93 protein-coding genes and 1 tRNA gene (2 of these 94 cut by a window edge) are annotated in these 115,343 nt (G+C 50.2%); 38 read left to right on the plus strand and 56 right to left on the minus strand.

Going from position 1 to position 115,343, the window contains the following annotated elements:
• From AC286M_RS27425 to AC286M_RS27440, 4 genes are all read left to right on the plus strand, one after another.
• A protein-coding gene (locus tag AC286M_RS27425; protein WP_488207404.1) for a phosphatase PAP2 family protein crosses the window boundary here: on the plus strand, positions 1–609 show its 3' portion. The gene continues 126 nt to the left of window position 1, outside the view; only the last 609 of its 735 coding nucleotides appear in the window; the start codon falls outside the window, past its left edge; the stop codon is at positions 607–609.
• Between the two features lie 266 nt (positions 610–875).
• Positions 876–1,475: a biotin transporter BioY gene (locus AC286M_RS27430; RefSeq protein ID WP_488207405.1), complete on the plus strand. Its 600-nt coding sequence runs from the start codon at positions 876–878 to the stop codon at positions 1,473–1,475.
• A 56-nt stretch (positions 1,476–1,531) separates the two neighbouring features.
• Positions 1,532–2,026, plus strand: a complete 495-nt coding sequence (gene lspA, locus AC286M_RS27435) for a signal peptidase II (protein ID WP_488207406.1) — start codon at positions 1,532–1,534, stop codon at positions 2,024–2,026.
• 102 nt (positions 2,027–2,128) lie between these two features.
• A complete protein-coding gene (locus AC286M_RS27440) occupies positions 2,129–2,800 on the plus strand; it encodes a GIY-YIG nuclease family protein (protein ID WP_488207407.1) in 672 nt (223 codons plus the stop codon).
• 88 nt (positions 2,801–2,888) lie between these two features.
• Here AC286M_RS27440 and AC286M_RS27445 read toward each other — a convergent pair whose 3' ends face one another.
• From AC286M_RS27445 to AC286M_RS27475, 7 genes are all read right to left on the minus strand, one after another.
• Complete coding sequence (locus tag AC286M_RS27445) at positions 2,889–3,401, minus strand: L,D-transpeptidase (protein ID WP_488207408.1); 513 nt, start codon at positions 3,399–3,401, stop codon at positions 2,889–2,891.
• Between the two features lie 194 nt (positions 3,402–3,595).
• Positions 3,596–5,326 (minus strand): CHASE2 domain-containing protein, encoded by a 1,731-nt coding sequence (locus AC286M_RS27450; protein WP_488207409.1) that lies wholly within the window; start codon positions 5,324–5,326, stop codon positions 3,596–3,598.
• Positions 5,327–5,518: 192 nt separating this feature from the next.
• Complete coding sequence (locus tag AC286M_RS27455; protein WP_488207410.1) at positions 5,519–6,265, minus strand: DUF928 domain-containing protein; 747 nt, start codon at positions 6,263–6,265, stop codon at positions 5,519–5,521.
• Between the two features lie 485 nt (positions 6,266–6,750).
• Positions 6,751–9,429 (minus strand): CHAT domain-containing protein, encoded by a 2,679-nt coding sequence (locus AC286M_RS27460; protein ID WP_488207411.1) that lies wholly within the window; start codon positions 9,427–9,429, stop codon positions 6,751–6,753.
• 4 nt (positions 9,430–9,433) lie between these two features.
• Positions 9,434–12,025, minus strand: coding sequence for a two-partner secretion domain-containing protein (locus tag AC286M_RS27465; protein ID WP_488207412.1), 2,592 nt, complete (start codon positions 12,023–12,025; stop codon positions 9,434–9,436).
• A gap of 178 nt (positions 12,026–12,203) precedes the next feature.
• A complete protein-coding gene (locus AC286M_RS27470; protein WP_488207413.1) occupies positions 12,204–13,727 on the minus strand; it encodes an NF038122 family metalloprotease in 1,524 nt (507 codons plus the stop codon).
• Between the two features lie 103 nt (positions 13,728–13,830).
• The gene (locus tag AC286M_RS27475) at positions 13,831–14,211 is read right to left on the minus strand and encodes a hypothetical protein (protein WP_488207414.1); all 381 of its coding nucleotides are present in this window, start codon (positions 14,209–14,211) and stop codon (positions 13,831–13,833) included.
• 714 nt (positions 14,212–14,925) lie between these two features.
• Here AC286M_RS27475 and gvpF point away from each other — a divergent pair.
• Entirely contained in the window at positions 14,926–15,657 is a 732-nt protein-coding gene (gene gvpF / locus AC286M_RS27480) for a gas vesicle protein GvpF (RefSeq protein ID WP_488207415.1), read from the plus strand.
• 131 nt (positions 15,658–15,788) lie between these two features.
• On the plus strand, positions 15,789–17,747 hold the full coding sequence (locus tag AC286M_RS27485; RefSeq protein ID WP_488207416.1) for an ABC-F family ATP-binding cassette domain-containing protein: 1,959 nt from the start codon (positions 15,789–15,791) through the stop codon (positions 17,745–17,747).
• Between the two features lie 44 nt (positions 17,748–17,791).
• Here the strand turns inward: AC286M_RS27485 and purD are convergent, their stop codons facing one another.
• Positions 17,792–19,069 carry a phosphoribosylamine--glycine ligase gene (purD, locus tag AC286M_RS27490; protein ID WP_488207417.1) on the minus strand — a complete coding sequence of 426 codons (1,278 nt, stop codon included), beginning with the start codon at positions 19,067–19,069 and terminating at the stop codon, positions 17,792–17,794.
• 289 nt (positions 19,070–19,358) lie between these two features.
• Between purD and AC286M_RS27495 the strand changes: the two genes are divergently transcribed.
• Positions 19,359–20,954 (plus strand): tetratricopeptide repeat protein, encoded by a 1,596-nt coding sequence (locus tag AC286M_RS27495; protein ID WP_488207418.1) that lies wholly within the window; start codon positions 19,359–19,361, stop codon positions 20,952–20,954.
• 38 nt (positions 20,955–20,992) lie between these two features.
• Positions 20,993–21,295 carry a Uma2 family endonuclease gene (locus AC286M_RS27500; protein ID WP_488208867.1) on the plus strand — a complete coding sequence of 101 codons (303 nt, stop codon included), beginning with the start codon at positions 20,993–20,995 and terminating at the stop codon, positions 21,293–21,295.
• A gap of 305 nt (positions 21,296–21,600) precedes the next feature.
• Here AC286M_RS27500 and AC286M_RS27505 read toward each other — a convergent pair whose 3' ends face one another.
• Positions 21,601–22,089, minus strand: coding sequence for a hypothetical protein (locus AC286M_RS27505; protein ID WP_488207419.1), 489 nt, complete (start codon positions 22,087–22,089; stop codon positions 21,601–21,603).
• Between the two features lie 1,089 nt (positions 22,090–23,178).
• Here AC286M_RS27505 and AC286M_RS27510 point away from each other — a divergent pair.
• On the plus strand, positions 23,179–23,946 hold the full coding sequence (locus AC286M_RS27510; RefSeq protein WP_488207420.1) for a class I SAM-dependent methyltransferase: 768 nt from the start codon (positions 23,179–23,181) through the stop codon (positions 23,944–23,946).
• Between the two features lie 59 nt (positions 23,947–24,005).
• Positions 24,006–25,484: a GNAT family protein gene (locus AC286M_RS27515; protein WP_488207421.1), complete on the plus strand. Its 1,479-nt coding sequence runs from the start codon at positions 24,006–24,008 to the stop codon at positions 25,482–25,484.
• A 200-nt stretch (positions 25,485–25,684) separates the two neighbouring features.
• Here AC286M_RS27515 and AC286M_RS27520 read toward each other — a convergent pair whose 3' ends face one another.
• The 3 genes from AC286M_RS27520 to AC286M_RS27530 all read right to left on the minus strand — a co-directional run bounded on the left by AC286M_RS27520 (position 25,685) and on the right by AC286M_RS27530 (position 27,715).
• Positions 25,685–26,461, minus strand: coding sequence for an MBL fold metallo-hydrolase (locus AC286M_RS27520; RefSeq protein ID WP_488207422.1), 777 nt, complete (start codon positions 26,459–26,461; stop codon positions 25,685–25,687).
• A gap of 154 nt (positions 26,462–26,615) precedes the next feature.
• Positions 26,616–27,245 carry an anthranilate synthase component II gene (locus AC286M_RS27525; RefSeq protein ID WP_488207423.1) on the minus strand — a complete coding sequence of 210 codons (630 nt, stop codon included), beginning with the start codon at positions 27,243–27,245 and terminating at the stop codon, positions 26,616–26,618.
• The gene (locus tag AC286M_RS27530; protein ID WP_488207424.1) at positions 27,242–27,715 is read right to left on the minus strand and encodes a diacylglycerol kinase family protein; all 474 of its coding nucleotides are present in this window, start codon (positions 27,713–27,715) and stop codon (positions 27,242–27,244) included. Before AC286M_RS27530 ends, AC286M_RS27525 begins: the two co-directional genes overlap by 4 nt.
• 808 nt (positions 27,716–28,523) lie before the next feature.
• Between AC286M_RS27530 and AC286M_RS27535 the strand changes: the two genes are divergently transcribed.
• Positions 28,524–31,646 carry an MFS transporter gene (locus AC286M_RS27535; protein ID WP_488207425.1) on the plus strand — a complete coding sequence of 1,041 codons (3,123 nt, stop codon included), beginning with the start codon at positions 28,524–28,526 and terminating at the stop codon, positions 31,644–31,646.
• 176 nt (positions 31,647–31,822) lie between these two features.
• Entirely contained in the window at positions 31,823–32,104 is a 282-nt protein-coding gene (locus tag AC286M_RS27540; RefSeq protein WP_488207426.1) for a lipocalin/fatty-acid binding family protein, read from the plus strand.
• A 101-nt stretch (positions 32,105–32,205) separates the two neighbouring features.
• Here the strand turns inward: AC286M_RS27540 and AC286M_RS27545 are convergent, their stop codons facing one another.
• Positions 32,206–33,003: an RMD1 family protein gene (locus tag AC286M_RS27545; protein ID WP_488207427.1), complete on the minus strand. Its 798-nt coding sequence runs from the start codon at positions 33,001–33,003 to the stop codon at positions 32,206–32,208.
• A 205-nt stretch (positions 33,004–33,208) separates the two neighbouring features.
• Positions 33,209–33,814: a cytochrome c oxidase assembly factor Coa1 family protein gene (locus AC286M_RS27550; protein WP_488207428.1), complete on the minus strand. Its 606-nt coding sequence runs from the start codon at positions 33,812–33,814 to the stop codon at positions 33,209–33,211.
• Positions 33,815–33,949: 135 nt separating this feature from the next.
• Here AC286M_RS27550 and AC286M_RS27555 point away from each other — a divergent pair, with 135 nt between their 5' ends.
• Positions 33,950–34,618, plus strand: a complete 669-nt coding sequence (locus AC286M_RS27555; protein WP_488207429.1) for a molybdenum cofactor guanylyltransferase — start codon at positions 33,950–33,952, stop codon at positions 34,616–34,618.
• Positions 34,619–34,750: 132 nt separating this feature from the next.
• Entirely contained in the window at positions 34,751–35,134 is a 384-nt protein-coding gene (locus AC286M_RS27560) for a hypothetical protein (protein WP_488207430.1), read from the plus strand.
• Positions 35,135–35,194: 60 nt separating this feature from the next.
• Here AC286M_RS27560 and AC286M_RS27565 read toward each other — a convergent pair whose 3' ends face one another.
• From AC286M_RS27565 to AC286M_RS27595, 7 genes are all read right to left on the minus strand, one after another.
• Positions 35,195–36,436: a glutamate-5-semialdehyde dehydrogenase gene (locus AC286M_RS27565; RefSeq protein WP_488207431.1), complete on the minus strand. Its 1,242-nt coding sequence runs from the start codon at positions 36,434–36,436 to the stop codon at positions 35,195–35,197.
• Between the two features lie 909 nt (positions 36,437–37,345).
• Positions 37,346–38,029 carry a transcription antitermination factor NusB gene (gene nusB / locus AC286M_RS27570; protein ID WP_488207432.1) on the minus strand — a complete coding sequence of 228 codons (684 nt, stop codon included), beginning with the start codon at positions 38,027–38,029 and terminating at the stop codon, positions 37,346–37,348.
• Between the two features lie 51 nt (positions 38,030–38,080).
• Positions 38,081–38,893 carry a DUF502 domain-containing protein gene (locus AC286M_RS27575; protein ID WP_488208868.1) on the minus strand — a complete coding sequence of 271 codons (813 nt, stop codon included), beginning with the start codon at positions 38,891–38,893 and terminating at the stop codon, positions 38,081–38,083.
• Positions 38,878–39,048, minus strand: coding sequence for a hypothetical protein (locus AC286M_RS27580; protein WP_488207433.1), 171 nt, complete (start codon positions 39,046–39,048; stop codon positions 38,878–38,880). The genes AC286M_RS27575 and AC286M_RS27580 overlap by 16 nt, the downstream gene beginning before the upstream one ends.
• 548 nt (positions 39,049–39,596) lie before the next feature.
• On the minus strand, positions 39,597–40,514 hold the full coding sequence (locus AC286M_RS27585) for a glycosyltransferase family 2 protein (protein WP_488207434.1): 918 nt from the start codon (positions 40,512–40,514) through the stop codon (positions 39,597–39,599).
• Between the two features lie 419 nt (positions 40,515–40,933).
• The gene (hpsJ-B, locus tag AC286M_RS27590; protein WP_488207435.1) at positions 40,934–41,734 is read right to left on the minus strand and encodes a hormogonium polysaccharide biosynthesis protein HpsJ; all 801 of its coding nucleotides are present in this window, start codon (positions 41,732–41,734) and stop codon (positions 40,934–40,936) included.
• A gap of 320 nt (positions 41,735–42,054) precedes the next feature.
• The gene (locus AC286M_RS27595) at positions 42,055–42,774 is read right to left on the minus strand and encodes a TIGR04283 family arsenosugar biosynthesis glycosyltransferase (protein WP_488207436.1); all 720 of its coding nucleotides are present in this window, start codon (positions 42,772–42,774) and stop codon (positions 42,055–42,057) included.
• 163 nt (positions 42,775–42,937) lie between these two features.
• Here AC286M_RS27595 and pgl point away from each other — a divergent pair, with 163 nt between their 5' ends.
• From pgl to AC286M_RS27620, 5 genes are all read left to right on the plus strand, one after another.
• Complete coding sequence (gene pgl / locus AC286M_RS27600) at positions 42,938–43,681, plus strand: 6-phosphogluconolactonase (RefSeq protein ID WP_488207437.1); 744 nt, start codon at positions 42,938–42,940, stop codon at positions 43,679–43,681.
• A 247-nt stretch (positions 43,682–43,928) separates the two neighbouring features.
• The gene (locus tag AC286M_RS27605) at positions 43,929–44,708 is read left to right on the plus strand and encodes a double zinc ribbon and FHA domain-containing protein (protein WP_488207438.1); all 780 of its coding nucleotides are present in this window, start codon (positions 43,929–43,931) and stop codon (positions 44,706–44,708) included.
• A 169-nt stretch (positions 44,709–44,877) separates the two neighbouring features.
• Positions 44,878–46,359, plus strand: coding sequence for a protein kinase domain-containing protein (locus tag AC286M_RS27610; RefSeq protein WP_488207439.1), 1,482 nt, complete (start codon positions 44,878–44,880; stop codon positions 46,357–46,359).
• Between the two features lie 82 nt (positions 46,360–46,441).
• Complete coding sequence (locus tag AC286M_RS27615) at positions 46,442–46,768, plus strand: lecithin retinol acyltransferase family protein (RefSeq protein WP_488207440.1); 327 nt, start codon at positions 46,442–46,444, stop codon at positions 46,766–46,768.
• A complete protein-coding gene (locus AC286M_RS27620; RefSeq protein ID WP_488207441.1) occupies positions 46,699–47,154 on the plus strand; it encodes a PspA/IM30 family protein in 456 nt (151 codons plus the stop codon). Before AC286M_RS27615 ends, AC286M_RS27620 begins: the two co-directional genes overlap by 70 nt.
• A 5-nt stretch (positions 47,155–47,159) precedes the next feature.
• Here AC286M_RS27620 and AC286M_RS27625 read toward each other — a convergent pair whose 3' ends face one another.
• Entirely contained in the window at positions 47,160–47,963 is an 804-nt protein-coding gene (locus AC286M_RS27625) for an E3 ubiquitin ligase family protein (RefSeq protein ID WP_488207442.1), read from the minus strand.
• A gap of 447 nt (positions 47,964–48,410) precedes the next feature.
• Between AC286M_RS27625 and AC286M_RS27630 the strand changes: the two genes are divergently transcribed.
• Positions 48,411–48,971: a Uma2 family endonuclease gene (locus tag AC286M_RS27630; RefSeq protein WP_488207443.1), complete on the plus strand. Its 561-nt coding sequence runs from the start codon at positions 48,411–48,413 to the stop codon at positions 48,969–48,971.
• On the opposite strand, the gene AC286M_RS27635 is transcribed toward AC286M_RS27630, so the two are convergent.
• From AC286M_RS27635 to AC286M_RS27645, 3 genes are read right to left on the minus strand one after another with little or no spacing between them, the layout of a single operon-like run.
• On the minus strand, positions 48,950–50,944 hold the full coding sequence (locus AC286M_RS27635; protein ID WP_488207444.1) for an NACHT domain-containing protein: 1,995 nt from the start codon (positions 50,942–50,944) through the stop codon (positions 48,950–48,952). The genes AC286M_RS27630 and AC286M_RS27635 overlap by 22 nt on opposite strands.
• A 42-nt stretch (positions 50,945–50,986) precedes the next feature.
• Positions 50,987–51,514, minus strand: a complete 528-nt coding sequence (locus tag AC286M_RS27640) for a hypothetical protein (RefSeq protein ID WP_488207445.1) — start codon at positions 51,512–51,514, stop codon at positions 50,987–50,989.
• A gap of 60 nt (positions 51,515–51,574) precedes the next feature.
• Positions 51,575–52,099 (minus strand): DUF6653 family protein, encoded by a 525-nt coding sequence (locus AC286M_RS27645; RefSeq protein WP_488207446.1) that lies wholly within the window; start codon positions 52,097–52,099, stop codon positions 51,575–51,577.
• Positions 52,100–52,377: 278 nt separating this feature from the next.
• Here AC286M_RS27645 and AC286M_RS27650 point away from each other — a divergent pair, with 278 nt between their 5' ends.
• Entirely contained in the window at positions 52,378–53,037 is a 660-nt protein-coding gene (locus tag AC286M_RS27650) for a fasciclin domain-containing protein (RefSeq protein ID WP_488207447.1), read from the plus strand.
• A gap of 429 nt (positions 53,038–53,466) precedes the next feature.
• Here AC286M_RS27650 and petD read toward each other — a convergent pair whose 3' ends face one another.
• Positions 53,467–53,949, minus strand: coding sequence for a cytochrome b6-f complex subunit IV (gene petD / locus AC286M_RS27655; protein ID WP_488207448.1), 483 nt, complete (start codon positions 53,947–53,949; stop codon positions 53,467–53,469).
• 119 nt (positions 53,950–54,068) lie between these two features.
• Complete coding sequence (gene petB / locus AC286M_RS27660; protein ID WP_488207449.1) at positions 54,069–54,737, minus strand: cytochrome b6; 669 nt, start codon at positions 54,735–54,737, stop codon at positions 54,069–54,071.
• 403 nt (positions 54,738–55,140) lie between these two features.
• On the opposite strand from petB, the gene ctpA reads away from it, so the two are divergent.
• Both ctpA and AC286M_RS27670 read left to right on the plus strand, forming a co-directional pair.
• Entirely contained in the window at positions 55,141–56,382 is a 1,242-nt protein-coding gene (gene ctpA / locus AC286M_RS27665) for a carboxyl-terminal processing protease CtpA (RefSeq protein WP_488207450.1), read from the plus strand.
• Positions 56,382–57,650, plus strand: coding sequence for an HD domain-containing protein (locus tag AC286M_RS27670; RefSeq protein WP_488207451.1), 1,269 nt, complete (start codon positions 56,382–56,384; stop codon positions 57,648–57,650). Before ctpA ends, AC286M_RS27670 begins: the two co-directional genes overlap by 1 nt.
• A 12-nt stretch (positions 57,651–57,662) precedes the next feature.
• Here AC286M_RS27670 and AC286M_RS27675 read toward each other — a convergent pair whose 3' ends face one another.
• Positions 57,663–58,355 carry an MBL fold metallo-hydrolase gene (locus tag AC286M_RS27675; protein WP_488207452.1) on the minus strand — a complete coding sequence of 231 codons (693 nt, stop codon included), beginning with the start codon at positions 58,353–58,355 and terminating at the stop codon, positions 57,663–57,665.
• Positions 58,356–58,980: 625 nt separating this feature from the next.
• On the opposite strand from AC286M_RS27675, the gene AC286M_RS27680 reads away from it, so the two are divergent.
• Positions 58,981–60,459, plus strand: coding sequence for a site-2 protease family protein (locus AC286M_RS27680; RefSeq protein WP_488207453.1), 1,479 nt, complete (start codon positions 58,981–58,983; stop codon positions 60,457–60,459).
• 10 nt (positions 60,460–60,469) lie between these two features.
• The gene (locus AC286M_RS27685) at positions 60,470–61,003 is read left to right on the plus strand and encodes a hypothetical protein (RefSeq protein WP_488207454.1); all 534 of its coding nucleotides are present in this window, start codon (positions 60,470–60,472) and stop codon (positions 61,001–61,003) included.
• Positions 61,004–61,021: 18 nt separating this feature from the next.
• Here the strand turns inward: AC286M_RS27685 and AC286M_RS27690 are convergent, their stop codons facing one another.
• The 3 genes from AC286M_RS27690 to AC286M_RS27700 are packed head-to-tail and all read right to left on the minus strand — an operon-like array spanning position 61,022 to position 65,950.
• Positions 61,022–64,342, minus strand: coding sequence for a bifunctional diguanylate cyclase/phosphodiesterase (locus tag AC286M_RS27690; protein WP_488208869.1), 3,321 nt, complete (start codon positions 64,340–64,342; stop codon positions 61,022–61,024).
• A gap of 53 nt (positions 64,343–64,395) precedes the next feature.
• Positions 64,396–65,328 carry a transposase family protein gene (locus AC286M_RS27695; RefSeq protein ID WP_488206180.1) on the minus strand — a complete coding sequence of 311 codons (933 nt, stop codon included), beginning with the start codon at positions 65,326–65,328 and terminating at the stop codon, positions 64,396–64,398.
• 34 nt (positions 65,329–65,362) lie between these two features.
• Positions 65,363–65,950 carry a GAF domain-containing protein gene (locus tag AC286M_RS27700; RefSeq protein ID WP_488207455.1) on the minus strand — a complete coding sequence of 196 codons (588 nt, stop codon included), beginning with the start codon at positions 65,948–65,950 and terminating at the stop codon, positions 65,363–65,365.
• A gap of 434 nt (positions 65,951–66,384) precedes the next feature.
• Between AC286M_RS27700 and AC286M_RS27705 the strand changes: the two genes are divergently transcribed.
• Positions 66,385–67,980 carry an endo-1,4-beta-xylanase gene (locus AC286M_RS27705; protein WP_488207456.1) on the plus strand — a complete coding sequence of 532 codons (1,596 nt, stop codon included), beginning with the start codon at positions 66,385–66,387 and terminating at the stop codon, positions 67,978–67,980.
• A gap of 142 nt (positions 67,981–68,122) precedes the next feature.
• On the opposite strand, the gene rnc is transcribed toward AC286M_RS27705, so the two are convergent.
• Both rnc and AC286M_RS27715 read right to left on the minus strand, forming a co-directional pair.
• Entirely contained in the window at positions 68,123–68,803 is a 681-nt protein-coding gene (gene rnc / locus AC286M_RS27710) for a ribonuclease III (RefSeq protein ID WP_488207457.1), read from the minus strand.
• A gap of 103 nt (positions 68,804–68,906) precedes the next feature.
• On the minus strand, positions 68,907–69,143 hold the full coding sequence (locus AC286M_RS27715; RefSeq protein ID WP_488207458.1) for an HNH endonuclease: 237 nt from the start codon (positions 69,141–69,143) through the stop codon (positions 68,907–68,909).
• A 486-nt stretch (positions 69,144–69,629) separates the two neighbouring features.
• On the opposite strand from AC286M_RS27715, the gene atzD reads away from it, so the two are divergent.
• Complete coding sequence (atzD, locus tag AC286M_RS27720; protein ID WP_488207459.1) at positions 69,630–70,682, plus strand: cyanuric acid amidohydrolase; 1,053 nt, start codon at positions 69,630–69,632, stop codon at positions 70,680–70,682.
• Positions 70,683–70,689: 7 nt separating this feature from the next.
• On the opposite strand, the gene AC286M_RS27725 is transcribed toward atzD, so the two are convergent.
• From AC286M_RS27725 to AC286M_RS27735, 3 genes are all read right to left on the minus strand, one after another.
• Complete coding sequence (locus tag AC286M_RS27725) at positions 70,690–71,400, minus strand: alpha/beta hydrolase (protein ID WP_488207460.1); 711 nt, start codon at positions 71,398–71,400, stop codon at positions 70,690–70,692.
• Positions 71,401–71,475: 75 nt separating this feature from the next.
• Positions 71,476–72,240 (minus strand): alpha/beta hydrolase, encoded by a 765-nt coding sequence (locus AC286M_RS27730; protein ID WP_488207461.1) that lies wholly within the window; start codon positions 72,238–72,240, stop codon positions 71,476–71,478.
• A 90-nt stretch (positions 72,241–72,330) separates the two neighbouring features.
• Entirely contained in the window at positions 72,331–73,734 is a 1,404-nt protein-coding gene (locus AC286M_RS27735; protein ID WP_488207462.1) for a C45 family autoproteolytic acyltransferase/hydrolase, read from the minus strand.
• A 456-nt stretch (positions 73,735–74,190) separates the two neighbouring features.
• Between AC286M_RS27735 and AC286M_RS27740 the strand changes: the two genes are divergently transcribed.
• Both AC286M_RS27740 and AC286M_RS27745 read left to right on the plus strand, forming a co-directional pair.
• Positions 74,191–74,688, plus strand: coding sequence for a peptidoglycan-binding domain-containing protein (locus tag AC286M_RS27740; protein ID WP_488207463.1), 498 nt, complete (start codon positions 74,191–74,193; stop codon positions 74,686–74,688).
• Between the two features lie 106 nt (positions 74,689–74,794).
• Positions 74,795–74,944: a DUF2283 domain-containing protein gene (locus tag AC286M_RS27745; RefSeq protein ID WP_488207464.1), complete on the plus strand. Its 150-nt coding sequence runs from the start codon at positions 74,795–74,797 to the stop codon at positions 74,942–74,944.
• Positions 74,945–75,028: 84 nt separating this feature from the next.
• Here AC286M_RS27745 and AC286M_RS27750 read toward each other — a convergent pair whose 3' ends face one another.
• Positions 75,029–75,184 carry a hypothetical protein gene (locus AC286M_RS27750; RefSeq protein ID WP_488207465.1) on the minus strand — a complete coding sequence of 52 codons (156 nt, stop codon included), beginning with the start codon at positions 75,182–75,184 and terminating at the stop codon, positions 75,029–75,031.
• A 415-nt stretch (positions 75,185–75,599) separates the two neighbouring features.
• On the opposite strand from AC286M_RS27750, the gene AC286M_RS27755 reads away from it, so the two are divergent.
• Complete coding sequence (locus AC286M_RS27755; RefSeq protein ID WP_488207466.1) at positions 75,600–76,073, plus strand: GNAT family N-acetyltransferase; 474 nt, start codon at positions 75,600–75,602, stop codon at positions 76,071–76,073.
• 180 nt (positions 76,074–76,253) lie between these two features.
• On the opposite strand, the gene AC286M_RS27760 is transcribed toward AC286M_RS27755, so the two are convergent.
• The 4 genes from AC286M_RS27760 to AC286M_RS27775 all read right to left on the minus strand — a co-directional run bounded on the left by AC286M_RS27760 (position 76,254) and on the right by AC286M_RS27775 (position 85,287).
• A complete protein-coding gene (locus tag AC286M_RS27760; RefSeq protein WP_488207467.1) occupies positions 76,254–76,898 on the minus strand; it encodes a hypothetical protein in 645 nt (214 codons plus the stop codon).
• 288 nt (positions 76,899–77,186) lie between these two features.
• The gene (locus tag AC286M_RS27765; protein ID WP_488207468.1) at positions 77,187–79,514 is read right to left on the minus strand and encodes a hybrid sensor histidine kinase/response regulator; all 2,328 of its coding nucleotides are present in this window, start codon (positions 79,512–79,514) and stop codon (positions 77,187–77,189) included.
• Positions 79,508–79,969 carry a response regulator gene (locus AC286M_RS27770; protein ID WP_488207469.1) on the minus strand — a complete coding sequence of 154 codons (462 nt, stop codon included), beginning with the start codon at positions 79,967–79,969 and terminating at the stop codon, positions 79,508–79,510. Before AC286M_RS27770 ends, AC286M_RS27765 begins: the two co-directional genes overlap by 7 nt.
• A complete protein-coding gene (locus AC286M_RS27775) occupies positions 79,966–85,287 on the minus strand; it encodes a PAS domain S-box protein (protein ID WP_488207470.1) in 5,322 nt (1,773 codons plus the stop codon). The genes AC286M_RS27770 and AC286M_RS27775 overlap by 4 nt, the downstream gene beginning before the upstream one ends.
• A 274-nt stretch (positions 85,288–85,561) precedes the next feature.
• Here AC286M_RS27775 and AC286M_RS27780 point away from each other — a divergent pair, with 274 nt between their 5' ends.
• The 4 genes from AC286M_RS27780 to AC286M_RS27795 all read left to right on the plus strand — a co-directional run bounded on the left by AC286M_RS27780 (position 85,562) and on the right by AC286M_RS27795 (position 93,482).
• Positions 85,562–86,557: an aspartate carbamoyltransferase catalytic subunit gene (locus AC286M_RS27780; RefSeq protein ID WP_488207471.1), complete on the plus strand. Its 996-nt coding sequence runs from the start codon at positions 85,562–85,564 to the stop codon at positions 86,555–86,557.
• A gap of 61 nt (positions 86,558–86,618) precedes the next feature.
• Positions 86,619–87,101 carry a molybdenum cofactor biosynthesis protein MoaE gene (locus AC286M_RS27785; protein ID WP_488207472.1) on the plus strand — a complete coding sequence of 161 codons (483 nt, stop codon included), beginning with the start codon at positions 86,619–86,621 and terminating at the stop codon, positions 87,099–87,101.
• A gap of 109 nt (positions 87,102–87,210) precedes the next feature.
• Positions 87,211–90,051, plus strand: a complete 2,841-nt coding sequence (locus tag AC286M_RS27790; protein ID WP_488207473.1) for a PD-(D/E)XK nuclease family protein — start codon at positions 87,211–87,213, stop codon at positions 90,049–90,051.
• Positions 90,048–93,482, plus strand: coding sequence for a UvrD-helicase domain-containing protein (locus AC286M_RS27795; protein WP_488207474.1), 3,435 nt, complete (start codon positions 90,048–90,050; stop codon positions 93,480–93,482). Before AC286M_RS27790 ends, AC286M_RS27795 begins: the two co-directional genes overlap by 4 nt.
• Before the next feature lie 124 nt (positions 93,483–93,606).
• Here the strand turns inward: AC286M_RS27795 and rd are convergent, their stop codons facing one another.
• Together rd and larE are read right to left on the minus strand one after the other, a co-directional pair.
• Positions 93,607–93,768, minus strand: a complete 162-nt coding sequence (gene rd / locus AC286M_RS27800; protein ID WP_488207475.1) for a rubredoxin — start codon at positions 93,766–93,768, stop codon at positions 93,607–93,609.
• Positions 93,769–93,976: 208 nt separating this feature from the next.
• Positions 93,977–94,804, minus strand: coding sequence for an ATP-dependent sacrificial sulfur transferase LarE (larE, locus tag AC286M_RS27805; RefSeq protein ID WP_488207476.1), 828 nt, complete (start codon positions 94,802–94,804; stop codon positions 93,977–93,979).
• A gap of 219 nt (positions 94,805–95,023) precedes the next feature.
• Between larE and AC286M_RS27810 the strand changes: the two genes are divergently transcribed.
• Entirely contained in the window at positions 95,024–96,184 is a 1,161-nt protein-coding gene (locus AC286M_RS27810) for a cysteine desulfurase family protein (protein WP_488207477.1), read from the plus strand.
• A gap of 457 nt (positions 96,185–96,641) precedes the next feature.
• Here the strand turns inward: AC286M_RS27810 and AC286M_RS27815 are convergent, their stop codons facing one another.
• Genes AC286M_RS27815 through AC286M_RS27825 form a run of 3 tightly spaced genes read right to left on the minus strand, consistent with a single transcriptional unit; the run spans position 96,642 to position 98,966 of the window.
• Complete coding sequence (locus AC286M_RS27815) at positions 96,642–98,165, minus strand: UDP-N-acetylmuramoyl-L-alanyl-D-glutamate--2,6-diaminopimelate ligase (RefSeq protein WP_488207478.1); 1,524 nt, start codon at positions 98,163–98,165, stop codon at positions 96,642–96,644.
• A gap of 30 nt (positions 98,166–98,195) precedes the next feature.
• Positions 98,196–98,489, minus strand: coding sequence for a glutaredoxin family protein (locus AC286M_RS27820; RefSeq protein WP_488207479.1), 294 nt, complete (start codon positions 98,487–98,489; stop codon positions 98,196–98,198).
• Positions 98,490–98,525: 36 nt separating this feature from the next.
• Positions 98,526–98,966 carry a hypothetical protein gene (locus AC286M_RS27825; protein ID WP_488207480.1) on the minus strand — a complete coding sequence of 147 codons (441 nt, stop codon included), beginning with the start codon at positions 98,964–98,966 and terminating at the stop codon, positions 98,526–98,528.
• A gap of 560 nt (positions 98,967–99,526) precedes the next feature.
• Here AC286M_RS27825 and AC286M_RS27830 point away from each other — a divergent pair.
• The gene (locus tag AC286M_RS27830; RefSeq protein ID WP_488207481.1) at positions 99,527–100,990 is read left to right on the plus strand and encodes a GAF domain-containing sensor histidine kinase; all 1,464 of its coding nucleotides are present in this window, start codon (positions 99,527–99,529) and stop codon (positions 100,988–100,990) included.
• A gap of 175 nt (positions 100,991–101,165) precedes the next feature.
• On the opposite strand, the gene AC286M_RS27835 is transcribed toward AC286M_RS27830, so the two are convergent.
• The 3 genes from AC286M_RS27835 to AC286M_RS27845 form a co-directional block, all read right to left on the minus strand.
• Positions 101,166–101,942, minus strand: coding sequence for a zinc metalloprotease (locus tag AC286M_RS27835; RefSeq protein ID WP_488207482.1), 777 nt, complete (start codon positions 101,940–101,942; stop codon positions 101,166–101,168).
• 126 nt (positions 101,943–102,068) lie between these two features.
• Positions 102,069–102,329: a hypothetical protein gene (locus AC286M_RS27840; RefSeq protein WP_488207483.1), complete on the minus strand. Its 261-nt coding sequence runs from the start codon at positions 102,327–102,329 to the stop codon at positions 102,069–102,071.
• 194 nt (positions 102,330–102,523) lie between these two features.
• Positions 102,524–104,974: a COR domain-containing protein gene (locus AC286M_RS27845; RefSeq protein WP_488207484.1), complete on the minus strand. Its 2,451-nt coding sequence runs from the start codon at positions 104,972–104,974 to the stop codon at positions 102,524–102,526.
• Between the two features lie 377 nt (positions 104,975–105,351).
• On the opposite strand from AC286M_RS27845, the gene AC286M_RS27850 reads away from it, so the two are divergent.
• Entirely contained in the window at positions 105,352–105,636 is a 285-nt protein-coding gene (locus AC286M_RS27850; protein ID WP_488207485.1) for a hypothetical protein, read from the plus strand.
• A gap of 60 nt (positions 105,637–105,696) precedes the next feature.
• Here AC286M_RS27850 and AC286M_RS27855 read toward each other — a convergent pair.
• From AC286M_RS27855 to AC286M_RS27885, 7 genes are all read right to left on the minus strand, one after another.
• Positions 105,697–105,778 (minus strand) — tRNA-Leu (locus tag AC286M_RS27855).
• Between the two features lie 61 nt (positions 105,779–105,839).
• The gene (locus tag AC286M_RS27860; protein ID WP_488207486.1) at positions 105,840–106,742 is read right to left on the minus strand and encodes an ABC transporter permease; all 903 of its coding nucleotides are present in this window, start codon (positions 106,740–106,742) and stop codon (positions 105,840–105,842) included.
• A gap of 260 nt (positions 106,743–107,002) precedes the next feature.
• A complete protein-coding gene (locus AC286M_RS27865) occupies positions 107,003–107,941 on the minus strand; it encodes an ion channel (RefSeq protein WP_488207487.1) in 939 nt (312 codons plus the stop codon).
• A 56-nt stretch (positions 107,942–107,997) separates the two neighbouring features.
• Complete coding sequence (locus AC286M_RS27870; RefSeq protein ID WP_488207488.1) at positions 107,998–110,985, minus strand: PAS domain S-box protein; 2,988 nt, start codon at positions 110,983–110,985, stop codon at positions 107,998–108,000.
• 465 nt (positions 110,986–111,450) lie between these two features.
• On the minus strand, positions 111,451–112,926 hold the full coding sequence (pyrE, locus tag AC286M_RS27875; protein WP_488207489.1) for an orotate phosphoribosyltransferase: 1,476 nt from the start codon (positions 112,924–112,926) through the stop codon (positions 111,451–111,453).
• Between the two features lie 289 nt (positions 112,927–113,215).
• Positions 113,216–113,446: a Calvin cycle protein CP12 gene (locus AC286M_RS27880; protein WP_488207490.1), complete on the minus strand. Its 231-nt coding sequence runs from the start codon at positions 113,444–113,446 to the stop codon at positions 113,216–113,218.
• Positions 113,447–113,628: 182 nt separating this feature from the next.
• Complete coding sequence (locus tag AC286M_RS27885) at positions 113,629–113,871, minus strand: Calvin cycle protein CP12 (protein WP_488207491.1); 243 nt, start codon at positions 113,869–113,871, stop codon at positions 113,629–113,631.
• Positions 113,872–114,505: 634 nt separating this feature from the next.
• Between AC286M_RS27885 and AC286M_RS27890 the strand changes: the two genes are divergently transcribed.
• Positions 114,506–115,343, plus strand: the 5' portion of a protein-coding gene (locus tag AC286M_RS27890) for an S-layer homology domain-containing protein (protein WP_488207492.1). It continues 431 nt past the right edge of the window; 838 of the gene's 1,269 nt are visible here — the first part of the coding sequence; the start codon lies at positions 114,506–114,508; its stop codon lies beyond the right edge, outside the window.

Below are 115,343 nucleotides of genomic sequence, written 5' to 3' on the forward strand. Positions count from 1 at the left end.
TGCGCCATTTGGACATTTTGCGTCATGGCCTACGCTAAGTCCGTGCAGGATCAGTGGCTGCAAGCTTGGGATACCCAGATGCTGCCTGTCATCGTCGAGCAGCTACCGCTCAGTTTCGCGCAGGGCATTACCTGGGAATCCTTTGGCAATCTGATGGTGATGCTGCCGACGGTGACAGTATTTACTGTCATTATGGTGCTGCGATCGCAACCCATCCTAGCGGCCAGTATGGTGGCTGCCTACGGTCTGCAGTTTGCCCTCGTGTGGATTAGCTGGGGTCTGTGGAGCCGCGACCGTCCTGACCTGATTGCTGATGGCATCGCGGCACCGGGCTTACACGCATTTCCCTCCGGACACGCCACGGTGATCACCGTCGTTTATGGGCTGATGGTCTATCTCTGGCTGCGGGCCTCCCATAGCTGGGTAGAACGATGCGTCATTATTGCGATCGCAGTTTTATTCGTTGGTTTAGTCAGTGGGGCTCGCTTAGCGCTCGGTGCCCACTGGCCAAGCGATGTCCTGGCTGGCTGGCTGATTGGTATCCCCTGGCTTCTCGGCGTGATTGCGGCCACTGTACGTGCAGAATCTGCAATTAAAAAAACTTTTTGATTTCGGTGCCGAGAGAACCTAGGCGGCTCCGACTACTCCTGTTGCCTTCGTAGGAAAACTCAAATTTTCCAGTAGAATGCCATAACGACAATTCCCAGTTCGTTAACTGGTAGTTCACCGATCAAGCCCGCCTATAAGAATCCGATTTATTTTGGGTGAAAGGCTGGCTAAGCCAGCCTTTCACCCAAAATAAATCATGGGTTTTCAAGCAGACTTTAATATCATTCACACCACCCGATCTAGTTGAGCGATAACGTGCAAACACTGTGATTTCTTTGACAGACCTAATTTGGGCGCTCGTGGGCCTCTTTCTCACAATTGGCGGAACGCTGATTGAGGCATTCACGACCAGTGTGCCTTGGCAATGGGGAGAAACAGGCGTAGAGTTTCAATCCCTCGGCGTCAGCTTCCAGATTGGAGCCGTCCTGTTAGTTGGCTGCCTGGGTGGCAAAAATGCTGCGGCTATGTCCCAAATTGCCTATCTGGCCCTTGGGATTGTTTGGTTTGACATCTTCCAATTTCAAATTTTTGATCAGGGCGGCGGCTTAAGCTATATTCAGCAGCCCACCTTTGGCTATTTACTCGGCTTCATTCCAGGCGCATGGATCTGTGGTTATTTTGCCTTTCAGGAGCGCCCCAAGCTGGAAATTCTAGGTTTCAGCTGCCTGATGGGACTACTCGCCATTCATGCTGTTGGGCTGGTGTATCTTAGTGCAGCCTACTTGATTGGCTGGGTTGATACATCCCTACTCTCCTATGGACAAGCAATTTGGGCCTATTCGATCTATCGCATACCTGGTCATTTAGTGATGGCCTGTATCATTACTGTCCTATCCTTTTCATTGCGCCGATTAATGTTTTATTGAAGCCTGAAATTCAGGAATCCTGTCATAATCATTGGGGTGACGTACCAAAACGCTGTATGACTATTCGCAACCGCCTATTTTGGCTCATTGCTTTTCTGGCCCTTATTATTGATCAGCTCACAAAATGGTGGGTTGTTAGTAACTTTAATCTCACTACACCGCCTGAGAGTCTGCCGATCATTCCCGGTGTGTTTCACTTTACTTATGTCACCAATTCCGGCGCAGCGTTCAGCTTGTTCAGCGAAAATGGTGCATGGTTGCGCTGGCTGTCACTTGCGGTCAGCTTCGGGTTGATGGCCTTAGCTTGGTTTGGGCCAGTGCAAAATAAGTGGGAGCAGTTCGGTTACGGCTGCATTTTGGGCGGTGCGCTAGGTAATGGTATTGATCGCTTTGCCGCCGGGGAAGTCGTTGATTTCTTGGATTTTCGGCTGATCCGCTTTCCGGTGTTTAATATGGCTGATGTCTTTATCAATATTGGGATTATTTGCTTACTGATTGCGGCATTTCGTCATCCTGATGGGAACCAGCCCAAAGAAAACTCCAACAGTTAGCGATCCTGGACTAGCTACACCGCTATATTTAGCGGTTTTTTAGATCTAAAACCGCTACTGCTTGTTAAAGTAGAGGCTTGACGGATTCCAACAGGTATTACTGTGACTGAGCAGCGCTCCCTCTTTTCTGTAGCGGAAGAACGCCAACTCTACAGCTATCGCTGTACGGACGTTCAAATCAGTCCCAAAATGCTGCAGGACTGGAAGCAGCGAGTCTATCGATTTCAGCAGAATGTGCTGGCTGAGCAGCAAGTTCCCTGCCAAGGCTCACTGTTTACTGCGGCTGAGTCGGCTGGGACGTATGCAGTAGATGCGGTAGATGCGATCGCAACTCCCAATTCAACTTCTGATTCAAGTTCAGACTTAACTTCAGATCCAATTCCAAGTACTGATCTAGATCAGATCGACCCGTTTACGCTCCGGCAGCAAAATACTGAGTTTTGGCGCTGGAAGTTTGACGATGTTGGTGTGGCCGCACTTTATTTTGTGATCGACTACGAAGTGCCAATTCTGCTGTATGTGGGCGAAACGGTTAAGTCGAATCAGCGCTGGAAAGGCGAACATGACTGCAAGCGCTACTTGGTCAACTACCGTCAAACTCACTATCAGTTAGAAATTCCTACAGCGCTAAGTATCGGCTTCTGGCCCCATGCTCCGGCTGAGCGCAAACCGCGCCAGCAGCTCGAATCGGCACTCATCAAAAAATGGCGCAGTCCATTCAATAAAGAAAACTGGACATTTTGGGGCACTCCCTTTGTCGGCGGCAAAGCGTGAATGTCTGCAATCACCACACAATTAATCACATCGTCGCTCACTAAATTAGTGAAGTCCAGTTAAAACCCGATGATTTATAGTGATTTCACTAATTTGTCACGATTACAGGTGTACCGACTGAAGCCCAGTTGAACAGCCATTCCGCATGGTCAACGGCGACATTAGTGCAGCCGTGGCTGATGGGTGTACCAAAGCGGTGATGCCAGTATGCGCCGTGAATCCCATAGTTGCCGGAATAGTACATCGTAAATGGCACGTCGGGAATATCATAATCGGCACCCTGCATCCGCGCGGTGCGATGCTTCGACTGAATTGCAAATACGCCAGTTGGTGTCGGGGTGGATGGCTTACCCGTTGAAACAATAACGGCATAGATGGGTGTGTTGCCTTCCCAAGCAATTAGGCGTTGGCGGGTTGTGTCAATTTGAATCCAGCGCTGCTGACTTTGCTGGAGTTCATTCATCCGAGTTGCGATCGCAGTTGTCTGAGCCGCAGCAGGTAATGTCACTGGCGGTAGCGACACCAGATTGACTGCTCCCGCCATCAGCAAAGCACTGCCGATCTGCACTATTCGATGTAGAGATCGATGTCGATAAAGCATAGTGAACCTCCTAAAACCTGAGGCATCCTGAAAGCGTCTCTATACTTCAATCTACAAATGCAACCTAACAAAAACCGCAGAGTTTCCTCAAAAATCTACATTCTGATAGAAAATCAGGCGTTTCTCGACATGATTTACCACTGGTTATGACGGGCTGGTTGTAACGGAAATGTATATCGTTCTCTAAATTTTCTCTAAATTTCGTATATCACAACGCGATCGCGCCCCTCTTGCTTCGCTTGATAAAGACCTTTATCAGCATAGGAAATCAACGACTCAATCGAACATTGATGTAGGTTAGAAGCACTCACGACTCCACAACTCAAACTAACGTAAGGACTGATCTTTGAGGCTTTATGGGGAATACAAAGCGATTTGACCTGGTGGCACATTCGCTCAGCAACCTGAAGTGCAACATCGGGTTGGATATCTGTTAGGACAACAACAAACTCTTCTCCACCATAGCGGGCCACAAAATCACCTCGACGAATCGCTTGACGCAAGGCCTGAGCCACTTTGGTCAAACAAGCATCTCCTGCCTGATGCCCATAGGTATCGTTATAAAGCTTAAAATAATCTACATCACACAAGATCAGCGACAGATATCGGCTCACTGCTAATTTGTCAGCCAAATATTGATCAAAGCAGCGACGATTGGCAATTTGCGTTAAGGCATCAACATAGGCCAGTTGGTATAGCAAATGGTTATGATACACGACACTAATCGTGGCAGAACCAAACATTGAAAGCAGCGGCGTAATGCTCGAAAACCACCAGCCGAGTTGAAAGAGCAAAAAGTTAATCCCAAATAAACCAAAACTGCCAAATCCTAAAAGAAGAGGAATGCGCTTCAGAATCAAAGAACTACTCGATTGTTCTGGTTTGAGATTAAATGCAACAATTGCAGTCCCTATATTTGCGGCTATTAGAATGAGGAACCACTCCAACCATTCAGGACAGCCAGTTATCCAACTTTGATCGTTTAGGGCAATATCTAATAGCTGCCGAGCCGCATGAGCATGGATAAAAACGCCTGGACTTTGCTGTGCCTGATGATAAGACGGGGCACTGTAAGGGGTTGTAAACAAATCATTGAGACTGGGGGCGGTCACGCCAATGAGAACAATGCGATCGCGAATTTGTTCAGGCGAGACTCGATCCTGCATCACATCTAAAATAGATACCGTTTCAAATACCTGATTCGTAGCACGGTAGCCCAGGAGAATTTGGTATCCCCGAGCATCAATGTTGGTATAGCCGCCGTCGTAAGACTTAAGAGGTTTAAGAACCGTATTTCCCAGCCGTACATGGTACGGTTCATCAATTGAAACCTCTTCAGGTTTAATTCCCTGTTGCTCAAGGTAAATGAGCGCTAAAGCCGCACCAAAACTATATTGGGTCTGCGCCTGTTCATCCATTTGCACGCTTACTAAGCTGCGCCGCACCACGTTATCTACGTCTCTAGGTAAATCTGCGATCGCAACTTGATTCTTCTGCGCCAAAGTCGGCGGTGGCGCAACGGCTATGCCCTCACTGACGGTCTCAACCCCAATCAAATTTGGAGTTGTCTGAAAAACTGTCTCTATTTGCTCTGTTCCAGGAGGAACTGGCAAATCGCGATAGATATCCAAACCAATCGCACTCGGTGCATATGTTGAAATATTTTGAATTGTCTGAGCCAAATCTTCATCCGTTAAAGGCCAGCGCCCCAACTGGGATAGATCCGTCTCACTGATAGTTACAACTAAAAAGCGATGATCAGTCGTATGCTGAAATTGGCTTCTTAAGAAGCGATCGTAAAGCGATAGTTCTAGAGATTGAAAAACACCCAAATGGCCTAAGCCGCCAATTAATGCTGTAGATGTCGCAGTAATCAGTAACAGCGATCGATACTGAAATAAAAATTGGCGGAGCTTAATCCACATTCTCGGTAAGACACATCAATTAGCACAGCACAAACGGTTTCTTAAAGCATTGTCATCAACCTGCTAAGCCAAGAGTTCCCAATCTAGAGTTGAATGCACGGCATTCAAATAAGTCTTTACAGAATGCTGCAAACCCAATAGTCCGAAAAGACTGTCTCTGAATAATTTCTAGACAAAAATAAGAAAATTAGATTAACGTACTCCAGAAGTATCTGATGCTAGCACCGCAGCTACATCACCTAAACCGACCGAATTCAACAGTGCTTCCACGAGAACAGTTTGCTGAGAATCCATAGACGCCTTCAGTGCATCAAACCAAATACCATGTTTGATGTACCAAGCAGCCTGTTCTACAGCAGACATCTGCTCAAGTTGTGTTAAGGTTGCTGCATCAATCGCTACCCGGCGAACTTGTCCCGTGATCACCGGATCGTCTGGACGTAAGGATGTTCCACAAATCAGTGCAATTGACCAGTTGTAGGATGTTCCAATCTCTAGCGCTGGGGCATCATCTGGCATCTGAATCATGATTAGGTCAGAGCCCGGAGTGATTGGAATAATAGTTTGATAATGACTTTCACCACTTTCCTTCTGGAGGCTCAAAAACAGCTGTGTCGCCGAGTTGCCTGAAATATGGGCAAAGTAAGTGGGATGCGCACGAGTTGTTAAATTTTGAGCAGACGAAGCAATAAGTAATTTCACGCTAGTCCCCTCAGCGACTGAACCAGAAGCGCAGACACCATCTCCACGGGATGCGCCACCGCTGGTTCCTCCCGGTGCTCCGGTTTGAGGCGGGGTAAAGCTATTGGCCTGGATAGCCTGAAAAACAGAGTCAGACTGGGCACGAACTGGCAGTGCTACTATGCTACCGAGCAAACCGAGCGATATACAAAATAAGGGAACCCGCTGGCATGACTTAAACAAGAGTGTTTTAGACATAACGATAAAAACTTATTCAAAGACTAATAACCCAACATATGCAGTCACACCCTATACTCAAAGACTACTGACTCTTGGCGGATTCGGCAGTTTTATTTTTTCAAGAATATAAATAGTATACACGGATCCAGAATTAAGAAGCAATTGATACATAAATGTCAAGCAAAGAATTAATATTACCTATTCTTTTTGCGCCATATTTATGAATGCTTTACCCAACATTGACAGGTACTTTATGTAATTTTGGGACAACTCGATTTAGATAAGCATAAAGAATTTATTAGTAAAAAATGAAACCTCTTTTGTCAGATCTTGCACTTAAACATTCCTTTTAGAGGTTTGTCAACGTTGTTTTGATGCGTTTTGAGGGTTGATACGCTGTGCTTTGCGCGGCATACCAACCCTCAAAGATTATTTGACGCAGCACTAGATGTTTGCTTGGCAAGGTTCAGGATCTGAAACTAAAGGATGAGATGATCAGTTGATTAAGTCCAGCTGCCGACTAAAACGAAGGGTGCCCAATAGTAAGGGTGCTGATACTGTGGATCATTCAGGAGCCGAAGCTGGGCCTGCCTAAGCACTTCGCCCCGAGCTTGAGAGTCATCTTGAAGAATCTTGTAAAAATCTGCCATAAACTGGGCTGTGGATTGGTCATTAACCGACCATAACGTCGCGAGCGTGCTGCGGGCTCCAGACCGAATCGCTAACCCTGCTAAACCCAAAGCTGCCCGCCGATCGCCTGCTGCTGTTTCGCAGGCACTGAGAACCAGCAGTTCAATCGGTTTAGCGCGTGGAATCTGGCGTGCCCCTAATAACTGGTCAAATTCTTGTACGCTAATAGGCTCTTCCCAACTCAAAAGAAACGTTTCGCGCGGATTTGAGCTAAAACGCCCATGCGTTGCAAAATGCACAATGGGATAATCATTGGCATTCAGTTGCTCAGTAATAGTAGGTCGGGTAAATTGCTCATTCAGCACCACTCTAGACGGTAGAGTTGTTGAAATTTGCTCAACTTCTTGGACAACACCGGGTAATGCTGCAAACCCTTGCCGAGCTTCAGTGATACCTCCAACTAATACTTGTAAATTAGTCTCTGCCAAGGATTGCGATCGCAACAACTGCAAACCGGGTGTCAATGCAATGCGATACTTCTCAACCAAATAGTGTTCTCCATCATACAGGGCAGCCATTGGCGCATTACGCAAAGTGCCGTCTAACACAAAAACTAGTGTGAGAACCTGATGTTCTGCAAGCTGAGGTTCAAATGGGCGAATCAACCAGTCGTAAATTTGGGCAGAAATATTCAGTCGCTGCTCATTGGAGAAAACAGGATTGAGCGATTGGAGATATTGATCCAATTGAGTTTCCACCTCGGCTGCCGTCAAAGCGACAGTATGATGCTGTAGCGGCTGGTTCGGTATAGATAGGACAACTTCGACCCGATCGGGCAGCACAATAGGATAAAAAATGGCGGCTTGCGAGTCGATTTGGTCGATCCGCTGTGCGGCTGTATCGAGGCAGGCCGATCGAAAAAAGTTTTCCAATTCAGCGACTTGTAGTTCTTCAAATGTATCCTGAGCTTGGCGCAAATCGGCTTCGGAAGCGCCAAGCTGAATGAGTAAGTCAACTAAATCACGGTAAACGGGTTCTACGGTATCCCGAAAAGAAAACTGAAACTCGGCATTGGTCGCAACTAGATCTTGACGAACCTCTCTAAGTGTTTTGACCGCAGCACTATAAGATGCGATCGCATCTGCCCTGCGACCAGACTGAGCTCTAAAGATACGGCCCTGTTGCCATTGCCAACGGTAGGCAATCTCTGGCGAATTATTGAGTTCAGCCAGCATTAGTGCCTGAGCCGTCAAGCGTTCCGCAAATTCCCACTGTTCAGTCAGCTCATAAACCTGGCCTAGTTGCCCCAGAGCTAGCGATTGCGCACGCTCATCCTGCAATTGCCGAGCCAATTGAACTGCAGCTTCTAGATTCTGGGCAATGGCTTCAGGTGTGGTTAAAACGATTGGCGTTGCAAAATTTTCAGCATCGGCTTCAAGCGTGGCTGAACTGGGTTCAGGGTCTGTTTGCAGGGTTTGGAGCAGCATAGCAGCAGCGTTGACCCGAAGATAAACGGTTTGACGACTAGCTGGTAAAGCGCCTAGATCTGCCAGTAAGTTGGGGATAAGCGGTTGTGCCAACTCCCACTGCTGGGTTTCGATTAACAGTTTGATAAAAGCAACGCGTGCCTCCATTTGGGCCAAGGCAGTCGGTGCATACTGTGCTGACTGTTGGTAAAAATCCAATGCTGCGGCCCAATCGCCAGCAATTTGGCTGGCCTGCCCCAAGTCATAAAAAACACTGCTGGTCAGGAGCGGATCGCCAAACTGTTGACTCAACGCTAAACTTTGCAGCAAAATCTCGTTTGCTTGCTCGATATTACCAGTCAAATACAACGCCGACCCCAGTTGCCGCAATCCGGTTGCTTTGACCAAGGATGCTGGGCTGTCCTGAAGTTCATTCCCCAGTCGTCGCAGCAATGCACGGGCCTGACGATAGAGACCCAAGGTTTGCAGTGCTTGGGCTTGATTGAGCTTACTCCCTAAAACCCCAGCCTGATCGTCAGTCGCTCGATACGCGTCTGCTGCTACCTGCCATGTTTCATAGGCCGCTTCTGCATTGCTCTGCGCCAGGTAAAGACTCGCCTGAGTATTGAGGGCATGCGCTAAGATCTGCTGGCTAGCTTGATCGAGTGATCCCTGGTTGAGGTGCTCTAAACTAGTTGCGATCGCACGTTCTGCAGCCTCAAAATCCCCCAGTTGCTGCTGAACAAGAGACAAATAGCTCAACGCTAAAGCAGTATTGAGGCGCTCACCCCGCTGCTGAAATCCAGCACGAGCCGCTTGCCAGTAATTCAAAGCCTCAGCATATTGGCCCGCCTGATAAAACATTAACCCCTGATCCAACGCTTCTACTGGATCACTGGCTAGTTGGGCTATATTAGCCATTTCAGGGAGGGCAAACTCAGATAGCGCTGGGCGTACAATAGCCTGTGATGCAACCTCCGTTGAGATTGCAGGTAGGACTAGCGCAACCGTCAAGCTCATGAGCGCCAAGAGCAGACTGGAGCACCATCGAGGAAACCGGAGCAAACGCCAATACCAACGCACCATTTCTCTATCCTTCATCACGACAGCTTCCGGCAGAGACAAGATGACTTGCAGGTGGAAACATTTGGTTAGTAGGCATCGTAGCCACCAGCATCAAGTTTCCATTGTGATCTACAATCCACCCCCGTGCTTCAACTGGGCTTGTCTCAGTCAAGGCCGCCAATTCGCGATCGCGACTGTTGAGAACTGCAGCTGATACGGCAATGGATTTTTTGGATTCTTCTATGGATGTGTTGGATGCGATCGCAGTGAGCCGCAGATCTTGCCAAACAGATTGATTCAGAATTACCTGACTCGGATCAGCCGGCAGTCCACCTCGGCCAGCGATCACAAATTCATTCCCCGACAGTTGTTCACAGGTTGCGACAATTTGCTCTAGATTTTCTACCCGTTGCTCAGGTTCAACCCCTTGGCTTGGATCCACATCTGGACTGTTAATTTCAACTACCCCGCTAAACTCAGCGCCTAAAGCCGAAGATGCCGTGATATCGCTGTCAGGAGTTAACTCTGACCGAAACTCCGTCCCAACAATGGCATTGGCCGTAACATCTACACGCCCCCCAAAATTGGCCTGAGCATTGGCCGTGATATCGCTATTTCTGAAAGCAACCAGCGCTTCCGTATCTAGCACAATATTGCCACCCGTAGCGCTACCTGTTGCGTTTGTACTGATTCGACTTTGATTTTGCAACAACAGAAGATCCGACAGGATATAGATATTGGCCCGATTTCCCGACACTGTGTCGGCAGTAATCAAGCCGTTGTCTAAGAAAATCTTGGCTACATCCAGGTTGATATTTCCAGCCGCGCCGAAACCCGGTGGAACCCGAGAAGTACTACTGCTAGGGAAATTGCTGACATTAATGGTGGCACCGTCCAACACAGATAATTCCTCTGCAGTGACCGTAATAGTGCCTCCTGCGCCCTCTCCAAACAGTGCGCTGGCAAACAATCCACTCCGACCCTCTGACGTTTGGCCGCTGAGTTCAACGGTGTTAGCGTTGACAAATAAGTCGCCAGCCGGAGCTGAAAAACTTGCCGTGCTGGTTGCAATTTGTCCACCATTGGCAACACGAAGGCGATCAGTATCAATCTGTAACGCTCCTCCAGCACCAGCAGGCGGAATTTCTGCTGCTGTTGTTAGAAGGCTGGGTATTGTTTGATTGCCATTGAAGTCTGAGCCGTTTGAAAATCCTAGAACATCAACAGTTTGGGCATTGATGATGAAATTTCCAGCATTGCCAGGGCCATAAGTACGCGTACCCGCCTGAGCCCCATTTAAGACGCGCAATTGATGGGTATGAAGGGCAATATCACCGCCCTGCCCTGTAACCCCAAAACCAACATTCGTCAAAATAGCGCTAGGCCCGATGGGAAGATCGCCAATTAGCTCAATGGTTTCTGCATTGACAATGATGTCTGCGCCTTGACCTTGGCCAAATATATCGGCGGTAATTTGAGCGCCATCCTCCACACGAAGAGTGCCGACCTGCAAATTGAGCTGACCGCCTCGCGCTGAGCTCGTCGCCTCGACATCAACATTAATCCCCGATTGAATCGCGGCAATCAGGGGAAACGCAGAAATTGGTGGTGGAACAAAACCCGCTAAAAAGAGAGAGTCCGCTGCGATCGCAACATGCCCTCCCACACCTGTGCCGGTCGTATTAGCCAGCAGGTTTGAACCATCTAAAATTTGAATATCCTGTCCACGCAGATGGATTTGGCCACCACGAGTTGGAGCGCTGGTATCAATGGAAGCGGCATTAACCAAGCGAATATCGGCCAACTCTGCCAGACCAGCATAATCAAAGCCGTAGCCCAGACGATTTGCCACCATTTCAACAGTGCCGCCAGTTCCAGCTCCTACCACCACGCGCCCACCAGGAGCCGTTAGGTTGCCGCCATCAAACACAACGTCACCACCAATCAGCGCTAACGTTTGGCCAGAAACCAGTCCTTGCGATCGCAGTGTGCGTAAATCTCGATTAATTGAAAAATCCGGATTGGTAAACAGGTTGTGTCCAGCACCACGCACCATAATCTGTCCTGGAGTGCGCCCCAGTTGCAGCCCAATCGGAGCCGTCACCGTCAGTAAAGTCTCCCTTGTACCAAACACGCTCCCATCCGCAAACTCAATCGCCTGTGCTGTGCTGCCCACAAATGAGCCGCCAACGCTCAGAGTGGCGTTCTCACCTACAACTAGACCGTTCGGATTGAGCAGAAATAGATCAGCATTGTTTTCAACCTGCAACAAGCCATCAATCGAGGTAATTCCGCCCCCAACGACTCGTGCAAACACCCTTTGGATGCTGCCAGGATTAATCAGGTCAGGATTATTGCCAATGCGAAAAACGGCTGATCCATTCGTTGGAATTGAAAAGCGATCAAAGCTATGAAATAAATTACTCCCGACTTCTGCTCCGCCCGTAATCGAACAGTTAGTGCATCCTGGTGCAACAACCGTCCCTGTTGAACCCACTCCTGCACTCGGAGCAATTTGTCCAAATGCTGCAACAGGACAACATACAAAGCCAATCGTGAAGCCAAGTAGCTTAGGGATGAAGGTAGCACTTGCGGCAATAAACTTACGCTGAACCATTTTTCGCTACATCACATCCATATAGATTCATTTCATCGCTAATCGATAGCCAGTAATTTCCGCATTGATGCACCTTTAAGGGAGAAAAATCAAAATTGCCGTTAATAAGACTAGACTGACTTTTAAATATCCCAAACTATCTTAGTCTCTCTACATTTCTTTGAATTTGATTCAAGAATTAATACTTGTGCCAAAATCGCTTGTGCCGCAATCGCCAACTGGCCATAATCATACCGACGAAGCCAAGAACCGATATCGGCTCGGGCACTGCAGTTGACTTAGCCTGATGAGCAACTAGCTTAAAACCCTCAGCATCTGCACGATTAACAGCTGATTGATCTAACGTTTGCCAGCGCATGTATTGCAGGATGTCCGATTCTTGCCACCACCCGCTGGCCGTCCATTCATAAACACTATTAATTTTGCCGTTTTGCCACCACCCGCTGGCCGTCCATTCATAAACTTTACTGTCTTGAATCATCTTGCCGACATCGGCTAGCCGATTGGCAGTCAGATCCTCTTCACGCGCTACCAAGTCTGCGAGGGTTGGCAATTCGATGCCTAACACGTCGCCCAAATCCATTAGCGACTGGTCATACAGATCTGCCAAATCTAAAATCGGCGCATCATCAGCGATATCCCAACCAATCACGTTCAGGGCCATCAGATCACAGTCTTTGACAGAACGCCGCTGGCCCAAGTCCAGCATCGGATCCATGATGCCAATTACATCTCCATCGCGCTGTTCCCAATGACTACCTTGAAATGAGTCAACTGAAGTGCCAGCCGACATTTCACAATTGCGAGTTGCCCCTCCGTCCACGGAAAAATAAGCATCCTCACTCCGAGACAAATCGATAAAGTTCTTGCCCGCTATTTGACTATTAGAGGTATAGCGAAATGCATCTAGTAGATAGGCTTGGTACTGGCTGGAGTTATTGAAATAGTTATAGCTGTAGTTGTAGTTATAACCATAGAAGCTACCGTGGCCGTAGTAACCAGTCTCAAATAGCCAGCCTGAACTACGCCACGGATCATCTAGAACAGCGTCTTGAGTATCAACAATACTGACAAAGCCAAGGTTATGACCAATTTCATGCATGATCACGCTGAGAAAATCAAGCTGATTTTCTCCAGGATTTTGGGTGACATCATAATTCCAACTAATACCAGACGCTGAGGTCAAATCATTCATCAGGATGACGCCATCTAGCCTGCTGTCATCGTTTGTATCTCCTAAACCAAGAGCTTTGGCATTAGCGCTTGTCAGATTAACACTGTTGATTCCTCCTGTGAACGTATTGTCAATAATGCCTCGCAACTGCCGATTGTACTTACCGTCAACTGCCATCGTATTCACAGCCTGCCAATCTGTGTCAGATGCGGCATCTGCTCTTAATGCTTTATACACATCGCCAAATCTTTCTTTGGCCTGAACGCCCGGTAAAGCACCGCCAATGACGCGATCGGGTAGAGCATTCGTCATCTCAATGTAGAGATTGATTTCTGTTTCATCTGTTAAATAGGACGACCACATGCGCCCAGCCGTTTCAACTACCAACATCTGCTCGGCTGTTGTGCCAGGTGCATAGCTGAAGTTGAAGGTTACGGCATGAGCTTTGGGTACAGTCCATACAGCTATTGGAATAGTAGTTGCGATCGCAGTCAGAGCGCGATGTTTCCAACTAAAGCGAGTAAGCATGAGCGTGAACTCCGATTTGACGACGAATAGCCATAACCAAAACACTTGAAATACCTACAGCTATGGCAAGCCTGATTGCTGCTGGTAGTAGATGCAGTACGCATTAGCGAGTACCCCCGCCCTGCATACGTCCAGGGAACTGGCTCCCGGGATGTTCCTGATTGAACACTTGTATAGTGCTGACTACTGCGTCATCTGCGGTTACTATGCTGAGGTCACCAGGCTGATAATTACCAAAGCGATCGGTCATATCACAGCTCTGATGTGCTTGAAATGTTGAAGCAAGGGCACCATTGGATATATCCAATAAGCTGACGCGCCTAACGATTGCAACTGCTGAGCAAGTGTCAGCAGCTGCACCGGAAGTGGAGCTGTAGCTGGCTGTGAATGCTTGTGCCGCTGATGGCAGCAAAACACCAGCAGCCGAACTTGCCAGCAGCGCCAGCACATATTGTTTGTGTTTCTTGTGTCTCTGTCGCGCCATATTGCAAAACCAATTGAGTTGAACACTGGTTGCAACTGCCCTAAAACCTCCGCCAAGAGTGAATCTAATAGGGAATCGACTCGATTCCAGATTGGGTCAGAATGGAATCGACAGCACTGAACATAGCGCTAGAAACACGGACTTTTTTGCGTGTTTATCAATACAACACTTGCATTATTAAACAGTAGATAACTTCCCGCAATTTGACCTAGTAAAGCTCATAAAAGATTTACTGATTACGGTAAGAACATGAGGTCATGAAGCTCAATGTCCACTCCAGAACTGACGAAGCCTAGTGACTATGACTACAAACTGCTTGAATATTATGAAACAGCCATACAGCCTCCGTAATTTCACGGCCTATGCCTCAACTAACAAAGCCTTATTTTGTAACAAAACTTTAATCAGCCTTTAGTGTCCTTTTATTTTTCTCTTACTTATTCTTTTTTGATCGGCACAGTTTTCTAGATCTACATAATTTCCACAAATTTCATATCGCTTTGTTTTGAGCTTGTTGATAGATTTAAGTAAAAATTTGTAGCCCAGTCCTGCCAGATCATTTAAGCCAGACTCTACATAACGTTTTGCGTCAAGGTATAAACGTTTTGGTGAAATGCTCCGCCCTCCCCTAAAACGTCCTAACCTAGATAGCGATCGCACAATCGCACAATCGCACTATCGAACTATTTACCGCAACATACCAACTATCTAACTATGGGATACGGTTTATATCTTTACGGCATTTTCCCGGCTCCAGGGCCGCAAAATCTAGAGCTTGAAGGTTTGGATAAGCAGCCCGTCAAGTCTCACACGATTGATAAATTCACTTTTTTGTACTCGGAAGCCCAACAAGAACGCTACTTGGCGAGTCGGCGCAACCTGCTGGGCCATGAGCGGGTACTGGAGCAATCCATGATGGCTGGCCATCGGACATTACTGCCGCTTCAATTTGGACTGATCATCTCGGAGTGGAATGATGTCATTAGCCAGCTGATTCAGCCTAAACAGGAAGCACTCCAGCAGTTGTTTGCCAAGCTAGATGGACATCGAGAGGTTGGCGTCAAGGTTTTTTGGGAAGAAGCAGCCGAACTCGAAATGCTCATGGCTGAAAATGAGAAGCTTCGCGCTGAGCGAGATCGCTTAGAGGGTAAGAATCTCAGTATGGATGAGGTGCTATATATCGGGCAGGCGATTGAACAGGCCGTTCGCGATCGCAAAGAGGCAATCGTGCAAGTGTTTCAAGATGCCCTGACAGTGTTGGCCGTTGAATCGGTAGAGAACGACCTGCTCACCAGTGCAATGATTTACAACGCAGCGTATCTGATTCCCTGGGATGCTGAATCCAAATTCAGCGCCAAAGTGGAAGCGCTGGATGCCCAATTTCATGACCGACTACGAATTCGCTATAACAATTTCACGGCACCGTTTAACTTTGCTCAACTCTAGCGGCCAACGGCAACCTGATTTCTGGCCGAATTGGGCGGTGATCACGATCAGGTAATAACCCGCTCATCCGAAGTTTTAGGGCAAGATGTAAGACGTGTAGATTTTTCTGTGGAGTACTCTAGCGGATTCGTATGAGTATCTTAAGCCTGCGATCGGTTCAAAAAGACTTTGGCATCAAAGAGATTTTGCGCGAGGCCAACTTCAACCTGGAGGCTAACGATAAAGTGGGCCTAATTGGTACCAATGGCTCCGGTAAGTCCACGCTGCTGAAGATGATGGCAGGCTTGGAGCCGATTGATGGTGGCGAGATTCAGGTCAATTCCAGTCTGCGCCTGGTCTATTTGCCCCAGGAGCCGCAGGTTGATCCGAATAATACCGTTCTAGAGCAGGTGTTTGCCGCCGCTGGTAAGCGGATGGCCTTGGTGCGTCGCTATGAGGAACTGTCACACCAGATGGCCCATGCCCAGGGTGACAAACTGGAGCAGCTCATGAACCAGCTCACCCGCGTCAGCGAAGAGATGGAGGCCGCCAACGCTTGGGAACTGGAAACGAATGCCAAAATCATTCTCACCAAGCTGGGCATTGAGGATTTTGAAACCAAGGTGGGCGATTTGTCTGGGGGCTATCGGCGACGAATTGCCCTGGCGGCAGCACTAATGGCTGATCCGGACGTGCTGCTGATGGACGAGCCGACTAACCATCTCGACGCGGATTCGGTGGAGTGGCTGCAGGATTTTCTGCACCAGTTTCGCGGGGCGCTGCTGCTGGTGACCCACGATCGCTACTTCTTGGATCGGGTGACGAATCGGATTATCGAAATCGACCGGGGCGACTTCTACAGCTACGACGGCAACTATTCGTATTACTTGGAGAAAAAATCACTGGCTGAGACCGCTGCCGCCAGCCGTCAGCAAAAGCATCAGGGTATACTCCGGCGCGAGTTAGAGTGGCTGAAGCGGGGGCCAAAGGCGCGGAGTACGAAGCAAAAAGCCCGTATCTACCGCATTCAAGATATGCAGGAGACGGAATTCAAAGAAGCGCAGGGCAAAGTGGAGATGGATGCCCCGGCTCGCCGCATTGGAAAGAAAGTGATTGAGCTGGAGCATATTTCCAAATCCTACGGCGATCGCAAGATTATCGACGACTTCACGTTTAAGTTTGGCCCCCGCGATCGCATTGGCATCATCGGCGGCAACGGGGTCGGCAAGTCCACGCTGCTGGATATCGTCACCCAGCGCACGGAGCCGGATTCCGGTTCTCTAGACATTGGCTCGACGATTCATATTGGCTACTTCGATCAGCATTCTGAGCAGATGGTGGCTGCGGCGAATCAGGAGCAGCGGGTGATTCAGTACATCAAGGATGTAGCCGAATTTGTCACGACTGCCGATGGTGGCCAAATTACCGCTTCGCAGATGCTGGAGCGCTTTCTGTTCTCTGGCAATCAGCAATATACGCCGCTACACAAGCTATCGGGTGGTGAACGCCGCCGTCTGTTTCTGCTGCGAGTGCTGATGGGTGCGCCCAACGTACTGATTCTGGACGAGCCAACCAACGATCTGGACGTGCAAACGCTGTCGGTTCTGGAAGATTACTTGGAAGACTTTAACGGCTGCGTAATTACGGTATCCCACGACCGCTATTTTCTGGATCGCGTAGTGGAGCGGATTTTTGCCTTTGAGGGCGACGGCGAGATTTGCGAATATCCCGGTAACTATTCAATTTACCTGGATCGGAAGCAGGCTGAGGTGCAAGACGCAAAAGCTGAAGCTGCGATCGCAACTCCAGCGTCTAAATCCAATGCTCAGTCAAACGGCTCGGCTCAAGTTGCGAGTGTGGAGCCGGATGCTAAACAGAACCAGAATCGCAAACGCAAGTTGTCCTACAACGAAAAGCGCGAACTGGCTCAGTTGGAAACTCAAATCCCAGAGTGGGAAGCTGAGAAAGAAACGATCGAAAAAACGCTCTACGGCAATCCGCCCAGCAGCTACACCGAGGTTCAGCAGCTATCCGAGCGGCTGGCGGATCTCACGTCTACGATTGATCACGCGACGGAGCGCTGGCTAGAGCTGTCGGAGCTAGATGCGTAGTTGGAACTGATTGTGTCACCGCAGCGCGGTGACACAATCACGGATTAACCCTGCACTCGATAGCCGATGTCGCGGCGGTAGTAGGCTCCTTCAAAGCTGATTTTTTCAGCCGCTTGATAGGCCAGTGCGATCGCATCTTTAAACGTTTCGCCAGTTGCGGTTACGCCCAGGACTCGACCGCCATCGGTAATGATGACTTGTCCCTGCAAGCGCGTCCCGGCATGGAAGACGGTGACATTCTCTAGCTCATCGGCGGCTTCCAAACCGCTGATCGGCTTTTTCTTCTCGTAGGGGCCAGGGTAGCCACCCGCAGCCATCACCACGCAGGCGGAAGCAGCGGGTTTCCATTCAATCGGCGGCAGGCTTTCCAACCGCTGTTCCACACAGGCCATCATCAGGCTGTCCAAGGGCGTTTCCAGCAGCGGCAGCACCACCTGAGTTTCCGGATCGCCAAACCGACAGTTGAATTCAATCACCTTCGGGTCGCCCTCCGGCGTAATCATCAAGCCTGCGTACAGAATGCCGCGATAGTCAATGCCTTTATCGCGCAGAGCCGCGATCGCAGGTTCCAAGATCTCGGACTGTACCCGCGCCATAATCGCATCCGTAACCACAGGAGTGGGCGCATAGGCACCCATGCCGCCCGTGTTTGGCCCGGTGTCGCCTTCGCCAACCTGTTTATGATCCTGAGCCGGGAGTAGGGGACGAATCGTCAGGCCATCGGTAATTGCCAGCACCGAGGCTTCCTGACCCACGAGGCACTCCTCAATCACAACAGTTTGTCCCGCATCACCGAACTTACCCGCAAAGCTGTCCTGAATTGCTGCCTTGGCTTCGTCAAGCGTAGCCGCAACGGTGACGCCTTTGCCTGCCGCAAGACCATCGGCTTTGATTACAATCGGCGCGCCTTCCTGCTCCACGTATGCGATCGCAGATGTCGCATCGGTAAAGGTGGCCGCCTTGGCCGTGGGAATATTGGCCTCCTGCATGAGCTGCTTAGCCCAGGCTTTGCTGGCTTCGATCTGTGCGCCTGCCTGAGTGGGGCCAAATACCCGGATTTCCTGATCGCGCAAATAGTCGGTCACGCCCAGCGCTAATGGCTGCTCAGGGCCAACCACCACTAAGCCGATATTATTGACCAGACAAAAGCGACTGATTCCCTCAAAATCATTCATGGATAGAGGTAAATTGCGGCAGTTTTCTAAGCGAGCCGTGCCGCCATTGCCTGGAACGCAGACCACCTCTCGCACCTGCGGTGATTGCAGCAGTTTCCATGTCAGAGCGTGTTCACGCCCACCATTGCCAATTACTAAAGCTTTCACCGACACTCCTCTCTCCACCTATGGAACTTGACAGCAAAACGACCCGTCAAATGATGTCTACTGAGATCTAGGCGTTGCTTAATCTGGGGCTAAGTTGTGATGTGGGGGCAGTGCCCCCACATCACAACTCAATCCTTAAATCAGCAATCCCAAAATCTGCATTAACGGCGTCCTTGCTGCAAAGATTCGACTTGTAATGTTCAATTTAAGCAACAATCATCTTATAACGATGCCGAGACCCTGACGTAACTTGTCCGTCATGATTTATCACAACCCCGAACCGAAGCCAGTGAATTTTAGGTTAACTCATCTCAGCTATGCAGGACTCATTACTGGATTAAGCCTGCTCATGAACGGTCAAACTGCGATCGCAAATCCGTCTCATCTCAATTCAGATTCAGCTCGTTTAATAATCGCCCAAGCCGATTTAACGGGTGATGCAAGTGATGATGTCGTAGTACCCACAGAATCAGAATCAGAATCAGACGCTGAGGCTGAATCAGAGTCCTATGAAGTCTTTGACGGTAGAGAGTTCAATTTTGAGCCTGCTTCTGAGCTAGACGACGACGATGAGATTGATCCGGCGCTGGATGAGGACGCGGTTGAAGATGCAGAGTTCGGTAATGCAGACGATGCGAATGAACTAGAAGCTTCAGACGACGATGAATCCGACGATGAATCCGACGACGAGACCGAAGACGGGGAAGAAGAACCCAATCGGTTTGAGATTCGCGACGAGTTTTTCAGCAATCCACTACAGGATGAACCACTCGACCCACTCATCCCGTCAGCAGCGGTCAATCGCCCCCTCGACGAAGCGGAACAGGCTGAACTACGCGAAGATTTGAACCAGCTTCACGCCGAAGGTGTGGCTCAATATGAAGCAGGCGAACTAGAAGCGGCGCTGGCGATCTGGCGGCGAGAACTGCGGCTGTGGCGGTTGCTGCCGCCGATGGAAGAAGTGCAGGCATTGGATCGGGTGGGCCTAATCGTTTGGGATGAGAACCAAACCACTGATGTCAACATCATCACCGAACGGCTCCAGCAAATTCGCACCGCTGAACTCGACCCCGATGAAACCATTGACGCAACGATTCCGGTAGACTTTGAGCTGCTCCAGGCGGTTGGTGAAGCCTTTGCCACAGTGCGCTCCTACGACGATGCCGTCACGTCCTATGAGCAAATCGCGTTCGAGGCGAGACGACGCAATGAAGACGCCATTCAAGAATCAGCGCTGAATACGCTGGCTGATATCCACTTGGCCTGGTTTAAGTACCCCTCAGCCGCTGCGGTTTATCAAGAGCTAATGGCGTTTGCCCAAAATCGCAACGATGCCGCCAGTGAACTCGATTACCTGGAACTCTTAGCCAAAACCTACGATCGCGGCGATATCTATCAGCAGGCCATCGTAACTCAGGAGCAGTTGGCCGAAAACTTTCAAACCAAAAGCCCGCAAGATGTGCCGGCCCTAAAAATTGCGATCGCAGCCAATCACGAAGCGCTCGGTCAGTATGAACAAGCGGCCCGCGCCTATCAGGAAGCGTTTACAGTTGCTCAAGCTCAGCAGCAGTATGGCCTGGCCAGCGATGCGCTGAATGCCCTAGCTGAAATGTATCTCTCGTTAGAACGCCCGGATGATGCCCTGTACGTCTATCAGCTTCTAGTAGACGTAGATAGCCAGTCCTACAACCGCTACGGCCAAATGGAAACCTATGACAATATTGGCCTCATTCACCTGCGCCAAGGCAATCCAACTCAAGCCTTAAGTGCGTTTCGACTAGGACTTGCGATCGCAGAACAAATCAGCTACCGCGAGGATTATTTTAACCGTCGCATTCAAAGCATTACTGATGCACCCAAACCTGGTAAGCTTCCAGTGCTATAAGTGACGAGTTTCGATTACCGAATCAAGATAATTCACCGATTGATATTGATCGATTTGGCCCACCAACTCTAGTGATCGAAATTGGTAGCAGTTCCTTCAAAGATGACTTGGGAGCCAAGCGGTTGCTCTATGAGCATTTAAGCGTGGCGGAATACTGGGCCGTGAATGTCACAGAGAAACAGGTCATCGCCTTTAATATCGTCAATAGCCGCAGCGGCGAGATTCGCACGTCCGAGGTGTTGCCTGGTTTGGAAATCACCTTGGTAGAGGAAGCGCTACAGCGTTCTCAGACTGAAGATGATAGCGCTCTGATGCGCTGGCTGATGGATACATTGCGGTGAAGGATGTATAGAAGTAGAAGTGCGATCGCACAACTCAATTATGGACAGCAAGTTTCTATTAATAATTCCAGCGAATATTGGGTACCTATTACTGCTCCTGTTGATGGCTATGTATTTTTTGGCTTTTTGGAAAATTGTTCCTAGCAGTGTGAGTTCGTCATCTTCTATTGGAGCAGATTACTAAATAATTTACACCTAAAACGGAACCCCAAAAGCATTGCTTTGGCGTTCCGTTTTAAGCTATAGAGTTAGGCTGACGAACAGACTAAGGTACTGGACTCCTAAGCAGCAGTTAGCTGTTAGAACTAGAAGGTGTAACCCAAGCCAACGATACCGTTCACATTCGTATCATCGTAAAAGTTGACATTAACTGTGCCGTTAACCGTAACTCGCCGACTAACGCGATAGTCAATTCCCGCAGTTGCCATTGGCGCAACATCTTCGCTACCCGTTGCATAGGTTACGCCTGCACCAATAAACGGTAGCAAACGGCCATTCTCTGACAGAGAGTTGAAGTCATAGGTGATTGGCAACGATAGCTGAGTATTGCTGTCGTCTTCATCGAAGTTGAGGTCGCTAATGACGCTGGGGCGAAGCGAAACTTGATTAGCAACCCGCAGTTTGCTGTTGATCGCCAAGCCAACATCGCTGTCAGGACCGAGGTCGCCAACCCCAACGCCAACACCAAGATAGCTATAGTCTGTGGGAGCTTCTTGTGCGCTGGCCATTGGTGCGATCGCAACCGTTGCAGACGTTAGACTAGCAGCAATTAGCGCAAATAATTTGATGTTCATCGTGTTCTCCAAGTATTGATAACGAATTTCAGTGAGTAAAGCCTCGATCTATTCCTATTGATTGATGGTTTTTGGTAAACTCTGTACGTTATTGAAACACGCTACAGAAACCGATCTGTTTTGATTGATCAACGCAGTATATTCAGCGTTACGTTAAGGAATAGCCGATGTTAGTAGCATCAAAAATCAGCAATCAAATACTTCGCTCTGTAAACTATTGCTGATAATAGATGACGAGATCGAGAAGGCTTTTCTTCAGGCTATGAATGTAACTTCCGCTCTCATGTTTTAGTTATAGCGATTTAATTTCTGTCTGTTTCTGTTGTGTATGACACTTTGTTTAGATGCCTAAACCTTAACATTTAGTCGGAAACCCCTACTTTTTCCAGGGAACTTTTTTGGGAACAATGTCGTCTTCGTTTGCGTAGTAGCTTACAAAAGCGCATATTGATTGTGACTAATTATAATATCACTTAGATATGAAAGTCTGATAAAAATAGGAAGCGGCCAAAAGTGCGATCGCACTTTTGGCCGCTTCTTATTTTTATCAGGCTACTTGTATATAAAACTTTCTAACAAACCAATTAAATGCATTTTTTACAGTTTCTTATATAAGAATATTTAAGGATTCCATCTGACTTGGATCTTAAGCCCCTGTATGGTGAAATTTTATTCTTTAAAACTAAATTGCTGATGCAAAAAATTATTGACGATAGGGGATCGCTGTTTTTATAAAGGTAGTATGAGTTGGGATCTGTCGTGGCGTTTTGCAACCTAGCTTCTGTCCAATTCAAGTAAAGCTGATAGTGAATTACGTCAGTGCAATGAGGGAGGAGTTCAGTAGGCATTTCAGTAAAAATACGGTTTTTGCGTCACTAGCAAATACTATTTGCTAGTTTGGATGATCAAGCAGTTGTGGATATAACCGCGTCAGTAACTGCTGTTGAGCAATAACTTGCCCATTTTAGAAGAATGGAGCAAAATACAAAGAAATATTAAATCGTCCGTACTTTATCGGAGATTTTGTTCCACAAACCATGTAATTTAGAATGAAGCTTAATTTTCCTTCACGTTTCGGAGATTTTATGCATGGTTGCTCCATTACCACCAGTCCGAACACAGCTCTCTTCCCAGTCACATGACTATCAGCAGTTTTCTGAGCAATATTCAAAATTGCAAATCGAGAACACCTACTTTTTAGCGTTTAGATCAGTGGCTGAGCTGCTCGGGCGTTATTTGGGTAATGACAGTAACAGCAAGCGAACGCTCGATTTTGGCTGTGGAACAGGCCGATCAACTCGGTTTTTACATAGCCTTGGATTGGATACAGTTGGCGTCGATATTAATCCCTTTATGCTGAGTCGGGCCCGGCAGGCAATGGAGGGTGATTACTATCTACTGGATTCAGAGCAGTTGCCGTTTGCCGCAAAGCATTTTGACATCATATTTCAAAGCTTTGTGCTGCTTGAATACAGCTCTATTGCTCAGATGATTGACACATTTGAGGAGTTTCACCGTGTATTAGCGGATGATGGCCTCATCACAGTCGTAACGGGTTCAGAAGACTACTATCGTCATGATTGGTTGTCGTTTGAAATGGGTGATACTCAAGAGCAAACGCTAGAGTCCGGCTGTCAAGTCCAGGTGTCGATCCGGGGCACAGATGTCGTTCTGTTTGACTACTACTGGACAGATAGTGATTATCGGCATGTCTTTCAACAAACTGGCTTGGAAGTTGTTGATGTTGTGCAACCCCTAGCTCAAGGCGATGAACCGTTCAACTGGGTCAATGAATGTGAGTTTCCCTGTTGGTCAATTTACGTGTTGAAAAAGCAAAGAACAGCCCCATTTAGTTAAGTTGACGATTTCGAATTGCCCCAAAGAATGGCATAGGAAATTTTAGAGGATTTAAATTCATGGTTGCTGAGTTGCGAAAGTCAGCCTCAATGCACATGCATGAGGACAATAATGTCGTTCAAATTTTGCTTGAAGATGTTGCACAAACATTTGGCACAGCAGGTGGAACAGTTTACCTAAGCGGAATTGATGCTCAAACATTTTTATCTGCTAATCCAGAACAGGTCTTGGCACAATTACAACGACTCACTCATCAAGGAGTTGAGCTACAAATTTTGACTCGTTCTCGAAATATGTCTCAACTCCAGTCAATTCAAGCAGTCTATCGCTGGATGCCTGAACACGCATTTAGTCCAACTCCTATTTTGATTTATGGCAACAAAGTCGCCACAATCATTTGGAATCAGCCACACCGTGCAGTAGTCATCGAAGATTTTGCTGTTGCGGATACCTATCGTAAGCAGTTTCTTTGGATGTGGTCAGAGGCGGAGCTGCCGTCTGTTCACAGTAATTCTCTGGACGGTAAGACCCGTTTAGCGGAAGGCATTATCAAGCGTTATGGTGGGCGAGTTTCTTACATTACGTCTAAGGATCGAACCCTATTTCGAACATTTCGAGAAACCGATCCGAATCCGGGCTATGGCAACAGCTTTTATTATCTGTGTCAGGCAGTTAATGGATTGGGACCAGATAAACTGGGCCTGAAATACTTTGATGGTCGCATGCTGGTGACGATTGGCATTGGCGATCGCTTTTCTCTGGGTGGAAGTTGGCACTACCATGTGACCAATCCGATGGGTGAGTTTGATGCAGAGAGTTTGATGACGCTATCTCAGCATTTGCTGGAGCTGAGTGGCGTTCCCGTATTTGTGAAAAAGCTGACTCTAGAAGAGCGTGACCAGCTACTTCAGAGCGGGTTTTCGCCTATCGAAGATTATCCCTGGCATGCCCAAGCTATGGAAGAAGATGATACGTTCCCAGAGCAAATTGTGGACGTTGATGTGGTGCTGGGCAAATTGGAAGCTGCCGAATACAGTAGCCTAAAGCGTAACTATCATCAGTACTGTGCCAAGTTCGGCGAACAAACCACGTGGGAACTGTTAGGTAAAGATAACAGCGAAGATAATTCAGCGGAAGCAGATGCGATCGTACAAGAATTCTTTGAATATCTTGATGTCAAGCAGCTGCACATTTCGCGTCCGAGCGACTACGACAATATCATCCACTATCCGCCGATTGGGGCAAATGGCAAAGCTTACTTCTCTCGTTTGGTGCGGGTTGAAGGTGAAGCGGCAGGCTTCTTTGCGATGGAACCCGTCAGTCCAGATATGGCTGGACTATATGCCAGTATCACGCTGCATCGGAAGTTTCCTTATCTGTCAGAGTACTTAATTGTTGAGTGCTGCAAACTGCTGAAGCAAGCGGGTTATCGCTACTTGAATTTGGGCGGATCGGAAACCTCAGGTCTATTTGGCTTCAAGGAGAAGTTCTCTCCAGTCGAGTACAACAGAATGTACTGGGTTGTGTACAAAATGTAAGAGTTTTCGCCGACTGAGCTTGTGTAAATTGGGATGTAGGAGAAGTCCTACATCCTCACATCCTGCACCTTGCACTTTGAAAACCCGAAGAGGTTGTTTTGCCGCCGTATCGCGGCGGCAAAACAACCCTTCTGGTTTTTAGTGCAAAATGTGAGACATCCCAATTCGTAGTTTATTAATCCTTCAAATCTGAAATATCCCTAAAACGGGTAGCTCATCACCACTACTCTGGTGCTGGACGGTAAGCTGCTAGAGCTGACCGTCAGCGTGTCGCTGCCAACCTGCCGAACATCTGCACCGCTCATGATGTCCAGAAATGGCTCGATGGGGTCGAGTGCGTAATCGCCTGCACAGTTATCTGCGGCGGCTTGCGTTCGGTAGTGAGTTGGGACAACAATCTTCGGATTGAGCAGGTCAATTGCCGCTTTCGCTTCCTGGGCACTATACGCTTTAGCGCTGTTGCCTACAGGCACAAATAGAATATCTGGACGACCCAGGAGTACCTGCTGCTCAAACTCTAGGGGAGCGGCTGCCCCACCCAGATGTACTAAGTTCAGTCCGCCTTGATTCCACTTCCAGATCAAGTTTGTGCCAAATCGCCGCCCGCCTTCGCGATCGTGATCAACCGGAATGCCTTGAACAGCTAGGCCCCGAAATTCAAAAATGCCAGACTCGGCCAGTACACGCGGATCGCCGGGTAGGTTTTCCACTGCACCTTCATCCAGCAAGCGGCTGCTAATCATGACCAGATCAGCCGCTGCGTTAGGCGCACGGTAGCCCGCTGTGCAGCCAATTGGCTGAAACGGATTAACTAACGTCCGAATACCGCCACCTGTGATCAAAAAGCAGGTATGCCCTAGCCATTTCACTGTGACGCTCGTTTGGGCCTGAACCGCTTGCCAATTAGAAGCTAAGCCTGCGCCTAGCGTTGTCAGAAAGGCAGCGCCTGCGTAGCGAATAAGGTTTCTCCGTTTCATGTTGACTCTACCGTGTCTCCTAGCCACACCAAATGAGATACTCCTTAACATACTATGACAGTGCCAAGTTAGCTTTGGGAGATTCATCCCAGCAGAATTGATCTCCTAACGAAACTTGGTGAATCATGAGTTAAGGTGACTGCCTGAATAGACGTTACGAAACCGAGGAAGTTGCCGAAACGGGCATAATCGGTTGAGAGAGTTGCGCCAAAAAATTGATCAAAAGCTGTTTGCCAGAGGTGGTCAAAATGCTTTCTGGGTGGAACTGCACCCCTTCGATATGAGGATAGGTGCGATGACGAACCCCCATAATCGTGCCGTCTTCGACCCAGGCAGTAATTTCTAACTCAGCCGGACAGGTATCTCGCTCAATCACCAGGCTGTGATAGCGGGTGGCAATGAACGGATTATCGAGACCTGCGAAAACGCCTGTGTTGGTGTGATGCACCATTGAGGTTTTGCCGTGCATCAGCTCCGGAGCAGAGGTAACGGTACCACCAAAGACTTGACCGATGCTTTGATGGCCCAGACAGACGCCCAGAATAGGAAACTCTGGCCCTAGTTCACGAATCAAGTCCAGCGAGACTCCTGCATCTTCGGGGCGACCTGGCCCCGGCGAAATTACAATGCCGTCTGGCTTGAGTGCCCGAATTTGATCCAGCGTAATCTGATCGTTGCGATAGACCTGAATATCAGCGGCTACTGGCAAGTTAGCTCCCAGTTCGCCTAGATATTGCACCAGGTTGTAGGTGAAGCTGTCGTAGTTATCAATGACAAGAATCATAGGAGTGCTGCCGAATGTGCCCAATATCCTTGAACTAGGGTAACAAATGGCGGCAGCAAAAGGAGTAGTGCGATCGCAACTGCCACTAGCGCAAAAATCATGACCGCCGCTGCCGCACAATCTTTGGCAATCTTGGCCAGTTCGTGATAGGTCTGCTGCACCGTTAGATCGACGACTGACTCTAGAGCCGTATTCAGCAGCTCCATTGCCATCACAGCGCCGCAGGTGAGAACGATGACTGCAATTTCAACAGTTGAAAGATGTAAAGCAAATGAAGCTGCGATCGCAGCTCCACCAATCAGCACATGAATTCGAAAATTTCGCTGAGAACGAAAAGCGTAGCGGATGCCGCCCCAAGCATATCGAAAGCTGATCCACAGGTTTGTCGCAACTCGCCATGACAGTTCACGATCGGCTGAGATTGGTTTGGAATGCTGCTCTGATGACGATGTTGAGAGGTTCTGAGGCATAGGCGGTAGGCAAACAAGCGCCAGCAAGATAAGACGAAACTAGATTTTACTATGAGTCGTTCAAGGAGCGGTTCAAATCGAGTTTAGAGTACTGCACATGGCTTCGTCGAGAGTTGAATTACGGAGTAACTTCACTGAATCCTTAGATGGGCCGCTGATAGGCTGTAACTCTAGATCCCAGCAATGGGTTTATTTAGGGCTATCTCGGGGGTAGCAGGCAGCAGCAAAATCATTCAATTGTTGCAATCGTCTGATCACTAAATTGTCCCGAATCACCTCGTAAGGCATAGACCGCCATATAACTCTCTACCAAGGGATTGATGAATTGTAAGCCAGTTTACGGTCGAATTGATCTGTGCAAAAAGTACTTAAAACTCAATCGGATTAAGGATGCGCTAATGCTGTTGCAGCAATTTAGAAGCTTAATTAATGGAGTCATGATTCAATCATGATTTTAATCAATGGCGCTTGTCATATCCAGATTGCAAAGGATTGAGCAGAACAAAACTGCTGCTGTAATTATCTGGCAATGGCAAAATGAACTGTCGTTCGCAGGATTACCTTTGGTTGTTTGGGTCAGATTATGACTACAGCAAACCGCGCGAATTTCCTTAATGAATTGGTAAATAACTAACTCTTTCGAGAGATTTATCAAGTTCTCTCATACGTTGCACCTTAGCCACTTAAAACCCAAAATGATTTGTCTGTTGCCGTTGTGTAGCGCAATCAGTCCTTTGGGGTTTTGGTGTAGGGTATGAGCTTTGTTACGTCATGTGTTGTCCGTTTATATGGTTAAGGGTATACATCAATGATTCACATATTTGGAGGTTTAGCTGTAGGCTTAACTCCCCTATGGCATATTCTGCAAGTTCCAGATACGGTAGTGACTTCTGCTACAGATGAAGCTGCCTATATTTTTTCTGGACCTCAGTTTTTCATAGCTCTTATTGCTGGTCTCATTCTTGCATTTGCGTTTCAGCTCTTGCTGACGAATCTGTCGGTTGCGACTGGCATATCTGTGCTTGATTTCCGACCCAGTCGTTCGTCTCATCAAGACAGTAGTTCAGGTGGGTTGGGCCAATCGGTTCGACAGCACATCGGCGCAGCAATGGGCCTATGGACACTCGTTACTGTAACAATCGCCCTGTTTTTCGCTTGCTTACTCGCCGTACATTTAATTCCAGTACCGGACGATCAGCCAGGGCTTGGCATCATCATTGGTTTGGTGATTTGGGGCACCTATTTCACCGCCATGGTTTGGTTAAGTTCAGCCAAAGTTGGTTCGCTGTTTGGTTCTGTTGTTGGTATGGCAACATCCAGCTTTCAGAAACTGTTTGGGGCAGCGACTGCGGCTGTAGGCGCTAAAGCTGCCAATGATCAGATTGTTGAGACAGCCGAGGCGGCGGCTTCTGCGGTTCGGCGTGAGCTGACGGCTGGCTGGGATGCTCGCGATGTCCAGCACAAGATCGAAGACTACATTTCTCAACTCCGCCCTTCACAAATCGATGCACAGGCTTTGCGGCGCGAATTTGAAGGGTTGCTGGCCAGCAATCCTGATCTACAGCAGGCTGATTCAGAAATGTTGCGTTCGGCAATTGATCGTCAAGCTTTTGTCGATGTTGTCCGCAGTCGGACAGACTTGTCTCAGCGAGAAGTTGAGCAGGTGGCAAGTCAGTTAGAAGATGCTTGGTTGCGTTCTGTTGGTCGATCCAGCAGTGGTAATACCAACGCAGTTAGAGATTTAGTTGATTATGTTCGCACGGCTCACCCAGAGCGGTTGCTGTCCGAAGAATTGGGTCAGCGGCTCGATCAGTTGTTGAATGAAATGCGTTTGCGTCGTCAGTCTCAGTCCAATTCGGCCCAGCAGTCACTGATGCAGTTGCTGAATGGCTTGATGGGTGTAGCGATGGGTCGCATTGACCTGTCTGACCTGGACGCGCAGACCATTTCTAGTCGGCTGAAGTCAGCGGGTTCTCAAATTTCGTCGCAAGCGAATCAGCTAATCAGCAGTTCAGACCAAGCGACCTCTAAGAGCGTTATTCGTTCTGATATTGAGAACTACCTGCTGAATGCTTATTCATGGCAAATGAAGCCTGCCACTGTGGAACGTGATTTTCGGGCTATCTTATATGATCCCGATGCTGATCCAAGGATGGTGCGCCATGAGCTAGACCAGATTGGTCGGCCTGATTTTGTCAGCATCTTGAAGTCGCGGGGTGTCTTTACCCAAGAGCGAATTCAGAATTTGGCTAATCATTTAGAGCGGATTCGGCGGGAAGTTCGAATCGTTGCTTATGAAGCTGAAGCAAGAGCGATCGCACTTGAGCTGCGACAGCGGGTTGAAACGTTCATCCTAACCACGCCTAAGACTGAATTAGCCAATGCTGAATATAGCCGTAAGGCATTTAAGGCCATACTAGAGACGCCTGATACGGAGTACTCTGTTCTGCGTCCGCGCTTAGAAACTTACGATCGCAATCTGCTGCGAGAACTCCTGCTGCGTCGGGCCGATGTGGACACCTGGGAAGTTGATAATTTAATCAATCCGTTGGAAGAAGCCCGCAATCAGGTGCTCGATGACGCGAAGTCGATGGAAGAAAAGGCGCAGGAAAAAGCGAAAAATGTGCAGCAGCGGCTAGAAAACTATCTGCGCAGCACGGGTCGCGAAGAGCTAAATCCTGATGCGATTGAGCGCGAGATTACGATGCTGCTCAACGATCCCCAGATTGGCTTTGCTGCCCTGCGGAATCGGCTCTCCCAGATGGATCGGGAAACGCTGGTGCAGTTGCTCAGTCAGCGCCAGGATATGTCTGAATCTGACGTTAACCACACGATTGATCAGGTTGAGGAAACTTGGCATCGCGCCTTGCGGTCACCGAAGTCGCTGTCTGTTAAGGCTCAGGAGCAGTATGACCATGCCACATCTGCGATCGCAGATTATCTGCGCAGCACCGGTAAGTCCGAGCTGAACCCAGAGGGGATTCAGCGCGACTTGCAAAAGCTGATCAACGACCCACAAGCGGGTGCGTCTGCTCTGCGCGATCGTCTATCGCAAATGGATCGAGATACGCTGGTGCAGCTGTTGAGCCAGCGCCAGGATCTAACCGAAGCAGAAGTGAATGAAAAGATTGACCAGATTCAATCGGCCATTCGCAGCATTTTGCGTGCCCCTCGTCGCCTTGCCCTCCGGACGCAAGAAAAAGTCCAGAGCTTTGAAACAGCCCTGGAAGATTATCTGCGCAATACCGATAAGGACGAACTGAGTCCAGAAGGCATTAAGCGCGATCTACGGACGCTGTTTGATGATCCTCGGTTAGGGGCTGAGCGAATTAGCGATCGCGTTTCTCGCATCGATCGCTCTACCCTGGTTGCCCTATTGTCCCAGCGAGAGGACATCTCGGAAGCCGAAGCCCAGCGGATTGTAGGACAAATCCTGTCGATTCGCGATCAAGCGCTTGAGCAAATTCGCCAGGTGCAGTATCGGATTCAAGCCGCGATCGACAGCATTATGGCTCGAATTCGCAGCTACCTGAACTCGCTGGATCGCCCAGAGCTAAACTACTATGGCATCAAGCAAGATATCCGCTTGCTATTTGATGATCCAGAAACAGGCTTCGATGCGCTGCGCCATCGCCTCTCGTCCGTTAATCGCGACACGCTAGTAGCCATCCTCAGCTCTCGCAATGACATCTCTGCAGCCGATGCTGACCGGATTATCGCCCAAGTCGAAGATGCCCGCGACAGTGTGTTGCAGCAGGCTGAGCGTCTCCAGATGGAAGTTGACAAGCGCATGAGCGAAATGAAGCATCTCGCGCAAAGACAACTGGATGAAACCCGCAAAGTTGCTGCCGTTGCCGCTTGGTGGCTATTTGCTACGGCCTTGGTTTCGGCCTTTGCCTCTGGTTTAGCGGGTGGAATTGCGGCCAGTTAATCTCCCTTAATTTGCACTTTCCAAATTCTAAAGAAGCCTGCCGTCGTACCGTGACGGCAGGCTTCTGTCTGGTTTGGCAAACAGCCAATCACCAACTCCTTTCTCCGGAAAGATGCTGCGCGTTTGCTCCGTCGATACGTTGAGAGTGAACGATTACCCTATTTTGGAGCAAGCTTATGGCTCAGGCAGAGAGTAAGACAACAACAGATCACAACACAATCCGGCAGTGGACCGAGGCGCGCGGCGGCTTTCCAGCAACGGTCAAAAGTACTGAAGAGAACGGCGAACCTGGCCTCTTGCGAATTGATTTTCCTGGTTACAGCGGAGAGCAATCTCTAGAGCGGATTGAGTGGGATGAGTTTTTTGAGAAATTTGAAGAAAAGAATCTAGCGTTTCTCTATCAGGAAACGCTCAAAAGCGGAGACGAAAGTCGTTTCTGCAAGCTTGTTAGTCGCTAATCAAAGGGCAGGTTTGTTTTATGGATATTTCCCTATGAAAAGTATTCGCAAAACAAACCTGATCGAACACGAGTAAAGCTATTGTGTCTTCTGGGGTGTCGTTACCGTAGAAACAGCTCATAAATTGAGAGCAAAATTTCTACCACAATCAGAATGACGATGTACCACTCGACGCGCATGCTGGTGTTGTGCTGCAAGAGTTCGATGGCGGTTTCTGCTGTGCGGGAGACTAAGTTTAGCTTTTGTTCGAGTGCCGCATGGCGTTCTCGCAGTTCGTACTCGTCTTCTAACCGCAAGAATATGCGATCGAGTTCGGGATATTCCCACAGCAGTTCGGGCTTATCAGTGATTTGTACTCGCCCAACCATTTTGTGCTGAATTGATAGCGTATTGCCGAGCTGACGCAGGAGCTGGTTGCTCTGGCGCTGGCCCCAGTTTTTGCGCTGTAAGCTGGTAGCAAAGGGTTCAATCCGGCTGAAAGACTGAGCGGTTTTGTCCTCGTAGTAGGCCAATACGACGCTTTTAGCTAGAATATCTGCCACAATTTGAATTCGTTGCAGGCTAAAGTCCGATAGCAAAATGCGATCGCCATCAACTTTACCTGTGCCATGTTCATCAAATTGCAGAATCGCCTCTTCGGTCTCATGTACATCGGTTGGCTCAGTGACGAAGGGTTCTAAGTAAGACAAAAAATTAGCTTCTTCCATTGGTGCTAACCCAAGCATCACGGCCACCCCATAGGAAAACAGGACGGCACAGCCTTGTTCTCCTGCCGAGATGACCAGTGGCTCAGTGCCTAATGGTTCAGTGGTGTCAATGCCACGCAGATTCAGCGATTTACCGACTAAACGGGCATAAATTCGGACGGATTGTTGAGTATCAAATAGAATTTTTTGCATGCAATGCAGTTTAAACGCTTTAAATAGACTTAAATAATCAGCATGGCGGGTTCGAACCGAATCCACGAGTCGAAGCTAGTTTGCTAATTGTGATCATGTAATCAGTACCAGCCATTGTCTGCTAAGCAGCAGACGGTAACTATCATCAGGGTACTCCACCCAAACAGATCCCTACCGACTGTCTTGAGATCGAATGGCTATTGTTTCAGTAGGCTGCGATAGCCAGTTTTTGTACTGTAGACCCAGTAATAGACTCGGCTTCTGGTGGAGTGGGTTCTGATTCGGAATCTGGCTGATCAAAATCTGGACAGAGTGGCGGCTGGTTGTCTGGCAACGGCACCACAGCGAATGCCTCCGTTTCACCGTTGATGGCAACCGTGAGCTGATGAAGCTGCCAGGTTGCCTCTGGAGTATTATTCGTGCCTTCAGCATAGGCACTGCCACTGCGATCGGCACCATTGACGCTGAAGCGGAGGCAGACTCGTCCTCCGACTGGATCTCTATACCGTTCAACTGATTTAGAAACCCAACCGGCTTCTACGGGTTCCCCCAGCACATCGCTAATTGTGCTGTTTGATTCAACTGCTGCTGCTGCAAGCTGATAAACCTGGTGAGTGCCTGTGGAACGTACAACGCGCCAAACGGCCCCACCGAGACCCGCTACTCCTAACCCTAACGCAATTAACGAAACGATGATGCAGCCACAGCACGTACAGCCGACCGGAAGGATCCAGTTATTTGGTGAGGCTGGAGCAACTTCATCCGGGCTGGGAAAGGGATTAGGTTCATCAAAATTACGATCTTCACTCATGGATTAGATCACAGATCAAGTTGCAAACATGAATTGGAACAGGGGCATTCCCGACATTTCAATTCATACCCAGATCAAGCAACGCCAAAAATAAACGTGCTAAAAGTGAGGGGCAACAATCGCTAGGTTATTCCCGTGAACTGTTCAGCCATTATTTTGGCAGGTGGCCAAAGCTCCCGCATGGGACAAGATAAAGCTCTGATCTCTATCAATGGTGTCCCCATGCTAACCCATGTTGGTCAGGTTGCTTTAGCCTGCGTCGATTCCGCCTATATCGTGACACCCTGGCCGGAGCGCTATCGTGCGATCGCACCTGCTGGTTGTGAATTTATTCCAGAAGTTGCCTCTCAACCAGCCGATGAACCCTCTTCATTGGATCAAGCGACAACCATATCCCCGTCTTTGAATCATGGCCCTTTGGTGGGATTTGCTCAAGGACTACAGCACGTTAAAACGGAGTGGGTGCTGCTGCTGGCGTGTGACCTACCGCAACTGAACGCTGAGCCAATTCAGTCCTGGTTGCCATTATTACAAGAGGTACCGAAAGATGCGATTGCGCTTCTTGCTCATCAAGCGAAAGGTTGGGAACCGCTGTGTGGCTTCTATCGCTCAAGCTGTCTGGAGTGCTTGGGGGTTTATATTGCGTCTGGTCGCCGATCGTTCCAAGGTTGGCTTAACCAATCAACCGTCAGTCCACTACCAGATTTCGATGAAAGTATTTTATTTAACTGTAATACACCAGTAGATTTACGTAAAATTCAAGAATCCCCGAGTAATTTCAAATCCAATGTGAATTTTGGGTGAAAGTTTTCAGGATTTTCCGTTTCTTGTAGAACGATAAGTGCATGCGGCAATCCGCGTAGGAGCTAAGTATATTTATGCAGGCAAAGCTCAGCTCATTTAAAAACCTGTGTTCCTGATTTCGTGAATCTACTTATGAATATTGATCGCGCTTTTCATCAAATTTTATTAGAGCTTTTGTCTCTGCATCAACAAGCTCGACTCCATTTACCTGCGAGCCAAGTGGCTATTGAATATCAGCTTCGGCAGATTCACCATGTTCAACACCAGCTACAGGACATTGAGCAGCGTGTTGCACTGCAGTTTGGCCGTGGTAGTTCCCAACCAGTGCGGCAGTGCCACCAGCGACTCGTAGATTTGATTCGGATGCTCCAGCGACGACTGCACAATTTGGTGTTACTGGCGGAAGAGTTTGAAATTGATCCAGAAGGGACGATTGCCTGTTTACGCTGCATTGATGCAACTGACCAGCAAATTATTCAACATGTTGAAGCTACTCAGTCTCTACAAGCCAGTTAGATAAACTAACAAATGGTCTTAATTAACCCAAATGAGTGAACCCGATTAACGAATACACCATTAACCCTGAATCACCTGTTTGGTTGTCGTCAGCGCGGCGATATCGATTAATCCCCGATGAGGGCTGCGCTGATTAGACATACCCAATGCGATCGCATTACTGTCGGGTGGGTTGCGATAAAAGCGTGGTGATGTATTGACGTAGACCGATGCACTTTGAATTTGCATTGAAAACTGTCGGCTTTCGGAATAGGACTCGGTGACGATGGAATCGGCGTGGCTGCTGCTGTGATTATTAATCCAGCGAATTGCTTCATCAATGTCGTCTACGACTTTAAAGGCAATAACCTTTTCTAGATAAGGTTGCGACCATTCATCGTCCTCGGCCAAGATAAGTTCTGGAAACTCATTAACTAAAATCTGATCCCCGCGCAACTCATAGCCTTTATCTTGCAGTGCATTCCAAACCATCGTCAGCGTCGAGGGATTATGGTTGCGGGCAATCAGTACTTTCTCGATGGCGTTGACCGGATCTGGTTCGCTCTGATGACTATCTAAAATCATCCAGCGCACGAGATCCAAATTGCCCGTGGATGACCAGTACAAGTAGCAGTTACCCATCGCCGCCCGCAGAATCGGTACAGCCGATTGGCGCATCACCTGCTGTACCAAACTAGGACGACCATAGGGAATCACTAGGTTCAAGCCTGAGTCTTGAGTTACCAGGCTACGAATCGTGCTGGTTTGCTCCGCTGGCATCAGGGTAATACCGGAGATAGGATAGCCCGCTTCTGACAGCGCAATTTGAATGGCCTGAACGATAATTTCATTGGTGTGGCTCGCTTCACTGCCCCCTTTAAGGACGAGGCTATTGCCCGTAAAGCAGCATAGTCCAGCTGCGATCGCACTGAGCTCCGGCAGCGCTTCATAAATCAATGCCACCACGCCTAACGGCACAATTTGGCAGCACAATTGCCCCTCTTGCAGGGGACGAGGGCTATACGAATAGCGCAGCGGATCAGGTAAATTGGCTAATCGCTCTAAGAAAGACGCCGCTAACTGCAACCGCTCTGGCGTGAGCTTAAGCCAATCCAGAATCAAATCGGGCACAGCCATCTCCCGACTGGCCTCTAAATCTAGCGTATTGGCTTCCAGAATATTGTCCTGAGCAGCCAGTACAGCCTCTGCCATCAGGCGAATCATCTGTTTGCGGTCAGCAGATTCCAGGCTGATCAAATCCTGAAAGCCATCTTGAGCTTGCCGCAGTAGTCGAATCAAAGAGGAATTAGGGTCAGTCGTCATGAATTATCGTCTGCATGCAATCCATAGCACTACGAGCAACGCAATGAGGGCAAACACCATAACTGCTTGCCAAAGAGTACCACTAGCTACTGAAAGCTGTAGCGCCCTTAGCAATAGTAGCGCCACAATAAACGCCAGCATAATAACCAACGTTAATGGAATATAGCTGCGATTGAACTTGGAATGCTCTAGATTCCACTGTTGCCCTGTCCACTGCCACGCCCGCTTATAAGGGTATGTGGTCGAAAGCTGTTCAAGGACATAGCCGCTGTCTTGGATAACAAAAATTTTTTGACAGCGATCGCAACCGAATGCCTCTGTAAGGACAATCGCCCTTAACCGACCGCGTCGGCAACAAGGGCAAGGGTACTCTTTGCTTAAATCGATTTTTTGCGTCTTCTGAGGATGCACAAGCAGAGTATTAACAGAACGATATAAAAGAGGACTAACTTTACTGATCTTCAATCAGCCTCAAGCGAAATACATCAACAGATTTGAGTATCTTTGCCGTGGCTGCTGTAATTCTCGCAACATCCGGATTGAAAATGAAATTACCCGCAACTAAGACAGTATGCGTGGCATTTCAGAGAATTCCGATTGCTATTCGAGATTCTAGCACCCAGTTTTATAGCCGTTCCAACTTCGGTTGACCAATTCACACAGCTAGTTCACATACTTTCTTTCTAAGGCAAATAAATGTCTATGCTTCACCTATAGTTTGATAGATATGGCATTTACTAAGCTCAATATTGATTCTCAGCACTCGGCACTCAAAAAAGTAAGGCATGAGGCGAGTTTTAGCTCACTCAGCATTCAGCATTCAACACTCAGTCCTCAGCCCTGATCTCAAGAGCGACCATTAACCACCGTTGATTCATAGCAGTCGATTCATAGCAGTCGCAGCGGCCCTTATGAGATGGAAGGTTCGGTTTCTGCAGAATTACCGGATGGAGTCGAGGTGGAACCTCCCGCAGCTGTTTTAGATTTGAGATAGTTGCTGACCCGACGCAGGACGCCATTGATGAAACGATGGCCTTCTTCGCCACTGTAGCGTTTGGAGATTTCAACGGCTTCATTAATTGCAACCCGTTCCGGTGCGCCCAGATACTTAATCTCCGCCACAGCTACACGCAAAATATCCTGATCCACTTTGGCAAGACGGTTCAGTTGCCAATCGACCAAATTTTGTACCAGCAGATCATCAATATCGGCCTTGTGTGCCACGACATGGGTCAAAATCTGCATAGAGTAATCTCGGACTTCCCGCTGATTAGCTAGCTGAATAAACTCGGGCAGCTCTAGCGCATTACCCACAAGGTTAATGGCTGTTTGAGTAATTTCGGCGGCTTCAGCCAGCATGGTGCGGGCACTGTCGATAGTCGTAGCACGCGTCTCGCTTTCGAGTAGGCGGTTATTGCCCCGCTTTAGTTCAGCGGCAGCGGTTTCCAGAGCATCCTGAGCTTCAGCCGTCAGCGTTCGCACAGCGGCTAGAACAACATCTTGAAGCTGCTGTGCCTGAATTTTACGGGGATCAGAAGGAAGCTGACTCAGACTCAGCAGAGCCAGTTCACGGGCGATTCGGCGAGCTTGCATGGCAGTGAATTAAAGGTAAGGAGTATTCAGCTTAATAATGGCTTAATAACGCTATCCAATATCGTCGTCATGGGCAAGGGATGGCAGAGTTTGCGATCGCAGATTCATGGTCGATTCCGTTGGCGATTCGAGTCCCAAATCTAAATCCAGCGGTTGAGCCGAGGACGACTTGAGCGATAGCGCAGTGGTGACATCTGGTGGGTTTTCGTCAGCAGCGGGGTCAGCGGGCGAGGCAAAAGAGCCAGGGCCGACAATCCCACCCGAAATGAGGACTTTGAAGGCATCTTCAATCGACATCGACAAGTTAATCACATCATTCTCCGGCACAATGGCGTACCAGCCAGTGGTCGGGTTGGGCGTTGTGGGGATAAAAACGCTCAGCATGGGGCCGGGTAGTTCTGGCTGCATTGAGTTGGCAATTGTACCCGTGACAAATGCGATCGCCCACATGTCGCGCCGAGGATATTCCACCAAAATTACGCGGCGAAACTTGGAACTGGTATCCCGAAACAGAGTTTCCAGAAGTTGTTTCAGCGTTTTGTACACCGAACCCGCAAAGGGAATCGCCTGGAGGATACGCTCGCCAAAGTCCAGCAGCCAGCGTCCTACAATGTTGCGGGCCATCAAACCGATGATCAAAATGCACAGCAGCGGAACCGCCAACCCGACGCCTAGATTCAGCAAATTACTAAGGATGGGATGCAGATCATTAAACGGATTGATCCGTTTAGGCACCCGCGTCAAAAAGTTGACGACCCAAGCGGACACCGTCGTCGTCAACCAAATTGTGGTGGCCAATGGAATAACCACTAGCAAACCCGCAATTAGGTCATTTTTCAGATCTTGCTTTAGGCGTTGAAGCACAGACAACCCAATTCTCCTTGCAACGGATGGTGATCAAACTGCGATCGCAGATAAAACAGCGGTAAGTCAATCACATCGGCTAGTTCATAGCCACAGCGGTGATCGTTGTGCGAGCTTGATGCGGCCTCCTCATTCGATCCTAATCGATCGAACAAAATAACATCGGATGTACGAATAAAAACAATGTTCCAATCGTGCAACAGTCTCAGCCGTTTTTGTACTTTCTCTTTTATAGTTTTAAGCTCTGTAACGATTTGTATCAAGCATCCTGCGCTACGGCTAATACTTTTTTCTCTCGTAACCCTGTCCCTTGCCAATTTGGAAACCTAGAAGAGGTATTCACCACTACTACTAGCCACTACTTATGCGGTGGTAAATCATCTCTTCGAGTTTGAGTGCAAGAGGTGAACTCTCTTCGCTTCAAGATCCCTTACTACAGACAGAGCTACTGAAGAAATAAAAATAATTTGTTATCAGTTTGTTATCAGTACTACACGTAAGCTTTTGTCAAACTACGTTATCTGGCTACGCTTCAACCCCAACTTAGATTGAAGTTATCTAAGCCGAGGTTCATATCGGTAAATGCCGCGTGCTAACAGAGCAGCCTCGACTAGCAGATTAGTATCGTCCGTAACATTTTATATTTCTCAGAATACCCCAGAAATTAGCATCTTGCACTTGACTAATAGCCGTTGCCACACTATCAGCGATTACTGGGCACTGCATCAACTGAGTTAGATGAATCGGGTTCATTGGCCAGCGGTAACTGAGCTGGTTCTGAATCCGTCTCCGGACTGGGGTAAGAAATGGGCATGTGGCGCAATTCCCACACCTTGAGCGTGATTAGGTATTCGTAAAAGGCTTGCAGCATGCACCAAGCAAAGCCAGCATGCCCGTCTAAGATGCCGCCCAGAATGAAGTACATGTAGAAAAAGCGGACGACCGGACGAAAGGGCAGCCGCAGCGATAAATCTTTGAGGGCCCGGCGGCGCTCAACCTCGGTTTTCCCGAAAACAATTTGCGGTAAGTTGACGGAACCTGATTCCAATTGGCGCAGGGTTTCTTTCGCTTCGTCGCTAGAGTAGCGGTTATGCTTGTCGATCCAGCGGTCGAATCCTTTGCCGCAGGTGTAATGAGGATAGGTTTCTTGCAAGAATCCGGTGGGGCCGTCACAGACCTCGCGTTCTGTATGGCCGTAGTCGGTGAACCAAACTTTGTCTTTACAGAACAGCCGCATTTGGTAGCGGGGATACTGGGTGCTGTGGCGAATCCAGCGGCCCATGAACATGACTCGCTCGGCCACGTAGTAGCCTATGTATTCATCGGACTGCATCGCCTTCAGGCACTCTTGAAACAGCTCTGGCGTCATCCGCTCATCGGCTTCCAAGATATATACCCAGTCATACTTAGTTGGCACTTCGCGCAGCATCCACGTCCGCTGCTGACCGTGACTGGCAAACTCATGCTGCACTAGGCGTACAGGATAGCGCTGGGCAATTTCGCAGGTGCGATCGCGACTGAAGGAATCGACGACAATCACATCATCTGAGAGGAGAGCCGACTCGATGCATTCGGCAATATCGATCTCTTCGTTGTAGGTCAGGATGTATATCGAAAACATGTGGATATTAAAATTCAGATGGCGATTGGAGTAGTGAGCTGTCTTACCTACTTGGACACTTTTTTTACCAGGTCTTTCAACATTTTTCCCGAATTCAGGCAAAAGTCATCAACACCATAAAGGCATATCACAACAACAAATGCCACAGCACTGAACACACAAAGGGCTGTACAGAACCGTACAGCCCTTTGTATTCTAAATCTCTATGTCTATCTGTATTTGTATTGAATACTGCCAGCTTTATCTAGCTGGGTTCTGATGGTTAATGTGCCGTACAAAGCATGGCACATCAACCATCAGCATTTATTTGGCATAACGCTGGTCTGTATCCAGAGATACCCAGTGAGGCCACCACCTTGTCGATAGGTCAAAATCGATAGGTCAAATGCGCTTCAGACCCAAACATGCGGAGAGGAAATCTAAGCGCCAGCTTTCAAATTGCGGAAGCCTACGACCGCGATGATGAAGTAGCCAATGGCTAGGATCAAGCTGCTGACTGACACCCGAATACCGGATTTTAGGGCTTCTTGGCGAATCTGCTGAGCGGCTTCCTCCCGTCGCCCACCAATTTCCTGCTGAATTTGACCCCGGAACTGGCCAACCCGCTCTTGCAAAAACTGATCCAGCGCTTGGGGGTCTTCGCGGAACTGACGCAGGAGGGCTGCTTGCTCCTGTGGCACCTGGCCACTTTCAATGGCCTGAGCGAGCAAATCTTCATTTTCAATCAGAGCGTCAATTTGGCTGCGCTGCTGTTCCAGCTCTTGAGACAATCGGCCTTCGAGCTGAGTTTCGGCTGTAGTTGCTTCTTCCTGAATTTGCTCTAGAGCTTGCTGGCTGTTGACGCGGACGTTATTCGGATGAAGCACCGTAAATATCAAAAAGACCAAGCCAAAAATGGCGGATAGCACTAGTGCCCAGACCCTCAAATCAGCCCAAGCAGCTCGGCGACCACTCTGGCCACTAATACTCTGCACCCAATATCCAGCAAGCAAAAGCGCTACCCCAACCATCGGTACAATGCCGCGATCGACGATCTGGCTAATCATTTCCAACTGCCAGCCTCGATTACTGAAGTTGGTGGGAAAGATGATCATGATGTAGTCGAGGATGGAGGCCAAAATGGTCACAACTCCAACGACTTTTAGGGCAATGGATGTCATGGGCGCACTGGGCGCACTGCCCGTCATCGGTGCATTGCTGGGTGAATCCATATAACTCATAAAAATACTGACCTTACTCTAAGAACCTGATTCTAAAGACGGAGGATGAACACTGGCGTGATTCTCAATATTGCCATTGCCTACTGATGATGTGGCATCCGGTATCGGAGAGGCCGCATCAGTTAAGTCGTGCAGACTTTAGCGTAGCGATGAATTTGTATTCATCGCAACTGAATGGGGCTGCGCATATTATCATGCCCCAATTTAATTGAAATTGAACACACTGCAACGGTTTGTGTAATGTGGTCAACTGGCTCAAGTGACCATCCTGTTTAGTAAACCAACAACACTGAATATAGAGCAATATTGACTGGTGGCTACTATTTCCAATAGCGGACGTTGATTTGGACGTTGCGCTCATACCAGCGGTTCAATAGACGTGGGTTAATTCCTAAACGATAGGTGAGTTTAAGCCACTGATTTAGCAGGGCGTGCTGATAAATTCCGCGATCGCGGAATCGGCGGGCAGAGGTGATGACGTTGCCGGGTGCGATCGCAGGTTGACCGTGTTGCCGTAGCGCTTCACTGAATGCCGTATCTTCAAAAATATCCAAATCCGGCACGCCACCAATCTTTTCGAGGACTTCGCGGCGCACGAAAACGCAGTGATCAAAGTACAAAATGCCGCCGCGCTGTCCCCGTTGATAAGTGGAATACCAGGAGGTAAACCGCAGTAGCCAGTGGTTGAGATCAAACTGATGGCTAAAACCGCCCCATGCGATCGCGGGATCGCTTAACACCTGCTCAATTTGCTGGAGGGCTGTGTGGGCGGGTAGTAGGGTGGCGGGGTGATGGAGCAAAATAATGTCGCCCTGACTGGCGGCAATGCCTATATTGAACCGCTGGGCGCGATTGTTCGCTTCAGCCTCGATCAACTGAATGTCTGGATACTTCAGGATCGCTTCTCGGGTGCCATCGTCGCTGGGGCTAAGGGCAATGATGATTTCCTTTTCCCCCACTTGCGCCATCAGGTTGTCCAAAATGCTGAGCAGATAGCCGTGGCGCATCTCGTTGATGCAAGGCAAAATTATGGAAATCATTGAGGTTGGCAGTGAGGGTTGATCAAGCGCTAGACAGGATTTTTACACAGATTTCGGCCTGAATTCTTACAATTCCCTGAGAGAGATGAGACTGTGGGCCAGATTGCGCTAGGGTTCTGAGGGATATCGCATCAACCGTAACGATTGTTGAGGTACTTAGACTATGAGTCGAACCGTAGAAGTTCTGTCCGATAAGTTCGCGTTGATTGAGCGGGCGCTGCAAATCACCGTTGACCGTCTGCAAAGCGCGATCGCAGATCGGGGATTTTGCACCATTGCTCTCTCTGGTGGCAGTACGCCAAAGCCCCTTTACGAAGCGCTTGCCAAACAGGATTTGCCGTGGGATCAGGTCTACATTTTTTGGGGCGATGAGCGGTACGTTCCGGCTGAACATGCGGACAGCAACGCCGGGATGGCTCGCAAAGCTTGGCTCGATCATGTCAGCATTCCCGCCGAAAATATTTACCCGATGCCCACCGATGCACCGGAACCAGAAACAGCCGCCGCCCAGTACGACCAAACGATTCAAGCTTTTTTCCAGGAAAAAACGGGCAAAACTGCTGATTTTCCTGAGTTTGACGTAGTGCTGCTGGGTATGGGCGATGATGGTCACACGGCCTCACTGTTTCCCCATACGGAAGCTCTGCAAGTGTGCGATCGCAGAATTACCGTTGGCAACAAAGACGGCCAACCCCGCATCACCTTCACCGTACCGCTAATTAACTGCGCCCGCACCATCTTGTTCGTCGTAGCCGGAGCCGATAAACAAGATGCCCTCTCCCACGTCTTCAACTCAGAAGCCAATCACGACACCTACCCCTCCAAATTTATTCAACCCCAGCAGGGCGAACTGATTTGGCTCCTCGATCAAGCTGCTGGCGAAAACCTCAGCCCCGTCACCGTCTAGTTATCAACCAAATCTCCCCTGCCCCCTTAGCTCCCCCGCGCCCCATCACTCTCCTACCCATCCACTCCCTTACTCATCCACCCATCTATCCCTTTACCTCCCAAACCCCATCCCAATCAAAATCTCAATTATGCTAATGGCCGTATCGCAATATTAAAATCCAACACATTCAATTAAAATCAAGCACGTTCAGCCGTTTCTACAGCCAACCATTTTTTATGATGGTCGCATTGTGTGGGGGATGCCCATGATTGTTTGCCCAAATTGCAATCACCAAAATCCAGATGGAGCCGTGCAGTGTGAAGCCTGTTACACGCCGCTGCCAGAGATGATCGCCTGCCCCAACTGTCAAGCCCCGGTGCAGGCCGATGCCAGTTTTTGTGGACAATGTGGATTCAATCTCCAGGCTGCGCCACCCTCAACTCCTGCCGCATCAGCTTCGCCATCGTCTGATTTGCCAGATTTTGAATCGTTTGCGTCATCATCATCGGCTGAAATTCCCGATTTGACGCCCCCCGATCCGCTGGTGCAGCCTGACCCAGTTGCTCCCATGCCTCCCAACACTGAAGCAGCCATGTCCTCATCAGAGGCGGCTCAATTAGCAAGTGCCGCCGCAGTCTCCGCGTCATCGCCTCCTGCTCCCATACCTGACGCTGTTGCCCCCCCAGCTCCTCCAGACAACGCAACGCAGTTACAGCAGCAAACGGCCCGCCTGCTGCATATCCAAACCAATACGGTGATTGAACTGCCTGCTAATTTGTCTCTGATTCACATGGGCAAACCCAATGACCGTATTCCCCCAGATATTGACGTTTCGGGTTTTCCTAGCTCAGAAATTGTTTCACGGGTGCATGCTGATATTCGAGTCGAGGGCGATATCTACTATATTGAGGATGTTGGAAGTTCGAATGGTACCTACGTCAACAACCTACCGCTTCCCCTGGGCAATCGCCATCGATTACGTCCCGGCGATCGGATTGCTTTAGGGAAAGGCGACAAAGTTTCCTTTATTTTTCAATTTTCTTGATGTTCTGTTTTATGCGTCAAGATTACACATAGAATCACGAAGGCATTGTTTGGTTTGCCGCGATCGCTGATTTATCCACACACTGATTCCAGAGAATGTGATTACTCTGCTTCTTCTACATCCGCAAAAAAAGACACCTGTTCAAAACTGGTCGTTTGAAAACGAATCCGTGATTCGAATTGGACGCTCAACAGACAATCATGTTGTGCTCTACAGTGCTGTCGTCTCACGCCATCACGTTGAACTTCGACAGCAGGGCAACCAATGGGAGATTGTCAATTTGGGCACAAACGGCACTTATGTTGACGGTAAGCGTATTACCCAGATGCCGGCGCAAGATGGGGTGATCATCCGCTTAGCCCGCTCCGGTCCTAATATTCAGATTCTCATGGGGCAAGATGCGCTTCAGCATATTCAAAAAATGGCGTCTGAGAATCAGGCGGTTGGCCAGTCCCAGGTGCCTGTTCCTGGTGGTCGGACGGCGGTGGTTGACGATACTCCTTTAGACGAGGCTGATACGCCACCAAAGTCGTCGGTGATTCCGGTTCCTGATCATCTGCGCCTGCCCGATCAGCCGGAGCCAGCACGGGCAGATTACTCTGAGACTACTAGACCCGATACGACCAAATTCGATGCATCGGATGCATCGGATTTAAGTGATTTCTTTGATCACAGTTTTGGCATGGATACATCTCACGGGATGGAAACCCATGCTGAATACACAGTGCCGCGTTTGCGACCCAAGCAGCTAGATGATGGGCCACCGCTTTCGGAGCAGATGCAAAGTGATTGTCCCCATGCGAATCCGGGCAAGCTGTTTTGCCGTGATTGTGGCAAACCGTTGCATCCGCTAATGGCGATCGCAGGTTATCAAATCGTGGGACAGCTTGGTCGGGGAGAGGTTGGCGTTACCTACTGGGCGTGGCAAGAGGGCTTCGATCAGGAAGGCCATAATGTGGTGATGAAGACGTTAAACCCGGATTGGGCAGGTCATCCCCAGGCACGGGAAGCCTTTCAGCGGGAGGCGGATTTGCTGCATCAACTGCACCATTCTCGAATTCCCCGTTTATTGGACTACATTGAGGTCAACGGTCAGCTTTACTTGATCATGGAGCTGATTCGCGGGCCGACGCTAGCCCAATGGATTCGGAAGCAAGGTCCGGTGATAGAGGCGGATGCGGCTCGATGGATGATGCAGCTTTGTGATGTGTTGAGCTATCTCCACCGACAGTCTCCGCCTATTTTGCATCGTAATTTGAATCCTAGCTCGCTGGTGCTACGCGGTAGCCCGACGGCCCAGCTTGAGCTGGCAGTGGTTAATTTTGATGTGATTGAACATGACTTGCTGGGTGTGGATCGACCCAGTGGTTTATCGGTTTATTCTGCGCCGGAGGAAATGGGTGGAGAGTTGGACGCCACTACGGATCTGTATGCGCTTGGCCCGCTGCTGATCTTTTTGTTGACGGGACAGTCGCCGGAACTCTACTACGGCACCCGCGATCAAGGCCGACGGCTCTATCCAGAATATGTCACGGGATTATCGAATCAGATGACCCACATCATTCGGACATTGACGCATCCAGAGCCAATGGTGCGCTATGCCAGTGCCGAATCCGTCGCAGCAGATTTGCGATCGCTGGCGGAAGGCTAAAAGTTTTACACCAAAGACTGAACCCATTGGGGCCGGACTTGATCAATACTGAATGAGCGTGTTGACGGTACGAATAGGTTTCATGGCAAAGGGCGATCAAATTTATGTGATGCGGCAAATGCCGCTGGTGCCGCATACCTATCAGCATCACGGCATTGACTGCGGCGATGGCAGTGTTATTCACTACCGCAAAGCGGGCGAGGCCACGATTACTCAAACTGCGATCGCAGAATTTGCTCAGAACCAGCCGATTCGCATCAAGCTGTACATCACTGCTTTTTTGCCAGAAATTGTGGTAAATCGAGCGATTAGCCGCTTGGGTGAGCACCAGGTCGCGAAGTGTTCACAAATAATTGCGAACACTTCGCGACCTGGTGCAAAATTGGCCGCAGCGAGAGCGGTCAGTTAATTAACTATGGTCTCTATCCTGAAATTCTTGATTTTTCCAAATCGCAACCGTTAATTGATCAGGCGACCTATGAGGAAGATCCGGCGCGATCGCTGGAGCTATTCAAGCAGGCCATCGTCAATCTCTACGAGGCTGAAAAGCAGGTGCGGCCTCAGTATCAGCAAACCCAGGCCGATATTGACACCTGGCATCGGGTAGCCATGCTAGCACTGAAGCGTGATCGCACGGATTTAGCTCGGGCAGCGCTCCGTCGTAAGTACGATGCTAAACAGCAGCTCAAGCGACTACAGCCCCAGATGGATCAAATTGAGGCGATTCGACAAAATTTACAGGCCAATAGTGATGTTTTACGGCGACGGATTGAGATGAGTACGCCAACGCTCTAACTCATCTAAGGTAAAATCCCGATGAGAAGGAAGATGGCTCCTAGGATGGCGGTTGCGATCGCAACGTAAAATGCGGTTTTTGCGTTATTGTCGGCGGCTTTGGTCAGTACCTCGTAGGGTTTGAGGGTGATGATATATTTTTTGTCATCAAGGGGTTTTCGAATCGCTAGCTTGCCCGTACTGTCCGTCACCATACCGACGATGAGGGCTTCCCGATTCACGGGCAAAATGGATTCTGTAAACCGATAGCCCAGAATTCTGCGACGGGGCGTGGATATGGAATGGCCGATGGAGAAGGAGAACGAACCGAACGATATTTTGCCAGCCACGTCGTTATCGGGGCGAAACTCATCCAAGATTTTCACGGTTTCGATGTCGGCCTGATCGGGATCGACGGTAATAATACCTGTGTCGTCGCGTAACTGGAACGGGATCGATTGCTGATTACGTGAGACGGTTTCGGAACTGCGGCGAGTGGTTTGCTTGGTGTTGCCGTCGTCGTCTTTTTCGGTGACGGTTTCTTCGTATTCCTGCGTGACTGTCATGGTGTAGTAGACGCAGGGGGTTTGGTTGAGAGGCGACTGCAGCGGTTGATCAGAGCGAACCTCTCCCCAAAGCCGCACGTAGTCTTGCCAGTTGCCTGCCCCGATTTCTTTGGCAATATCTTGTGCCAGTTGATGTAAGTCGTTGATAGAAGCGGCACGAGCCGATTTGAGGCTGAAGCTACGCAATTTTTGACTCCGACTGATCCAATAGGCGATCACACTCACAATCAGCAAAATAATGCCAATTACACCGATAGCAGACATTGCTTAAGCCTCAATTTATTCAGGATGCTAGTTAGTAGAGCTTAGGGATACCGTTTCTCGTGAATGGGGTTAGGGCAGATGTAGGGGAGTAGGGGAGGGAGCGGGGAGCTGCTTTTAGATGCGGAAATTTGGAGAATTGGTATTAGAAACCCGTAAGCTGTTCCTACCTTATGCAAAAACAATTTTGGATTAGGAATTTAGATACAGATCTTTTCAAACTGCCTGAATTTAGTTGGTACGAGGCTGATTCTGCGAGACTTCCGCCTTGTACCGATTCTTTAAATCGCGACTGCAAATCAGCTCTCCTAGTTTACTAAACCCTTTCAGAACCAAGAGTAAAGTGCGATCGCACATCTTTGTTTAGCCTGGAGCTGTTGGTTTAAGACGACTATGATCAAGATACATCCTGCACCATCGTTATTTAGATAGCAAACCGGGAGCGTATCTATGGTTGCGACTCATCCCCAATCGCGTTTGACTCCGGACGAATATTTTGAGTGGGAAGCCCAGCAAGAGCTGCGGTATGAGTATTTTGATGGGGATGTGTTTGCGATGACGGGGGGAACGCTGCCCCATGCGGACATTGCGCTCAATGTGGCGAGTATTTTGCGGGGGCAGTTGCGGGGACGGTGCAAGGTGCGTAATTCGGATGCCAGGGTTGGTATTACGGAGCAGGGGCCGTTTGTCTATCCGGATGTGAGTGTGAGTTGTGATGAGCGCGATCGCACGGCTCAGCAGTTTATTCGCTATCCCTGTGTGATTGTTGAGGTGTTGTCGCCAGGAACAGAAGCGTATGACCGGGGCGGCAAGTTTGCGCTGTATCGTCGGTTGGCGAGTTTGCAGGAGTATGTTTTGGTGGGGTCGGCAGCGAAGACGGTGGAGCTGTTTCGGCGGAGTGGGGATGGGGCGTGGCTGTATGTGCCCTATGAGGATGGGGCAGAAGTTACGTTGATGAGTGTGGATGGGGCTTTGTCGGTTGATGCGATTTATGAGGATGTTGTGTTTTGAGCGAAGTGATCGAGGAGTTCGCGGTGGAGGAAACGATAGCGACCGCCGACCCGTTGCAGCAGTCGCCGCTCGGTGCAGTAGTTGAGGAAGCGGGCGAGATTCCAGGGAGCGAGGTCGCTTTGCCAGAGGACGAGACGGAGGCAAAGATGTTGGATACAGGGAAGTCCACCGCCTACTACAAAACCAAAGAATAGCGCTCCAAAGATACCGGGCACTAAAAATTGTGGAAATATTTGCCAGAGAGAGTCAAGGATTGCTCCTAAACCGACTCCATCGCTAATGCCTTCGGCAATGACTCTAGGTATTACACCTAAGGATGCGAATACAACTCCAAGGGGATAACTCAGAACAGTTGTCCATAGAAAACTTTTGAATGAGTTTCGGATACCCTGATTGGGTAAAAATCGCAGTTGTAAATCTTGTTTCAGCCCTCCAATCAGCCCTCCAATCAGCCCTCCAATCAGACCTAAAATCAGACCTAAAATCAGACCTAAAATCAGACCGTAAATCAGCGTTTCCTTTAATTCTTTGAGAATTTCTCGTCGCACTGCGTGCGACATCGAAATTTTGAAGGATTCAATAGGCTGGATGGAATCCAGCCCTCCAATCAGACCTAAAATCAGCCCGTAAATCAGCCCGTAAATCAGCCCTCCAATCAGCCCGTAAATCAGCCCAACAATCAGCCGATAGCGTCGTCGTGCCTGTTGAGTTTCTAACCAACTGGGCTGTATGCGCTCAATCAGTAGCTCTACCGTGTTGGTTTGCTGCAACTGGCGTGCCAGCCAGCGCAGCGTCCGTTCGGTTTGTCGCCTATCCGGTTCTTGGTCAAATGTCTTGTAAGCCCAGTCTTGCTTGTTTGGGTTATTACGGCGATCATAGCTGCGCACACCGTACGATAGCTGCTGCCCAATGTATTGGCTCAGCAAATCCGCCTTGGTTTGGAAGGGATATTTGGGGTCGTAAGCTTTCGCGGCCAGAGAGACAAACAGCGGAATCCGTAACAGCCCCGGCTCATCGTCCGGCATTCGTTCCAAGAGCTTTTGTAAGTCTGAGTTTTCCTGAATCACCGACCACAGCGGCGACTGCCGCGTTTCAAAATATGTCCGAATTTGCTCATTCGATAATGGCTGTAGGCTGACGGCTCCCCGCAGCGTATCAAGCCTGATATTAGCCTGGTTCAATTCCTTCACCCGACAGCACACCACCAGTTTGGGATAGTGCTTGGCAAATTCATTCAGCTTCAGCATACAGTTCTGCTGCCGCACCAACCCCAACTCATCTAAACCATCCATCAGCGGCAGCAGCACTTCCTGATCCAACCATTGTTCATAGATCTTGGCTTTGCGATCGCCGTTGTGCTGCTCATAGAGCTGTTCAATCAGCCAATCACGAATGCTCTGGTTGTCGTTCCGCCAGGTCGAGAGTTCAAACAGCACCGGAATCACTGTTTTCGGTTTTGCCAGTGCCCCACAAACAAGCTGTTCGGCTAAGCTGAGCAGTGCTGTGGTTTTGCCCGCTCCCGGTGTACCGAGGATCAACAGCTTGCCAGCAATATCTTCTCGGCCAAAGGTTTCAATCAAAAGCTGTCGTGGGTCAATCTCGCCCTGTGGTTCTCCCTGTACCTGCAACTCTCGCTTCGCTTCCAGCAGAGAACGCCCCACACAATCCATCTGCTCGTTCAGGTCAATGGGAATTAAGGTTCGATCTCGCCCCAGGGTATCCATCAACCGCTTATGAATTTCCGGTAGTTGCTTTTCCTTGAGTAGCTGATGCGCCCACCGCCAGTTAACTTCAGACGACGCAGGCTGACCAAACCATCTCAGAATGACATTGGTGATGGTGATTTGGTTGTCGTGGCTATTTTGAAAACTGAGGGTGTCTCGCCCCGCCTGAGAAAATTGAACTTGGCTGTCTTCAATTTGGCTATTCTCAATGTTCTGATCCTGATTTTGATTCTGATCCTGTGATGCCATGTTCTGCGGGTATCCTGCACACCATCTCTTTGCTTAAATCGCTCACACCCCAAAAAAGGCTGCCGCAACGCCAATCCAGGGGGCAACGGCTTTAAAGATTTCTACTCCAGTTTGCCAGAGGCTTTTACCTGCTTTGGTGGTTTCCTCCAAGGTCTTCAGGGTTTCACTGACCTGCTTCAGGGTTTGTTTCACCAGTTCTTTTTGCGGATTTTCCTTGGCTGCTTCCCGCTTGGCCGGACGCAAATAATCTAACAGTTCATCTCGTACAGCTTCATTAATCGCTGCGCCTTTGATCTCCGCCTCCAACTTGTCCAGTAAGCTCACAACTTCAGCACTCGTAATACTTTGCTGCGTTTGCAAATCTCCGGTTTGGTTCTGCTGCAAATCTCGTCCCGCTTGCCCCATCTGCACCATGCTGCCCGTGATACTTGTGCCGCTGATACTCTGCGACTGATCAGGCTTACCGGGTTTTGATGGTTCTGGAGGCTGTTTACCAAACAATTTGCCAATCATGTTTTTTCGTGCCAAACGATTTTGTCCATCATAGGCAACGGCCATCGGAAGTGCCAAAGATAATTCGCAGTGTTAACCTTCAGCCTTTTTTGATTCAGCCTTAAACTTAAGCAGCGATTAATACAGCCAGCTTTGATACTCCAGTGCTTCCTCTTTCATGTCCTCATAAAGCCACACCATCCGGTCGAGAAACCACAGCTTGCCAGCATAAATCAAGCCGCTGCCAAACAGCGTCGGCCAAATTTGTAGTGCCGCCACGCCCCAGACTAAAAACGGGATGCCCAGCGCCGCCACTAGATTGAGGATGGTTGCCATTTGTTGATGATGAGCCGGAATTGGAACTTGGTCTTGATTTAATAGCACTCGTTCCCCAAGCACTGCTTTAGAAGCCCAGTTATCCGTCGATATAGGCCGCTCGAACAGCCTAGGATTGAGCCACATCCAGAATAATGCTGCTGCGATCGCGAAAATCGACCATATTCCCAACCATATCCGCGACCACAGAGCCAAAATCAATAGGGGTAAAACAGTGTTTCGCGTCCAAACACTCCAAGGATTAGCGTGCCGCTGCCATACTTCATCCGACATCGCAAAAGAAGCTGCTATTTGCTGACGCAGGCGGTGTCCAAATGTTTTAGCCATTATTCAAATACCCTAAATCAACTGAATCCTGTGTATAGCTGCGTTCTAACGGTATGACCAACAGGAATTGAACCACGATGAAGCAGATCTACAACTAAAGACATAGGTTGTGGCCCAGTTATGCATTTACATCGCCACAAGATCTACCTTTCGACGAACGCCATAGGTGAATAGCATTGTTAAGTTTTATGTTGTGTTGCTCATTTGCGGTCATACCGAATGAGTAGTGCGCTCACCAGATAGATATGAAGCGTAAACATCGTTTAAGGACATTTTTTATGAAGCGACTAGCAACCACAGCGGTTACCAAAAAAATCTTAGCCGGAATTTTAACGCTCGGCACCGTAGTTACAGTGTCCGCTTGTGCAACTGAACAGGATACTGTAACGACTGCTCCTACAACTGAAGATCCTGCCGCAGTTGATGGTACAGACACAGCAGAAGAACCGGTAGCTAGTGATATGGAGACCGATGCCGCGGCCAACGGTTCGATTGTTGAAGTTGCATCTAGTGCTGGATCATTCAATACTTTAACGCAGGCTATTGAGGCTGCTGGGCTGACTGAAACCCTCTCTCAAGATGGTTCTTCCTATACCGTGTTTGCCCCAACGGACGAAGCCTTCAATCAACTGCCGGAAGGAACGCTAGATCAACTGCTACTGCCAGAAAATCAAGAGTTACTCCGTCAGATTTTGACCTACCACGTTGTGCCGCAGGCAGTCACGTCCAGTGAAATCCAACCTGGCGAAGTTAGCACCGTTGAGGGTTCTCCAGTTAACCTCCAGGTTGATGGCAGCAGTGTTATGGTCAACGAAGCAATGGTAACTCAACCAGACATTGAAGCTAGCAATGGTGTAATTCACGCCATTGATCAGGTCATTCTGCCACCACAGATTGCTGCTCAGTTAACGGGAGCAGGCGCAGGTAGCGAAGGATAAGTTCTCTTTAGATTGGCACTCCTCAATTTTTTTTTATAAAAGGCACGCTCTGCGTGCCTTTTTCTTTGCATAGCTTGTATCAGCTCTGGTTAGAACCTGGACGTGTTGTAGCGCGGCTTAGCCATGCTACAACAACGCCTGAACCAGTATGGCTAGTTATCGCTTTTGCGATCGCTCATGTTCAGCCGTGCATTTTCAGCGTTGAAGAGATGCGTAGTTGTCTCACTGTCTGAGTTTTAAGGCGTGGTAGGCATAGCTCCACCCTATTTCGTGGATTTTAGGTTAGAGCACAGATTGTTTGAGCTGTGCTGTGCAATGACTTGTATAGGAGTCTGGCTATCGTGCGGCAAACACACTAAAAAAGCGAGGGGAGCGCGCCTCAAAGACCCATTCCCCTCGCTTTTTTCGGAAGTTTAATATGATGACTACTTAGAACAAACCCAGGGTCAGAGACTCTCTAATGGGGAATGTTGCGCCAATTCCGAGCCACAGTGTTACCAACGTACCAAACATGAATACGGTGGTCGCAACTGGACGACGGAATGGATTTTGGAACTTGTTGACATTCTCAATGAATGGTACAAGCATCAAACCTAGAGGAATTGCAGTTTGCAACGCAATTCCCAGCAGCTTGTTAGGAACAATCCGCAGAATTTGGAAAGCGGGATAGAGATACCACTCTGGCAAAATCTCTAGCGGTGTTGCAAACGGGTTAGCTGGCTCGCCCACCATTGCAGGATCAAGTACAGCTAAGGCTGTAACACAAGCAATCGTACCCAGAATAACAACTGGGAACACGTACAACAAATCGTTGGGCCAAGCTGGCTCACCGTAGTAGTTGTGACCCATACCACGCTTTAGCTTTTCGCGTAGTTTCGGATCAGCTAAATTCGGCTTTTTCAAAGTTGCCATAGCTTATTCGGTGTTCTCCTTAAAGACCAGTAGGACGAAATAAACGCGCTTCATAAGCTGATTCGTTTCTTAAAGCGTACAGATCTCTCAACAGGAATCTGCTCGCTGGTAACCGCACTTTACAAGGGACCGGAGATGCCTTGCTTACGGATCATCAAGAAGTGAAGCAGCATAAAGACTGCGATCAGCCAGGGCAATACAAATGTATGCAGGCTGTAGAAGCGGGTTAAAGTCGGCTGTCCGACGCTGACACCACCACGCAGCAGTTCAACCATGAACGAACCCACAAATGGAATCGCCTCAGGTACACCAGATACGATCTTGACCGCCCAGTAACCAACTTGATCCCAAGGCAAGGAGTATCCAGTCACGCCAAAAGAAACCGTGATGACAGCCAGGATGACGCCAGTAATCCAGGTCAACTCACGGGGCTTCTTGAAACCACCCGTCAAGTAAACGCGGAAAACGTGCAGGATCATCATCAGCACCATCATGCTGGCTGACCAGCGGTGAATGGAGCGAATGAGCCAACCGAAGTTAACGTCGGTCATCAGATATTGGACAGAAGAAAATGCTTCGGTGACGGTCGGCTTATAGTAGAACGTCATAGCGAAGCCCGTTGCAAATTGGATGAGAAAACACGTTAGCGTAATTCCACCCAAGCAGTAAAAAATATTGACGTGGGGAGGAACGTATTTGCTAGAGATATCATCCGCAATGGCCTGAATCTCTAGGCGTTCCTGAAACCACTGATAGGGTTTTGAATCTGTAACCTGCTTTGTAAACATGAAGCGAGCGTTCCGAAGAAATCATTGCTGTTCAGTAAAAATGTAACATAGCTCAACGCTAAATGAATGCGAAGTCAGTCCTTGATTTACGCGGCTTGTATCAAGGCATATCAGCGTTGCACTAGCTTATTTGCACTCCGCTTATGTAAAGACATGACTGCTCAAAACCCGTCAATATAGTGCTCCAGCAACCTTGACAAACTGCTCAAACTCGTGACGGAGTAGACGTTTGTGAGGATTTTAAGCAAAATTAAGGAATCTAATTTTTCTCATAAACGCACTCATTTGTTAACACTACTTAACAGTTTGAGCGCTGCATGGTCTTGTTTCCGCCTTCAGCGGTAGCTTGTCCATTGCATCTGGGCTGTTTGGGAAGAGAATTAAACAGGTTAAGATCGTCAGCATGATTAGGAAACTGCTTCGTACCGGACTTTTAATATTCCTTGTTGCGCTCTGTTCGTGGGGATGGGCAACGCCGTCAGCTTTGGCCTTTACAGATGAGCAAAAGCTAGTGTCTGAGGTCTGGCGGATTGTGAATCGGGCTTATTTAGACGAAACATTCAACGGTCAGAACTGGTGGTTTGTGCGCCAGCGGATGTTACGCAAGTCAATGCGCGATCGCGAAGAGGCTTATGGGGTGATTCAGGACATGCTGGCGATGCTGAATGACCCCTATACGCGTCTGCTCAAGCCCAAGCAGTACCGGACGCTGCAAACGAATACGTCGGGAGAACTGACGGGGGTTGGGTTGCAAATTGCCCAGGATGATGAGGGCTATTTGCGGGTGATTGCGCCGATTGAGGGGTCGCCCGCCGAGGATGCGGGGATTCAACCCCGCGATCGCATTACTCAAATCAATGGCTTTCCAACCCGCAACTTGACGTTAGATGAAGCGGCGGATCGGATGCGGGGGCAGGTTGGCACGATTGTGACGCTGACGGTGGAGCGAAACGAGCAGGCTCCGTTTGATGTCAATCTCAAGCGCGATCATATTGTGCTGAATCCGGTTTACGCTGATTTGCGATCGCAGTCGGACGGCAGCAAGATTGGCTACATTCGCCTGAATCAGTTCAACGGCAATGCGGCATCGGAAATGGCCAGTGCGCTGTCTGATTTGGAAAAACGAGGGGCAGAATCCTACATCTTGGACTTACGCAATAATCCAGGCGGGTTGCTCCAGGCGGGGGTTGAAATTGCTCAGCTCTGGCTGGATGATGCGCCAATTGTGTACACCGTGAATCGTCAGGGCATGATGGGCAGTTTTCAGGCAGCTGGTCAGGCGGCAACCCATGCGCCGCTGGTTGTGCTGGTCAACGGTGGCACCGCCAGCGCCAGTGAGATTCTGGCTGGAGCACTACAGGATAACGGGCGAGCGGAACTGGTTGGTGAAACGACATTTGGGAAAGGTCTAATCCAGTCGCTGTTCGACCTTTCCGATGGGGCGGGTTTAGCGGTAACGATTGCCAAGTATGAAACACCTAGTCATCGCGATATCAATAAGTTAGGCATCACGCCGGATCATACTGTGTCGTCTGAGCTGATCAGTCGCGCTCAATTTGCCACAGCAGACGATCCGCAGTATCAGGCCGCTGTTGACCTGTTAACGGAAAAATCTCTCGTTGCTGCGGAGCCAGCGTCACGCTAATGAAACCCATCCAGAGCCGCACCTATCACGACCCGTTACATGGTGCGATCGCACTGGATGGTAGTGACCCCACCGAAGCGCTGATCATTCAACTGATTGATACACCTGCCTTTCAGCGGCTGCGGCGCATTCGCCAGTTGGGGCCAGCCAGTTTTACCTTTCACGGAGCTGAAGCGTCACGGTTTACTCATTCCCTGGGAGTGATGGCCGTGGCGCGTCGTGCATTTGACGGCATTGTTGAACGCTATCCGTCTCTCAAACCCCATCGCGCCACCGTTCTCTGTGCGGCACTGCTGCATGACGTGGGGCACGGGCCGTTTAGTCACACGGCTGAAGATGTGTTTAGTACGGAACATGAACACTGGACAGCGCAGATTTTGCAGTATTCGCCGCCCGTGCGCCAGCTGCTCGACCAGTTTTCCCTTGGCCTACTGGAATCCATTCTCCAGGTTTACCAGCATCAGCATTCTGTGCCGCTGGTCTGGCAACTGGTGTCGAGCCAGTTGGACTGCGATCGCTTGGACTATCTCATGCGCGATAGCTACTTTACCGGAGCAGCCTACGGTCAGCTTGATCTAGACCGCATCCTGATGGCGATGCGCTATGACCCGGTGAGCCAGCAGCTGGCGGTTGCCCAGAAGGGACTTGCTGCAATTGAGCACTACCTGATGGTGCGGCACTTTATGTACGCCCAGGTCTATAGCCATCCCAAAAACATTGCAGCAACTTGGATGCTTTGCCAGTTGTTTAATCGGGCGCGATCTCAACTCCAGTCTGGCCAGTTGGACGCCGACGAAACGATGCGGGCCTGGATGCAGCAGCCCCAGCAGTCGCTGAGCCTCAAACACTATTTAGCTGCCGATGACATGGTGTTGCTCTACCATCTGCACCGCTGGCAGCAGCATGCCGATCCGGTCTTGTCCGATCTCTGTCGGCGCTATCAAGACCGAGATTTGTTGAAGGCCAAGGACATTACCCATCGCTCACTGGCGGATCAGACGGCACTGCTCCAGCAGGTTTACCGCGAACTAGAGCAGCGAGGCTGGTCGGCTAAGTACTACGCTGGACTACAGCAGTCTCTCAGTCGGGGCTACACGCTGTATCACCACGGGATTAAGGTGCAGACTCCGAGTGGGCTACAGGAGCTGAGTCTGCTGTCTAAGATTGTCCATACGCTGGCCCAGCCGATTCATCGCACGTGGCTCATTTATCCGCGTGAGGTGGAGAGTAAACTGACGGGACTGTTGCGGGATTACTTAGTATCATAAATTCTCAAATCCCTACAGTAAGGGTGTTTGGGTGCGGAGTTGCTTCAGGTCGAGTTGGGCAAGCTGAGTGTAGGCATCTGCGATCGCAGCTTCGCCGCGCAGGAATCCGGTATTGGCACCGGGACAAATCCACTGCAAGGTTTCAGACGAAAACTCGTTGAGAATCCGCTCAACCTGCTGAAGCTGGCGCGGCCAGTGAAAGGTTTTGGCGATGCGCAGGGGTTCTGGAGCACCTTTACGATTGGGCAGCAGATGCCGTCCGGTGAATAGAATGCCGCCGTAACGGTTATAAAAGACGCAGGCTGAACCGGGTGAATGTCCGGGTGTCCAAAAAACGCGGACGGTATCCGTCACCGGAAATTCTTGCTCAAAGCTTGTAACAGTCAATCCCGGCAGAAGGTAAGCCTCTTGCTCTTGCACCACAATTTCGCACTGGAAGGCTTGTTGCAGAGCCGCCACCTTGCCATGTCCGCCCCGATGGGTGAGAACCAGCCAGCGCACTCCCCCCTGATTGTGCAAGAATTCCCATATCTGCTCATTCTCAGCCGGACAGTCAATCAAGACATTGCCAGTATTGCCTAAAATAAGATAGGCGGTTCCTCCCATCGTGTCGCGATTGGGTGGAAAAGAATAAACCAATTCAAAAATTGGGCGCGGCAGTTTTCCTTTAGCTGATGCGGAAGTTGAGGATGGGGTGACGGACACAAGCGACCTTGATAACTCGTATGGAACATCCAGTTGAAAAACCCAATGTTTAGTGTGCAATGCGTAGATGACGCGCATGTTGCACACAGGTTAGGTTTCACAAGCGGATTCTGTATCAGTATACAGTCAGGTTTTGCCTCCAGGTTTGGCTCAGTTAATGTAGGTTGGATGTGATTTTGAATGAGTGCGGCATTAATGCTAAAGCGAGGAGCAGCTAGTGTGACAACGTTAAGCAAAAAGCAAGCTAAGTGACGGATAACGAGAAAGTGCGCTGTTTTTGATTAAAATGTGAGCATTTTGCAGTGACATCTAATTCATCGAACGCCTTATCTAAAATAAAGTCTTATCTAAATCTTCTATAAGTAGAACTTTTACAAGTAGAACGTAGCTATTCGGTGACTTATCCAAACTGTATTCAACAACACAACAGTCTATAGAACAGCTTATAGATTACGTCTGATTAGAAGACATACGTCAAAATAAAAGAGAAGCTGCCACACTATCAGCCTGTATGAAGCCCAAAATTAATTTCATTTGTGCCAGTTTGTCCCCTAGCGTTTCGTTCGTCCAGCCCCATACGGGAGCATGTAGTTGCTATTTTCCGAGAGTGCCTAAGGTTTAAGTCATGATTTTTTTAATATTGCTGCTCTTACTCGGAATATACGCCTACGTGATTGTTTGGCGCAGCTTTTCGCAGCTAACCCGGACTCCTATCTGGTTGCTGTGGCTGGTGATGATGATGCCTGCGTTGGTGCTAATGGGTTGGGCGATCGCAAATGGCGACAATCAGCAATCCTTTCCACTGCCGCTGTTGCTGGGCCTGCTGATTCTCTGTCCGACCCTGTTCTGGTTTTTGATCCAACTGGGGCGAGTCTCGCCGGAACAAATTCGCCAGTTTCAGGAGCAGCAGCAGCGAGAAATTGCTGAGAAGCTGGCGGAAAAACGGCCCAAAGTTAAACCAATCAATCGAGAAGAAGAAGCGAGCCTGCGCCACTGTTTTCCTTGGACGGTCTATTACCTGCAAAACTTAGAGTATCGGCCTCAAGCCGTGATCTGCCGGGGACAGCTCCGATCGTCGCCTGAAATTGCCTATCGCACGATTCGCGAGAATATCGAGGCAAAATTTGGCGATCGCTTTTTGGTGGTGTTTCAAGAAGGCAATAACCGCAAACCCTTTTTTGCGCTGGTTCCCAATCCCCAAAGCCAGTCCAAGTCGGCTAAACAGCAGCAAACCTTAACTCGTCCCGGTCTAGCTCTGGGTTTGCTGGCGATCACTTTGATTACAACCGCCTGGGCAGGCATGCAGATTGCAGGTTTTACTCCTGCCGAATTTCAGGATAATCCAGGCTTAATTCAGCAGGGCATTCCCTATGCACTGGCCCTGATGACGATTCTCGGCATTCACGAGATGGGGCATTATCTGGCGGCTCGCTACTACCGCATTCAAGCCACACTGCCCTATTTCATTCCGTTTCCGTTTTTCTTAGGCACGTTTGGCGCATTTATTCAAATGCGATCGCCAATTCCCAACCGTAAATCATTATTTGACGTTGGCCTGGCAGGGCCTCTCTCAGGCTTCATTGCCACGCTGCCGCTGCTGTTCTGGGGACTCGCCCATTCCGAAGTAGTGCCAATGTCAGATGAGGCCAGTTTGCTAAATTTTGAAGCATTTAATCCCGGTAACTCGCTACTCATCGGTGTACTGACTAAACTGGCTCTCGGCAGCGCAATCACGGCTGAGCAAGCGATTTATTTACATCCGGTTGCCATAGCCGCCTGTTTGGGCCTAGTCGTCACAGCACTCAATTTGATGCCCGTCGGTCAGTTAGACGGTGGTCACATTGTTCACGCGATGTTTGGTCAAAAAGTTGGCGCTAGAATTGGTCAGACGGCTCGCTTTTTGATGCTGGGTTTATCGTTTGTCCAGCGTGAGTTTTTCCTATGGGCAATTTTGCTCTTTTTGATTCCGGCTGTGGATGAACCAGCCTTGAATGATGTGAGTGAGCTAAATGATCAGCGCGACTTTTTGGGACTACTGGCACTGACGATTTTAGTTTTGATTGTTTTGCCGATTCCTCCAGCGCTGAAATCAATCCTATTCTGAGGTTTGGGTCATGAATGAGCGACAACAGCAATCGTCAATGCAGCATGGGGTAGCCCAGTGGCTGGCAGAAATTAGGCTGTTGCAAAATCAGTTAGCGACTGCTCGTCAAGAACGGGATGAATCCTTAAAAAGTGCAGCCAATTGGCGACAGCTTTATGAAACGGAAGCTAAGCAGCGCCGCACGGATACAGCACTGAAGCAGCAGCAAATTGATCAGCTTCAGGCTGAGCTAGCCCAGTATCACGGCAGTCACCATAACGGCAGTCAAGACAGCCAAACCGATGGACAGGCGCGATCGCAACTGGAAATTGAACAAAACCTGGCTCATCTCAGCGATACCGATCTCAAACAGCGTCTAATTGAAGCCCTGCAAGATTGCGATCGCTTACGCCAAACTCTCCAAAAAGAACGGGACGAACATATTCAAACCCGCAAAAGTTTGACCAGTGCCCTGGGAGATGCGGTGGATCAGCTCACTCGCGCCCGTCAGATCAATCATTCTGTTGCGACTCATTCCCTGAGTTCAGACCAATCGGCTGAGTAAGTAGATTGGCATCAATCCTCAAGCGAAAAGCGTATCCACTGCATCCGCGCTCAGCGGTTTAGAAAATAAATAGCCCTGTCCAAAGTGGCAACCCAGTTGCTTGAGCTGGGCAAACTGCTGCTTTGTTTCAATGCCTTCTGCGATCGCATTGAGTCCTAACTGGTGACTGAGAGAGATGATGGTCTTGGTGATTTGCAGATGAAATGGGTCATGAATATCCTTGACAAACGACTTGTCAATCTTCAAGTTGTTCACAGGCATCCGGTGCAGATAGCTTAGTGAAGAGTAGCCTGTGCCAAAATCATCAACGCTAATTTGAATGCCCAGATTTTGCAGTTGCTTGAGCTTGTCAATTAGATCGAGTGAGCTTTCAACTAATAAACTTTCGGTTAGTTCCAGCGCGACATAGTTCGGTGGTAGACCTGTGCGCTCCAAAATATCTTGAATTTGCGGCACCACTGCGGGCATTTTGAGCTGCCGAACCGATACATTGATGCTGATTTTGAGAGTATGGGCGGCTTTGTGTCGGCGTCGCCAATTCATCATTTGCTGACAGGCCGCTTCCAGAATCCAGAGGCCCAATGGCACAATCAGTCCTGTATCCTCGGCGACGGGAATAAAATCGGAGGGTGAAATGAGACCATGCAGTGGATGTTGCCAGCGCAGCAGCGCCTCAAACCCCGTCAATTCCCCAGATGCAATCGCCACAATGGGCTGATAGTGCAGGAAAAACTCGCCGTTTTCCAGGGCTTTACGTAAATCTGTTTCCAAATGGAGCCGCTTGAGGACAGTCGTGTGCATGGAGGGCGTAAACACCATGTAGTGGTTCTTGCCGTTTGCTTTGGCTTGATACATGGCCAAGTCGGCATCGCGCAGCAAACTCTGAGGGTTGTGATACGAGTCCTGACCATACACAATGCCAATGCTGACGGTTGCGAACAGTTCATAATCCTCAACCAGGATGGGCTGTTGAAAGACTTGCGAGATTTGCTCAGCCAGGATCAACGGCTGATTTTGGTTGTCGATAAAGGTCGATAGAATGACAAACTCATCGCCTCCCAGGCGAGCTAGAAAATCATTGGCGGACACTAGGCTTTGCAGCTTGCGGGCAATCATACACAGCAGTTGATCGCCAACGGGATGGCCCAAGCTGTCGTTGATCACCTTGAATTCATCAATGTCTAAAAAAAGAACCGCAAACGCTTGGTCGGGATGAGTGGGTGATTGGGCAAGGATTTGTTCGAGCCGCTCCAGTAAAAAACTACGGTTGGGTAAGCCTGTTAACGAGTCGTGGCGAGCGTCATTCAGGAGTTGAGTTTGAAATTTGACCCGTTCCGTTACATCGCGCGCCGTCGTTTGATAGCCCACAACTTGCTGGTCTGCGGCCAGAATGGGTTTGACCAGCGTTTCGAGCCAAATGTAGTCACCATTTTGGTGGAGCATTCGATGGTAGGTAACGGGGGCGGATTCCTCACCGACCGTTGCCTGTTGAATCGCTTGCTGTAGTGTAGGCCAGTCATCTGCATGACAAAATTTTGTGGGTTGCTGATTAATGAGCTCCTGTGGGTTATATCCCAGTAGGGTTTGACAAGACGGACTGACGTAGCTGTAGCTGTTGTCCATGCGATGCAGGCAAACCAAGTCGCGCATGTTGTCGGCGACAATCCGATATAGTAATTCGCTCTGACGCAGTGCTGCTTGAGTGAGCTTGTGTTCTGCGATCTCCATTTGGGCTTGCTGGTAGAGGGCAGCCTGATGAACTGCGATCGCAACTTGAGTGGCCAACTGCTGGAGCAATTCGCTTTCCCACGTTTGCCACTGACGGGAATGGCGGCACTGGTGAACAACCAGTAACCCCCACAAATTGTCTTGATGCAAAATTGGCACGACTAGCTTTGACTTCACCTGAATGTGCCGCAGCGTTTCCCGCAGGCATTCCGACATCTCATCCTGCTCAACGTCGGTCACACAGCGCACTCGACCCTGGCGATACATCTCGTAACACTCTAGCGGAAACATATCGGGCGGTAGCGGCTGGGGCAGAATGGCGGTGCAGTCTGCTGCCACTGATTCGGTGATTATCTGGCCTGCGCCATCCGGATTGGTGCGATAGGTGACAACCCGATCGGCCTGGAGAAGTTGGCGCACTTCGGCCACGGTTGTATCGAGGATTTCGGTGAGATCTAGCGACTGGCGAATTCGATGTGCGATCGCATTGACGATCTGTTCCCGCTCTTGCTGTTTGCGGCGGAATTCCTCAGTCTGCTTCCGCTCGGTGATATCAACGCCAATGCCCGTAATTTCAAACAGTTCACCCTGCTTATTGAAATGATTGATCGAACTCCAGGCAATCACCCGCTTTTCCCCTTGCCGAGTCGTGATCGTCATCTCGTAGTTCGTGACTTGCCCTTGTTCAGCAAAGTCCCGATACATTTGCTCAACCTGGCGATAGTCATCACCGGGATACAAAATTTGCAGCCAGTTTTGGCCCAGCAGCTCGTCTGCTGTGTATCCAGTTATTTCATAGGTTGCCGGATTGGCAAATTTCGTAGTGCCGTCCGGCGCAATGCTCGCAATCAAAAGCGGTGCTGTGGTCACAATGTGATCTGTAAACTCCCGCGCCTCCGCTAACGCGGTCTGAATCTGCTTGGCCTCCGTAATATCATGGCGAATTGCCACATACTGAACTGGCTGTCCTTGGTCATCGACAAACGGCACAATTGTGATGTCAACCCAGTAGTAGCTGCCGTCCTTTGCTCGATTTTTGATCTCGTTGTGCCAGACTTTTCCACTAGAAATGGTTTGCCACATGTCCTGGAAAAAGGCTTTGGCATGATACCCAGAATTAATGATGCGATGGGTTTGCCCAATCAGCTCTGCTCGGGAATACTGGGAAATTTCGCAGAATTTGTCGTTGACGTAGGTGATCCGTCCGGCTGCATCCGTAATCGCGACGATAGAAGACTGATCCAGCGCAAACTTAATATTCGATGCTTCTTGCAGCGATCGCTGCAACCGCGCCTCTGTTTGCTTTTGCTGCGTCACATCGCGTGTGATCGCCAAATGCGCCCAGCGCCCTTCAGGCATTATCGGCAAAGGCGTCGCATGAGTTGACATAGATCGCCGATTTCCGCGACAGGTAATAATGTCGAACTCCAGCGTGCCCGATTCACCCTGACAAACCCGCTGATTCAATGCCTTAAACGCAGCTCGATCTTCCGGTGCGATTAAGCAATAAATTGATTCACCAATCACCTCTTTGGCATCGGTTGCCTCAATTAACGCTAACCCAGCAGGATTCATATCTAGCAGAATGCCATTGGCATCAATAGACTTTATCGGAAATAGGAGAGCAGTCGCTGCGAACCAACTTCACCCGTGGTTGTTTGGCATTAAGCGGCTTGGTTCAGAGAACTCCGTTGCTGTGCCCGATGGGTCAAGCGGAAATTGTGCAATCCGCAGGCGGTTTCCATCACATCATCGATGTAATGGTCAACCCAATTACGAAACGGATGCACCAAAATTTGACACCGCTTGATGCCGCCAATGTGGTGCTCCACTTCGACGCGAACGCTGGAAATACTGCGGTTGTTCATCTTCTCAATCGCGGTGAGCGACCCGTTGCGCGGTTTCTTCTTCGGTTGCTGAAGGCTCACCCCGTCTGGGGCAAAGCCTTGAAACCCGCTATCCTGCCAGAGCGTACTCCCGTCCGGAAACGATAGGTTCTCCTCATCGGCAATCGCTTTGTCATGTTTCTTGCCTTCATAGGTGTCACTCAAATAGCGCACCTTGCCCCCACGCTCCTGGATAACTAGATTCCTGACGGTGTGGGCCTTGCGCTTGCCGCTGTAATACCTCTTGCGGTCGGCTTTATCTTTTGGTCGGTTAATCCGACGTTCAGTGCCATCGATGATGAACTCTAAACTGGGACAGGCGCTCAAGAGCGCCTCCAGTTTCGCGGGTTCACGTTCGGGTAACTGTTGTTCATATCCTAATGCTTGGTTGAGCACTCCCGTCAGTCGATGAATCCATTCATTGGCCTGCGCTTGGCTCATCCCAAAGAGAAAGCCTTGAACCTCCTGTGTCGGATAGAGGCGGAAGTACACCAGGATGAACAGCAACTTATCTTCTAGCTCCCTCAAATGAGCTTTACGACCTGCTCCTATCCCCCGTTTGCGTCCCTCACGCTCAAAGGTGGCTTTCACAAAGCTCTCCCATGCCTGAGCAAAGCTGGGTAACAACGCCTCAAACTCCTGCACCCTCAGTCCCGTCAAGCTACACAAGGTTCGGGGGTTTGTCCGCAACTCGGCATAGGTCATTCTCATTGGCTCACCTGGGTCGATGCTCCTAATACCAATTCTATCGGCTCAATTTCCGATAAGGTTTAATAATTTTGAGGCACTCTGGCTGATTTTCAATAATGTTATGAAGGCGTTTTTCTTGCTGCGCTAGGATAGCCGCACGCTTACGCAATTCCAACTGACTGACGATTTGACGACTGAGAATTTGTAGCGTTTCGATCTGTTCAGCCGTGACTGTCCGGGGTACATAGTCCATCACGCATAGGGTGCCAATCCGACAGCCATTGGGTGCAACCAGTGGAATCCCTGCGTAGAAACGAAATGGCAGGTTCTCTGCAACGAGTGACTGGGACGCAAATCGCGAATCAATTGCTAAATTTTCGACAATCAGTGGCTCATCCGAGCGAATGGCATGGTGGCAGCAGGTTGCTTCTCTGGGCATTTCCGAATGATTGAGCCCAACTTTTGCCTTGAACCACTGACGAGTTTGATCCGAGAGGCTGATCAGCGCAATTGGTGTTTGACAAAAGGTGGCGGCCAAACGGGTGAGATCATCAAATTCAGGTTCCGCACCAGAATCTAAAACGTCGTAGTCACGGAGTGTTTGTTGCCTTTCTTGTTCTTCAAGATCGTTTCGAAAGGACATTGGCATTTACCCTAGGCGACGAAAACAGCCTATTTGCCTCAGAAGCTCCGGCAATACTACTGATCGGCAAGTATGCTATCCCCTCATTAATCCCTATTTTTGCCTTGCTCCAACAGAACCATAAGACACTTAACAACGCCAACAGCTCACGCCTGGGGATTGCGTCGTATTCTTACTCATATTCTTAATCGTATGCTGGGCCGTATAGCTTGCACCTGGCCAATTAACTCACAGGGTTGATCTCGTTCGATCACAAATGTAATCGGTAGACTACTCTCCTGTGCCTTGCTAGGCTAGAAGCCGAAACGGCCCTTTCGCGGGACACAGTGGAATAACCGTTTCATACACAATCTGCTGATCAAACCAGTTTTTATTTGGGTTTTTCTTTAGCTGAATTTAGATCCGCTTCTGATACAGGCTGTGAGTTGATAAAGATGATTAACCGTCGCCGATTTGTACAACTGTCTGGTGGTGCGGCTTTAGGCGTTGCCGGTTTGAGTCAGGTGAGCGTGGCTCAAACGACTTCGGAATCCAGCGTTATCCAAAACGAACCGATGCTGGAGATGCAGGCATGGCAGTTTGGTGGCAAACCCGTCAATAAGTCTCAGCTTGGGCGGCTTTATTTTCTAGATTTACAGGAAAATCCCCAGCGTCATCCGGTGCGCCAGGTGGAAACGGGACGAGTGCGATCGCAACCGCCTGCGCTGCTACCGTGTGCAGTTGCTTTGAGATTACCAGTTGACGGCTTCGGCAATGTCACGCTGTATGCGGACAATCAGGGCCAAGGCTACGATGTGACCGATTTCCCCCTGAATTTGAATCAGGCATTTGCTCAAACGCGACTGTACCGAGTTCGCCAGACAGTTGAACAGTGGCAGCAGCAGGGTTTCGTCGTACCCGCCGCCACGCTACTGCGGCTTCAGCGGGCCGATGTTGCTTTGGGTCGGGGCAATCAGGCCAGCGACCTCAGTGAGCAACTGCACTGGTGGCAGGAATCTCTGCTGGACAGCCTTTGGGCTGGTGAAGAGGTTGCGATCGCACGGGCCAAACAGCGAATTGCCCAACAGGGACAACGTGCCGATTTTTTGTTTGGCGGCAACTTTTTTCGCTATCCCAGCGGCGGCGAAATTTATAATCAGCGCTTTCGCGACATCTTCAACTATGCGACGGTACCCTTTTACTGGCGCTCATTCGAGCCAGAACCAGGACAGCCGGACTACCCCCGGATTGACAGTATGACCGCATGGCTACAGCAAGCAGGTATTGTGGCCAAGGGCCATCCGCTGGTGTGGTTCCACCAGGCCGGAGTTCCTGACTGGATGCGGGATGCGTCCTTTGGTGAGATGCAGGACAAGTTGCGATCGCGCATTCTCGATATTACGCAGCGCTACCGGGGTCGCATTGCGGCTTTCGACGTGATGAATGAGGCCAACAATGTGCCGTGGGCGAATGAGCTGGGTTATTCCCTCGATCAGCTCATGGAAATCACCGATCTGGCCTGCCGCACCACTCAACAGGGCAATCCTGATGCGACTCGGGTGGTCAACTACTGCTGCCTTTGGGCCGAAGAAGTGGCCGAGTCAGAAACTCCAGCGATCAGCCCCTATCAGTTTGTGCAAAACTGCTTTGCTGCCGACATTTCCTTTGAAGTGATTGGTCTTCAGCTTTACTATCCTCACCAGGATATGTTTGAAATTGACCGGATGCTGGATCGCTTTAGTCAGTTCGGCAAACCAGTCCACGTCACGGAACTAGGTGTGGCATCCGCAACCGAAAACGATATGGATGCTCTGATTCATAAACCGGGCGGACGCTGGCATGCCCCTTGGAGTCAGTTGGTGCAGGCGGACTGGGTAGAGCAATTTTATACGCTGTGCTTCAGCAAACCTCACATTGAAGCCGTGAGCTGGTGGGATTTAAGTGACATCGGCAATTTTTGGCCGCATGGGGGCCTAGTGGATGATGATATGCAGCCCAAGGAAGCCTATCGACGTTTACAGCAGCTTATTACAACATGGCGACAGCTATAGTTTTTGTAGCCTTTGTAAGTTGAGTAGAACGAAATGAAACCAACGATTCCGAGGAATTATTAAGTCTTGTATACCCGACGCCAACTTACAAAAGCGAAACTAGACCCTACAACAGAGTCTAGGAATATACCCTGTTGTTAATCTAAAATATTTGCTTTTTCAAATTTATTAGAGCATTTTCGGCAGCCTGTTTTTCCGCTTCTTTCTTATTTCGGCCTTTACCTTCACCACAAAGTTTTTCATTTACGTAAACTTTAGCCGTGAATTCTGGTTCATGATCTGTACCACCTGTTTTTTCCGTTACATATTTAGGTGGAGAAGTTGCGCCATTAGCTTGAGCAAGTTCCTGAAATTTGTTTTTAGAGTCTACGCCTGAACGTACTATAACAACATTTTTAGGAACGGAATTGAATAATTCCTCTATAAGTGGACGAAGCACTTCAATATTTTTATCGTGATCTAAATAATAGGCACCTACAACAGCTTCAAAGGTACAACTTAATAAGTTGGGATTGTGATAACCACCTTCTTTAATTGCACCCTGTCCTAGGCGCATTCTAAAATCTAGTCCAACTTCAGTTGCAAATCGAGCCAGCTGTTTTTCATCAACAAGAGCTGATCTCCGGCGAGTCATTTCATCTTCTTCCATCTCCGGATAAATTTTGTATAAATACTCACCGCTAATGAAATTCAAAATAGCATCGCCAAGAAACTCTAATCGTTCATTATGACCTGCTTCTTCAGGATTTTCATTAACATAGGAGCGATGAGTCAATGCATGGCGCAATAGCTTCTCATCATTAAATTTCAATAGTTTGTGCATCACAGTTCCTGTTATTTCAATTTGTTGTATAGGTAGTGCTACATCCTCAATTACCTTATGGTTGGTTATAACACTACCAATCGAGGTTGTTCAGCTTATCAGCTTAATTGCTAATTGCTTTTGATTTTTTAGGAGGATATAGACTATCACCTCTAGATCTATTGCACTCTAGGCAGGAAAGACGGAGATTTTCTAAAGAGTTCGATCCACCTTTACTGCGAGGTACAAGATGATCCAGTGTCAATTTTTTGAGCGGTAAATGTATCTCACACCACCAGCAAGACAGCCCATATATACGAGCAAGATGCTGCTTTTTACCTTGTCTCCGCTTCGGATTCATATTTCGCCATTCCAATGTTTAAGTGAACTAGCATCGGAATATCAATAAGCATGCAAAAACTGCGCTCCTTGAGCAACAAATTATTTCTTGCACTTAAAGTAAACGTCTCAAGCGCACTACCTCCAAGCCTCAAACCAGCGCACATCCAAGGTGCTGAGCCAGCCATTCATTTGAGAAATTTCTCTTGCTTAAACCAATGCCAGATCAACACACTGGACATGCATTAGTCTGAGGCACAGAGGTAGTACCCATGAGACGAACACCTAAGCTTTAGATATTCGTCTACATGATTCCATCAAAGCATATGCATTTTTGTTGGTCAATATCAATTTTGCTTTATTTCTCAGTGGAAATATAAATAGAAATCAATCCTGGATATTAGGCTTATCTCTCGAATAATCCACAAGATTACATTTAAGGACTTATTTCTGAGAGGAATCACACTGGCTATACTTGAGAACATCTACAGTCTGACAAACCCACCTTATGCGTATTGACCTCCACAAGATTCCCCAGAACAGTCCCGATGATCTCGCAGGTTTAAAAGAGCGCATTAAATCTGGTCACATTAATCCGGCGCATATCATAGCCGTGCTGGGCAAAACTGAAGGGAACGGCTGCGTCAATGACTTTACTCGCGGCTTTGCTACTCAAACGCTAAAAGGCTTTCTAGAACAGCAGATCGGGGCGGTAGCTACAGAAAATATCGTCTTTATTATGTCCGGCGGAACGGAAGGCGTACTCAGTCCCCATGTGAATGTATTCACTCGCCAAGACGATCCGCCAGGGGTGCCACAGCGGTGGGGATTAGTTATGGGTACGAGCCAAACTCGCCCCTTCCTACCAGAGGAAATTGGCACGTTGACGATGGTGCAGGTGGTGGCCGCCGCCGTGAACCGAGCCATCGAGCAGGCAGGCTTAACCTCAGAGAATGTTCATTTCGTGCAGATCAAATGCCCGCTAGTCCAGGCAACCCAGACGGTTGGCGGACTCAAACGCAGTAGCTACCAGTCGATGGCCGACTCGCGGGCTGCTTCAGCATTGGGGGTCGCAGTGGCTCTTGGGGAAATCCAGCTCAATCAGCTCCAACCTGACAGCATTGGGCAAAACTTTGACCTCTACTCCAGCGTGGCCTCAACCTCTGCCGGGGTAGAGTTGCAGAACTGCGAGATCTTTGTGCTGGGCAATGCCAGCCATTCCACCAGTGATTTAATTGTCGGCCACGGGGTAATGCGCCATGCGCTGGATCAAGCGGCGCTAAAAGATGCGATCGCAACTACAGGTCAACCCGTCGATCGGATTGTCAACGTCTTTGCCAAAGCAGAAGCTGATCCTACAGGATATATCTTGGGCCGACGCCACACGATGCTGGATGACTCCGATATCAGCCACACGCGCATGGCTCGTGCTGTAGTTGGAGCTGCGATCGCGGCTCAGGTGCAAGATCCGATGGTCTATGTGTCGGGTGGTAGTGAACACCAAGGGCCACCCGGAGGTGGCCCAGTAGCGGTGGTTAGTCGTCTATCTGCAAGTTCGTGACAAAGCGCTATGACTCTTCACAGGCACAGACGTGATCGGCTGCATTGGCCTGCATTTGCAGCAGCATACTTTCCAGCCCTGCTGTGGTCGTATTGACAATACCGTCGTGTTTGAGGTTGCCCGTAAAGCGAACGAGGTTCAATCCCTCAACGATGACGTTGGAAGCGGGATAGTGGGTTAGCAGTTCTAGCAGAGAAATCTTATTATCATCTGCCGCTGATAGGATGATGGCCGAGCGCAGCGCTTGAATATTGGCGGTTTGTGCGGGAGTATGCACCACTCGGCTGGCCTGGAACAAGACATATTCACCAATTAATGAGTTGAAGACGCTACTGAGCTGCACCGTGTCGAGCTCAACCTCCTCAACCAGCGCTTTGTGGAACTGTTTGGCGTCGATGTTCGCGACATTGAAATAGAACCGCCAGCCGCGCGGCAGATCACTCGTTTCGGCAAATGCCTGTAAATCGGCAATTTTGAACGACGGACGCAGCGGCCCAAAGGTGAAAATCACGCTTTCGGCAATCGGTTCAGCGGTTTGGGCAATTATGTCTGACTCAGTTGATAATCCTAGTGCAGGGGCGGTGCTGCGCGGCGGTGCTGGATTGGCTACCAGCGAAAACTGCGCGGCATAATCAGCATTTGCCTTTAACAGTTCGGCGCGGACAAGTTGCGATCGCACTGGAGCCGTCATCGAATCATCTTGGGTCGGATTGCTCAAAGACGTATTCAGCGCTTGGGCAAATTTCTGACTTGACCTATCTCTAAGATGGGCATATTTAGCCGCAGTCGCGGCTCACTGTTCTGAGGAAACACAGGTGCTGAAATCCGTTTGTACTGCTGTCGCTAGCAACAAATCAGCTTGAGGTCGGCTGGCGATATTTTGCTGCTGAAGCAAGAGTTCCGGCACCGGGGTTAGCCGTGACTCCAATTCGCAATTGCAAACCAGTTCCGGCAGCAAGTAGTCCACTGCGCCTAAGATAGGCTGGATCTTAGTAATAAAAACATGCAGATCGCTGTGAAGCTGTTGGAGGCTACTCAGGTCAATGCCCACCTGATTATCAGGATAATTTTGGGCAATTTCTGAGAACGTAATCGCCTGATCGTCCTGGAACGATTTGGCCAGTGCTTCGCCAAGTTGGGGCAAATTCTCCCGCCCGAGTGGATCACCAATTGTCTTATTTAGCTGGATGCCCACGAATAGCGCCTGATCTGGGCTGAGTGGAATACCAACATCGGGAATATCGTCTTTGAGATACCGATCGATTGTTTCAACCGTCAATGGTATTTGCTCTAAAAAAGCACTCAAGTCTTCGGATGTTTGGCTGGCGGCTGGTAGGTCATTGAGAGCTTCAATTGGCACGGAAACTCTCAGATCTCGATACTTTAGCACAACCGTTTGAGCCGCACTTGCTTTCGTTTGCAGCCCCAAGCTGACGATACCAATGCTGATCAGTAGGCTAATCAACGCTAACCGTAGTCTTTTACGAAGGGATTGCCGGATGGATTGGATTACGGTTCGCAAACGCTGAATAACTGTAGATAAAAAGTTGAATGGCATGGTTGGACAAGCTCCAAATGGTGAGGGGACTATGGGACTTGGCTAATCATCTAAATTGGGTTCTTATACAGACTTGATCCTAAAAATGACCTAGTCGAGTACAGGCAAATCACCACAAGAAACAGCATTGGGTAAATTCATCAGTTCACCTACTGCGAAACAGGTAAACGGATTTTCCGGTATGGGCACATCACCATTGGCAATCCAAACCCGCAGATTAGCCGGGTCAAATACCACCTGACGCTGTGAACCGTTGCCGCCAATACTGGCATCATCATCAAACACATCGAGAGGACTGACTTCCTTCGTGCGGGCATTTGTGCGATCGCGCAGTATCTTGACCATCGCTTGAGGATTCAATTTACCGTACAGCGAGTCCGGCGTGTCGGGTTCTAGCAGCTGCTCAAACCGTTCGTAGCGGACGAAACTTGACTCACTGGACTGATCCCGACCGACTGTTTCCGGTGCCAGGAAGTGATTGGTCATGTAGATGGTGCCCTTGTCCTGAATCTCCCGCAGGCCAACCTCACGCCCCAGCAGTTCGAAAACGCCTGCTCGTTTGGACTTCACATCGGAGACGATAATTAAATTCGCCCGCATATGCTCGTAACCTGCCAAAATCGTTTTGACATCGTCAAAGCTGCGAGCATACTTTGCCACCTGCCCCATCAGCTGCACGTTGCTGGTGCCGTCCAGAGACAGTTCTTCAAGGGTTCCAGGGTGCGCCGTGTTGTTTGAGATAATAATGCCCTCGGCATTCATGACGCCGTTGGGCCAAGTCACCCCCGGCAGGGCAATAAACGCATGGGGAATGCCATCACTGGGCTGCCGAATAAACAGCACTGGATTATCAACCCAGTAGGCAATTGGCTTGGAGTTATTGTCAATTGTCCAGCCGTGATAGAACCCACCATCCACAGTGGCATCCCCCATCGCAATGAAGTGGGCGCAGCCGTCATTGAAGAGGATTTCCGGCAATAGATGAGTGAAATACTCTTGATAGACATCCCCAAAGGAAAGGGTCATACAGCCTGCCATCGTCAAGCCCAAGTCTTCAGTTGCATCGACCAAACCCTGGCACTCTTCCACGATGCCCGGAAACGAACGGTAAGCGGCTAAGCGCCCTAAGCCAAAGCCAGTGCCCGCAAAGTTAATTGCGCTAATTACTTCTGGGCCAAGTTCCGCAATTTCGTCATGCAGCAGGGAACCATGCTGGTAGCCCATTTCATAGGGAGTTCCCTGAAGCCAAACAACTTTGACTTTACCTACGTCCTCCCGGTGAGCTGGGACAGGCTGCCAACTGCCGTCTGCGGGTTGCCATACAAAATCGGGGCTATCTGTAGCCTGAACAATCGGCACGTGAGTTCCAGTCGCTTGCAGATGAAGATTCCAGATCAGGCTGACGATGAGGACTACGGTTAGAGATGCGATCGCACCTAATGCAACGTGCGATCGCAGATGCGATCGCACCAATTGAATGAAGTTGAAAAACATGGGGACTGCCAAAGAATAAGGGGGATCTTAAACGCTAAATACTGGAAAATTAGCACGCCTTTTTGCGGCGATTGTGAATACACTGAAATTTGTCATATTTAGCGGGCTTGTCTTGGTTTAAGTCGTTGGTTAAGGGCATTGAAATACCTCACATCTTGCACCTTGCACTTTGAGAACCCGAAGAAGTTATTTTGCCGCCGCGATGCGGCAGCAAAATAACCCTGCTGGGTTTTGGGGCAAGACGTGAGAATACCCCAATTCGGGTAATGGGACTTGCCGAAATGGGTGGGGAACTGACTGATATCTCTATCAGAACGAATTCAAGAGTTCATTCCGAACTCAATCGTTATCTGATGATTCGCACCTTGCAAACAAAGAATCCAATAAGGATTTCGATGCAAGCTGTGAGATTACTGACTATCCCCCAAATTACTGAATTACTGTAAGGAGTTTCTAATGCAAGCAAATTCAATCTCCACCCAACGTCCTTTGCTACAGCGCGGTTCTCGTGGTGAGGCTGTCCGCGAATTACAAACACTGCTTAATCAGCGTATCGGCGCGCTGCCGCTGACTGTTGATGGCATCTTTGGCCAGAAAACCGAGTTTGTCGTTCAGGTGATGCAATATCGCTTATATCTCGCTGAAGACGGTATTGTTGGTCCCAAAACCTGGGCTTCTTTAGAAGCTGGCTATCCCGTTAACATGCCCGTCCTGCGTCAGGGCAGCCGCAATGTACATGTTGAGCGTCTGCAGCGGGTCTTTGCTAGCTATGATGAGCTGATCACTTCCACCTACCATGTTGGCCCAGTAGATGGCATCTTTGGCCCCAAGACCGAAGCGGCTGTCAAGCGCTATCAAGATGAACAGCAGCTAGTAATTGATGGCATTGTTGGTGCTAATACATGGAAGGCTCTCGGCTACATCTCCCACCGAGTTAGCCATGCCACGCTGTAGGCTAACTACATCAAGTTACAGTTAGCTACTTAGCTGACACTTACAGCGCTATGCGCTGTGGGTAAGTACGGTTATGCGGGGGCGTGCAGCACCCCCACATAACCGTTTGGTTCCCCCCGGCAATGTAATCTATGAACGCGGAGGCATCATCGTCAGCTATGACGAAAACGCTGAACCCGTCAGCATTGAATTTCTCAACGCTTCCCAGCGACAACTGTTTGCCCCCAGTGAAACCAGTCTCAAGATTTTTCAGTAACGGCAAATAACATTAGACTTTATCGGAAATTGCTTTGTAGCGCGGCTTCGCCGCGCTACAAAGCAATTTCCAACCCCAAAAACTTTATTTCCAATAAAGTCTATTCATCAATACGGCAACGGCGACAACATGGCAGAGGACAAAGTCATGGGCAACAAAGTCGGCAACTAAATCTCTAGCTTCAACATCGGCAACGTCGCTAATGAAGCCAAAGACAATGCCCAAAACATACGCGACCAACTTTACTCAAACCACTGGCACTAGCACCGCTGAGCTATTGCAGATCATTGGCAGCCTGCAACAGACCCTCGCCCAATTTCCGCCAACACCAAGCAGATCTCGTCATCGACATGTACCTGTTTAACGTAGGTATATGATCCCCCGCTGTCGCCGCCCCCTATAGCCCTTCGGGCATGGCTTCGTCTAGAAAAAAGGGGCTATTCGCAGGCCACTGGCGAGATAATCCTGCCTTTTGACTTGCAGCGGCGGTAATCGATCACTGTGAGATCGCAGTTCCATCACGCAATCCGGACAAATCGGTGGGAAAAATGTGCGATCGCACATCCAATAACTCTCAACAACGCAGTGCAGCCATCTGGGATCGTCGAATGAGATTCTGTATCAGACTTCACAACGTTGTTTTTGAGGCCGTAGTGTGAATCTTGAATTCAAGCGACTGAGCGACATTGACACGGCTCACTTCATCGCGCTGCACACCCATCCTGCCGTGCGTCGTCACATGCCGCTCAGCATGGAAAACTTTGGCAAGGCAGAATGTGAAGCCTGGATCACAGGCAAAGAAAAGCTGTGGCAAGACTATGGATACGGCCCTTGGGCATTCATGATTGACGGCGAGTTTGCAGGGTGGGGTGGATTACAGCCGGAAGCTGGAGAAGCCGATCTGGGTCTCGTGCTGCATCCCAACTACTGGGGCAGCGGGAAAACCATTTACGATGAAATCATTCAACGCGCCTTTGGCGACATGGGGTTTGAGTCAGTCACTGTACTACTTCCGCCATCCAGAACACGGGTCAAAGCTCTGTTCCGTTTAGGATTTAAGCTCGATGGTGAACTGGAAATTGCGGGTGAGCGGTTCATCCGTTACCGCTTGCACCGATGCCCAAATTAGTACCTGCGCGATCGCCAACGACGGATGCAACGACGGATATATTGTGCTGGAGATTTCGCTGTCCAACAAAGCCGTAGCGTAGAGCAACTGCGTGATGCCACGTTTAATTGAAAATCCATCTTTTTGATGAAAAGCTTGCGCCACAAGCTTTTCATCAAAAAGAGCTGGGTCTGATCAGTGTTACAGCAACACGTCTTCGCCGCGATCGGTGAATTCCACTGCATTAATTTGCCAGCGCGAATCACTAGTCAAGGTTTTCTCAATACCGCCAAACAGCGCTAGCTTTTCACAGGAAGACAGTGATTCAAGTTGGCGGGTGGAATCCGGCGACACGCGGAAGTCAACGGTGACCAATCCGCTAGTTTGGTTGTGGTTGACGCTATAGCCCTCTAGGTTAAAGCTCGGGATATTTTGGTCAGCAATCAGTTGCCCCACAACATCGTCAATGGGAGCATTCGCCGCCGCTTGAGACTCATGCGGCACCAGATTCTCACAGCTCTGATCGGCCTCGTACAAGGTAACAGCAACAGTTTCGCCATCCGTCACGCTGCCCATCTCACTGTTAATCGAGCGGGTAGTACCTTGGGACTGATCGTCCACCTGATTGGCTGGATCACCAAAATTCTTCAGCTCATCGGCGGGCTTATCGGTTGTAGAGCCAGCCTCTTCTGCTTCTTCTGCTGGAGCGGAATCGGTCTGTTCTGCTGCCGGGGCGGTGTCCGCTGCCGGGTCTGGGGCAGAATCATCAGATCTGCTGCCGCATCCCGCTAGAACAATCAACAGTGCGGCCAGAACGATACGCTTAAAACCAATGGAAGTTTTCATAGTCTAGATAATTGATTTGGGTAATGGTATCTGAGCAGTGATTTTAGGTTGTGTGGGGTAAAGCCCGTACAACTGCAATCGCCACCTTTTGAGGATTGCCCTGATTTTGAACTGGATTCCGTGAGATTCCGAGCTAATAGTGTCGGTCTGTCGTCGTTTGCGAAGTCAGTTGTTGCGAACCTTAATATTTGCCTCAGAGGAAAAATAAAGGAGTAAGGACCACAGCTAGTCCTAACCGCTTCTAAGTTCTCCAGATTGACCTAACGCACCCCCACGAACTCCCCCCCACTAGCTCATCACAGATACATCATCTAAAACGTGGCGCAGCGTTGTGAGCAGAGTTTCAGTTGTGTAGGGTTTGGCTAAAAACGCCTTCACGGTCGGACTTGCGATCGCAGCACTTTGCTGATTCGCTGACAGGCCGCTCATCGCCACAATCTTGACATCCGGATTAATTTGGGTCAGAGTGCGAATCGTCGTCAGTCCATCCATCATCGGCATCATCATGTCAACAAGCACCACCTGAATTCGATGCTGATATTCGGCATAAAGTGCGATCGCTTCTACTCCGTCTTGAGCCGTCACTACTTGATAATTATGAGTTTCCAGGGTGGCCATTGCCATCTGGCGCAGTGCCGCTTCATCATCTGCCACGAGCACCAGCTCTCCATGCCCCTGACCCTGGCCGTCTACGTCGGCCTGGTTGGATGAAGATTTATCGGCTGGCGTGGCGGGTAAGTAAATCTTAAATTCGGTGCCGTGTCCTGGCTCACTGTATACGTCAATGAAGCCGCCGTGATTTTTGACAATGCCCAAAGCCGTGGATAATCCTAATCCCGTTCCTTTACCCAGCCGCTTGGTGGTGTAAAACGGCTCAAAAATCCGATCAATATGATTGGCCGGAATGCCGATGCCTTCATCTGCTACGCAAATTTGCACGTAGGCTTCCACCCGCGCATCCAGGTGCATGCGGGCATAGTATTCATCTGCGATGAAATTTTGAGCCGTAATACGCAGCATGCCTCCCATCGGCATTGCGTCCCGCGCATTGACGCAGAGATTCATTAACACCTGATGGATTTGGGTGGCATCGGCCAGAATCGGCCATAGGTCATCCGCTGCCGTGTTAGTAGCAACGTCGGTTTCAATATCGATGGAGCGGGGAAAGGTTTCGCGGGCAATCTGCTCCACTTCGGCAATTAAATGGCGGGCTTGAATCAGCGATCGCTCTCCCTCAATGCCGCGCGAAAATGACAGCACCTGCTTAACCAAATCAGCTCCCCGCCGGGTGCTAGTTTCAATTGTTTTCAGCCAGCGCTGCGCCTGCGGGTCGTCGGCAAACTTGCGCTGGAGCAGCTGGATCGACATCAAAATAGGAGCCAGCACGTTGTTCAGGTCATGGGCGATGCCGCTAGCCAGAGTACCGATGCTTTCCAAGCGCTGCGCCCGCAGGAACTGCGCTTCTAGCTGTTTCCTTTCGGTAATGTCAGTGTTGACCACCAGAAAGGAATGGGGCTGACCGTTGCTGTCGCGCACCAGCGTCCAGCGGCTTTCCACAATCACGCGGGTGTGCTCTTGAGTTAAATGCTCCAGTTCACCCTGCCAGGTACCTTTTTCCAGCAGTTCCTGGCGAATTTCGAGATAGGGTTGATCGCCCTCAGGGTAGAGAAACTGGCCAATCGGTTGATCAACAACTTGGCTACTGCTCCAGCCGTACAGCCGTTCCGCCCCTTTGCTCCAAAACTGGATGCGATGATCTAAATCCTGCACCAGAATCGCGTCGGTTGAAATGTCAATCAGAGCAGCCTGCTGACGTAGTTTTTCCTCCGTGCGCTTTTGTTCGGTGACATCATTTTGAATGCCAAGATAGTACAGCAACTCTCCCTGATCGGAAAAAATGGGGGACAGCTTCAGGTTATTCCAAAAGAGCTGGCCGTCTTTGCGGTAGTTCAGCAGGGTGGCGTTGATCGGCTTTTTTTCGTCTATACTCAGGCGCATCAGTTCAACCGTTGAGGGACTGGAGTGTTGTCCCTGTAAGAAGCGGCAGTTTTTGCCAACCACTTCCGCAGCGCTGTAGCCCGTAATCTCCGAAAAAGCTGGGTTGGTGTAGATAATTGGATTATCCGGCTGATTGGGATCGGTAATGATAATTCCCTCAGCCGAGGCGGCAACCGCCTGAGCCAGCATTAAGTTCGCATTAGCCGCTCGTCGCAGATCTTCCGCTACTCGTTTGCGCTCAATTGCATAGCGGATCGAGCGAATCAGCAAATCTCCGGTGAATTGGCCCTTGACCAGGTAGTCCTGTGCACCCATCTGCATAGACTGGAGGGCGATATCCTCATCGTCCATTCCGGTTAAGACCAAAATGGGCAGGCTGCGATCGAGGGCTTGCACCTGTTCGAGGGTTTGAATGCCGTGACTGTCGGGTAGGGATAAGTCCAGCAGCACAATATCCGTGTTGGGATGAGTCTGAATCTGAGTCAATCCCTGCTTGAGGGTAGTGGCGGTGACCAGATTAATCTGCACGGACGGAATTTCCAGCAGGTATTCCCGCAGGAGCCGAGCATCGCCAGGGTTATCTTCAATGAGTAGAGCGGTAATGATTGAACTCACCATGAGTCAGCCTCCCGCGGTAAACGAACGGTCATCAACCAGAAGTTTTCAATACTGCGCACAATTTTGAGAAATTCGTCGAGTTCAACAGGTTTGGTGATGTAGCAGTTGCCGTGTAGTTGATAAACCCGAGCAATATCATCTTCGGCCTGGGACATACTCAATACGACAACGGGAATTTGCTTGAGATGATCGTGGGCTTTGATTTCGGCCAAGACTTCCCGACCGTCTTTACGCGGTAGATTGAGGTCGAGCAGGATCAAATCGGGCTGAGGTGCATGGGTATAGGGATCTTTGTGATGCAGAAAGGCAAGGGCTTCAACGCCATCAGCTACAACATGGAGCCGATTTGCGATCGCACTGTGCCGCAGCGCTTCTTGCGTGAGTCGGGCGTCTCCTGGGCTATCTTCTACCAGCAAGATGTCAATGGGAGGTTCCGTCTTGCGGTTGTAGCTCATGACTGTTCCATCTCCTGTACCGGCAGGGTAAAGTGAAAAACGGTACCAACGCCCGGTTCAGAGTCCACCCAAATCCGGCCCTGATGCCGTTCGACAATCTTTTTACAGAGGGCTAGCCCAATGCCCGTACCGGGATATTCAGTACGCGGGTGTAATCGCTGGAAGATCAGAAAAATGCGATCGCGATACTCGGGATCAATACCAATTCCATTATCTTCCACTTGGAACTCATAACCAGTATCAGTGGGCTGAACCGAAATCCGGATCTGCGGCTGTTCGTGGCTAAATTTGATGGCATTGCTAATCAAGTTTTGAAAGAGCTGAACCAGCTGAGTGGCATCTGCTACCAGGATAGGTAATGGCTCAATCATAATCTGAGCTTGTCGAGTTTCGATAGCAGACTGCAAGTTCGCAATGGCCTGTTGTACCACCTCGTTACAGTCCGTCACGCGGAAGGCATGGCCACGGGTACCGACCCGCGAATAGCTGAGCAGATCGCGAATCAGCGACTGCATCCGCTTGGCCCCGTCTACAGCGTAGCCAATAAACTCGTCGGCATCCTCATCCAATTGGCCCTGATAGCGGCGGGCAATCAGTTGCAGATAGCTCACCACCATCCGCAGCGGTTCCTGCAAATCGTGAGAGGCAACGTAGGCAAACTGTTCTAGATCCGCATTGGAACGAGCCAGTTCTTGACGCTGCTGCGTTTCCTGCTGGAGCAGTCTGGCTTGGGCCAGGGCAATGCCAATTTGCACCGCCACTTGCTCTAGCAGTTCCACCTCAAAAGCGTTCCACTGGCGAGTATGCGAACACTGGTGAGCAATTAATAGTCCCCAGAGCTGTTGATTTTGCAGAATGGGCATCACCAGCTTGGACTGGATTTGAAACTGCTCCATAAAGTGAGTTAAACATTTACCATCCGGTAGTTGTGGTAAATCTTGCCGAGTATAAACCCGACCGTGGCGGTGCTGATCCAAATAGTGCTCATCCAGACAGCGATCGGTGACATGGATGCCCAGCATGGACGGAAAGTCAGCCGCAAGCGCTTCTTTGCGAACGCTGCCCGAACCATCTGCTGCCACTTGAAAAACGAGAACGCGATCGGCCTGAAAGATTTTCTGTACCTCGTCCACGCTAGTTTGCAGGATGTCGTCAATCTGGAGCGACTGGCGAATCTTGAGACTGATCTCAGCAAACAGTTGCGATCGCAGATGCTGCTGCTGGAGTTGGGCTTCGGCCTGCTGTCGTTCTAGCTCTGATCCGGCACGGGCGGCAAAGATTTGAATAATTTCCTTCAGGTACTGCACCTGCTGGGTTTGATCCAGGGGATGACGCCCAAACACGGCCATCAGGCCCAGAATCTGACCATTGGCCGCAAACAGCGGGACGCCGATATAGGCATCAACGTCCATCTCCACCAGCTTGGCATCGGTGGGAAACTGCGATCGCAGATCCTGGGCATACACCTGCATCTGCTGGGTCTCGATCACCTGCTGGCAGGGAGTTGCCTCTAGGTCATAGGCGCGATTGGTGAGAACGTGATCTTGACCGTAGAAGGCGATGGTTTGGAGTTGGTGGTAGTGGGGGGAGGGGTCGGTTGAGGGGGGAGGGTTGAGGGCGGAACTGGGGGAAGAGGGGGAGAGGGGGGAAGTAGGGGAGTGAGAGGGTGGATGGGTGGATGAGTGGATGGGTGGATGGGTAGGTGGGTTAATGGCAGAATTGGGTTGGGTGGGGGAGGGGATGAGTTCGGCGATGCAGGCGTAGTCCATTTGCAGGGCTTTGGTGAGGTAGCGCACGAGGGACTGGAAGAAGGCTGCTCCGGTTTCGGTGGAGACGCCTTTGGCAATGTTGCGCAGAATTTCTTCGGCCCGTCGCCGCTCGGTGACATCACGCCCGACGGACTGAATTTCAATCACCTGTCCGGTTTCATCCACAATAATGCGATCGCTCCACTGATGCCAGCGGACTCGACCATCCGGCATCAGGACTCGATGCTCAATTGTGGCTACAGGCTGCTCTGGCCCGAGCGTCGCGATATGCTGCTGCACCGTTTGCCATTCGCTGGCGGGCAGAATATGCAGAAAACTCTTGCCTAACAGAATTTCCCTAGGCTGACCAAAGTAGCGACAGTAGGCATCGTTGACAAAGGTGAGCTTGCCGTCCAGGTTAAAGCGACTAATCAGCTCCGTCTGATCTTCTACAATGCCGCGATAGCGCGCTTCGCTTTCCCGTAGCGCCTGTTCAGCCAGTTTCTGCTGGGTGATGTCCGTATGGGAACCGACCATCCGTACAGGTTGCCCCGCTGCATCCCATTGAGCTTGGCCCCGATCCAGAATCCAGCGATAGGAGCCATCCTTACAGCGCATGCGATATTCGGCAATAAAAAACGGCGTGCGCTGCTGGAAGTGATTCTCAATGAGATGCTTGACCCGTTGGCGATCCAGAGGATGCACTCGGCTGCGCCATTCCTCGATCCGATTGGACAAATCCTGTTCTTCGTAGCCCAGCATAGTTGCCCAGCGCGTCGAGTAAAACACCTTGTTGGTCACTAAGTTCCAGTCCCAAATGCCGTCGTTATTACCTCGCAGCGCCAGTTGCCAGCGCTCTTCGCTCTCCCGCAGCGCCTGCTCCATCTGTTTGCGATCGCGAATGTCCCGAATAATCGTCGAGAAAATGTCAATCTTACCCTCAGCATTGGTATGGCTCACGATAGTTTGAGAAACCGGAATCTCTTCGCCATGCTGATTGAGTAACGCAATTTCGCCCGACCATTTGCCCTGTTGCCGAGCCGTTGGTAAACCTTGATTGATGACGATTTCAGCCGCCCAGTCAGGACAGTAATCTGGCACCATCACCGTCGAGATCTCGACCATTTCATCAAATCCCATGATCTCGCGTCCGGCCCGATTGAGATACAGGGTGCGACCTTGGGCATCCGACATGCCGATAAAGTCTGCCGCCGCTTCCATCACGTCTACCAGTCGCCGCTGGGAGGCTTCTGACTGCTTGCGTTCGGTAATATCGCTGCCAATGCCTAAGAAGCCTGCAATATTGCCCTGCTCATCCCACAGCGCCGTGACGGAGAGCAGCACCGGAAAGCGAGAGCCATCTTTACGAATGTACGTCCATTCCCGCTCTTCAACCTGTTCCAGCGTCGCCTTAGCCACAAAGACATCAAAGCCCGGTTGAATCGGGTAGCCCAGTTCCTGCGACAGTTCAGCCGCTCGCTGCTCCACTTCTGCCCGATCATGGAGAATTTCCGGCGTCATCTGTCCCACAACTTCGGCGGCTTGATAGCCTAACATCCGCTCCGCCGCTGCGTTAAACGTCAGAATCATGCCCTGGACATCAGTGGAAATGATCGTGTAATTGGCGCTATCCAAAATTGCTCGCTGTAAGCGCGAGGTCGCCAGCAATTCAGTTTCCGCCTGCTTGCGCTGCGTAATGTCCTGAAAATAAACCGATAGCCCTTCCTCGGAGGGATAGGCATGGACGGAAAACCAGGACTGGAGCGGCGGATAATATTCCTCAAAGATGACGCTGGTTTTCTCCTGTAGCGCCCGCTGATACTCGTCGTAGAACTTAAGGCCCATAGCGGCTTCAAACTCTGTCCAAATTTGCTGACCGATTAAGTCTTCCCGCCGCCGCTGGAGCAGCACCTCAGCCTGTGAGTTGACATAGGTGAAGCGCCAGTCCCGATCCAGTGCAATGAAGCCGTCGGTAATACTTTCAAGAATACTCAAGATCCGCTCATGGGCTGCTTCTGAAGCACTACGAGCCTGCTGTTCCCGCTGGAGCAGTTCCAATTTGGTTTGCTCAATTTGCTTTTGAGCCGTCACATCACGTCCGACGCCATAAATTAGCCCCTTTTCCGGTATGGGATAGGCTGTCCAAGCAATCCAGCAGTAATAGCCTTTTTTATGCCGATAGCGGTTTTCAAAATAAATCGTGGGAACACCCTGACCAAGGGCTTGCACCTCTTGAATCGTGGCGTCAATATCCTCTGGATGAACAAAGTCCAAAAACGGCTGATTGAGTAATTCACCGTCGCTATAGCCGAGAATTTGCTCAAAAGCCGGATTAATCCGTTTGAAATAGCCATCCGTTGATGAAATGCACATGATATCGAGGGATAGCTCAAATAGCCGATCGCGTTCGGCTTCGACCCGCTTCAGATCGCTGACATCCATCATGCCGCCCATCATGCGCAATGCTTGGCCTTGCTCATTCCGCACAATGAAGCTCCGATCCACCACATTGGCGTAGCTGCCGTCTGCGCAGCGATAGCGATATTCAGCCTGCCAGTGGTTAGTTTCTCGATGTGCGATCGCAGTTTGGATTTGAGCCTTCACCCGTTCTCGATCCTCCGGATGAATCTGGGCATACCACCAAGCTGAGGTCTGATCGACTTGTTCCACCTCATAGCCAAACAGCGTCTGTAAGCCTTCGTTCCACCACACTCGATTGGTCGTTAAATCCCAATCCCAAACGGCATCATTGGTCGCTTGTGCAATCAGATAAAACCGCTGCTCGCTGGCTCTCAGGGACAGCTCGGCCTGCTCGCGATCCACAATTTCCTGTTGCAAATCATGGTTGGAAACGGCTAATGCTGCCGTGCGCTCAGCCACCCGCTGTTCAAGCTGCTGATTCAGCCGATGGAGCAGCAGTTCTGCTTGCTGCTGGGTATGAACTTGATCTTCCAGATTTTGATTGGTGGCAGAGAGCTGCGACACATAGTGCAAAATTTCCTGCTCTAGCGTTTGCCGCGTTTCCTGCACCGCCGACATCGCTGCCCTGAGCTGCGCTGTCTGAGCCGTCAAATTGACCAGTGTGCGCCGCAGTTCCAGTTGCGACATCACCTGACGGCTGAGCCGCTGGAGTGCGTCAATTTGCATTTGAGACAGCGATCGCACTTTTTGATCAATTACACAAAGCGTCCCCAGCCGCTGCCCTTCTGGCGTAATCAGCGGTGCCCCGGCATAAAACCGGATATAGGGCGCATCCGTCACCAGCCGATTATGGACAAACCGTTCATCGTCCAGCGTGTTGGCCACGATCAGCACATCAGATTGCTGAATCGCGTGGGCACAAAATGCCAGTTCGCGCGGCGTTTCGCACACATCAATGCCGACTTTTGACTTGAACCACTGCCGCGTTTCGTCCACCAAGCTGATCAGTGCGATCGGCACGTCACAAATTTGCGCTGCCAGTTGGGTTAAATCGTCCAAAATTGGCTCTGGCTCGGTATCGAGAATCTGATACTGAGCCAAAATTTCTAACCGTAAGGCTTCCAAATCAGGTGTTGCGTCATTGGGCATAGCAAGAGTTAATCAAAATCAAGATGTAAAAAGAGCCGTAGGATGGGCAATACCCATCAACATTGCAAACCTAATCAGGTAGATGTAGGGTGAGCATTGCCAGTTCTACAAAAAATGCAGCAGCGTATTCAGGTATGCGATTTGGGGCTTGATTCAATATCGTAAATGCAGTTTCAAATTGTCCTTTGATAAAGTCTATGTCTCAGGATAGGATGAACCGTTGGCGAGATCGGGCCTCTCTTAAGCTTGGATTAATAAATGGAGCTGAATCATCATGCCGACTTCACGGTGGACGCGCCACCACGTCATTTCGTTACAAGACTTTACGACCGCTGAGTACGACACGGTTTTGCAAACCGCAATGGGTTTCCGCGAAGTGCTATCCAGCCGCACCAAAAAAGTGCCAGCCCTTCAGGGGAGCGTCGTCACCAATTTGTTTTTTGAACCCTCCACTCGTACCCGCAGCAGTTTTGAACTGGCGGCCAAGCGGCTCTCGGCAGATACGCTCAACTTTGCGCCCGGTTCCTCCTCTCTGACCAAAGGCGAAACCATCCTCGATACGGCCAAGACCTATCTAGCGATGGGCACCAATCTGATGGTAATCCGCCATCGTGAAGCTGGAGTGCCAACTGCGATCGCACAGGAAATGGATCGCTTAAAAACGGGCGTCGGCGTCTTGAACGCGGGCGACGGGCAGCATGAGCATCCCTCCCAAGCTCTGCTGGATTTGTTTACCATCTGTCGCAGCCTTGACTCCGATCAGCCCCGGATTGAGCTGCTGGCCAATAAGAAAATTGCCATCGTGGGTGATATTCTCCATTCTCGCGTAGCCCGCTCTAATTTGTGGAGTCTAACCGCCAGCGGCGTAGATGTTCATTTAGCGGCACCGCCAACCCTGCTGCCGAAACTGTTTCAGGTCTATGGCGAAAACCGTCCGGGTAATCTCACCCTTCACTGGCAGTTGGAACCTGCCCTGAAAGATGCCGACTTTGTCATGACCCTGCGCCTGCAAAAAGAGCGCATGACCCAGCATCTGCTGCCCAGCCTGCGCGACTATCATCAGCAGTTTGGCATCACCCGCGATCGCATTCGCCACTGCCATCCCAATGTCAAAATCCTCCACCCCGGCCCTACCAATCGCGGCGTTGAAATTACCTCTGATGTAATGGACGACCCCTCCCTCAGCCTAATCTCCGAACAAGTCACCAGCGGCGTCGCCATCCGCATGGCCCTCCTCTACCTGATGGGCGTCAGCAAAGACGAAGCCTAACTCCCCCTACCCATCCACCCGCCTACTCATCCACCCATCTACCCGCTCACACCCTCTACCCATGACCTTCACGCTCAACCCCACCCCCCAATCCACCCATCCCAACGATAGTTTTGCGATCGCATTTGCCCCACTGGACTTAAACCAGGTGTATCAGCTGGCCGATGATCCCGCCAATGGTGCAGTCGTGATCATGAGTGGTACAGTGCGGAACCAGACGGACGGTAAGCCTGTAGTCGCGCTGGAATATCAGGCCTACGAACCGATGGCGCTGCAAATCTTCCAGCAAATCGCTGCTGAAATCCGCCGCCAGTGGCCGGATGCCACCCGCGTGGTGATTCATCACCGCACTGGCAAGCTACAGATCGGCGAAATCAGCGTTCTGGTTGCGGTCGGTTGTCCCCATCGCAGCGAGGCATTTGCGGCCTGTAAATTCGCCATTGATACGCTGAAGCACAATGCCCCGATTTGGAAAAAAGAACACTGGGCCGATGGTTCAACCTCTTGGGTGAGTATTGGGGCCTGTGAACAAGAGGATGAGTAAATTCTGGCAGAACTGGTGAAAGTCTCCCAGGAATTGGGCAAACTGAAAACTGAAGCAGGTGGAAACACGGATGTGTTATTCCGCTTCAGTTATGCCCCCAGGAGCCACCATGCCAACCGTCTTCGTCCATCCCCACCCCTACGCCTGGGTACGAAGCCAACTCTCTGATTTTGCCCTTCTGCGATCGCAAATCCCATCTCAGCAGCTCTATCAGATAATCACCCCCAATCGGCTGACGGCCCGTACCTTGGGTGTCCAGAAGCGAACGCTGGCTGATTTAGCGCTTCAGGTTCTTGTCGATCATCACGTACAGTTGGTGCCCCGCTTAAACGACCAGCGGCTAATACGGGCAGCAATTCAGCAGACGGTGAATCCGGCAGATTTAGATGGAACAACTCGCGCCTGGTTGCCGACGATCAATTCGCTGCTAGCGGCTGGAGTAGGCAAGAAAAATACGTTTCAGGCTCCACCCAGTTCGCTCTCAATCCAGACTCAGCAGCTATTGCAGGTGGCACAAACCTATCAGCAACTCTTGCAGGAAAGGGGCTGGATCGATTTCAATCAGCTTTTGCATCATGCGGCACAGTTACAGACAGAACCGTTGCCGCTATTGATTTACGGCTATTTTCAGCCCACAGCCGACGAGCTGAAATTGATAACTGCGATCGCAGATCCTAGTAGCATCATGGTGTTGCCCAGCACCGAGCATCCCGACTTTACCGAAGTGCAGCAGGCAATTCAGCAGCTAGAGGCCAATGACTGGCAAATAGAGCCAGGTGCGGCCCTCGGCTCGGCTACTCAACTACCCATTAGTATCGGCGAAAGCTTATCGGATCGGTTTTTGGAGCAAGCCGCTGCCAGTCCAGGAACCGATCTATCCGCCACCTACGCTTACGAAAATCTGGAGCAGGAAGTGCGGGGTACGCTGGCCCAGGTGAAGCAGCTTTTACTCAGCAAGGTTCCAGCGCGAGAAATTGGTATTATCGCCAGAGATGAAGCAGCCTATGGTGAAAAACTGTTAGACGTAGCTTGGGAATATGATGTACCGCTACGGGTGCTGTACGATATCCCGCTCAGTGCAAGCCGTTTGGGTGTTTGGCTGCAACTGCTATTAGAGGTGATAGAACAGGGATTTCCGTTTGAGCCAACAGCGATGCTGTTGAGCCATCCGCTGTGTAGCAATCCCAGTGCTGAATTTTGGAGCAATGTGCGATCGCAGCGTCCCAGCAGTTTCCCAAGCTGGAGTCAAGTCAGTCAGGAAAGCTTAGGCATTGACTTGTCGGAGTTGAAGACGCTACCGTCTCGCGCCAATCGCGACCGATGGGTGCAGCGTTTTCAAAATCTGCTTAAGGTCTTTGACCTGTGGAAGCGCTGTACTCGATGGCCACGGGAGAGTTTAGCGTATCGCAAGCTGGACAAAGCCTTGATCGCGCTGGCAAACATGGAGCCTGAGTCGCTCTCCCGCACCGAATTCTTCCAGGAGCTACGCGAACTGATGGCAACGCTCCAGGTGTCTGTGCATCCGCGCAACGGTGGGGTTGAACTGCACAAGCCATCTTCCGTGATCGGTACTCGTTACCGCTATCTGTTTGTAATTGGTATGGCCGAGGGTATGTTACCCGCATCTGTGCAAAACGACTGTGTCCTGGACTTTTTTGAGCGTAAGCAACTGCAACCAGTAGGTGTATCTTTACCGTCAGCAAGTACTTTGGCGCGACAGGAAGCGCTCGCGTTTTATCACCTGCTGCAAACCGTGACAGAGCAGGTTGTATTCTCATACGCCAAGCTGAATGGGAAAGAAGAGCAGCTACCTAGCCCATATTTGGAGCGTTTGGGATTAAAGACAACAGCGCCTCCTCTCATGCCAATTGCCAGTTTAGAAGAACGGCGTCAGGCGTTGTTGCTCAGTGAGTTGGCGATGACGAACACCATAGTTGACGGTGTTGACGATCATGATCCGGTGCTAGCTTATGCCCGCCATGCTTTACAAATTGAGCAACAGCGGGAAAGCGATGTCGCTCCGAATGAATATGATGGTGTAACAGGTATCTCACTCGGTACGGCAGAAGATAACTGGGGCGATCGCACATTTAGCGTATCGCAACTGACAAAACTGGGACTTTGCCCATTTAGCTGGTTTGCCAATAAGGTGCTGAAACTGGGTGAATTAGACGAAACTGAGGATGAGCTAAGCCGTAGCTTACGGGGTAGTTTGTACCACAAGACCTTAGAAATCCTATTCAAAAATGCCAATTCTGATCGAGATCAGCTCTCTAGTTCAGATGCTTTGAGAGCAGCTTTTCTGGAGGCTGAACAGCAGCTTCAAGTACCCGATTTTCCAGCCTGGGACGTGCAAAGAAATGAACATCTGAAGCAGCTCCAGCTGACGATTCAGCAAGCCAGCTTTTATCCTGAAGATGCAACTGCGATCGCATTTGAGCAAAAGTTTAACGGTAACTGGCAGGGCTTCAAGATTACCGGACAGATTGACCGCATTGACCAGACAGACGATGGCCTGGTGTTGATTGACTACAAAACGAGTTCCAGCTCACCTAAAGGCGTTAAGAATGCTGAAGGCAAAGCAGATATTGACTTACAGCTCCCCATTTATCGAGAAGCTGCTGCTCCCAAACTCTATCCCGATGCGTCCGTCACGGATGCTTACTACTATTCTCTGACCAAGGGGCAGAAGCTAAGCAAGAAGCAGCCAACGGAAGCGGATTTAGCCCAGGTTGCTAATCGCTGCCAGCAGCATCTAGAGCAGGGCCATTTTCCAGTCGCACCGGACAGTCCAGAGAAATCAGCAGACGACCGACAAGCCTGTAAATACTGCGATTTTGATCTGGTGTGTCGCGAGGGCAATCGTCTCCGTCGCAAAGCCATCGCCCAAACCCAGCCCCAGTCAACAGATACGGCCACAACGGTCACATCCGAGGAGCAAGCATCATGAACTTACAAACTCAATCCGTGACCTGGATGAACTCTGAGCTGACCGCTCAGCAGCAGGCCGCAGCCTATGCCAGCCATAGCATTGCCGTCACGGCTGGAGCGGGTACGGGTAAGACTCACATGCTAGCCGAGCGCTATTTTCACCACCTGATGTCGGGCCATTCGCCGCTAGAAATCGTGGCGCTGACCTTTACCAATAAAGCCGCTGCTGAACTGCGATCGCGCATTCGTAAAACCATCCGCGATCGCACAACTGATTCAGCCATAGCCAATCAGTTAGAAGCCAGTGGCACCGATTCATTTGAGATCTTAGCTGAACTGGAAGCCGCTCAAATTAGTACGTTTCACGCGCTGGCCGAGCGCATCTGTCGTGAACATGCCGAGGTGGCAGGTGTCCCGGCTGATTTTACAGTACTGGATGAGCTAGAGGGCAGAATCTGGCAGGATCAGGTGCTACTAGATGCGATCGCACATTTGCCGATTCACCTCTATGAAACAGTGCCCTATTCGCTGATGCAGTCAGCTATACAAGCGTTTATGAACGATCCACTAACCGCAGAGGAGGCATTGGGCAAAGGTCGAGACGATTGGTTTCCTGTGGTTCAACAGTTGAGGCAGAATGCACTCGATCAATTAATTAATCACGAGCAGTGGTTATCAGCCGCAGATGTGCTGCATGTTTATGCGGCTCCCGGTGACAAGCTTGATGCCATGCGAGAGCAAGCATTAGAGGCAATGGCTAGCCTAGAGCAGGGACATAATGTGGCTGAATCGCTAGCCGCATTAGCAGCGCTCAAAATTAACTGTGGCACCCAGAAAAACTGGGGCGGCAAGGAAACGCTGGATCTCGTTAAGCAGGCGATTAGAGAACTCAGAGATAATGTCGTCAAGCCTGTTCAGGAAGATGGCTTGATCACATTAGAGCCAAACCTTTGGGATGACCAGACGGAAGCGCTTTTGCCAGTGCTGCGGGAAGGATTTGAGCAAGTGCGATCGCACTTGGATCAAGCCAAACGTCAGCAGCGGGTGTTGAACTTTAATGACCTAGAAATCCATGCCCTCAGAGCGCTGGAAAGTGACGCCGTGCGAAACTATTATGCTCAGCGCTGGCAGGTTTACTTAATCGACGAGTTTCAGGATACGAACCCGATTCAGGGACGGCTGCTGAAGCTGCTAACTGATGGCAAGCTGCGAACAATTGTAGGCGATGTAAAGCAGTCTATCTATGGCTTTCGGCGAGCGGATGTCAGAGTGTTTCAGCACTGGTGTGAGCAGATTTCGCAGGACGTGAATCAGCTTCAGGATGAGCTACCAGCTAGCGATGTCAAATCGAGTAACCGTAAGGATTCTGAACATGATCCGGCAATTCAATCTCTGAACCTGAGTTTTCGGACTCACCATGCCCTAGTGCAAAGCGTTAATACTGTGTTTCAGCCAATTTTGGCCGATTTACACCAGCCTTTAGCTGCTCATCGACAGACAGAACCCCATGTGGCTCCGCATTTGCAGGTCTATGCTGTTCAGACTCCAGACGAAGTTAAGCCCAGCCTTGACGAGCGGCGGCGAGCGGAAGGCCAGCACATCGCCAGCTTGATCAAAGGCTGGATCAGTGATGGTATCAGAGTTCATGACAAAGCAACGAAGCAGCTCCGACCAGTCACCTACGGCGATATCGCGATCCTGGCGCGGACGTGGCCATCGCTAGAGCTGTACGGAGAAGTACTGGAAAGCCAAGGAATTCCAATTTTGCAGGCTGGAGGCGGCAATCTGCTGGATACCCGTGAGGCAAAAGATGCCTGGGCGATGCTGCGCTTTCTGGCGAATCCCGCTGATAATTTGGCTCTGGTGGCTGTGCTGCGCAGTCCATTTTTTGCCATTAGCGATCGTACATTGCAGCACCTGGCTCAAACTCTGCCAGAGAAAACAGCTTGGTGGCAGCATCTCAAGGCAAATCAGGTGAACCATTCAGAACTTAATCATCCCGTTCAAACGCTACAAGCATTGCTAAAAGAGCGTCGCAGTGACCCACCTGCGCGGCTATTACAACGAGCTGATCGATTGACGGGCTATACGGCTGCGATCGCACATTTGCCCAATGCTCGGCGGCGCGAGGCAGACTGGCGCGGCTTCTTAGATTTTGTCAAAGCCCAGGAGCAGGGACGGTTCGACGGTTTGAGCATCGTCAGAACGCTGCGACGCTTAGTAGCGGCAGAGGTCAGCATTCCTCGTCCACCGCTGGAAGCAGGCAACGCAGTGAGCTTGATGACGATTCACGCCGCCAAGGGGCTGGAGTGGCCGGTTGTCATCGTGCCGGATTTGAGCCGGAAAGAGCCAGCTTATTATCCGACTGTGCGATTTGATGCCGACTTGGGCGTGGCACTTAAGCTACAGGATGAGCAGGGCGAAACGCAGAAATCAGCGCTTTATACGCTCCTGGAACAGCAGCAGAAACAGGCTGACGAGGCAGAAGCGAAGCGTTTGCTCTACGTGGCGCTGACGCGAAGCCGCGATCGCATTGTGTTGACGACACCAGAGGAGAATCAGGGGCTATTTAAGGTTCTGCAAGCGGGTTTAGGTGAACAAACTGATATTCAGCCGATCCCGTTTGATCCAGCGCTGGTCTATTCTTCAGCTCATGACTTGCAAGTTGATATCAATGAGCTATCACCAGTGCCGCCGCCAGCGGTTTTGACACAATCCTGTGGCTCCGGCCTGTCAGAATTGCCAGTTACAGCGCTAACCGACTATGCACTGTGCCCCAAGCGCTTTGAATACCGCCATATTGAAAATCACATCGGCTACTACGAGCTGGAAGATTACAGTGGTGAGCCGCCTGAGCTGGATGACGGCTTGAATGATGAACTTGAGGGCGCTATCCCGTTCGTCAGTGGGACGACGATTGGCACGTTAACCCATCTGGCGCTTCAGCATGGCATTCAAGATGCTGAAACACTGGCCGAGAAGCACGGAGCCGATTTGCCAGCATCTGCGATCGCACATGCTCTAAAAGATGCTTTAGCTCTAGCGCAAAATTTTCGGACACGAGCGATTTATCAGCCTTACCGAAATGCGAATGGTCACTACGAAAAGACCATTCAGTTTGCGTTTAACGGCTTAACGCTCAACGGCATTATCGATCTGCTTACCGATGATTTTGTTCTAGATTTCAAAACCGATCGGCACATCCATCCCCATCACCACCGCTTGCAGCTTTGGGCCTATGCTCAGGCAGCTCAGCGGCCATCGGCTCACATTGCCTACTTACGCCATGATCATGTTCATACGTTTGATACCGCCGCACTTCAGGCGGTTGAAGAGGACGCGGTAATCGCGGTCAATCATATTCTACGCGGAGAATTTGTCCCCACTCCCTCTGAGGAAAGCTGTGGCATCTGTCCCTATGCCGTGATGTGCGATCGCAGCCTCAAATAATCCTAATTAACCCCTATCTCAAACCCTACTGTAGGGGCAGGTTTTGTTCATCAGTTTAAATTTGCAGCCATAACCTGTCGGCTAAACCTGCCCCTACCCAATGTTGTGATCGTTAGAGATTAGATTAATCCAGCGGTTCAAAATCAGACTTTTCTGCCCCACACTGCGGACAGACCCAATCATCGGGAATGTCTTCAAAGGCTGTACCCGGCTCAATCCCAGAATCCGGATCGCCCTGTTCCGGGTCGTAGACGTAGCTGCACACGGTACACTGATACTTTTTCATAGGGCAATACCTAGTCGCCGGATTAATGGCGCTAGTTTGTCACGATATCCGGCGCAAAACATCATTCGGTAGCGGGATCTAGGTCATGATTTTGAGAAATCAACTATTAAGGAACGCAGAATTAATCAGGTGAAATCTTTAGGGTAGGAACACGGCAATGCCGTGTTCCTACGGATGGAACGATTTACAGGCTATTTAATCCACCATCCTAAACAGCAGATTTCGCTTCCAGCACTCGATTCAGTTTGCCGCTTTGGAACCCTTCTAAGTCAAGCGTGACAAAGTGAAAGCCAAACTTCTGAAACGCTTGCACAATCTGGGGCAAATCCATCGTTAGGACGAATTCTTTAATCTGTTCGGGCGGAAGTTCAATCCGAGCCGTGTCGCCTTCGGAGCGCACCCGCAGATTTTGCAGGCCAAGCTGACGCAGATAAACCTCGGCTCGGCCCACCCGCTGGAGCTTTTCAACCGTAATCAGCTCGCCATAGGGAAAGCGGGAGCTGAGGCAGGGCTGGGAGGGCTTATCCCACCAGGGCAGGCTAAGCCGCTTGGATAACTGGCGCACTTCCAGCTTGGTAATGCCGACTTCGGCCAGCGGAGAACGAGCGCCGCGCTCTTTGGCAGCTTGGATACCGGGGCGATAATCGTTCAGGTCATCAGCATTCACGCCATCGAGAACGTATGGATAGCCGCGCTCTTTGGCCATGGGCTTGAGCGTGTCGTGTAGTTCGCTTTTGCAGAAGTAGCAGCGGTTGACCGGATTTGACGCATAGTTCGGGTTGTCCATCTCATGGGTATGAACCAGCTCGTGGCGAATGCCAATCGTTGCCGCTTGGACTTTGGCGTCTTCCAAATCTTCGGGCAGCAGCGACGGGGAAACAGCCGTGATGGCCAATGCGCGATCGCACAGTACGTCATAAGCGACCTTTGCCACTAGAGTGCTATCAATGCCGCCAGAATAAGCCACAAGTGCCTGCTCCATCTCCGAAAATAGGGCAGTTAATTGATCTAGTTTTGCAGTTAGTGCGTCGCTCATTGAATCGTTCAGTAGTTGCGTCAGTGATAATTTTGTCAATCAGAAATCGAAAGTTGATCCACGTAAAGGAAGAGACGGCTTTAGAAATCTCTGTGAAATGATAGAAAGTAGGCCACATCTAACAGCGATACTGTATAGATAGCTATCCTCATACACTAGTTTAATAAGGTGAGGGCAGAATTGACTTGCTCTGACTGTTATCTGTGACGCTGAACGTTCATGCAAATTTATCTTGACTACAGTGCAACGACGCCACCTCGTCCAGAGGTGATTGCGACCATGCAGCAGGTTTTGACCCAAACGTGGGGCAATCCCTCCAGTCTGCATCAGTGGGGCGGACGGGCGGCAACCGTGTTAGAAACGGCGCGGTTTCAGGTGGCCGATTTGCTGAAGGCTCCCGTAGACAGCATGGTGTTTACAGCAGGAGGCACAGAGGCTGATAACCTCGCGGTGCTGGGCATCGCGCAGCAGTATGCCCAGCCGCAGCATCTGGTCATTTCCAGCGTGGAGCATTCTGCGATCGCAGAACCAGCTCGCCGATTAGAGCAGCAGGGCTGGCAAGTGACCCGACTTCCTGTGGATCAGCAAGGTCGTGTCACTGCGGCAGATTTACAGCGAGCGATTCAGCCCAATACAGTGCTGATTTCAGTAATTTACGGTCAAAGCGAAGTCGGGACGATCCAGCCAATTGAAGAACTGGGCCAGATGGCACGGACGCACGGTATTCCCTTCCACACCGATGCGGTGCAGGTAGCAGGTCGCTTGCCGCTCGATCTGCGATCGCTGCCTGTAGACCTCCTCTCCCTATCCAGCCATAAAATCTATGGCCCCCAGGGAGCCGGAGCACTCTACATTCGCCCCGATTTAAGGCTTTCACCCCTCTTACGCGGTGGCGGACAGGAGTTCAAGCTGCGATCGGGAACACAGGCACTGCCGAATATTGCCGGATTTGGCGTGGCGGCAGAGCTAGCGGCACAGGAAATGGCGCACGAAACATTACGTTTAATCCAACTGCGCGATCGCTTATTCGAGCAGCTCAGCGATGTGCCGGAGCTGGTGCCCACCGGACATCGGCGACATCGGCTGCCCCACCACGTCAGCTTCTACTTGAAAAACGGTGACGGGGAACGGCTCAGCGGTAAAACGATTGTGCGCCAGATGAATTTGGCCGGGATTGGCATCAGCGCTGGCTCAGCCTGCCACAGCGGCAAGCTATCGCCCAGTCCTGTCCTGTCAGCAATGGGATTAAACGACCGCGCCGCTAAATCGGGGATTCGCCTGACGCTAGGGCGAGACACGACCCAGGCCGATGTGGATTGGACAGCGATGGTGTTGAAGCAAGTTTTAGTGCGATCGCAACCTGATCTCGTTCTGTCTTAATCTCTACCAAGAAGTGAGGCGTAAGGCGTAAGGAGTAGAGCCTGTAAAGGCTGTAAAGACCCACCACTCACCCCTCAAACTATGTGTCACTTCATTGCCGATCCGCTTCAATTCCAGAAATTGGGCGCACCATAGAAGTAGAGAGTCCATCGTTATCCAAGTCTGGTTAAATCCCATCGTAATTGTTTGTGAAAGGTTTGCAGATCAATCCTTTCCTTTCACAAACCATCACTGGGTTCTTACACACCGGCTTGATCTGGAAGATGGAGGAGGTAGGCATGAAATATTCATCTTGGCTGCCCAATGAATTTCGCGATTTAATTATTGGCCTATTGGCGCTATTGCTCACGCTGCTAATTTGGGCTGCTGTTCTTACTCCGATCGCTGTATAGGAGCAAGTTTCTAACGACACATTCCGGTAGAAAATGCGCCAGTGGGCTTTCTACCGGAATGTGGCTTATCCGCGATAGCGCTGCTGTAGCGCGTCTCTTGCCTGTTCGCGATCGTCAAAGTGAACTTTCTCGGTGCCGAGGATTTGATAATCTTCGTGGCCTTTGCCAGCAATCAATACCCCATCTTCTGGCTTGGCATTGAGGATGGCGCGGCGAATGGCCTCAGCGCGATCGCAGATCACCAGCGGCTCTGTGCTGTCGGGAATGCCCTCTAAAATATCCTCTAAAATGCGCTCTGGGTCTTCGGTGCGGGGATTATCGGACGTGACGACTGCTAGATCAGCTTGCTCAGCGGCAATCTTGCCCATTTGAGGTCGCTTAGTGCGATCGCGATCGCCACCACAGCCAAACACACAAATCATGTCGCCTTTAATAAAGGGCCGAGCAGCTTTCAGTAAGTTATCCAGACTATCCGGCGTATGGGCATAGTCCACAATCACGCTGACATCCTGGTCAGGCTGAATCTGCACTCGCTCCATCCGTCCAGGGACGCCCGTAAACTGAGGCAGACTTTGGGCAATCGTTTCGAGTTCAACGCCCACATGCAGGGCCGCTCCGGTTGCCGCCAGCAAGTTTGCGAGATTAAACTGACCCACCAGTGGAGATTGAAAAGTAACCTCACCCTTGGGCGTGTGCAACGTGCCTGAAACGCCATCTGCACCGTAGGTCAAATCACTCGTCCACAAATCTGCGGTTGCATCCTGCGTACTGTAGCTCCAGACTTGGTCGGATGGTAAACGCTCAATCAGGCGGCGTCCGTAAGCATCGTCTTGATTAATAACGGCGCGTCCCTGGAGATAATTCGAGTTAAACAGCAGCGCTTTGGCCTCAAAATAGTCATCCAGATCCTTGTGATAGTCCAGATGATCCTGAGTCAGGTTGGTAAACACGGCCACATCAAACGAGCAGCCTAGCACCCGTCCCTGGTGCAGCGCGTGAGAACTAACCTCCATCACGCCGTACTGACAGCCTGCGCTGACAGCTTCCGCTAATTGGGCCTGCAAATCAACGGCAAAGGGAGTGGTGTGCAGCGCCGTTTGCTGATGACCGGGCCAGCGGGTGTAGAGTGTGCCGAATAGCGCTGTCGGCTGCTGAGTCTGATTGAGCAAGAACTCGATTAAATGCGTGGTGGTCGTTTTGCCGTTTGTGCCCGTCACGCCAACCAGCTTAAGCTGTTGGGCCGGATGACCGTAAAACGCAGCGGCTAAATGAGCGCAGCTTGACGGTACATTGGCAATCGGGATCACGCAGGCGGCATCGTCATGGGGTACGGGACGAGTTTGCAGCGCACTATCCGACACGATAGCTGCGATCGCACCGGCTGCGATCGCACTCGGCCAAAACTCACCCCCATCGACACGGGTTCCTGGTAAACCGATGAACAAATCACCAGGCTGGCAGGAGTGGGAATTCGTGCTTAATCCCTTCACTTCAGCGTCTAGGGCGGCATGATGACTCAGGCCATTAAGGGACTGATTGAGATCAGGATTTAGATCCGGCAAGGTTGCCAAAAGCTCACGCAGTTTCATGTCAGCAAATCCTCACACACAAGGTCTCGCCTATTGTGCCTTATTTGTAGGTAAATATTTCTGTAACATTTGTGCCACTTGCGCCACCGATGCGCGGGGAGAAAATCGAGGCAGTGGACGTTCGACGAGCTGTTGGCTGTCTTCCGACTGCGTCACGACACAGAGCACCGGAATTTCATACTGATAGGCTTGAAACCAATCTTCACGCGTTGTAATATCGCGAATTTCTAAGCTAAAACCGGGATGCTCAATCTGAGCCAGCTTCTCTTCCAACCCCTCACAAAGATGACAACCCGGCTTGCTGTATAGAATCAAATCAGTCATGGATAAACCTGCAATAGGAAGGTTAACCCGACTAGCCTAACCGGAAATCAGCGACGTGTTGGGGCCTTGACGGTTAGCATCTTCCATCGCATCTAAAATTTGGTTAATATCCTGCTGTTCATACCGCTTTTGGGATAGGTTATTCCAGCAGTGGCCTTGAACCGCATCGGTCAGCGAGGGATTGCGCAACTGAGCGAGAGCATTAAGGCATGGGGGACAATCACAGCCAAACAGCAGCACCGCTGCATCACTTTCGGCGGCAGTGAAGCTCATTGGGTCGTTGTTGCTGTCGGAGGCTGTGCTATTGGTACTAGCTGATGCAGTGGGCACACTACAGAACTCACCTTCGGCAGGAGCAGCGCTTTGAGCTTCCCAGGTGATTTCTCGGGCTTGAGCTGGGGCAACCATGAGCAGCAGTAGCGCCGAACCCAAGGCTGTTGGCATGGCCAGCAGTTTCAGAACCAAGTTATTACGCATATTCTCTCCCTATTTCTCTCCTTATATAGATTGAAGAATCAAATCGAAGAACCGATCTCAGAACAATTGCGATTAAGTTGGCCTTACTGTATCGAGAATTTAGATAATTGACCAGTCCTATTCCTAAATTGGATGGATTGCTGATATTAATGATGCGGGTTGAGAGATTGCCGCAAAATCTTAAGGATTGTGAATTAAATAGCCTGTAAATCGTTCCATCCGTAGGGACACGGCATGCCGTGTCCCTACCCCAAAGATTTCACCTGATTCAATCCGCGTTCCTATATATTGCAGCCGTAAATGCTGGGACGCCCAAAGCTGACCTATCGCCTCACTAATGGGTAGCGTTTGGGTAAACGTTACCAGATGACACAAATTGTACTTTGAGACACCGTATTACTGCTGAGAAATAGACGATTCACATCGCTTCTGCCAGAAATCAACGCATTATTAGCCAATTCATCTCTTTCCAGCGTTCGACTCGCGATCAAAACGGGCACTCTTTGTATAACAAAGAACGTTTATCAACCCTTCATCGGCACGTTAGGAAAGAGAGCATCATGATCAGCCCTGAAATAAGATTGGCTTGTCGGATTGACGGTGCGCCCCACACAGAGCGGGAGCAGAAGCGCCTGGACAAATTAACCACTCTAAAACTGCTCAGTTCTGACAGCGTGCCGATCTTTGATGAGGCTACCCAGATGGCCGCTCGCTATCTGGAACTCCCTATCTGTACACTCAGCGTGATTGATCAAAAATTTGAGTGGCTCAAGTCTGCGATTGGCTTGTCTCGCTTGGGTTTGATGAATCAGTTGGCGGCTTCCAGACATCTGCTGCGGGAAGACTCCTTTGGTACGTATGTGGTTGATAGCCAGCAGGCGCTGGTCATTTCAGATGCGATCGCACATCCAGCATTCCAGCACAGCACCTTGGTCGCAGAGTATGGTATCCGTTCTTACCTGGGCGTCCCGCTGCTTACGTCAGACGGTTACTGCTTAGGTGTTTTAGCGGTGATGGACTTGAAGCCTCACGCCTTTGGTTACAAAGATATTGAGTTCCTGGAATTAGAAGCTCGCTGGAGCATTTCTGAACTGGAGCGGTATCACCTCAATCGTCTCAATCATCAACCATCCAGTGTGATAGAAGTGCCCCAGGTTGCCGCTGAGGCGTTACCAACGAATCTCCAAATTCCCAACCCGGTGCAGGTGGCAGAAGTGCCAGTTACGAACTCCATCCGAGTTGAACTCATTGCCCAACTTGCCCAAGAGCTGCGCACACCGCTCACCTCAATCATGGGGATGACCAGCGTTTTGGGTCGCAAAATCTATGGCCCACTGACGCAAAAGCAGCAGGAATACATTGACATCATGGGGGATAGCAGCCACTGCTTGCTGTCGCTAGTGGACGAAATTACCGAACTCGGTCAGCTCGATGACCACAATCAGACGCTGAACCTGGCCCCTGTGGACATTGAAATGATTTGCCAGCAGGCGATTAAAACCCTAACTCAGTTTGCTCATCGGCAGGATCAGAAAATTCAGCTTTCGGTTGAACCGGGGCCGCGCATTTGGCTGTTGGATAAAGAGAAAGTACGGCAAATGCTGTATCACCTCACCTTCAGCATCATTCGCTGCTCTTGTGCGGGTAGTATTGTCCAAATCCATGTGTCCCGCAAACCCCAGCATCTCAATATTGCTGTTTGGGTTTCTAATCCTTGGCTGTCGAATGGTTTCTCCTCAGTTGAAATTACGTCAAATCTTGCAGCGATGACTCAGACAAATTCCCGTAGCTCTATGCCCGCCTCAGGTCAGACGATGGTTTTAGAAGAACAATCTACTGATGTTGCGGCTGAAGCAGAAGCGACCGACGCGAACCAGCAGTCCCGTGAAAACTTGGCGCTGCTGCTCAGCCGTCAACTGGCTGAACTGCACGGTGGCGAAATCCGCATTCAAGGTTCCCAGGAATCGGGCCTACGCTATGTGATTAGCCTACCGACCACCGCTGAAGTTGATCCAGTCGCCTAGCGGAGTTTTTGCTTGCACCCAAACTTCAGTCGGCATAATTTCCATTCTTTGCAATCAAACTGCTCACTTCATTTAGATGATTTTTTAGATGGGTTTTGCGGGTTAATGTGCCGCGCGGCGCGCGGCACATTAACCCGCAAAACTTATTTCGCACTATTTTCGCACTGTGCTTTCGCTATTGCATCTCCTGGTTCTGATCTGACTCTAGCGGTGGCTGCTGACTGTTGGGAATATTTGGGTCTGTTGGATGGTCTTCATTTTTGGGGGCTAGTTTGTGCGGTTCTGCCTTCTCTCCTGCCGCCTCGGACTTTGCGGCAGTGTTTGACCTTCTCTGGCGCTTAAATCCCTGTACGCCTAGCTGCTCGGTCACCTGCTCGCTTTCCAAAAACCACCATAGTCCTGCCAACAACAGCCCATGCACAACAAGCATTAGTTGCGCGTAGGGCCAAATCGAGAAATCATAAATTGTCAGCCAGTCACCCTGCACCGCAACCCAGGAAAAGATCGGGTAGAACAGCAGCGCATGGATCAGCTCAAACAGTGCGAACAGGTAGAGCATTTCTTTGAGGATCTGCTTTCGGGTCAGGACAATGCTCGGAATCGCAATTAGCCCCAATAGAATCGACACCAGATTGCCGCTAAAGGCAATCCACCAGATCTCAGGATCGGTAAACGAGCCGCGCGGGATGATGTACCCCCAGAAAACTCGCCACTGAAACTCTACGACTTCGCCGCCGACCTGCCAGGTTGCCAAGCTATGGCCGATTTCGTGGAGCAGTACTCCTAGCGGCACCAACAGAAATATGGCTACTCGCTGCGCTAAAAAATGGTCGTAGCGAGATACGCGATCGTCCCAGAAGGAGGGCCAGCTTTTCCAGAGCCGCCATAGGGTGTCTAAGCTGACGAATGTATACAGAATGGCTACGAAATCGAAGCTGCGGGAGTCAAACATACTTAATGCTCAAAAAATAGTTCATTTATACTATTCTTGTGCTATTCTAAGAACTAGGGAAAGTTCATGCTCCAGTCGGCAGTCCAGTGGGCTGCCGCTTTGCTTTGGCAGCAATTATCCAGTGCGCTACTCTGAGCGATTGATTTCTTGTTGGAGCCATTCATCAACGGGCTGACCGTCATGGCGCTTTAGCTCGATTTCGATGACGCGCACTTTGCCGGAACCGGGTGGAGCGGGGCGCTCGTGGAAGATGATTTCGTAGTCGTTGGGGTCGTGTTGGTGCTCGCGGAGCCATGTTTGCACTTGGGACGTGGCAAAGAAGGATTGCCCCTGATCAAACATGTTGGTGATTTCCATTTGCAGGCTGAACGGATTGATTCGTCCCATCTGTCACCTCTTTAATGTCTAGTAGGACATTGCCTAACTATAGCGATATACGCTCCTTGGCTGTTTTGCAATTGATGAAGGTACATATTGGACGGGAGTCGTGCGAGAGGGGATGTTTGAGATGCGGACTGCAAAGGGAATTTTCTGTAAGGTGAGATCGCACTTCTACGTTTCAAAAAATAGGTGAGATCGCACTAATTGCTATTGCTTTCATCATTGGAATTTCGTGATTGGCGGGAATCGCCTCGCAGCAGGGGTAAGCGCTTGTAGGATTCGATCATCAGCGTGAGGAAATTTTCTTGGGTTAAGCCTTCGGGTGGGCTGAGTTGGAAGGCACCAATTACGCCAACAGAGAGAATGGCCCCGATAATAATCACAGGCACCATGTACCAGGAAACTAAGCGGCTAACCACAACGAGCAAGATGGTAATTGCGAAATAGGACACCAGTGTAAACGCACCGGATGTATAGAAATTGCGGCGCGGTGGTTCTGAAGTTGGAGCAGGCATAAGCGGAAGTGGTTCCGGCTGATCCATTTGGGAAGCATCCTGACGCTGGGCAGCGAGGCGATTCTGGCGAACTTGGCGATCTTCGGGTGCTTCGATGCCGTCTAGCAATCGGCGGACAGACACTTTTTCGCGCAAGCCGGGGGGCACAAATTCGGCTTCCCCTAGAGCTTCTAAATCGAGTAGATGTTTATAATCCACCAAAATATCGGGACGTTCTGGTAGTGGTACTTTTTCGGCAGCTTCAATGCCGGGAATGGTGCTGTGGATGTAGTCGAACTGATCGCGAATGCTTTCCAGCAGGGAACGGCGACGGGCAGGGTTGCCTTTGACCCAGATGAAGATAATTTTTTCTTCACGATCAGCTTTAATCAGTGCTTTGTTGCTATTGCGTTCCAAAACGACACCGCTGCGCCAGTAGGTATGTTTAGAAATGAGCTGGTTCATGCGGACAATGAAGCGGGAAATGACGCTGCTGGGCAAGACGTTGTAGTGATACTGAAAGGGTAAAGCATCGCTCCATTCACCTGTTTCGGGTTCTTCTTTGCTAATTAGGTCGGGAATGAGAAATTTTTGGTCAGCGTATCCTTCAAGGGGAAAACACAGCTCAAATTTTTTCATCATGTCGAGGATGAACAGGTGCTTGTCTGGTGGATACGTGTTTGGATCGAGCATACGGTTCAGCATGTGTCGATCCAGGATGCCTTTGTGCTCGGTCATCAGGGGATTGTCGTTGAGGATGCGATATACGCCGTTTGTCACCCATTCGGGATTGAGCACTGCGTTCATTTGCAGACGCGGATCATCCTGAAAGCTGAGGATCACACCTAGCCGATGCAGCAGTTTGATCAGTGTGGTTTGGGTCAATGAATCGGTGATGTTTTCCCGCTGACATAAATCGCGATATTCGCTGTATTCAATGTAGTCGCACTCCATGTTTTCAAGGCAGCGTTTGACGTTAAACCAAGACTGGGCCAGCGGATCGAAGACGTGATCGAGTTTGGCAATTTCTTTGCAGATGGTGGTTCGTAACTTTTCAATGCCACGTCCATCAGCACAACAGGTTTCGATAATGGCAACAACGGATGGATACTTGCGCCGCAGACCCCGCTTGTCAATATCCAGCGGTTGCTGATCGATTTTGTTGCCTACGACGATGATGGGTGAATCGCTGCCAAAGCTTTGGATAATCTTCAGCCAATATTCCAGCCGATTTTCGTCCTCACCCAGTCGGGCATCCAATACCAACACATATAAGCTGCGCTTGGTGAGAAAAAACTGATGGGTGGCGTGCATAATCTCTTGCCCACCAAAATCCCAGACGTTGAGCTGAATCGTTTGCCCTTTTGCTTCAATGGGCCATTGCGTGATGTTGATCCCTTCGGTTTTGTTTTCGTGGGGATCAAACTGTTCGCTGACCAAACGGCGCACCAGAGAGGTTTTGCCGACGCTACCCTGGCCAACTAGCAGCGCCTTAGCCTCATTGAGCGGTTGGCGCTGTTCGGTGGTTTGCAAACTGAAGTAGTAGTTGAGAATTTCTGCTGGATCGGCTGGCTGCTTTCGTCTCGTTACTACTTCTATCCACGTAGCCCCCAAGACTTCTGGCGGAATAGGTAAAGCTGGATTGTCATGTAAAAACAGTTGTTCCAATTTTTGGAGCTGAGCGATTTCCGGCGGCAGCGTCGTCAGCTGATTTTCGCGGAGGTCGAGCTCCTGAAGCGACTGGAGCTGAGCGATTTCCGGCGGCAGCGTCGTCAGCTGATTTGCGCGGAGGTCGAGCCTCTGAAGATTTTGGAGCTGAGCGATTTCCGGCGGCAGCGTCGTCAGCTGATTTGCGCGGAGGTCGAGCCTCTGAAGATTTTGGAGCTGAGCGATTTCCGGCGGCAGCGTCGTCAGCTGATTGTCGCGGAGGTAGAGCTGCTGAAGATTTTGGAGCTGAGCGATTTCCGGCGGCAGCGTCGTCAGCTGATTTGCGCGGAGGTCGAGCCTCTGAAGATTTTGGAGCTGAGCGATTTCCGGCGGCAGCGTCGTCAGCTGATTGTCGCTGAGGTCGAGCTCTGTCCGACCTTCTTTTGCAGCCTGAATAATTAACTTGCGTAATTCGTCTTCAGACAATGGTTGGTTCGAAATGATCGCCATGCGCTGCTCAGAATCAGATTGTCTATGCTTTATCTCTCCACACTTTAACCAGAGAATTCAGGAACAGCGAATATTCTACTCGAATTGGTATGCTTGCTTCTGTCAATAGGTCTGTATTGACTCCACAGGCCAAATCCCGTACTGTGAAACGTTAAGTTGCCAAGACAACATCACCTGCACGGCAACTGGATACCAAAAATCTAGTCAACGCTACCCAGAGTTGGTGACGCAACCCTGGATAGCTAACCCCCGGTTGGACTAGGCAACGCGGAGGCTTGAGGGATCATAACCCAGAGCCACCCTGCATTGCACTTCAAATTGCGGGCGTGGCTAGGTTTTTGGCTTTCCTCCCGAAAGTCAAAACCAAAGGAAACACAATGACATACTTCATCCTCGGTGCTGCCTCCCACGCAGCGCCACAGCCTGCTGCGACCCATCCCGAAAATTCACAGCGCAACGGTCGCCACCCCCTGCGGATTATCCTGCTCGGCTCCCGCCCCAACATCATTGTCACGATCAAAAACCTGCATCGGCGCGGTTTTGCCGAAGCCAACGAATGGAGCCAGCCCATCCCCTGCCCCAGCGCCGGAGATGTCGCCCGCATCCTGGCCCAGCGGCAACCCGATGATCAGATCAGCATCCTGACTCGCTACCTCAACTAAGCGACTAAAGCCAAAAGGAAAGAGCCGCGCATTGCACGGCTCTTTCCTTTTGAACTTATATGCGGATGAAAGGACTTGAACCTTCACTTCCGAAGAAACTAGAACCTAAATCTAGCGCGTCTACCAATTCCGCCACATCCGCGTGCTGTTTAACCCAGCGGTAAACAAGCATAGCAAACAAACTGGCGATCTGTCCACGAAATTCAGCGATTTTTTCGCAGCAGCGGATTCACCAGCTCATTTAAGCCCTCGCCCACCAGCGATAAGCCCGTCACCATCAGCGTTAGCGTCAATCCAGGGAAAAACGCCGTCCACCAAATTCCGGTCGGCAGCGCATCCAGCGCTTGGCGCAGATCAAAGCCCCACTCCGGCGTCTGCTCCGGCAAGCCCAAGCCCAAGAAGCCCAGACCACCGAGAATTAGCACCGCATCCGCCGCATTCAGCGTAAACAGGACAGGTACACTCTGCATCACATTCATAAACAAATAGCGCGATAGCACCGTCCAGGTAGACGCGCCCATCGCCTGCGCCGCTTCAATAAACAGCTCTGTCTTGATGCTGACCGTGTGATTTCGCACCACCCGATAGTACTGCGGTACATAGGCAATGCTCAGTGCGATCGCAGCGTTGATCACACCCCGTCCCACCACAAAGGCCAGCGTCACCGACAGCAGAAATCCTGGTAGCGTGTAGATCGTATCCATAACAAACAGCAATACCCGGTCGAGCCGTCCGCCTAGGTAGCCGCTCACCAGTCCCAGGGGAACGCCGACCACCACGCTCAGCATTGTGGCCAGAATCACCACCTGCCACGCGGCCTGAGCACCATACAGCGTCCGCGCCAATACGTCGTAGCCTTGGCGAGTGGTGCCAAACCAGTGGGCGAGGGATGGCGGTTCGTGAATCGGGTTAATCAGGGAAGCCGTCGGATCTTGAATCCAGCCCCAGGTCTCAAACAGCGGCGCACCGAGAGCAATGATAATAAACCCAATCGTGATCACCAAGCCCACCCACATCAGCCACAGCGATACGCCAGGGGCTTTACCGGGCGCTGGAAATAGAGCCGTTTTCAAAAATTGCGGCACTCGAATCGAGCGAAGAATCATAGCGGGAACCGAGAAACTGCCAATTGAACTGAAGTGATCTTATAGCGCCGTTAATCATTTGTGGTGTCAAGTCCGTGGATCAAAAACCAACTTGTTTTCGGTGGGAGGCTGGCTTGGCCAGCCTCCCACCGAAAACAAGTTGATCAGGTTTTAACTGATCTACGCATGAAAAACTGTAGGGGCGAATGGTATTCGCCCTCGGATAATCCCCAACACCTTGTCAGGGCGAATGCCATTCGCCCCTACGAGGGAATGAACAATTATTTCGGCAAAACAGCCGTTTCATCGGCGGGAATGGGAACTACGTCGTGGAAACGCGTGTAGTCTACGATCCGTCTGCCATCGGTAGCACGGGACAGCACATCGGCAAACCGAACGTTCCAGAGAATTTCGTCCGACAGGTAAGAATAACGAGCGTGGATCGTCTGTGACAGCGTTTCGTCCAGCCCGGTCAGAATCACCACGATTTCAACTTCGTCTCGCTGAAGGCTGTCCGGCGTGGCTCCGTAGAGCGGGCTGGCCGGATCAATCGGGTGCATGGCCGTCCAGGTGAGGGCAAAAATGGGCGTGTGGCGGCGCACCAGCTCTAGATCGTAAAAGCGGCGCATATAGTCGCCTTCGGCTGTGATTTCATTTCGCACCAGCGTTACCCAAAGCTGCGCCTCCAGGATTTGATTGCGTCGCTGGTTGCCCGCTCGCAGCAGCAGCGTCGGTACACCATTTTGCTCAGTAATGATCGCCACGTTAGAAAACATCACTCGTGCGGTTGGCCGCGAAAAGCGGGCAAACATCAGGCCAGTTGCGATCGCAATTCCCAATAAGCCCACCATCGACTCCAGCACCACCAGCATGTTGGCATACACGGTCGTGGGATGCATGGCCCCGTAGCCGATTGAGGCCATTGTCTGGACGCTGAAGAAAAAGGCATCGGCAAATGATCCCGGTTCGGCGTTGGCGATACAGTCACCGCCCAGCAGATATGCGATCGCAAACAGAGCATTGGCGGCCAGGTAAGACAGTCCCAGCAAGAACAGCAGCCAGCCCCAAGAGATAACCAGCAGCGAGTGATATAGATCGTCCCAGCGGATAACGGCCATGCCTCTACGAATCACGTTGATGTGGCCATCCCGCCCGACAATGCGGTTGGGCCGAGTGACGTGATTAGCACGAGCTGAACGAAACCGAGAGCGCTGAAACATAAGACTGTAAATTGGGAGAAGGGCTGGAGGTGAGGACAAATGCGCACTACGCTGCGTCAACCAACCGCTAGCGTCAATGGCAAATTGACCCGAAACGTAACCGGATTAGCCATCGATTCTAGCTGAATCGTGCCGCCCAAATAGTGCACCATGCGTTTAATCAGCGCTAGCCCTAATCCCGTGCCGCCATGCTTCCAAGGGTCGTGATTGGGAATGCGGTAGAACTTATCAAAAATGCGATCGCGCTCAATGACCGGAATTTCAACCCCGGTATTAGAAACGCGAATCTGCAGTTGGTCAGTCCCTGGCGTCACGGTTAAGCGAATTTCTTCTCCGGCAGGGGTGTACTTACAGGCATTTTCGACGAGTTCTTCGACAATACGCTCTAGGTAGGAAAAATCGGTGGTCAGCGGCGGCAAATCGGCGGCAATATCGAGCGTAAACTGCTGGTTGCGGATGCGGGTTTGATTAACGAAGGATTCCAGCACGTGGGGAATCCAGTGCTGCAGATTCATGGTCGTGGACTGGAGCGGTTCTGTCTCGGCTTCTAGACGCGACAAATCTAGCAGGTCATTAATCAGATTAGTTTCGCGGCGGCATTCTTCCCGCAGAATTGTTAAGTAGCGGTGAATCGGATGATCGGCAGCGGCAAAGCTGGGTTCACGGCTGACCACAATTTCCAGCATTTGCGTAGCCATTTGAATGCTGGACATGGGGGTGCGTAATTCATGGGACACCGTGCTGAGAAAGTCGTCCTTCAGCAAATTGAGGCGCTCTAACTCATAGATTTGGGTGCGAGATGTTTCATACAGCCGTGCCTGACGCAGTGCGATCGCACATTGGTTAGCCACCTGCTGCACCAGCCGGATTTCCGCCTCATTGAAGTAGGCATCCGCCTGCCGATGAATCCACAGATCCCCCACAATTGACTGCGCATCCTGGAGTGGACAGGCCAGCGTAGAAACCTGATGCGTTCCGGCTCGAAGCTGGCGAGTGGACTGTGTAGGGCAATAGTGGAGATACTCACCCCGTTGCAGTTGCCGATAGAGCTGGGGAAACAGGGACATATCGATCACCTGGCCCTGCAAATTTGGCATGTCCCGGCAGACATAGGCATAGCTCACGGTCGAGGTTTTCTGTTCCCAGTCATACAGTCCAGCATCGCAGGCACTAGCTGACAGTGCGATCGCAAGTTCCCGTACCGCCGTTTGCAAGATCTGCGCCTCATCCAGGCTGTCGCGCACCTTATCGGTAATTCGCTTCAGCGTTTCTTCAAACTGAGCGGCCTGCTGCAACTGAAGCGTCCGCTGATAGACCTGCTGCTCCAGCGTGGTGTTGAACTGCTGCACCTGCTGATAGAGTTCGGCCTGCTGAATCGCAATCGATAGCTGATTAGAAAGCTGTTGGAGTAGCTTAATTTCCCAGTCCTGCCAGTGGCGAGTGGCGGTACAGTGCTGGGCCGCTAGCAGTCCCCAAAGCTGATCCGATTCCAAAATCGGAATTACTAAATTGGCTTTTACCTGAAACTGGTTAAGCAAATCAACGTAACAGTTTGCTAGTCCAGCTTCATGGATATTGGCAATATTGCTAATTCGGCCTTGCTGGTAGGGAATGATGCAGTCTTCCATTGAAAGACAGGGATCAACGATTTCCAGTCCTTTCATGACCATCCAGGGAGCTGTGACGGCCTCTGCGATGACAGTGCCGCTCCAGTCCAGATCAAATTGGAAAATCACCACCCGATCAACATTCAAAATCTGCCGAATATCAGCAACCGTCGTGTCTAAGATCTCCTCTAGCTCGAGCGATTGACGAATGTGTTGTGAAATGCGGCTCAGCAGTTGCTCTTGTTCGACCTGCTGGCGAAACTGGGTTTCACTGGCACGCAGCGCTTCCAGCGCCTGCTTTTGCTCGGTGATATCTCGATTAACGCCCGCATAGCGATACATTGCTCCGGCCTTGTTGTAGATGGGAAATGCCCGATCCCAAATCCAGCGCACCGAGCCATCGGGGCGCACAATGCGATATTCCATGTCGGCAAACTGACCCTGCTGCTGAGCCTGAGTCTGCTGCAAAACGAGATCGCGATCGTCGGCATGAACTCGATCCAGCCACAGTTGGGGATGATCGTAGAGTTCTTGAAACGAGTACTGAAACAGCTTTTCTGAGGCTGGATTAATGTAAATGAGTTTGCCTGAGTTCGCATCTTTGAGGAAAAAGGCGTCCTCAATGCCGTTGACGATCTGTCGCAGCTGTTCTTCGCTGTCGCGCAGCGCTTGTTCCGCCTGCTTGCGGGCCGTGATGTCCTGAAAGACCAAAACGCTACCGACAATGACCTGATCGGGTGTTTGAATCGGAGTCGCTGAATCGCCAATGTACCGACGCGTGCCGTCCTTAGCAATCAGCAAGCAGTCATCGGCTAGAAAAACCTGCTTTCTCTGAGTAAGACACTGCCGCAATGGATTTTCGATGGGTTGACCAGTGGTGGCACTAACCAGTTGTAAAACAGATTCAACTGAGCGGCCAATGGCGGCTTGCTGCATCCAGCCCGTGAGCGCTTCGGCTGCCGGATTCATAAAGATAATTCGTCCGACATCATCCACTGCGATCGTGCCATCGCCAATGCTGTTGAGCGTCGTGGCGAGCCACTGCTGAGTCGCTTCCAACTGCTGTTCAAGCTGATGGCGATGCAGCGCCATTTCAACTGTTGTGTGCAGCTCGGGTAAATGGACGGGCTTGAGCAGATAGCCATAGGGATGAGTTGCGATCGCACGCTGGATCGTTTGGGGTTCAACGTGAGCCGTCAAGTAAACAATCGGCACACGCACCTGTTGCTGAATCGTCATGGCGGTTTGGATACCGTCTGCGTCACCATCCAGCCGCACATCCATCAGGATTAAATCGACATCTTCCTGCTGCACAAATTCGACTGCATCGGCTCCAGTCGCAATGCAGCCGATCACTTCATGCCCCAACGTTTCCAGCGATTCCTGAATATTCCAAGCAATGATGCGATGATCTTCGACAACTAAAATTCTGGCCATTTTGTATTGGGCTTCTTAGACCAAAAGTCAACCACATGTTATAGCCTTTCCTGAGCTAATGAGGTACAAGTTATTTTTTGGAAGCCGCGCTCCGCGCGGCTTCCAAAAAATAACTCCCCCTTTATTAGCGCAAGAAGCGCTATAGATATTCGACTGTTGTTAGGGTAGATGTCCTCACCAAGATGGCGAATACAGCGCTGATTTTGCATTTACTTGCATTTTTAAAAATAAACCTCTAAATGCTTGTCTCGTGCTGTATTGCAATTTTGATATCTGGTTTTGATATCTTTAGGTATCTTAGATATCTTTGAATATCAATGGTTTCAACCCCGTAGCTATCGTGATCCTAATCCAGATTTACCAGCAGATAGACTGATCGCGATCAAGAACGTATCTGACCTACATCATGCTTAATGTTTCAATACCTGTTCAATATTTTCAATCAAATTCTGATCCCGTCCGATCTCAATCCTGATGGGCCAGCAGCAGCTCAAGTTGCGTCTCGCTGATCCGCCCAGCTTCACAGAGAATATCGCCAATTTCAGACAGTGTCAGCACTGAATAGGGTTCGTATCCCTGCTGGCGAATGCGGTCTTTCACACCTTTTTCGTGATCAATAAACACGACGATATCCTGTACCTGTAGCCCCACGGATTCCAGCTTGCGTGCACCCTCAATGGCGCTGCTACCCGAGATCAGAATGTCATCCACCAGTACCGCTGTTTCGCCCGGATTGAAGTGACCTTCCACCAAGCGCTTTGCGCCGTGGGCTTTCACTTCTTTACGGGGAAAAATCATCGGCGTGTTGAGCCGCAGCGATAGGCCCGTGGCGGTGGGTAGCGATCCATAAGGAATGCCCGCAACCCGATCAAAGGTTAGTCCTCGTAAAATACCGCTGTAGGCACTGATCACAGCATCAAAAACCTGGGGATTGGAGATAATGACGCGTAAATCAACGTAGTAAGGGAAGACGGCACCAGAGGCCTGGACAAATTCGCCAAACCGCAGGCAGCCAATGTCAAACAGCTGCAGGACTAAATCTTCGTAGGGGTGGTGATTGAGCAAACAGACATCTGGCACCCAAACCTGGCAGGTGGAGGGATCAACGATGAGCGACTGCCGCGCTTGGTAAATGCGATCGCGCAATTCTCGGATCAGTATCCCACCTGCGGGATCGGTCAGATAGTCGGCGGGGACGGCAAAGAGTAAACCACTTTCGCTGCCGTTCATTCCCGCTATCAGCAGCTCGTCCCAGTTGGTGTCGTGCTGCCAGCGACCGTTCAGCCAAATTGTCCGCTCCGGTGCGATCGCACGCACAGATTGTAGCGTTGCTGGTGATACGGTGCCCAACTCGAAACAGACCTGCTCCGGCGTCCCCCAGGTTTTTGCTTCTGAGGCCAACTGCTGGTAAAACGGGGTCTCTGGCGTGGGAAACTGCTGTAACACTGCCGCTGTGGGATTGCCCGTGGCCGTCAGCACAAAAATGGCCTTATTGGCATCGACTAAAAACGGAGCTGCCTGATCCTGCCCTGTATAGGGCGATAGGGTAATGGCATCAACCTGCCACAGCTCAAACGCTAGTTCGGCCAGAATCGTGCTCGTATCCGGATCGCTGTGCTTAGCGTCAAGAATGACGGGCAAATACGGCGGGACGGCGGCCAACACCGTTTCGAGCAGGGTTAAACCGGGCGCACCCAACACCCGAAAGGCTTCTAACCGCAGCGTATAGGCACAAACGCAGTCAGTCGTTGTCTGTATCAAACTAAGCAAGCGCTGCTTGGCGTCTTGGAGCAAAAGCTCTAGCTGATTGTGCGATCGCAGTACCTCTACTAAACCAAGTGCCTTGCCGATACGGGCAATCTCCAAATCAGGAGAAAGGTCAACTGTCAGTAACGAGTGATGTTGGGCAATAGCCGCATTCAGCTTGTCGGAAAAGCTCATAAAACCTTTTCGACTTACTCTATCCCAAGTTTGCAAGTAAAAACTAGCGTTTCTGGCGATGAAAACGAGAGACGAGAGGGATGAGGGAGGTGAGGGGTATTAGGTTTTGGGGGTTAGGTATTAGGTTTTGGGGCTCAAGCAAAGTTCAAAACCCAGCATCCAGCACCCAGTCCTCCGTCCTCTCCCCCACAGCTCACGTCTCATTCTCAAGAAAAAAGGGACAGCTTGTGTCCCCTTTCAACCATTCACCGCACGCTAAACTCTGCTAATCTACCCGCTTGTCATTTTCTTAGTCTTCGTAAATACGGCATTCCGGTGCGTCGGGATTGTCATCACAATAAACCTGTAGAGAATTGCGAGACTTTTCCGGTTGATACCGTTTGTGAGAAGCTTCTGCCTGGAGTTCTTCTACTGTATCCCAAGCAACAGCACATTCTGAGGAGCTATCGCCGCTGGTTGAACAGGTAACCCGTGCTTCTTCAAGTGCTTGCGTGATTTGATCTTGAATGCTTGAAGACATAGAGACAATCATTTCTGCTAGACATAACATCCCCAGTTTAGAAACCGAATGGGAGTTGAAAATGTGTTCTAAGGATCTTTGAAGGTTAGACTTAACGTTTCTTTGTATCCTGTAACACCCTATGCTGAGAGCAAAAAGCGAGTGGGGGGCAGTTGCCCCCCACTCGCTTTTTGTCTTAAATCTTAGTCTTCGTAAATGCGGCACTCTGGCGCGTCAGGATTGTCGTCACAGTAGACTTGCAAAGAATTCGGCGCGTCTTGAGCTTTAACACGTTCATGGGAAAACTCAGCTTGTAATTCTTCTACAACATCCCAAGCGGCAGCACATTCGGGTGATTCTGCACCCTTTTCAGCGCAAATGGCATGAGCCTGTTCACGCGCTTCCTCAATCCGATCTTCAATGCTGCTGGTGTTGGCGGTGGTCATTTATACCTCCTGTATAACTTCGTCTTAAATCTTTACTTTACAGGAGTTTTTTGGTTTACGTTGTGTCATAACCATCTTTCTGCAGGGAATGGACGCTGATTAGGACAGATGATGAGCTGCGATCGCACTTGTTCTAACCACCGTTTGTATCTGCTCAGCGCTCTCTCAAAGCGAGCTATTGCCACTGGTGTAGGTTATGAGAACAGCTCTATTGTGGCGTTACTTAACCACTGAGCTGACAAGCATATTGGTGCTGTTCACAAACGATAATTTGTTCTTATAACTTTATACAAGGAATTTAATCAGATCTTTGCCACAAGCCTACTAGAAGAATTCCGGACAAGTCCGAGACTGAAAGCGATAGCAGGGTATAAAGAAAACCCAACTTGCCAACTTACCAGAAAATGCTGGAACTTTTTGAGGCTTAATTGCTTCTTTTTATAAAGCCTTAGTACCAATGCAAATCGATTTGTGGTTGGCTAAATAGTCGCGACGATAGGCACAACCCGTTAATAAGTTTTAACACCAAATCCGCGAACGGGCACTGTTTGAACGCTGTTTAAACACGTTCCAACCGGATTTCGTACAAATCCATCATTGGGTTCATTTTTGGTTTTTGGAGATTCTGACTTTTATGGCTAACTTCAAATCTTGGCAGTCTGGCACATCTTTGTTTCTTGCTTTAGGCATGGCCGCCGGTGCAGCCGCACCCATCGTTATGCAGGCACCTGTTCAAGCGCAGACTACCTTCTCAGACGTATCATCTAGCTACTGGGCCTACGGTTACATCCAGGCTCTATCTTCTCGGGGTGTGATCAGCGGCTTCCCCGATGGTACATTTCGTCCAGATGCTCCGGTAACACGGGCACAATTTGCAGCAATGATTCGCAGTGCCTTCGATGCACCCTCCACTCGCAGTGCGATTAATTTTGTGGATGTCTCTTCCAACTATTGGGCATACAGCGCAATTCGTGAAGCTTACACCACTGGCTTTTTGTCAGGATATCCGGGAAATGTGTTCAATCCAGAGCAAAATATTCCTCGGGTTCAGGTTTTAGTATCACTGGCAAATGGTTTGGACTACACAGCTAGCAACGTTCAATCAACGCTCAGCTACTACACGGATGCCAGCGGTATTCCTGACTACGCTCGCGCCAGCGTAGCTGCTGCAACTGAAGAAATGATTGTAGTCAACTATCCGACGTTGAATCGGCTCAATCCCAACCGCAATGCAACACGGGCCGAAGTAGCGGCCTTTATCTATCAAGCGCTCGTGAGTGCCGGTGAGGCTCCTGCAATCAACTCACCCTATGTCGTGGGTGGGGATCAGGATGATGATGATGACACAACATCGGTGGTCATTCCTGAGGGAACAACTCTGCCGATTCGTTATGACGGTGCAGAGCGGATTCTAATTTCGCCAGAGGAACCCGATCCTGTGCCTGTAACGTTGATCATTTCGCAAAATGTGA

This window comes from Thainema salinarum CENA647 (genome assembly GCF_057732415.1).

What these genes read in the sequence shown, in the direction of transcription:
- lspA (WP_488207406.1), top strand. Translation starts at nt 1,532, where the DNA reads ATGACTATTCGCAACCGCCTATTTTGGCTCATTGCTTTTCTGGCCCTT.
- AC286M_RS27445 (WP_488207408.1), bottom strand. Translation starts at nt 3,401, where the DNA reads ATGCTTTATCGACATCGATCTCTACATCGAATAGTGCAGATCGGCAGT.
- AC286M_RS27450 (WP_488207409.1), bottom strand. Translation starts at nt 5,326, where the DNA reads ATGTGGATTAAGCTCCGCCAATTTTTATTTCAGTATCGATCGCTGTTA.
- AC286M_RS27455 (WP_488207410.1), bottom strand. Translation starts at nt 6,265, where the DNA reads ATGTCTAAAACACTCTTGTTTAAGTCATGCCAGCGGGTTCCCTTATTT.
- AC286M_RS27460 (WP_488207411.1), bottom strand. Translation starts at nt 9,429, where the DNA reads ATGGTGCGTTGGTATTGGCGTTTGCTCCGGTTTCCTCGATGGTGCTCC.
- AC286M_RS27465 (WP_488207412.1), bottom strand. Translation starts at nt 12,025, where the DNA reads ATGGTTCAGCGTAAGTTTATTGCCGCAAGTGCTACCTTCATCCCTAAG.
- AC286M_RS27470 (WP_488207413.1), bottom strand. Translation starts at nt 13,727, where the DNA reads ATGCTTACTCGCTTTAGTTGGAAACATCGCGCTCTGACTGCGATCGCA.
- AC286M_RS27475 (WP_488207414.1), bottom strand. Translation starts at nt 14,211, where the DNA reads ATGGCGCGACAGAGACACAAGAAACACAAACAATATGTGCTGGCGCTG.
- gvpF (WP_488207415.1), top strand. Translation starts at nt 14,926, where the DNA reads ATGGGATACGGTTTATATCTTTACGGCATTTTCCCGGCTCCAGGGCCG.
- AC286M_RS27485 (WP_488207416.1), top strand. Translation starts at nt 15,789, where the DNA reads ATGAGTATCTTAAGCCTGCGATCGGTTCAAAAAGACTTTGGCATCAAA.
- AC286M_RS27505 (WP_488207419.1), bottom strand. Translation starts at nt 22,089, where the DNA reads ATGAACATCAAATTATTTGCGCTAATTGCTGCTAGTCTAACGTCTGCA.
- AC286M_RS27510 (WP_488207420.1), top strand. Translation starts at nt 23,179, where the DNA reads ATGGTTGCTCCATTACCACCAGTCCGAACACAGCTCTCTTCCCAGTCA.
- AC286M_RS27515 (WP_488207421.1), top strand. Translation starts at nt 24,006, where the DNA reads ATGGTTGCTGAGTTGCGAAAGTCAGCCTCAATGCACATGCATGAGGAC.
- AC286M_RS27520 (WP_488207422.1), bottom strand. Translation starts at nt 26,461, where the DNA reads ATGAAACGGAGAAACCTTATTCGCTACGCAGGCGCTGCCTTTCTGACA.
- AC286M_RS27525 (WP_488207423.1), bottom strand. Translation starts at nt 27,245, where the DNA reads ATGATTCTTGTCATTGATAACTACGACAGCTTCACCTACAACCTGGTG.
- AC286M_RS27530 (WP_488207424.1), bottom strand. Translation starts at nt 27,715, where the DNA reads ATGCCTCAGAACCTCTCAACATCGTCATCAGAGCAGCATTCCAAACCA.
- AC286M_RS27535 (WP_488207425.1), top strand. Translation starts at nt 28,524, where the DNA reads ATGATTCACATATTTGGAGGTTTAGCTGTAGGCTTAACTCCCCTATGG.
- AC286M_RS27540 (WP_488207426.1), top strand. Translation starts at nt 31,823, where the DNA reads ATGGCTCAGGCAGAGAGTAAGACAACAACAGATCACAACACAATCCGG.
- AC286M_RS27545 (WP_488207427.1), bottom strand. Translation starts at nt 33,003, where the DNA reads ATGCAAAAAATTCTATTTGATACTCAACAATCCGTCCGAATTTATGCC.
- AC286M_RS27550 (WP_488207428.1), bottom strand. Translation starts at nt 33,814, where the DNA reads ATGAGTGAAGATCGTAATTTTGATGAACCTAATCCCTTTCCCAGCCCG.
- AC286M_RS27560 (WP_488207430.1), top strand. Translation starts at nt 34,751, where the DNA reads ATGAATATTGATCGCGCTTTTCATCAAATTTTATTAGAGCTTTTGTCT.
- AC286M_RS27565 (WP_488207431.1), bottom strand. Translation starts at nt 36,436, where the DNA reads ATGACGACTGACCCTAATTCCTCTTTGATTCGACTACTGCGGCAAGCT.
- nusB (WP_488207432.1), bottom strand. Translation starts at nt 38,029, where the DNA reads ATGCAAGCTCGCCGAATCGCCCGTGAACTGGCTCTGCTGAGTCTGAGT.
- AC286M_RS27585 (WP_488207434.1), bottom strand. Translation starts at nt 40,514, where the DNA reads ATGTTTTCGATATACATCCTGACCTACAACGAAGAGATCGATATTGCC.
- hpsJ-B (WP_488207435.1), bottom strand. Translation starts at nt 41,734, where the DNA reads ATGAGTTATATGGATTCACCCAGCAATGCACCGATGACGGGCAGTGCG.
- AC286M_RS27595 (WP_488207436.1), bottom strand. Translation starts at nt 42,774, where the DNA reads ATGATTTCCATAATTTTGCCTTGCATCAACGAGATGCGCCACGGCTAT.
- pgl (WP_488207437.1), top strand. Translation starts at nt 42,938, where the DNA reads ATGAGTCGAACCGTAGAAGTTCTGTCCGATAAGTTCGCGTTGATTGAG.
- AC286M_RS27605 (WP_488207438.1), top strand. Translation starts at nt 43,929, where the DNA reads ATGATTGTTTGCCCAAATTGCAATCACCAAAATCCAGATGGAGCCGTG.
- AC286M_RS27615 (WP_488207440.1), top strand. Translation starts at nt 46,442, where the DNA reads ATGGCAAAGGGCGATCAAATTTATGTGATGCGGCAAATGCCGCTGGTG.
- AC286M_RS27625 (WP_488207442.1), bottom strand. Translation starts at nt 47,963, where the DNA reads ATGTCTGCTATCGGTGTAATTGGCATTATTTTGCTGATTGTGAGTGTG.
- AC286M_RS27630 (WP_488207443.1), top strand. Translation starts at nt 48,411, where the DNA reads ATGGTTGCGACTCATCCCCAATCGCGTTTGACTCCGGACGAATATTTT.
- AC286M_RS27635 (WP_488207444.1), bottom strand. Translation starts at nt 50,944, where the DNA reads ATGGCATCACAGGATCAGAATCAAAATCAGGATCAGAACATTGAGAAT.
- AC286M_RS27645 (WP_488207446.1), bottom strand. Translation starts at nt 52,099, where the DNA reads ATGGCTAAAACATTTGGACACCGCCTGCGTCAGCAAATAGCAGCTTCT.
- AC286M_RS27650 (WP_488207447.1), top strand. Translation starts at nt 52,378, where the DNA reads ATGAAGCGACTAGCAACCACAGCGGTTACCAAAAAAATCTTAGCCGGA.
- petD (WP_488207448.1), bottom strand. Translation starts at nt 53,949, where the DNA reads ATGGCAACTTTGAAAAAGCCGAATTTAGCTGATCCGAAACTACGCGAA.
- petB (WP_488207449.1), bottom strand. Translation starts at nt 54,737, where the DNA reads ATGTTTACAAAGCAGGTTACAGATTCAAAACCCTATCAGTGGTTTCAG.
- ctpA (WP_488207450.1), top strand. Translation starts at nt 55,141, where the DNA reads ATGATTAGGAAACTGCTTCGTACCGGACTTTTAATATTCCTTGTTGCG.
- AC286M_RS27670 (WP_488207451.1), top strand. Translation starts at nt 56,382, where the DNA reads ATGAAACCCATCCAGAGCCGCACCTATCACGACCCGTTACATGGTGCG.
- AC286M_RS27680 (WP_488207453.1), top strand. Translation starts at nt 58,981, where the DNA reads ATGATTTTTTTAATATTGCTGCTCTTACTCGGAATATACGCCTACGTG.
- AC286M_RS27685 (WP_488207454.1), top strand. Translation starts at nt 60,470, where the DNA reads ATGAATGAGCGACAACAGCAATCGTCAATGCAGCATGGGGTAGCCCAG.
- AC286M_RS27695 (WP_488206180.1), bottom strand. Translation starts at nt 65,328, where the DNA reads ATGAGAATGACCTATGCCGAGTTGCGGACAAACCCCCGAACCTTGTGT.
- AC286M_RS27700 (WP_488207455.1), bottom strand. Translation starts at nt 65,950, where the DNA reads ATGTCCTTTCGAAACGATCTTGAAGAACAAGAAAGGCAACAAACACTC.
- AC286M_RS27705 (WP_488207456.1), top strand. Translation starts at nt 66,385, where the DNA reads ATGATTAACCGTCGCCGATTTGTACAACTGTCTGGTGGTGCGGCTTTA.
- rnc (WP_488207457.1), bottom strand. Translation starts at nt 68,803, where the DNA reads ATGCACAAACTATTGAAATTTAATGATGAGAAGCTATTGCGCCATGCA.
- AC286M_RS27715 (WP_488207458.1), bottom strand. Translation starts at nt 69,143, where the DNA reads ATGAATCCGAAGCGGAGACAAGGTAAAAAGCAGCATCTTGCTCGTATA.
- atzD (WP_488207459.1), top strand. Translation starts at nt 69,630, where the DNA reads ATGCGTATTGACCTCCACAAGATTCCCCAGAACAGTCCCGATGATCTC.
- AC286M_RS27730 (WP_488207461.1), bottom strand. Translation starts at nt 72,240, where the DNA reads ATGCCATTCAACTTTTTATCTACAGTTATTCAGCGTTTGCGAACCGTA.
- AC286M_RS27735 (WP_488207462.1), bottom strand. Translation starts at nt 73,734, where the DNA reads ATGTTTTTCAACTTCATTCAATTGGTGCGATCGCATCTGCGATCGCAC.
- AC286M_RS27740 (WP_488207463.1), top strand. Translation starts at nt 74,191, where the DNA reads ATGCAAGCAAATTCAATCTCCACCCAACGTCCTTTGCTACAGCGCGGT.
- AC286M_RS27760 (WP_488207467.1), bottom strand. Translation starts at nt 76,898, where the DNA reads ATGAAAACTTCCATTGGTTTTAAGCGTATCGTTCTGGCCGCACTGTTG.
- AC286M_RS27765 (WP_488207468.1), bottom strand. Translation starts at nt 79,514, where the DNA reads ATGGTGAGTTCAATCATTACCGCTCTACTCATTGAAGATAACCCTGGC.
- AC286M_RS27770 (WP_488207469.1), bottom strand. Translation starts at nt 79,969, where the DNA reads ATGAGCTACAACCGCAAGACGGAACCTCCCATTGACATCTTGCTGGTA.
- AC286M_RS27775 (WP_488207470.1), bottom strand. Translation starts at nt 85,287, where the DNA reads ATGCCCAATGACGCAACACCTGATTTGGAAGCCTTACGGTTAGAAATT.
- AC286M_RS27780 (WP_488207471.1), top strand. Translation starts at nt 85,562, where the DNA reads ATGCCGACTTCACGGTGGACGCGCCACCACGTCATTTCGTTACAAGAC.
- AC286M_RS27785 (WP_488207472.1), top strand. Translation starts at nt 86,619, where the DNA reads ATGACCTTCACGCTCAACCCCACCCCCCAATCCACCCATCCCAACGAT.
- AC286M_RS27790 (WP_488207473.1), top strand. Translation starts at nt 87,211, where the DNA reads ATGCCAACCGTCTTCGTCCATCCCCACCCCTACGCCTGGGTACGAAGC.
- AC286M_RS27795 (WP_488207474.1), top strand. Translation starts at nt 90,048, where the DNA reads ATGAACTTACAAACTCAATCCGTGACCTGGATGAACTCTGAGCTGACC.
- rd (WP_488207475.1), bottom strand. Translation starts at nt 93,768, where the DNA reads ATGAAAAAGTATCAGTGTACCGTGTGCAGCTACGTCTACGACCCGGAA.
- larE (WP_488207476.1), bottom strand. Translation starts at nt 94,804, where the DNA reads ATGAGCGACGCACTAACTGCAAAACTAGATCAATTAACTGCCCTATTT.
- AC286M_RS27810 (WP_488207477.1), top strand. Translation starts at nt 95,024, where the DNA reads ATGCAAATTTATCTTGACTACAGTGCAACGACGCCACCTCGTCCAGAG.
- AC286M_RS27815 (WP_488207478.1), bottom strand. Translation starts at nt 98,165, where the DNA reads ATGAAACTGCGTGAGCTTTTGGCAACCTTGCCGGATCTAAATCCTGAT.
- AC286M_RS27820 (WP_488207479.1), bottom strand. Translation starts at nt 98,489, where the DNA reads ATGACTGATTTGATTCTATACAGCAAGCCGGGTTGTCATCTTTGTGAG.
- AC286M_RS27825 (WP_488207480.1), bottom strand. Translation starts at nt 98,966, where the DNA reads ATGCGTAATAACTTGGTTCTGAAACTGCTGGCCATGCCAACAGCCTTG.
- AC286M_RS27830 (WP_488207481.1), top strand. Translation starts at nt 99,527, where the DNA reads ATGATCAGCCCTGAAATAAGATTGGCTTGTCGGATTGACGGTGCGCCC.
- AC286M_RS27835 (WP_488207482.1), bottom strand. Translation starts at nt 101,942, where the DNA reads ATGTTTGACTCCCGCAGCTTCGATTTCGTAGCCATTCTGTATACATTC.
- AC286M_RS27840 (WP_488207483.1), bottom strand. Translation starts at nt 102,329, where the DNA reads ATGGGACGAATCAATCCGTTCAGCCTGCAAATGGAAATCACCAACATG.
- AC286M_RS27845 (WP_488207484.1), bottom strand. Translation starts at nt 104,974, where the DNA reads ATGGCGATCATTTCGAACCAACCATTGTCTGAAGACGAATTACGCAAG.
- AC286M_RS27850 (WP_488207485.1), top strand. Translation starts at nt 105,352, where the DNA reads ATGACATACTTCATCCTCGGTGCTGCCTCCCACGCAGCGCCACAGCCT.
- AC286M_RS27860 (WP_488207486.1), bottom strand. Translation starts at nt 106,742, where the DNA reads ATGATTCTTCGCTCGATTCGAGTGCCGCAATTTTTGAAAACGGCTCTA.
- AC286M_RS27865 (WP_488207487.1), bottom strand. Translation starts at nt 107,941, where the DNA reads ATGTTTCAGCGCTCTCGGTTTCGTTCAGCTCGTGCTAATCACGTCACT.
- AC286M_RS27870 (WP_488207488.1), bottom strand. Translation starts at nt 110,985, where the DNA reads ATGGCCAGAATTTTAGTTGTCGAAGATCATCGCATCATTGCTTGGAAT.
- pyrE (WP_488207489.1), bottom strand. Translation starts at nt 112,926, where the DNA reads ATGAGCTTTTCCGACAAGCTGAATGCGGCTATTGCCCAACATCACTCG.
- AC286M_RS27880 (WP_488207490.1), bottom strand. Translation starts at nt 113,446, where the DNA reads ATGTCTTCAAGCATTCAAGATCAAATCACGCAAGCACTTGAAGAAGCA.
- AC286M_RS27885 (WP_488207491.1), bottom strand. Translation starts at nt 113,871, where the DNA reads ATGACCACCGCCAACACCAGCAGCATTGAAGATCGGATTGAGGAAGCG.